We start from the raw sequence: 113,911 nt of genomic DNA, 5'->3' as shown, positions 1-113,911 counted from the left end.
GCTGCCCAGCTCCCGGGCGGCCGATGACAGACTGCCAAGCTCGACGGCGCGGACGAAGCAGTGCATCGCTTTGAGACTGTCCATGGGTATTCGATATCGGAATGGGCTGTATGAAGTTATGCCTTCTACCATGGTTATTTCGAATGGAGCAATCTGACTCGCCTCAGCCTTACTGCCTCAAGGAGCTACCCGGATGAAAGCCCTGCACGCGCTATTTTCCCTGCCGTTGATCGTCACGGCCCTGCTGGCCGCAGGTCCTGCCCTGGCCCAGGACAACTGGCTCACCACCTGGATGGCCAGCCCGCAACCGACCTGGGGCAACGAGTTGCCGCTGCCCACGCGGATTCCCGAGGCCCTGGACGACAGCACTATTCACCAGAAGCTGCGCGTCAGCGTTGGTGGTAGCCGGGTACGGATGGTGGTTTCCAATGAATACGGCAAGCAGCCTCTGCTGATTGGCGCGGCGCGGGTCGCTGCCATGGAGGAGGGCGAGTCCGTTCGCGCAGGCTCCGGACAGAGCCTGAGGTTTAGCGGCGAAGAACAGGTCAGCATTGCGCCGGGTGAAACCCGGACCAGCGACCCGGTAGCACTGGTGGTGCCGGCCCTTGGCGATCTAGTGGTCTCGCTGTATCTGCCACAGCGCACGCCGCTGACCACCTTCCATTGGGACGGCAAGCAAACCGCGTTTATCAGCCCGGGCAACCAGGTCAATGCACAGCGGCTGGAAGGCAAGGAACAGGTGGAGGCGCGGCTGTTCCTCAGCGACATCCTGGTGGACGCCCCACTCGACAGCCGTGCCTTGGTGGTACTCGGCGACTCCATTACCGATGGCAACGGCTCGACCCTGGACCGCAACCGGCGCTGGCCCGACTTCCTCGCCCAGCGCCTGGCCAGCGAGAACGTCGCCGTGCTCAACGGCGGCATCTCCGGCGCGCGCCTGCTCGAAGATGGCATGGGCGCCAGTGCGCTGGCGCGGTTCGAGCGCGATGTGCTGAGCAAACCCGGGGTGAAAAGCGTGGTGCTGATGCTGGGGATCAACGACATCAGCTGGCCCGGCACCGCCTTCGCGCCGAACACACCCTTGCCGTCACTGGACAGGCTGATCGCCGGCTATCGACAACTGATCGACCAGGCGCATCGCCACAACCTCCGCATCATCGGCACCACCCTGCTGCCCTTCGAAGGCGCCCTGCAGGGCAGCATCATCGAGCATTACCACAGCGCACCGAAGGAACAACTGCGCCAGACGCTCAACCAATGGATACGCACCAGCCAGGCATTCGACGCGGTGATTGATTTCGACCAGATGACCCGCGATCCGCGGCATCTGACCCGGTTGTTGCCGCTTATGGATTCGGGCGATCACCTACATCCGGGGGATGCGGGGAATAGGGCGATGGCGGAGGGGGTGGAGTTGAAGGTGCTTTTTTGAGTGTTTAGTAGATGCGTTGAATTCGAATGCGAAGGATCGAGAGCAGGCTCGCTTCTACAGGGACCAGCAATCCAGGTCCGTTCAGGCCGTGCCTAGCTCACTGCTCGGTGGCCATTCTGAGCCCGGGAAAATTATCGATGCCTAGGGGGTTGTGTATAGCTATTGTTTAAGCGATGCCCAGGAGCGGATAGCCGGAAATCTCCGACTCTAGTGGCAACGCCGGCATTCGATTTTCCGCATGATTTCTTACCTACCTCTACGTGAGCCCTGTGGGTTTATCGCTTTGACTCAGGACGAGGAAAGCTATTCGTCGTCATCTTCCTCGGCCAAGCTAAGCCAGTCGCTTGAGTTGTAATGTGTGAAATCCTCTGCGTCCAGCATCGTGAAGTCTTGCATAGGAGTTATTAAACATTCGTCAATGTCGAGGCCTTCAATCTCACAAGCGTCTAAATTTATGGCATCATGTAATTTGGTATTTAACTCATCTAGTTGAGCAGCATATTTAGGTTTTATGAGTAATCGAAACGCGACGTTGTAAGGGGTGGTGTCGAGTATTTCTTCTTTGGGGTAGAAGGATATCCATGCACCTTTTAGTAGGTGGGCGTTCCCGCCGAGAAAGCTATCTATCGCAACTCCTAGTCCGATATAGGTATTTTCGTGATTCTTGAATTTCAGGCGCTCGACAAGTTTGTCCGGTATCGCAATTCTGTTGTAGCTGTGGGAAAGCCAAAAGCTTAATGTTTGAATCATGTCGCTTTCAAGTTTTTGCTCCTGATTTCTCTTTAAATTCTGGAGCACTGATCTTGAGGTCCAAATTCGTCTTTCGATTCTAGTCTCAAAAAATAACTTCTCGTCGAGTTGTAACTGAAGGACTCTAGGGTTGTTGGAGTTTAAATAAGCACCCATAGGCTTCCTTTTCACCATTTTCAATGCTATCCACTCGACCATGGGAGCTTGGTCGTAGACTCGAGCGTGAATAGAACACGAATGGGAGATTAAAACCCAGTGAGAAGGCAGCTTGCCTCCCAGAACACCGTCAAGCGTTGCCTGAGGGATGTGGGCTGCGAGGTCAGCTCCGTTAACAATATCTCCTTGTAACCAGCCCATTTCCCTAATTATTGCGACAGCAGCTTCTTTTTCATCCTGAGCATTTGCCGTCATTCTTCTAACCTACCTGGGATGGATTGAATTTCTCCAAGCGAGAGATGGTTTTTCTGTCTCGTAATCTGAGTTGTGCTGCTTTTTCTGCCAGCTCTAGTGTTACTCTGCGAACATCCTGTGGACCTAGGTTTTTCCAGTTTGATTCGCTCAGGACGTCCTGCATTAATAGACCGTCATTAGTTGGGTAGAATAAAGAGCGTTTCAGGTATGGCACATCCTCAGCATTGATCTCTGATAAGACATTCGCTAAAGCTTTAATTCTTTCTGGAGCATCGGCGACAGTTTTTTTAGTGCGCCAGTTGTAGATTGTCTGACGAGAAACTCCAAAAAGCTCAGAAATTGAGTTGTCAGAGAGGCCGAAGTTTTTTCGAAATCTCTCGATCAGAGCGGGTACCACATCAACTTCGTCAGCTTCTTCCGAGACGGCAATCCACAAAGAACGGGTAGGATTTACCAAGTGCTGAGTAGTCGAACTGATGGGCAAGACGTCTGCTTGTTTTAGCTCTAACGTGCCGTTTGGGATGATGGCTACTAGAGCGGTCGCAAGTTGAGGTAGCCACGTGCTTACACTCGATGTCGCGTTCCTCGAATTGCGCTCAGGCCGTTCCCATTGCCCCATAAATGTGGCGCTCGTTTCCCTCTGCTCTGATGGATAAAGGCTTAACACTCCAATGCTCATGACTTCATGCTCCATGCCTGAAAAGCATAATCGGTAGCCACACTTCTAAAAGCAGTATTGGCCATAGCGTGCAGACCTTCAAGTCGCCTAACGACCTCATTCGGTTGCAATCGTTCTGTGGGTGCAAATGGTAAGTACGCGTCTGTGTCCAAGAGTGCGCCGGCAGCGCTTGTTGGCTGGAACACCGAGGTTATTGACTGGCCCATTCTTTGAGAGGTGTGCGTATGGCGAGTCTGTCGAGCTATTTCGAAGACCATTGCCAGTTCCATTACGTCTTCAGGTACCCACATACCTTCCTGCCGCCAGCACCTGATATGAAGAAATTCAGGGTCAAAGTGATAGGTAGTGGTGGAGACTCCCGCTGGTTTGGTGACCTTTCCAGCTTTCATGATCGGTATTTGTGCATTCTCTAAGGGTAAAAGCTCAACGGGCAGATATTGTGATAGGTGTTCACCTTCCAAGGGCTCAATTCTGTCGACGTAACGCATGCCTATGCCTAGTACATCGAGATTTCCGGCGTATTCGACTACGGCGTCTAGACACCGCTTAAAAAGCTCGCGGTGTTGGTCGAAATGCAGGTATGAAATGCTCTGCAGTACCAAATGGTCTTGGCTCAGAACACAGGCGTACTTCAGCTCTCGATCAAGAAACGCCCAAGAGTTTGGCTCCATGCTAGGGCTAGGCGAAATCGACCGGGCCATCTGGAAGTACTCCGGAAGGCAATCCCTCAGCTTGTGCTGGATTTCTGGAATCAGTTTCGAAAGCAGGAGCAAGGGCGAGAATCTAACAACGCTCAAGGTGTAGATCAGGGGCGCATTAGCTAGCACGCCAGCACGATCAGCCATTGGTCTCTCCTTAGAGGGGTAGGTGAGGACGCGCACTCTATCCTATTTGACAATTCGTTTGACAGGTTCTGTATAGCATAAATTCGGTAAACCGAAGCTTTCTCGACCGTCGGTACGTGATGACACCGAAAAATGAGGAGGTAGTCTCCTCCCAGTAGCGCATCACGACCCCATGGCTCAAATGACCACAATTAAATCGCACCTGCTCAGACCTGCTGTCAGATCAATGAAGTACCGATAATTTCTTGACGAGCATCAAGCGCCAGCATATGACCTTCCACGCTGGAAGCCGTACAACACTTGGGCTGCGGGCGCTTTTAACGGCATCTGTCGGTGCCAATCCGTCAAGGGCCTGTCTAGTATTGCTTGGCGCGCTAAGGATTTATCTGGCCCGGTATTTCACCACCTCATCCAGCCAGCATGGGCCTGAATATTGATCGAGCAGTTACTACCTTGACGGCCACCTCTTGAATTTTTGACGGGGTTGGTGCTGGCCAGCTGCTCGAATGCCCGCAATGTGTTGCCCAGCGTGGCTTTCAGCGTTCCAACTGCTGGTGGCGACGGATAAATCCGTCAAGACCTGTCCAAAATTCCGTCAAGGCTGGTCAAGGATGGGTTGCGTATCCGCAGGCCCTCAAGAATTACCGAGGCAGCCGGCGACGGTCAGCTCAGCAATGCCCTGGCGAATGAGCACCAGGTTCTCGTCAAGTGGTTCGAGAGAGCCGCGCACGTTATTCGCGACGTCGGCTGAGCCGCGCTGTTCGACCCAATTGGAAAGCTCCTCGATCGCGGTACCGAGGGCGATCTGGTACAGCCCGCTTCTATGGAACGTTAGCGCACTCCAAGTTCTGCGTGATGACTCCGTGTGAAGGGGGCGTGAAACCTTACCGGTGTTAGGGCTTCTCGCATTTGCCCAAAGCGTTCACACCATTCATCGGTATCTCAGATCACTAGAAATCAAGAGCACGTCAGTTATGGTCAAAGAGATTGGCGTACTTCGCCCACAGAGCGCTGAACACGTCCCAGTCTGTAGCTCCGCTACTTACCGTAAAGTGAAAGGTTGTTCCTTCTAGCGGCGGTCCATCCTTTGTCAGAACGGCGTCAGATAGTGAGTAGAATGATTTGAGCTTCTCGTCCGTGACATCTGTGGGCGTTGGGTAGCGAGCAGCCCAGACAAGCATGCCCTCATAGAACTTGAGTAGATTTCGTTCCTGCTCGTCTACCGACACCCTCAAAAGGCAGTTGAGCTTTTCAAAGGAGTGTGTTTTGAAATCCTTCGGATCGACCCCTCGTTGTATAAGAACCGCCTTCATGATGACCTCTAGGGCAAGGCCGCATAGCATGTGGTAAACGTGATAACAGGCAACCCCCATGTCGAAGTTCGGCCCTAGCCCGAGTTCTTTGGCGATTAGGGGGCTGTTGTCTCCCATGGAATGCCACACCGCCCCTGCGCTTGCATGAAGGTCAGATGACCGATTGAACCAGTGATTGGGATGACTTTTCATCTCGGTTAGAGATGGTCGGTTAGCTAGCCAGGCTTCTGCATCAAAGTCTTCGTCCGTTCCTGACATTTTGCATTCCTTCAATTTAGAGTGGGTCGGCAAGTCCAAGGGAGGTAGGTTAAACAAGTTCATGCGCCCATTTGTAACTGCTGTACAGAAATGGTCGACTGTCCTCTTTTGTTGTTTCCACAACCCGCAGTCGTACCTTCGTGCCGACCGGATAATCTCTGATCTCTCTCGAGCACTCGATTTTCATGCTTTGAGCAAAAGACTGGCCGGTCGCTGGGCGAACACCATTTTTGCGGCGTACGGGGTCATAGAAAACTTCCGCGATGATTGAAACGTATTCCTCCGGGTCGTGCCTGCGCTCCCAAGTCATGGTCGCTCCTTAAGCCATCGTATCTGTCGAGACGTGAGTGAAGGTCAGCCAAACTGCGCTGTCAAAACTTTGTATCTGATTCGGGCTCGAACCTGACAAAACCTGACATTAGATCGGCTAAGCGCCCATCACTACGCTCGTGGCCTGTTAGCAAAAGCTAGTCCTTGGACAGGGTGCCCAGCGACTCCGCGGTGGAAATCCCTTTGGTGGATGGTAACCATTCGGGTGTTTACTAGAGTGGTCACCGCGGCTGGTCACCACCGGACTATTTGCCCCGGCGTTATCTGCTGCAGAGGGTGCAGTGATGTGCACTGTGTCGATTCGATGCGCACCGGACGGGCTGACCTGTGAAGCCGATCAAGACGGATGGTAATCGGTCGATAAAAGTGAAGCCGGTATATCAGACAACATAATTTGGACAGAGGTTGAATGAATAACTTCACTTGGTGGGAAAAGACGGTCGAATACAAATTCGTTGTCGACGCAGTGGTAAACCGACTTTGCGACTTCGCAGCGCCGCTGTCCGGAAGGCATGAGCGCACGGCTGGTGATGCAGCATTTGGTATGGATTCCATGCTGGTGCTGGTCGAGTTCAAGCGCAAGCTGGCCGATTTGCCAACAGAAGAGACGCTTTTTCATAACTATGGTGACGCCAAGGCCCAGCTGGTTGAGTATGGTCATCACTTTATTGTATTTGCCCACCTGAACGATAACGATCCAGCCAGCTTGGAGCTGGTTGGGCGGCACTATTTTGTTCCGGGAGAATATTGTCGTGCACTGGATGTCATGAGATATGGCGTGAAAAAGGAGGTCTTCGATGAGTATCTCGAAGCTCTCTCCACGCATAAAAAAGCGGATGGTCGGGGCTCAGGACACGTATCTACAGAGGGAATGTCATCTGTCATAGGAGTTTCTGCTGATGGAAAACTGATCGGCGCTATGTCGCTGCACGACTACGCACCGTCATTGTTCCCTGCTCCAGTTCCGTTGCCTTCGCCACCGCCAGCGCCCAAATTTACGCCGTCAGGACCATCGATGTAGTCACATGTTCTCCTCGTAAAATAGGCATCGTATGACGCACCACGGCACGACTGTTTTCTGCCGATCATTTCTTCGATGTGATTGCGCAAAGTAGGATGGTTGGCCAACAGATACGGTGTTTCTTTTTGGTGGTTACCGGGTGGTTACCACGCAATTTGATCACAAGCAGCGGCAGGCTGCTCATTCATGTGAGCCGCCTGCCGGTCCACATCCGCTCAGAGTGAGCTGGGGCGAATATCCGTTCCGTTTTGCGTGCTGGACACTCTGAATTTTTGCCCCCCCCCGCGCTGAGGTCGGTTGAGGTCTCCTTCACCGGTTGGACGATCTGCAGAGAGCACACACCGTTGCCATCGTCATCACCTGCTATGCCGATGATGTGACGACCCGGCTTGAGTTTGAAGCTCACCGTTTCGCCCGTGTCGATTCGAGCCGCTTTCCTGCCATCGACCAGCACCGTCGCCCCCGCCTGATGCCCAGAATCCATTGTCTCGGCTTTCTTGTAGCGCAGTTGCCATGACTTGTTCCCGTCCGGCCGTACACGCAGGTACAGGCTGTCCCCGTCATGTTCACGGTATTCCTTTACCTCAGGCTCAAGGGCCGACAGGACCGTATCGGCCAGAGGGCGGCGCTTGATTTCGCTGCGCTTCACTCCTTGTACCCCCTAGTTTCAAATTTCACAGAAGATACGCGGGAGGAAGCACGGGTAGTGCGTATAGGGGTAGATGAGGAGAGACAGCCAGAAACAAGAAAGCCCGCAATAGGCGGGCTTCTTGAGGTGTTTCGTAGACTGTCCGAGACAGGTCTAAACAGCTATATTTGGTGGAGCCGGGGGGATTTGAACCCCCGTCCGCCAGTACTCCGCTGTCGGTACTACATGCGTAGCCGTGTCTATTGAGTTAACCCTCAGCGACCCGACGGGCAGGGTGCTTTGGGCGAGTTGTGTAAGTTTTAGCCGCTTCGTCCACAACGTACTGCACGGCGATTCTGTTCTGTATGACAATCATTTCGGGTTTACAGACATCCCCTGATGATTGCTGGACCCGAAGGTACCAGAAGGAAGGCTAGCGCCGCTTACGCAGCGAGAGCGTATTCCCCGTAGGTTTCGTCATTGGCAACTATAGGAAGTTGCAACAGTGGATTTACGAGTTCTGTTACCAACTCGGCATGCACCTAAAGTTTCGCAACCGGCGTCGAATCCTAAACGGCCCCGAACCTGCTGTGCATTACCAGCAGGTTTGTAGAGTCTACGCCAAAATGGCCCGCAAGGCCATCCCGAAGGCTGGCCCTGCATGGATCAGTGTTCGCCCTTGGCGCTGTTCTGGATGCTCTGGATCGCGCGAGTGGTCAGGGCGATGCATTCCTTGGTGCCTTCCTCGGTGTTTTTCGCCTGGGCTGCCTGGGCTTGTTGCACGGTGGCGTCGATGTTGGCTTGCAGGTCCGCGGCCTGGATGCTGGTCCGGGCGTCGCGGATGGTTTGCAGGTTCATCTGGCACAGGTCTTCCTGGTTCCCGGCGAAGCTGGGGGAGGCCAGGAGCGAAGCGGTGACGAACAGGCCTGACAGTACAGAACGTTTCATATGCGTCTCCTTGAACTGAAGGGCCAGGCGCTGCTGGCCATCAGCACGGATTGCCGAGTTCTCGGGAAACTCCCGTTTTTGGAAGCTCGATCTGTGGACTGCGGTGGTGGGGCAGGGTTCTATTTTTCTGACCGGCGTCATGACCACTGAACATGCGGGCAACACCTAATGCCTGTGTAGGAGCGAAGCTTGCTCGCGATGATCGTTAACGGTAGCGCGTATTTACTGGGTAAATGCAGCGCTCTCAAGTCCATCGCGAGCAAGCTCGCTCCTACAGTTGGTACATGCCGATCAAGCCGTTCTAGCCCGGGTCACCCGGTCCACCAGGTACACCAACCCGTGATAATCGATTCCGCCATGCTGGCTCAGGCCGATTTCACAGGTGCGGCTGGTGGAGATGCCTTCGCTGCAGTACTGCACCGCGTCCTTGAGGCTGCGCAGGGCGTGGGCATTGAGCTGCGGCGTGGTGAAGCCTTTGTCGCCGGCGAAACCACAGCAATGGATGCCCTCCGGAATCACCACGTTGTTGCTGCAACGCCGCGCCAGATCGATCAGCGCCTGGCTTTCGCCCAGGTGCTGGGTGCTGCAGGTGACGTGCACGGCGACCGGCGCTTCCTGAGGGGTGAACTCGAGCTTGTCCATCAGGTGGGTGCGGATGAAGCGCACCGGGTCGTACAGGTCCAGGCGCACGTCGCCCAGGTCCTGCACCAGGCGCAGGGTGCAGGGGCTGGTGTCGCAGTAGATCGGGTCGAGGCCACCGCGGCTGGCGTGGAGCAGGGCGCCGATCAGCTCCTGGCGCTTATGCTCGGCCTGTTCCGCGTAGCCCTTGGAGGCGAACGGCTGGCCGCAGCACAGGCTCTCGACATTGTCCGGGATCACCACCTGGTAACCGGCTTTTTCCAGCAGGCCGCGGGTCTTGTCGTAGAGCGAGCTTTGCTCGTTGTCCCCGGCAGCCGGGCCCATGACCCGCGACACACAGGCCGCCAGATAGACCACCCGTGGCCGCTGGTCGCTGAGCGCCGGGCTGAACCGAATGGCCCGCTCCGGCTGCGGCATGGCGCTGGTCCATTGCGGCACCTGGCCCTTGGACAGCCTGGTCAGCGCCGCCGAAACCCTGGCCAGGCGTGGCGCTCCCAGCAGCATCCGCGCACCGTTGGCCACATGCAGGGTGAACCGTGCGCCCAGCAAGGTGGCGGCGAAGTGCGAGCCGAGCCAGTCGGCTGCCTTGGCGTGGGTGGCATGCTGGCTGCGCAGCTTTTTCACCAGTTCGCCAGTGTTGATGCCCACCGGGCAGCGCTGGGCGCACAGGCCGGTGGCGGCGCAAGTGTCGAGGCCCTGGTATTGATAGGCCGCTTCCAGTTCCGAAGTGTCGATGCCGGCGCGTTTGCGGGCCTGGATATCGCGCCAGATCACGATGCGTTGGCGCGGGCTCAGGGTCAGCCCCTTGGACGGGCACACCGGTTCGCAGAAGCCGCACTCGATGCACTTATCCACAATCTCGTCGGCCGCCGGCAGCGGCTTGAGGTGCTTGAGGTGGATCTGCGGGTCTTCGCTGAGCACCACGTCCGGGTTGAGGATGCCGTTGGGGTCGAGCAGGCGCTTGAGTTGCCACATCAACTGGTAGGCATCGCTGCCCCATTCCAGCTCGACGAAGGGCGCCATATTGCGCCCGGTGCCGTGCTCGGCCTTGAGCGAGCCGCCGAATTCCACCGCCACCAGCTGCGCCACGTCATCCATGAAGGCCTGGTAGCGCGCCACTTCCTCGGCGCTGTTAAAGCCCTGGGTGAAGACGAAATGCAGGTTGCCCTCCAGCGCATGGCCGAACAGGATCGCTTCGTCGTAGCTGTGCTTGTCGAACAGCGCGATCAGGCGATTGACGCCGATGGCCAGCTGTTCCACCGGGAAGGTCACGTCTTCGATGATCACCGTGGTGCCGGTCTTGCGCACCGCGCCGACGGCGGGGAAGGTGTCCTTGCGGATCGCCCAGAGTTTGGCGTTTTCCTTCGGGTCTTCGGTGAAGTCGACCTGCTTCTCCACCGGGAAAGAGGTGAGGGACGCCATGATCTGCGCCAGTTGTTCCTGCAGCAGTGCGGAAGATGCGGCGCGGGATTCGATCAACAGCGCGCAGGCATTGGCGGACAGTTGCTGGACGAAGGCCGGCATTCCGGGTTTGCCCTGCACCGAGCGCAGGCTGCGGCGGTCCAGCAGTTCCACGGCGGACACCGGCTGGCTTTTCAGCACGGTCACCGCGTTGCAGCAGGTTTCCACATCCGGGAAGACGATCAGCGCCGAAGCTTTGTTCGGGTGATCGACCACCGTGTCGTAGGTCACCGCGCTGATAAAGCCCAGGGTGCCCTCGGAGCCCACCAGCAGGTGGCTGAGGATGTCCAGCGGCTCATCGAAATCCACCAGGGCATTGAGGGACAGGCCGGTGGTGTTTTTCAGGCGGTACTTGTGGCGGATCTTCGCGGCCAGTTCGCTGTTGGCGCGGGTCTCGCGGCCCAGGCTGGCCAGGCGCTCCAGCAGCTCGCCGTGGCTGCTGCGAAAGGCCGCGACGCTGGCGGCATCTTCGGTGTCCAGGCGGGTGCCGTCGGCCAGCACCAGGCGCAGGCCGGCCAGGGTGTGGTAGGTGTTTTGCGCGGTGCCGCAGCACATGCCGCTGGCATTGTTAGCGACGATGCCGCCGATCTTGCAGGCGTTGATCGAGGCTGGGTCGGGGCCGATCTTGCGCCCGAACGGCGCCAGCCAGGCGTTGGCCTGGGCGCCGATCACCCCCGGCTGCAGGCGGATCTGCTGGCCCTGGTCGCGGATCTCGCGGGCGTTCCAGTTATCGCCGAGTACCAGCAGCACCGAGTCGCTGATGGCCTGTCCCGACAGGCTGGTGCCGGCGGCGCGGAAAGTCACCGGAACCCGGTCGCGCTGGGCCAGCTTGAGCAGGGCCACCACTTCGTCTTCGGACTCGACGCGGATCACCAGTTGCGGAATCAGTCGATAAAAACTCGCATCGGTGCCGAAGGCCAGGGTGGAGAGCGGATCGTCGAAACGCCGCTCCTGGGGAATCAGTTGTTGCGCATCACGCAGAAAAGCCGCCGGTAGACTCATTGGTCCTCCAGGATCAGCACCACCAGGTCTTTCGGGCCGTGGGCGCCGTAGGCCAGGACCTGCTCGATATCGGCGGTCTTCGACGGGCCGGACACCAGCAGCGCGTTGGTCGGCATGCCCTGGGCCCAGGCGTATTCCTGCTGGACCTGATAGAAGTTGTCGCGGATCTCGCTGGCCTTGAGCAGGGCGAAATGCACCGGCGGCACCAGGCTCATCAGCCGCGGCTCTTCGCGGGTCGGCCAGAGGATCAGGCTACCGGTGGCGGCGATGGCACCGAGGGTGGTGGTGAGGCTGGCCGGGGTGTCGTTGAACAGCTCGGCTTTCCATTGCTCGACCGGCCGATCGTAGGCCTTCAACGTCGGCAGCCCGGGATGCTCGGCCCAGTATTGGCTGACGCGCTGGCCGTGGGGCGTGGTCGGGGCGATCAGCAGGCTCGGCAACTGGCGCTCGCCCAGCAGGCGGGCGAGCAGCGCCGGCCAGTCCTGGCCGGTGGTCTGGTGGATTTCGGTGTGCACCGCTTCCATCTGCTTACGCAACTGCGGGATGCGCTGTTCCGGGCTGTAGGTATAAGGCTCGGTGACCAGCGCCTCATCGAAGTTATCCACAATCGGCGTGGTACCGGTCAGGCTGTTGCGCAGCTTGCCGAGGATGTTCTGTTTGGCGCTCATCGACGTTCTCCCTGTTTGGCCAGATGCTCGCGGGCCAAGTCGTGCAAGGACCGGGCGGCGGGTTTCGGTGCGCTGTGGTTTTGCGTCCAGGGGCCGACGTTGCTCGGGGTCAGCGCGCGCAGGCGGGTGGCCGCCAGGCTGAACAGGCGATACAGGGTCGGCGAACTGTTGAGCCGGGCCCAGGCGTTCCAGATGAAACGTTCCTTGCGCGAGTATTTGCTGCCCTGGCCGCGCATCACCTGATGGGGGCTGTCCGGGGACTTGACGTTCTCTTCGCGCAGGCGACGCAGCAGGCTCGGGATCGGGATCTTCACCGGACACACTTCGCCGCAGGCGCCGCACAGCGAAGACGCGCTCGGATGGTCCGGCACCTTGGCCAGACCGACCATATGCGGGGTGATGATCTTGCCGATGGGGCCGGGGTAGACCTCGCCGTAAGCGTGGCCGCCGATGCGGGTGTAGACCGGGCAATGGTTCATGCAGGCGCCGCAGCGGATGCAGTTCAGGGTCTGGCGCAATTCGCTGTCGGCGAAGGCCTGGCTGCGGCCGTTGTCGAGCAGCACCAGGTGCACTTGCTGCGGGCCGTCGAGCTCATGCTCCTTGCGCGGGCCGGAGATCATGTTGACGTAGGTGGTGATCGGCTGGCCTAGCGCCGAGCGGGTCAGCAGCGACAGCAGCGGCACCACGTCGCGCAGGTTCTCGACGACTTTCTCGATGCCGGTGACGGCGATGTGCACGGGCGGCACGGTGGTGGACATGCGGCCGTTGCCTTCGTTTTCCACCAGCAGCAGGGTGCCGGTCTCGGCCACGGCGAAGTTGACGCCGGAGACGCCGATGTCCGCTTCGAAGAATTTCTGCCGCAGGACCCTGCGACCGATCTGAATGAGGTGGTCAACGTCCTTGGTGTACTCCACGCCAAGTTTGTCGTGGAACAAGGACGCGACCTGACCGGCGTTCTTGTGGATCGCCGGCATGATTATGTGTGAAGGCTTCTCGTGGTCGAGCTGGACGATGAACTCGCCCATGTCCGACTCAAGGCATTCAATGCCTTGTTCAGCGAGGACATGGTTCATCTCCATCTCTTCGCTGACCATCGATTTGCCCTTGATCACTTGCCGCGCCTCGTGAGCCCGGATGATCGAGAGGACGATGCCATTGGCCTCGTCCACCGTTTCCGCCCAGTGCACTGTCACACCGTTGCGGGTCAGGTTCTGTTCAAGCTGCTCGAGCAGGTCGGGCAGCTTGGATAACGCACGGGCCTTGATCGCATTGCCCAGGGCCCGCAGGTGTTCGCGTTCGTGGGCATCGCTGAACGAGGCCGCACGTTTGGCCATGAGGGAATCCATGGCACTGCGAAAGTTGTTTCGCAGTTGTCGGTCACCGAGGGCCTGGTGGGCCCGGGTGCGAAAATCGTCCGACACGCTCAGGGTCGGAATAAGCTCCGGGGCGCTCATGCGGCACCTCCGGTACGCTGCCAGAGGAAGCTGGCCAGGTGTTGGCCGCGCAGCGCTTCCCGTTGTTTCTCCAGCGAACCGTTGATGTTCATCAAGCAGCCGCAGTCGGCGCTCAGCACCTGGTGGGCACCGGACTCCTTCAGCGCACGGGTCTTGTCCGCGACCATCGCGCCGGAGATGTCCGGCATTCGGACGCTGAAAGTCCCGCCAAAGCCACAGCATTCGCTTTCGTGGTCGTGTTCTACCCGCTCCACGTTGCCCAGTTGTGCCAGCAGCTCACGACCGTGCAGGTGGGTGTTCATCTCGCGCCGTGCCGAGCAGGAGGTGTGCAGCGCCACCTTGATCGGCTCGCCACTGTCCTTGAGCTGCACCTTGCACACGTGCAACAGGAACTCCGCCAGCTCGTAGGTACGTTCGGCCAGGGCCTGCACCTGCTTCAAGGTCTGCGGCTCATCCTTGAACAAGTCCGCATAGTGCTCGCGAATCATCCCCGCGCAGGAACCCGACGGCACCACCACCGGATAGTCGCCGGCGAACAGCGCCAGTTGCGAGCGGGCCACGGTGCGCGCCTGCTCGGTGTAACCCGAGGTGTAGGCCGGCTGTCCGCAGCAGCTTTGCCCTTGCGGGTACTCCACGCGAATGCCTTCGCGCTCGAGCAGGTGAATCGCATCCATCCCTGCTTCGGGATAGAACAGGTCGACCACACAGGTGCCGAACAGGTAGACCCGCGACGGTTTCTCGCTGGGGTACTGGCGCGGTTCGGCCAAGGGCGGTGCGACACGGGTCGCGTTAGGCACGGCGTTGTAAAAAAGCTCGCTCATCAGGCGTGTCTCCGGGTGGTCCCGGTTATCCGTCCGCTGCGGCTGCTGAATATAGAGAGCCAAGCTTTCAGCAGCCTTGCAGACCGGGTTGTGAGTTGCAGACGCCGCAGTCGGACTCCGGCGTCGGTTTTTTCGGTGTTGCTTGCTTAGTGCACCAGCATGCCGGTGAACCAGTAGGCCTGGGCCAGGGTGATCAGGCCGACGATGGTGGCAAAGAATAGGCTGTGCTTGAGGGTAAAGCGGAACAGGTCCGATTCCTTGCCCACCAGGCCGGTGGCGGCGCAGGCCACGGCGATCGATTGTGGCGAGATCATCTTGCCGGTCACGCCGCCGCTGGTGTTGGCCGCCACCAGCAGGGTGTCGTTGACGCCGATCTGGTGCGCGGTGGTGGCTTGCAGCGAGCTGAACAGGGCGTTGGACGACGTATCCGAACCGGTCAGGAACACCCCCAGCCAGCCGAGGAATGGCGAGAAGAACGGGAACGCCGCACCGGTACCGGCCAGCACCAGGGCCATGGTCGAGGACATGCCGGAGTAGTTGGTGACAAAGGCGAAGGCCAGCACCATGCCGATGGAGAGGATCGGCCAGCGCAGTTCGTAGAAGGTTTCTTTCAAAGTGGTCAGACCAGTTTTGAAGTTGATCTTCAGCACCAGCATCGAGATCAGCGCGGAGAAGAAAATCGCCGTGCCGGTCGCGGAAATCGGGTCGAGCTTGAACACCGCCGGAATCGCCGTTGGGGTGGCGACGATCGGCGCGCTCTTGATCACCAGTTGATCCAGGTGCGGAATCGCGAAGTTGAATACCCAGCTGTACATCGAGCCGCCGGCGGCGAACATCGCCTTGAACGGCTTGAGGGTCCAGATAGTGACCAGCACGGTGAGGATCAGGAACGGCGACCAGGCCTTGAAGATTTCACCGAAGCTGTACGGCGAAGGCTGGGTAGTGCGCGGCTGGCCGAAACCGCCGTTGCGCACGGCAGCGGCGCCGACGCTGGCGGTGGCCGCGGCGAACGAACGCTTGGGTTGCCAGACCTTGAGGAACAGGGTCAGGGCAATCAGGCTGGCCAGGGCCGAGGTGATATCCGGCAGCTCCGGGCCGATGAAGTTCGAGGTGAAGTACTGGGTCACGGCAAAGCTCAGGCCGGCCACCAGCGCCGCGGGCCAGGTCTCTTTGACACCGCGCAGGCCATCCATCATGAACACCAGCCAGAACGGCACGAACAACGACAGCAGCGGCAGCTGGCGACCGGTCATGGCGCCGATCTTGAACGCGTCGATGCCGGTCACCTGGCCCGCCACGATGATCGGAATACCCAGGGCGCCAAAGGCCACTGGCGCGGTGTTGGCGATCAGGCACAGGCCGGCGGCGTACAGTGGGTTGAACCCCAGGCCCACCAGCAGCGCGGCGGTAATGGCCACCGGCGCGCCAAAACCGGCGGCACCTTCGAGGAAGGCCCCGAAGCAGAAACCGATCAGCAGCACCTGCAGGCGCTGGTCGTCGGTGATCGACAGCACCGAGCTGCGGATGACCTCGAACTGGCCACTTTTGACCGTCAGTTTGTAGAGGAAGACGGCGGCGACGATGATCCAGGCGATGGGCCACAGACCGTAGGCAAATCCATAGCCAGCGGCGGCGAGGGCCATGTCGGCAGGCATCTGGAAGGCGAAGATCGCCACCAGAATCGACAACGCCAGGGTGATGCTGCCGGCGACGTGTCCTTTGAGACGGAACACGGCCAGAGCCAGGAAGAAGAAGACGATCGGGATGACGGCGGCGAGGGCGGACAGGCCGAGGCTGCCGAGCGGGCTGTAGAGCTGTTGCCAGGTTTGCATATGGGGTGGCCCCTAATTGTTGTTGGTCAGGCACTGGTCAGCGTATTTGGTTAATTGGTAAGACCAATTTACAATCGCTGTTGGCTAGGGTAAAAGCCTTGTGAGCGGTGTGTCAATTTGCCGCCCTAAAACTTTTGTCGAAGGTGCGGTGCAGATGACTTCTGATCCGCTCGCCGATGTGCGTTCTGATAGGTGCTGGCGCAGCCCCGATAGGCCAGAATAGAGAGCCCGGCGCGCGGTCGGGATCGTGGAGAGTGAGTTATGGGGTTTGATCAGATTCGTCAGCGCCGTTTGTCTGACGATATTGTCGAGCGGCTCGAGGGGATGATCCTCGAGGGCACGCTGAAGTCCGGTGAGCGCCTGCCGGCAGAACGTGCGTTGGCGGAGCAGTTCGGTGTCTCGCGGCCTTCGTTGCGCGAGGCGATCCAGAAACTCACGGCCAAGGGCTTGCTGGTCAGTCGCCAGGGTGGCGGCAACTATGTGGTGGAGTCACTGGGCTCGACCTTCAGCGATCCGCTGCTGCAGTTGCTGGAAAGCAACCCTGAAGCCCAGCGTGACTTGCTGGAGTTTCGCCACACCCTGGAAGCTTCATGCGCCTATTACGCCGCGTTGCGTGCCACCGACGTGGACCGTGAGCGGCTCACGGCGGCCTTCGAGGAATTGCAGGACTGCTATTCCCGGGCAGGTGATGCGAGCCGGGCGGAGGAGGGCGCGGCGGACGCGCAATTTCATCTGGCAATTGCCGAGGCCAGCCACAACGCCGTATTGCTGCACACCATTCGGGGGCTGTTCGATCTGCTCAAGCGCAACGTGGTGACCAACATTGGCGGCATGTACAAGCAGCGCACCGAAACCCGCGACATGCTGATCAGCCAGCACCGCGATCTGTACCAGGCGATTATCGAAGGGCGTGCCGAGCAGGCGCGCGAAGTCTCCAGCCGGCACATTCTGTATGTGCAGGAAGTATTGGAGGAGGTGCGTCAGGAAGTGCAGCGCGTGGCCCGGGCCGAGCGGCGCAAGGGGATTTAGTCTGGAAGGATTCATCGCCGGCCAGCTCGCTCCTGGTAGGATCGAGCTGGCTCGCGATCATGGCATCAAGGCAGAAGGGCGTTACTCTTCCTTGCCCTTGTTGCGCACCGCGCGATGCAACTCACGATCGGAGTCGCGCTCGCGTTCGGTGTGACGCTTGTCGTATTCCTTCTTGCCCTTGCCGAGTGCGATCTCGCACTTGACCATGTGCTTGCTCCAGTAGAGCGACAGGCACACGCAGGCATAACCCTTCTGCTGCACGGCAGCGAACAGCTTCTCCAGCTCGCGCTTGTTGAGCAGCAGTTTGCGCGAGCGCACGGGGTCGGCGATCACATGGGTGCTGGCGGTGGTCAGCGGCGTGAAGTGGCTGCCCAGCAGCCAGGCTTCGCCGTCCTTGAGCAGCACATAACTGTCGACCAGTTGTGCCTTGCCTGCACGCAGACTCTTTACTTCCCAGCCGGCCAGGACCATGCCAGCCTCGAACCGATGCTCGATGAAGTAATCGTGACGCGCCTTTTTATTTTGCGCGATGGTCCCTGTTGGGTGTTTCTTCTGTTTAGCCATAGGGGCGGCATTATAGGCAGTTGCACGCGTGTCGGCTACGGTGAAGCAGCGTGCTTGAGCAGGTTGAGTGAATCCCGGACAATGCGCGCTCTTTTTTCTCGGTTGGGCGCGTTTTTGATGTCGACGGACAAGGTTTCTGTCCACGGCGGCTGGGCCAGTCGCTGGGTTTTCATACTCGCTGCGACTGGTTCTGCCGTGGGCCTGGGCAGTATCTGGAAATTCCCCTATATGGTCGGCGTCTACGGTGGTGGCGCCTTTGTCCTGGTATTCCTGGCCTGCATCGCGCTGATCGGCGTGCCGGTGATGCTGGCGGAAACCCTGATCGGCCGTCGCGCCCGGCAAAGCCCGGCCAATGCCTTGAAGTCGCTGGCCCTGGATGCCGGGCATTCGACCAAGTGGTCCTGGGGCGCGTTCGCCGGAATGATCACTGCCTTGTTGATTCTTTCCTTTTACAGCGTGGTCGGTGGTTGGTCGCTGGACTACATCATCGATATGGGGCGTGGTGATTTCCAGGGCGTGACGGCGGATCAGGTCGGTGCCTATTTCGGCAAGGTGATTGCCGACCCCTGGCGGCTGACGCTGTGGCACACGCTGTTCATGTTGTTGTCGGCGGCTGTCATCGCCAAGGGTGTGGTGGCCGGGCTTGAGCGCAGCCTGCGGATCATGATGCCGCTGCTGTTCGTGATGCTGGTGATCCTGCTGGGTTACAGCATGACCACCGGGCATTTCATGGAAGGCGTGCATTTCATGTTCGACTTCAGCACCGACAAACTGCTCGACGGCCTGTTGCCGGCCATGGGGCATGCGTTCTTTTCCCTGAGCGTCGGTGTCGGTTCCATCATGATCTACGGCGCTTACATGCCGAAGCATTCGTCCATTTCCGGCACTATTGTCGGCGTGGCGCTGCTGGATACCTTCGTTTCACTGCTGGCGGGGCTGGCGCTGTTCCCGATCGTGTTTGCCGCCGGGCTGAACCCGAGTGAAGGTCCGGGGCTGATGTTTGTCAGTTTGCCTTTTGCCTTTGGTAATGTGGCGTTCGGCCAGTTGATGGGCGTGGTGTTTTTTGTCCTGGTGGCCATTGCCGCCTGGAGCTCGGCGATTTCGCTGTTGGAGCCGATGGTGGCTTACCTGGTGGAGCGGACCCGAACCCGCCGTGGCTGGGTGACATTCTGGCTGGCGTTTATCTGCTGGTTCGTCGGATTGGGAGCGGTGTTTTCCTTCAATATCTGGCAGCAGGCCAAGTTTTTCGTGAACGAAGGCGGGGCTTTCCACCTCTACCAATGGGGGGCGGCAGGTGGTCTGGATTTCTTCGGGGTGATCGATTTCTTCACTTCGCGGATCATGTTGCCCTTGGGTGGCCTCTGCTTTGTGGTGTTTGCGGGTTGGGTGATGGGGCGCGAGGCGGTTCGTGATGAGCTGTCGATTCGCAGCCCGCTGCTTTTTGCCCTGACCCTGTTTTTGATGCGCTATGTGGCGCCCATCGGCATTCTTATAGTGTTTGCCGCCCAGTTGTGGAAATGACGCTGACATGACGACACATATTCAACGCTCGGCCCTGTTGCCTTATCCGGCGCAGTTTTTGTACGACCTGGTCAATGACGTGGCGCGCTACCCGGAGTTTCTACCCTGGTGCTCGTCGGCCGAGGTGCTGGAGAGCAGCGAGGTGCAGATGCGCGCCAGCCTGGCGGTTGCCAAGGGTGGGCTCAGCCAGCATTTCGTGACACGCAATACGCTGGTGCCGGGCCAGTCGATCGAGATGAACCTGGAAGAAGGGCCGTTCAACCAGTTGCACGGCGTGTGGGTTTTCAAGCCGTTGGGTGACAAGGCCTGCAAGATCAGCCTGGATTTGTCGTTCGACTACGCCGGTCCACTGGTTCGCGCGACCTTGGGGCCGCTGTTCAACCAGGCGGCCAATACCCTGGTCGATGCGTTTTGTCAGCGGGCCAAGCAGTTGCATGCTTGAGCCAATGATCGAGGTCGAGGTGGTGTATGCCGCGGTCGACCGGCAGGTATTGCTCAGTGTTGCCGTGCCGACGGGGACTACTGTCCGTGCGGCAGTGAAAAGCTCCGGGATAGGTGCGCAATTTCCAGAGCTGGACCTGGACAGTTGTCCGCTGGGCATCTTTGGCAAAGCGGTTGCGGCCCCTGAGAAACAGCCGGTTCGGGCGGACGATCGCATCGAAATTTACCGTCCGCTGCTGGCCGATCCTAAAGAAGTTCGACGCCTGCGCGCGGCAAAGGCGGCGCTGGCCCGGGCTCGTACTTCAGAGTCCTGAACAAATCGACAGGCAACAAAAAGCCCGGACTTGCCGGGCTTTTTTATTCCACCACAAATTATTGCGGCGAAGTGTCCAGAGGTTCTGGTGTTGGCACCGGAACGGTCTCGACGTTGTCGACGTCCTTCTGGATCTGATCGAGCAGAGAGCCAGGCTTGGCTGGTTTTTCCGGTTTTGGCTGCTCGGCGTTTTCGCCCGGGGCGGTCACGGTGGTGCCGCTGTCCTTGCCCAGGATGGCTTCGTCACGGCTTACGCCAGGCATGAAGTCACCGGAAAGGCTGACCAGTTGGTCGTTACCGTTGAAGATAACGCTGACGCGCTCCTGCTGGCGTTCACCGCCACCTGGCTGCAGGCTGTACAGATAATCCCAGCGATCGGCGTGGAACGTGTCGGTCAACAGAGGGTTGCCCATGATAAACCGTACTTGCCGGCGGGTCATTCCCGGGCGTAACTGGTCTATCATGTCCTGCGTGACGACATTGCCCTGCTGGATGTCGATTTTGTAAACCCCGGGGAATGAACAACCGGCGAGTGCGAGCAGTCCCACGAAGGTGAAACTGGTTAGCAAGAGCTTGGTGTTTTGCATCGGTGGGCGACTTCCACTATCTTGGCTGGGACAACGTAAACCCCGATCATACCCGCATTAAGAGGAGCTGCGAAGCAGCATCCGCGAGAAAGCTGACCATGGTTGAAAATAGCGAACTACGTAAAGCCGGCCTTAAAGTGACTCTGCCACGGGTCAAAATTCTACAAATGCTCGATTCCGCCGAACAGCGACACATGAGTGCCGAGGATGTTTACAAGGCGCTGATGGAAGCTGGCGAGGATGTCGGTCTGGCCACGGTTTACCGTGTTCTGACCCAGTTTGAAGCAGCAGGCCTTGTGGTACGCCACAATTTTGATGGTGGTCATGCTGTATTCGAACTGGCTGACGGCGGTCACCACGACCACATGGTCAACGTGGATTCCGGTGAAGTGATCGAATTCTTCGACGAAGAAATCGAGAAGCTTCAGAAGGCGATTGTCGAGAAGCATGGCTTCGAGTTGGTGGATCACAACTTGGTGCTGTACGTACGCACGAAGAAATAAGCATGTCGCGCGGATGCTGTCCGCGAAACGATCGAAGGCGACCCAAGGGTCGCCTTCGTGCTTTCTGCTCTTTATTAAAGTGGCCGTTATTCAAGCCTTGGCGGTAACCACCATCTTTTTTGCGTGGGCCAGCGACTCCTTGGTCAGGTCGATGCCGCCCAGCATGCGTGCTACTTCTTCGATCCGCTCGGTCTTGCCCAGTTTGGACACCGCGGTGTGAGTCGCATCGCTGCCGCGCACCTTGTGCACAAAAAGATGTTGATGGCCCTGGGCTGCCACCTGCGGCAAGTGGGTGACCGTCAAGACCTGGCCGCGCTCGCCGAGGCGGCGTAACAGCTGGCCGACGATTTCCGCGGTCGGGCCGCCGATGCCGACGTCCACTTCGTCGAATACCAGGGTCGGGACGCGGGAGGTTTGCGCGGTAATCACCTGGATCGCCAGGCTGATCCGCGACAGCTCGCCCCCGGATGCCACTTTGGCCAGGGCCTTGAGCGGCTGGCCGGGGTTGGCGCTGACCAGCAGCTCGACCTGTTCGAGGCCATTGGGCTGCAACTCGTCGCTGCTGTTGGCGTGCAGTTCGATGGTGAATCGGCCCCCGGGCATGCCCAGGCGCTGGATTTCCTGTTCGACAGCGCTGGCCAGGCTGGTTGCCGCCTGCTGGCGCAGCTCGCTCAGCTCCCTGGCTTTTTCGTGATAATGCCGGGCAAAGGATTTCAGTTCGTCGCCCAGGCGCTCGATGGACTCATCGTTGGCATCCAGGGTCTCGATTTCCTCTAGCAGTTTCTGTTGCATGGCCGCCACTTCGGTGGGCTGGATCCGGTGTTTGCGAGCCAGGGTATAGATGGCGTCCAGCCGCTCTTCCAGTTGTTGCAGGCGCGCCGGGTCCGCATCGAAATGGTCGACGAAGCGATTCAGTTCGCCGACAGCCTCTTCGACCTGGATTTGCGCGCTGGCCAGCAGGTTGGTGGCTTCCGCCAGGGCGCCGGAGGTGTTGCCGATGCTCGACAGGCGATTGAGGCTCACTGTCAGGGCGCTGAGGACGTTACCCGAATCGCTTTCGCTGCAATGCTCGACGACCTGCCGGCAGATGCCCAGCAGGCTTTCGGCATTGGTCAGGTTCTTGTGTTCGAGTTCCAGTTGCTCGAGTTCGTTTTCGCCCAGGGCGAGGTTCTCCAGTTCCTCCAGCTGATAGCTGAGAAGCTGGTGGCGAGCCCGCTGTTCATCCCCGGAATTGGACAGGCGCTCCAGCTCCTGGCGGGTCTGGCGCCAGCGCTGGGCAGCCAGCGATACCTGGCGGGCCAGGTCGGTGGCGCCGGCGTACTCGTCGAGCAGGCGGCGGTGGGTGTCGGTTTTCAGTAGCGACTGGTGTTCATGCTGGCTGTGGATATCGATCAGCAGCTCGCCGAGGGCCTTGAGGTCGCCTAGCGGGCAGGGGGAGCCATTGATGTAGCCGCGGGAACGGCCTTCGGCGGTGATGACCCGGCGCAGGATGCACGGGCTGTCGTTGTCCAGGTCGCGTTCGGCGAGCCAGGTGCGGGCCTCGGGAATGTCTTCCAGGTCGAAGGTGGCGAGAATGTCGGCCTTGTCGGCGCCAGGGCGCACCACGCCGCTGTCGGCGCGATCACCCAGGGTCAGCCCCAGGGCGTCGAGCATGATCGACTTGCCGGCGCCGGTTTCACCCGTGATGACGCTCATCCCGCGATCCAGTTCCAGATCGAGATGTTCAACGATGGCGTAGTTGTGTACGGACAGGTGCACCAGCATAAAGGCCGCTCCCAAGCTTTAGGTCTGGTTATTTATACAGTGTTTTGTTTTCGACTGACAATGCCCGGCCTTAGCTCGATTCGCTTGCTTGGCAGGTTTTTTTATCGCGTGTGGGAATGGTTGGGGAGAGGCGTTTTGCTTCGCGCGATGATTTTTGCCGAGGGCGCGGCCCTTGAACCTGAAAAATGCGACCCCATATACCGGGGCAGAAGCGTGAGTTGAGCTCACGGACGATATTGAAAGGAGAATTGTATGGCTGACGAACAGACGCTGGATACGCAAAATCTCGACGCCAATCAGGCCCCTGAGGCTTCGGGCGAAGATCTGGCGGCTCGTGTGCAAGTGCTCGAAGAGCAGTTGGCTGGCGCTCAGGATCAGGCATTGCGTGTTGCGGCCGATCTGCAGAACGTCCGCCGCCGTGCCGAGCAGGATGTAGAAAAAGCTCACAAATTCGCCCTCGAGCGTTTTGCTGGCGACCTGCTGCCGGTGATCGACAGCCTCGAGCGCGGTCTTGAGTTGTCCAGCCCGGACGACGAGAGCATTCGTCCGATGCGTGAAGGTATCGAACTGACCCTGAAGATGTTCCAGGACACCCTGAAGCGTTATCAGCTGGAAGCGATCGATCCGCATGGCGAACCGTTCAACGCTGAACAGCACCAGGCGATGGCCATGCAGGAAAGTGCCGACGTCGAACCGAACAGCGTTCTCAAGGTGTTCCAGAAGGGCTATCAGCTCAACGGTCGCCTGCTGCGCCCGGCCATGGTCGTGGTCAGCAAGGCACCCGCACCGGTTTCGCCTTCGATTGACGAGAAGGCTTGAAATCGCGCGCAGGGCCCCCATTTATAGGCCAAGCGTTTAAGTGCTACCGCAGTCGGCCACCACTGCTGCGGCAACAAAATCTAAAGTTTCGGGAGAGTTAACATGGGCAAAATTATCGGTATCGACCTGGGGACTACCAACTCCTGCGTCTCCATTCTTGAAAACGGCAACGTAAAAGTTATCGAAAACGCTGAAGGCGCGCGTACCACGCCGTCCATCATCGCTTACGCCAACGATGGCGAAATCCTGGTTGGCCAGTCGGCCAAGCGTCAGGCAGTGACCAACCCGCACAACACCCTGTACGCGGTGAAGCGTCTGATCGGTCGTCGTTTCGACGAAGAAGTCGTACAGAAAGACATCCAGATGGTCCCTTACAAGATCGTCAAGGCTGACAACAACGACGCCTGGGTTGAAGTGAACGGCCAGAAAATGGCTCCGCCACAGATCTCGGCTGAAATCCTCAAGAAAATGAAGAAGACAGCCGAAGACTACCTCGGCGAAGCTGTGACCGAAGCGGTGATCACCGTTCCGGCCTACTTCAACGACAGCCAGCGCCAGGCGACCAAAGACGCCGGCCGCATCGCGGGCCTGGACGTAAAACGCATCATCAACGAACCAACCGCGGCCGCTCTGGCTTACGGCATGGACAAGGCCAAGGGCGATCACACTGTGATCGTTTATGACCTGGGTGGCGGTACCTTCGACGTTTCCGTGATCGAAATCGCTGAAGTCGATGGCGAGCACCAGTTCGAAGTACTGGCAACCAACGGTGACACCTTCCTCGGTGGTGAAGACTTCGACATCCGTCTGATCGACTACCTCGTGGACGAGTTCAAGAAAGAAAGCGGCATGAACCTCAAGGGTGACCCGCTGGCCATGCAGCGTCTGAAAGAAGCTGCTGAAAAGGCCAAGATCGAGCTGTCCTCGAGCCAGCAGACCGACGTCAACCTGCCGTACATCACTGCAGACGCCACCGGTCCTAAGCACCTGAACGTGAAGATCTCCCGCGCCAAGCTGGAATCGCTGGTCGAAGACCTGGTTCAGCGCACCATCGAGCCTTGCCGCATCGCCATGAAAGACGCCGGTATCGACGTCAGCAAGATCAACGACGTGATCCTGGTCGGCGGCCAGACCCGTATGCCACTGGTTCAGAAGACCGTTACCGATTTCTTCGGTAAGGAAGCACGCAAGGACGTGAACCCGGACGAAGCTGTTGCCATGGGTGCTGCCATCCAGGGCGCGGTACTGGCCGGTGACGTGAAAGACGTACTGCTGCTGGACGTCAGCCCGCTGACTCTGGGTATCGAAACCATGGGTGGCGTGATGACCGCGCTGATCGAGAAAAACACCACGATTCCTACCAAGAAATCGCAAGTGTTCTCGACTGCCGACGATAACCAGGGCGCAGTGACCATTCACGTACTGCAGGGCGAACGTAAGCAAGCCGCGCAGAACAAGTCCCTGGGCAAGTTCGACCTGGCCGAGATCCCGCCAGCTCCACGTGGTGTGCCGCAAATCGAAGTGACCTTCGACATCGACGCCAACGGCATCCTGCACGTAGGTGCGAAAGACAAGGCGACCGGCAAGACCCAGTCGATCGTGATCAAGGCCAACTCCGGTCTGTCCGAGGAAGAAATTCAGCAGATGGTTCGTGATGCTGAAGTCAACGCCGAAGAAGACCGCAAGTTCGAAGAGCTGGCCAGCGCGCGTAACCAAGGCGATGCCCTGGTTCACTCGACTCGCAAGATGATCGCTGATGCGGGCGACAAAGTGACCGCCGAAGAGAAGACTGCGATCGAAGCTGCCGTGGTTGCCCTTGAAGCCGCTATCAAAGGCGACGACAAGGCTGCCATCGACGCCAAGGTCGAAGAACTGTCGAAAGTGTCGGCTCCGGTCGCTCAGAAGATGTACGCCGAGCAGGCTCAGCCGGCAGAAGGCGCAGCTTCGCAGGCCGAATCGGCCGAGAAAGCCGATGACGTCGTCGACGCCGAGTTCGAAGAAGTAAAAGACCACAAGTAAGACTGCTTGTCGGTCGGCCGGTTGACTGCCTTTGTGCGGTGACTGGTAGGATGTCGCCGCGCGGGAGCTTGCTCCCGCGTTGGCGTGTCTGGAGCAAGCGAATTTTTTACGGCGTGCGGCTCTTTTCGCGCGCTGGCGGTATGGTCGGAAATGCTCCTGCTTTCCGTTCGGGATTACCGCAATTGTCGGCCAGTCTGTTGGTCGTCTATCCAAGACCAGGATCGTTGAATTGACGTGAGTTGGGTCCGGGCCTGTATTGGGGCTCAACGAGTTTGACGAGGCTCAGGAGAGTGTTGTCGAACGTCCTTAAGAGTGCGAAGACTTATGGCAAAGCGTGACTATTACGAAGTATTGGGTGTGGAGCGAGGCTCGAGCGAAGCCGACCTGAAAAAGGCTTACCGCCGCCTGGCGATGAAGCACCACCCGGACCGTAATCCCGGCGACAAAGCGTCGGAAGATATGTTCAAGGAGGCCAACGAGGCCTACGAAGTATTGTCTGACTCGAGCAAGCGCGCGGCTTATGACCAGTACGGTCATGCCGGTGTCGATCCGAGCATGGGTGGCGGTGGCGCCGGTTTCGGTGGCCAGAATTTCTCCGACATCTTTGGCGATGTCTTCAGTGATTTCTTTGGTGGCGGTCGCGGCGGCTCCCGTGGTGGTGCTCAGCGTGGCAGTGACTTGCGCTACACCCTGGAGCTGAACCTGGAAGAGGCGGTGCGCGGTACCACCGTGAATATCCGCGTTCCGACGCTGGTCAACTGCAAGCCTTGCGATGGCTCGGGTGCCAAGAAAGGCTCTTCGCCGGTGACCTGCCCGACCTGTGGCGGTATCGGCCAGGTGCGCATGCAGCAGGGCTTCTTCTCGGTGCAGCAGACCTGCCCGCGTTGCCATGGCCAGGGCAAGATCATTTCCGACCCGTGCGACTCCTGCCACGGCGAAGGCCGCGTCGAAGAGTACAAGACGCTGTCGGTGAAGGTGCCGGCGGGTGTCGATACCGGCGACCGCATTCGTCTGTCCGGCGAAGGGGAGGCGGGTACCCAGGGCGGCCCTACGGGCGACCTGTATGTGGTGATCAATGTGCGTGAGCACGCGATCTTCCAGCGCGACGGCAAGCACCTGTTCTGTGAAGTGCCTATCAGCTTCGTTGACGCGGCGCTGGGCGGCGAGCTGGAGATCCCGACGCTGGATGGCCGAGTCAAGCTGAAGATCCCTGAGGGGACCCAGACTGGCAAGCAGTTCCGCGTGCGTGGCAAGGGCGTGGCTCCGGTTCGTGGCGGCGGCGCTGGCGACTTGATGTGTCGTGTCGCGGTAGAAACGCCGGTAAACCTGAGTCGTCGTCAGCGTGAGCTGCTCGAAGAGCTGCGTGGTTCCCTGGCGGACGACAATACCCACTCGCCGAAAACCACTGGTTGGTTCGAAGGCGTGAAGCGCTTCTTTGGCGACCTGTAAGGAGCGCGGCATGCGACGTATAGCTGTAATGGGCGCCGCAGGGCGCATGGGCAAGAACCTGGTGGAGGCTGTGCAGCAACGCTCGCCGCTCTCCGGGCTTACCGCAGCCATCGTACGGCCTGGCAGTTCGTTGGTCGGTGCCGATGCTGGTGAGCTGGCGTCGCTGGGGCGCATTGGTGTGCCGATGTCCGACAGCCTGGAAAAGGTCGCCGATGAATTCGATGTGTTGATCGATTTCACGCTTCCGGAAGTGATGCTGAAAAACCTGGCGTTCTGCCGTAAGGCGGGCAAGGCCATGGTGATCGGTACCACGGGGCTGGGCGCCAAGGAAAAGCAGATGCTGGCCGAGGCGGGCAAGGATATTCCGATCGTGTTCGCCGCCAACTTCAGTGTTGGCGTCAACCTCTCGCTGAAGTTGCTCGACATGGCGGCCCGCGTGCTGGGCGATGATGCGGACATCGAAATCATCGAGGCGCATCACCGGCACAAGATCGACGCGCCTTCAGGTACGGCCTTGCGCATGGGTGAGGTGATTGCCGATGCGCTGGGGCGTGACCTGCAGAAGGTCGCAGTGTATGGCCGTGAAGGTCATACCGGTGCGCGTGAGCGTGAAACCATTGGTTTCGCCACGGTTCGTGGTGGTGATGTGGTTGGCGATCACACCGTGTTGTTCGCCGCCGAGGGCGAGCGCCTGGAGATCACCCACAAGGCCTCCAGTCGCATGACTTTCGCCAAGGGTGCGGTACGTGCTGCGTTGTGGCTGGACGGTCGTCCGGCGGGTCTTTATGACATGCAGGATGTGCTGGATCTGCGTTGAGATGCATCCAAAACAGGGCCAGGCTTCGCGCTTGAGCCCTGTTTTTTACCCGCTAAGCGATGTTCTGTCGCATTCCTCTGCCTTTAAGGCTCTTTAGCGGTGGACCAAAAAAGCCTTTTTCTGTAAGCTACAGCTTTAGTGTGTCCACTAAAAGCGCGCAGAATAATTCGGTGAAGAAGCGGGGTGACGTGTCCATACGTCACTCCGCTTTTTTACAACCTGCGATCGCCCTTTCAGGCTTTATTTACGGGAGGTCTTCTTGACTAAGCCAGCCATACTCGCCCTTGCTGATGGCAGCATTTTTCGCGGCGAAGCCATTGGAGCCGACGGTCAAACCGTTGGTGAGGTGGTGTTTAACACCGCAATGACCGGCTATCAGGAAATCCTTACCGATCCTTCCTACGCCCAACAGATCGTTACCCTGACTTACCCGCATATCGGCAATACCGGCACCACGCCGGAAGACGCCGAGTCCGATCGTGTCTGGTCGGCCGGTCTGGTGATTCGCGACCTGCCTCTGGTTGCGAGCAACTGGCGTAACACCCTGTCCCTGTCCGACTACCTGAAAGCCAACAATGTCGTGGCAATCGCCGGTATCGACACCCGTCGCCTGACGCGCATCCTGCGCGAGAAAGGTGCGCAGAACGGCTGCATCATGGCCGGCGACAATATCTCCGACGAAGCGGCGATTGCCGCTGCACGCGGCTTCCCGGGCCTGAAAGGCATGGATCTGGCGAAGGTCGTCAGTACCAAGGAAAGCTACGAGTGGCGCTCCAGTGTCTGGAACCTGAAGACCGACAGTCATCCGACCATCGAAGCTTCCGAGCTGCCTTACCACGTGGTTGCCTACGACTACGGCGTCAAGCTGAACATCCTGCGCATGCTGGTCGAACGCGGTTGCCGCGTGACCGTGGTGCCTGCGCAAACCCCGGCCAGCGAAGCGCTGGCGCTCAAGCCTGACGGTGTGTTCCTGTCCAACGGCCCTGGCGACCCCGAGCCTTGCGATTACGCCATCCAGGCGATCAAGGACGTGCTGGAGACCGAGATTCCGGTCTTCGGTATCTGTCTGGGCCACCAACTGCTGGCACTGGCCGCCGGCGCCAAGACAGTGAAGATGGGCCACGGCCACCACGGCGCCAACCACCCGGTCCAGGACCTGGACAGCGGTGTGGTGATGATCACCAGCCAGAACCACGGTTTTGCGGTGGACGAAGCCACCCTGCCGGGCAACGTGCGGGCGATCCACAAGTCGCTGTTCGACGGCACCCTGCAAGGCATCGAGCTGACCGACAAGAGCGCATTCAGCTTCCAGGGCCACCCTGAAGCGAGCCCGGGCCCGAACGATGTGGCGCCGCTGTTCGATCGTTTCATCAACGAGATGGCCAAGCGACGCTGAGTGCTCGCCCCTGAAGGTGGCCCCGGCCTCGGCGGCCCCTTCAGCGCTTCAGAGATTTGATCAAGACGGCTTGCCGACTGACCTGCGGATTTGAGTGACAACCCATGCCAAAACGTACAGACATTAAAAGCATCCTGATTCTCGGCGCTGGCCCGATCGTGATCGGCCAGGCCTGCGAATTCGACTACTCCGGCGCCCAGGCCTGCAAGGCCCTGCGCGAAGAGGGTTACCGGGTCATCCTGGTGAACTCCAACCCGGCGACCATCATGACCGACCCGGCCATGGCCGACGCCACCTACATCGAGCCGATCAAGTGGCAGACCGTTGCCAAGATCATCGAGAAAGAGCGTCCGGACGCTCTGCTGCCGACCATGGGTGGCCAGACTGCGCTGAACTGCGCCCTGGACCTGGAGCGCGAAGGCGTTCTGGAGAAGTTCGGCGTGGAAATGATCGGCGCCAATGCCGACACCATCGACAAGGCTGAAGACCGTTCGCGCTTCGACACCGCGATGAAGGCGATCGGCCTGGAGTGCCCGCGCTCCGGTATCGCCCACAGCATGGACGAGGCCAATGCGGTTCTCGAAAAGCTGGGCTTCCCGTGCATCATCCGTCCGTCCTTCACCATGGGCGGCACCGGTGGCGGTATCGCCTACAACCGTGAAGAGTTCGAAGAGATCTGCGCCCGCGGCCTGGACCTGTCGCCGACCAAGGAACTGCTGATCGACGAATCGCTGATCGGCTGGAAAGAGTACGAGATGGAGGTGGTCCGCGATAAAAAGGACAACTGCATCATCGTTTGCTCGATCGAGAACTTCGACCCGATGGGCGTGCACACCGGTGACTCGATCACCGTGGCTCCAGCACAGACCCTGACCGACAAGGAATACCAGATCCTGCGTAACGCCTCCCTGGCGGTACTGCGCGAGATCGGCGTGGAAACCGGCGGCTCCAACGTCCAGTTCGGCATCTGCCCGAACACTGGCCGCATGGTAGTGATCGAGATGAACCCGCGGGTATCCCGTTCTTCGGCCCTGGCTTCGAAAGCCACCGGCTTCCCGATTGCCAAGGTCGCGGCCAAGTTGGCTGTGGGTTATACCCTGGACGAACTGTCGAACGACATCACCGGCGGCAAGACCCCGGCGTCCTTCGAGCCGTCCATCGACTACGTCGTGACCAAGCTGCCACGCTTCGCCTTCGAGAAGTTCGCTAAGGCTGACGCTCGCCTGACCACTCAGATGAAGTCGGTGGGTGAAGTAATGGCCATTGGCCGGACCTTCCAGGAGTCCCTGCAGAAAGCACTGCGCGGCCTGGAAGTGGGGGTCTGCGGTCTGGATCCGAAGCTCGACCTGAGCAATCCGGAAAGCATGAACGTGCTCAAGCGCGAACTGACCGTGCCGGGCGCCGAGCGCATCTGGTACGTGGCTGACGCCTTCCGTGCCGGCATGACCGTCGAGCAGATCTTCGGCATGAACATGATCGACCCTTGGTTCCTGGTGCAGATCGAAGATCTGATCAAGGAAGAGGAGAAGGTCAAGACTCTGGGCCTGTCGGCCATCGACCGCGACCTGATGTTCCGCCTCAAGCGCAAAGGCTTCTCCGACCAGCGTCTGGCCAAGCTGCTGGGCGTGACCGAGAAGAACCTGCGTACCCACCGCCACAAGCTGGAAGTGTTCCCGGTCTACAAGCGCGTCGACACCTGCGCCGCCGAGTTCGCCACCGATACCGCCTACCTGTACTCGACCTACGAGGAAGAGTGCGAGGCAGCGCCTTCGGGGCGCGACAAGATCATGATCCTGGGCGGCGGTCCGAACCGCATCGGCCAGGGCATCGAGTTCGACTACTGCTGCGTGCACGCGGCACTGGCGCTGCGTGACGATGGTTATGAAACCATCATGGTCAACTGCAACCCGGAAACCGTTTCCACCGACTACGACACTTCCGATCGCCTGTACTTCGAGCCGGTGACCCTGGAAGACGTGCTGGAAATCGTCCGCGTCGAAAAGCCAAAAGGCGTGATCGTCCAGTACGGTGGCCAGACTCCATTGAAACTGGCGCGTGCCCTGGAAGCGGCCGGCGTGCCGATCATCGGTACCAGCCCTGACGCCATCGACCGTGCCGAAGACCGTGAGCGCTTCCAGCAGATGGTCGAGCGCCTGAACCTGCGTCAGCCACCAAACGCCACTGTGCGTAGCGAAGACGAAGCGATTCGTGCCGCGGCCAAGATCGGCTACCCGCTGGTGGTGCGTCCGTCCTATGTACTGGGCGGCCGGGCGATGGAAATCGTTTACGAAGAAGAAGAGCTCAAGCGCTACCTGCGTGAAGCGGTACAAGTGTCTAACGACAGCCCGGTGCTGCTGGACCACTTCCTCAACTGCGCCATCGAGATGGATGTGGATGCGGTCTGCGACGGCAAGGATGTGGTGATCGGCGCGATCATGCAGCACATCGAGCAGGCTGGCGTGCACTCCGGTGACTCCGCTTGCTCGCTGCCGCCGTACTCGCTGCCGGCGCACATCCAGGACGAGATGCGTGAGCAGGTCAAGAAGATGGCGCTGGAGCTGGGCGTGGTCGGCCTGATGAACGTACAGCTGGCCCTGCAGGGCGAGCAGATCTACGTCATCGAGGTGAACCCGCGTGCTTCCCGTACCGTGCCGTTCGTTTCCAAGTGCATCGGTGTCTCCCTGGCAATGATCGCCGCGCGTGTCATGGCGGGTAAGACCCTGAAAGAGCTGGGCTTCACCAAGGAAATCATTCCTAACTTCTACAGCGTCAAGGAAGCGGTGTTCCCGTTCGCCAAGTTCCCGGGCGTCGACCCGATCCTCGGCCCAGAGATGAAGTCGACCGGTGAAGTGATGGGCGTCGGTGACACCTTCGGTGAAGCCTTTGCCAAGGCCCAGATGGGCGCCAGCGAAGTGCTGCCGACCGGTGGTACCGCATTCATCAGCGTGCGCGACGATGACAAGCCACTGGTTGCAGGCGTGGCTCGCGATCTGATCAACTTGGGCTTCGAAGTGGTCGCCACTGCCGGTACTGCCAAGCTGATCGAGGCGGCAGGCCTGAAGGTGCGTCGCGTGAACAAGGTGACTGAAGGTCGTCCGCACGTGGTCGACATGATCAAGAATGACGAAGTCACGCTGATCATCAACACCACCGAAGGTCGTCAGTCGATCGCCGACTCTTATTCCATTCGTCGTAACGCCTTGCAGCACAAGATCTACTGCACCACTACCATTGCTGCGGGCGAGGCCATCTGTGAAGCGCTCAAGTTCGGTCCGGAAAAGACCGTGCGCCGCTTGCAGGATCTACATGCAGGATTGAAGGCATGAATAAATACCCAATGACCGTCCAGGGCTCCAAGGCCCTGGAAGAAGAGTTGACGTTCCTCAGCAAGGTCGAGCGGCCACGCTTGAGCCAGGCCATCGGTGAGGCTCGTGAACTCGGTGACCTCAAGGAAAACGCTGAATACCATGCTGCCCGCGAGGAGCAGGGAATGGTTGAGGCGCGGATCCGTGACATTGAAGGCCGCCTGCAAAACTCGGTTGTCATCGATGTGACGAGCATTCCCCATACAGGCAAGGTGATTTTCGGCACTACCGTCGAAATCGCCAACGTCGAAACCGATGAAAGCGTCACTTACCAGATCGTTGGTGAGGATGAGGCTGATATCAAGCTCGGAAAGATCTCTGTAGGTTCGCCCATTGCCCGTGCCTTGATCGCCAAGGAAGAGGGTGATGTGGTTGCCGTTAAAACGCCTAGCGGCGTGATCGAGTACGAGATTGTCGAAGTCCGCCACATCTGAACGAGGGCGCCTGCTGAATGCAGGCGCCATGCTTTGGCAACTGACCCAGATGTTGTGGGTTGGTGGTGTGTGGTTATTGCATGTCGGCTTATTGCCGGTGCTGGGCCAGATTGGCCTGGCGCCGCTGCTGATCGAAGAGATCGGCAATGTGCTGAGTGCGCTGCTGGTTGGTTTTTCAGCGGTATGCATCGTTCTTCAGATGCTGGTATTGGTACGTGCTGAAGGGCTGGCGAGCCTGTGGCGGGATATGCGAGGGCAGTTGCTGTTGATGGCGCTATGTGCGTGCACGATGTATTTCGTGGTGCGCTTCGGGCTGTCGGATGTCGAGCGCTGGCAACTGTTCAGCTATCTTGTCTTGGGTTTTTCCGGCCTGGTGCTGGTATTGCAGCCGGTGCCTGGATGGAGTGGCAGGGCGCGCGAAGCACGCCCTTGACCCCTGTCGACGTCAGTGGAAGCGATGGACGTTGGACAGTTGCTTGTTTACCTTGGCGTTCTTGCGATAAATCAACGCCATTTTGCCGATGACCTGCACCAGATCCGCTTTGCCGGCCTTGCACAGTTCTGCAATGGCTTCCAGGCGGGACTCGCGTTCGAGGATGTTGAGCTTGATCTTGATCAGCTCATGATCGCTCAAGGCGCGTTCAAGTTCGGCCAACACACCTTCGGTCAAACCGTTGTCAGCCACAGTCAATACTGGTTTCAGATGGTGGCCAATGGATTTGTACTGTTTCTTCTGCTCTTGAGTGAGCGGCATAATCTGACCCCTGCGTCTGATCTTGTAAAAAGCGGCGGCCAGTTTACCCGAGCGCGTCCGGGACCGCCCAGTTAATCACGACCCGTTTTATTTTTTGAGGTGGCCCGTGGCCCGTTCCAAAACAAGCCATAACTGGCTGAAAGAGCACTTCAACGACCCATTCGTCAAAATGGCGCAAAAAGATGGGTACCGTTCGCGTGCCAGCTACAAATTGCTGGAAATCCAGGAAAAGGATCGTTTGATCCGGCCGGGCATGAGTGTCATCGACCTGGGCGCGGCGCCAGGAGGCTGGTCGCAGGTGACCAGTCGTCTGATTGGTGGGCAGGGGCGGCTGATCGCTTCCGACATCCTGGAAATGGACAGCATCCCTGATGTCACCTTTATTCAGGGCGACTTCACCGAAGACGCAGTGTTGGCTCAAATCCTCGAGGCAGTCGGAAATTCCCAGGTGGACCTTGTGATTTCCGATATGGCCCCCAATATGAGTGGTACGCCTGCCGTAGATATGCCGCGGGCGATGTTTCTGTGCGAGTTGGCACTTGATTTGGCGGGGCGGGTTCTTCGTCCCGGTGGTGACTTCCTGATAAAGATTTTCCAGGGAGAAGGTTTCGACGAATACCACAAGAACGTTCGCAAGATGTTCGACAAGGTAGTGATGCGCAAACCGAGTTCTTCCCGTGATCGTTCTCGCGAGCAATATCTGCTGGGACGTGGCTTTCGCGGGCGTATCGAGTAAAGGTTGGTTTTGACCGGGTTGATAGTTTTTTCGTATTTCGCCCGGGGGGCTTAAGCGAATATTGTGTAATCTGGGTTTCACAAAGGGTTACAGACAGCGCCTGCCAGAGCTGTAGGTAATGTAGTAAGTTAGGTCGGTGAATATCATGCGAAGCGCGCGCCAGCAGCGGAGCTTGCTTCAGAGGGTAGTTAATTGAACGATATGGCAAAGAATCTGATCCTGTGGTTGATCATCGCGGCTGTCCTGGTGACGGTGATGAACAACTTCTCCAGCCCTAACGAGCCGCAGACCCTCAACTATTCCGACTTTATCCAGCAAGTTAAGGATGGCAAGGTCGAGCGCGTAGCCGTTGATGGTTATGTGATTACCGGCAAGCGCAACGATGGCGATAGCTTCAAGACCATTCGTCCTGCGATTCAGGACAACGGTCTGATCGGTGACCTGGTGGATAACCATGTGGTCGTCGAAGGCAAGCAGCCTGAGCAGCAAAGCATCTGGACCCAATTGCTGGTCGCCAGCTTCCCGATTCTGGTGATCATCGCCGTCTTCATGTTCTTCATGCGGCAGATGCAGGGCGGTGCCGGTGGCAAGGGCGGGCCGATGAGCTTTGGCAAGAGCAAGGCGCGCCTGTTGTCCGAAGACCAGGTGAAAACCACCCTGGCGGATGTCGCAGGTTGCGACGAAGCCAAGGAAGAAGTGGGTGAGCTGGTTGAATTCCTCCGCGATCCAGGCAAGTTTCAGCGTCTGGGTGGCCGTATTCCTCGTGGCGTGCTGATGGTTGGCCCGCCGGGTACCGGTAAGACCTTGCTGGCCAAGGCTATCGCCGGTGAAGCCAAGGTTCCGTTCTTCACCATTTCCGGTTCCGACTTCGTCGAAATGTTCGTCGGTGTAGGTGCCAGCCGCGTTCGCGATATGTTCGAGCAGGCCAAGAAACATGCTCCGTGCATCATCTTCATCGACGAAATCGATGCTGTCGGTCGCCATCGTGGTGCCGGCATGGGTGGTGGTCATGATGAGCGCGAACAGACTCTCAACCAGTTGCTGGTCGAGATGGATGGCTTTGAAATGAACGACGGCATCATTGTCATTGCCGCCACCAACCGTCCTGATGTACTGGACCCGGCGTTGCTGCGCCCTGGTCGCTTCGACCGTCAGGTCGTGGTCGGTCTGCCGGATATTCGTGGTCGTGAGCAGATCCTGAAAGTTCACATGCGTAAAGTGCCAATGGGTGAGGATGTCGCACCGGCGGTGATCGCTCGTGGTACACCTGGCTTCTCTGGTGCTGACCTGGCCAACCTGGTGAACGAGGCGTCGCTCTTCGCTGCCCGTAGCGGCAAGCGCATCGTCGAGATGAAAGAGTTCGAGCTGGCAAAAGACAAGATCATGATGGGCGCGGAGCGCAAGTCCATGGTCATGTCCGAGAAGGAAAAGCAGAACACTGCTTATCACGAAGCTGGCCATGCCATCGTCGGTCGCGTAGTGCCTGAGCACGATCCGGTCTACAAGGTTTCGATCATCCCGCGCGGTCGGGCTCTGGGCGTGACCATGTTCCTGCCGGAAGAGGATCGCTACAGCCTGTCCAAGCGAGCGCTGATCAGTCAGATCTGCTCGCTGTACGGCGGTCGTATCGCTGAAGAAATGACATTGGGCTTTGACGGTGTAACTACCGGTGCTTCCAACGACATCATGCGCGCCAGTCAGATTGCGCGGAACATGGTGACCAAGTGGGGGTTGTCCGAAAAACTGGGCCCGTTGATGTATGCCGAAGAAGAGGGCGAGGTTTTCCTGGGGCGCAGTGCTGGCAGCCAGCATGCCAGCCTGTCTGCGGAAACCGCCAAGCTGATCGACTCCGAAGTTCGTAGCATCATCGACCAGTGCTATGGCACCGCCAAGCAGATCCTCACGGATAACCGCGACAAGCTGGATGCGATGGCCGATGCCTTGATGAAGTATGAAACCATCGATGCCGAGCAAATCGACGACATCATGGCTGGTCGTACCCCTCGCGAGCCTCGCGATTGGGAGGGCGGTTCGGGTACCACACCTCCGGTGGTGCAGAATGAACGCCCAGAGACACCGATCGGCGGCCCGGCTGCTGACCACTAAGGCTTGAAATGACTTCTTCGTCGTCCTCGACCCGGTTGCCTTGCGGCAACCGGGTTCTTGATTTGGCCCATACGCATGTCATGGGCATTCTGAATGTAACTCCCGATTCCTTTTCCGATGGTGGCCGCTTCAGTCAGTTGGATGCTGCCTTGCGCCATGCCGAGGGCATGGTGCTGGCGGGCGCGACGCTCATCGATGTGGGGGGCGAGTCCACTCGTCCTGGCGCGCGGGCGGTATCGCCGCTTGAAGAGCTTGAGCGGGTAGCGCCTATCGTCGAGCGCATCCATCGTGAGCTGGATGTCATTATTTCGGTCGATACCTCCACGCCTGCGGTCATGCGCGAAACTGCGCGCCTAGGTGCGGGGTTGATCAATGATGTCCGTTCGTTGCGACGGGATGGCGCGCTGGATGCGGCGGCGGCCACAGGCTTACCGGTTTGCCTCATGCATATGCTCGGTGAGCCAGGCGATATGCAGGACAATCCGCAGTATCGGGATGTAACCAAGGAAGTGGGTGAGTTCCTGGCTGAGCGTATGGCTCAGTGCGCTGCAGTGGGTATTGGGCCGGAACGGATCATTCTGGATCCAGGTTTTGGTTTCGCGAAGACCCTGCAGCACAACTTGAGCCTGTTCAAGCATATGGACGCCCTGCATGCCCTTGGTCGACCTCTGCTGGTCGGAGTTTCACGAAAGAGCATGATAGGTCAGGCATTGAACCGTCCTGTCGGAGAACGCCTGTATGGCGGGTTGGCTCTTGCCGCTCTGGCAATGTCTAAAGGCGCAAAGATCCTGCGGGTCCATGATGTGGCCGAGACGCTGGATGTCGTGCGGATGATTACAGCTGTGGAATCAGCCGAATAAGAATGATGGAGCACTTATGAGCAAGAAATACTTTGGCACCGACGGCATTCGCGGTCGTGTGGGTGTGTACCCTATTACTCCCGATTTCATGCTCAAGCTGGGCTGGGCCGCGGGTATGGCTTTCCGCAGCATGGGCGCCTGCCGCGTGTTGGTGGGCAAAGACACACGCATTTCCGGTTACATGTTCGAGTCTGCGCTTGAGGCGGGCCTGTCCGCTGCCGGTGCGGATGTGATGCTGCTGGGGCCGATGCCTACTCCTGCTATCGCCTACCTGACTCGCACTTTCCATGCCGAGGCGGGGATCGTGATCAGTGCGTCGCATAATCCTCACGATGACAACGGCATCAAGTTCTTCTCGGGTGAGGGTACCAAGCTCCCGGATGAAGTCGAGCTGATGATCGAGGAGTTGCTGGATGCGCCGATGACCGTGGTGGAGTCGAGCAAGCTGGGCAAGGTCTCCCGCATCAATGACGCCTCGGGCCGTTATATCGAGTTTTGTAAGAGCAGCGTTCCATCCAGTACCAGCTTTGCTGGGCTGAAGATCGTGGTCGATTGTGCTCATGGCGCAACCTACAAGGTAGCGCCAAGCGTTTTCCGTGAATTGGGTGCCGAGGTGGTGGTGCTCTCTGCGCAGCCTAACGGCCTGAACATCAACGACAATTGCGGCTCCACTCATATGGGGCAATTGCAGGCTGCGGTATTGGCCGAGCACGCCGATCTGGGTATCGCCTTTGATGGTGATGGCGACCGGGTACTGATGGTCGACCATACAGGTGCCATCGTCGACGGCGACGAACTGTTGTTTATCATCGCCCGGGACCTGCACGCGCGTAACAAGCTGCAGGGTGGCGTGGTCGGTACCTTGATGAGCAATCTGGGTCTCGAGCTGGCCTTGGCTGACCTGGGGATCCCATTCGTGCGTGCCAACGTTGGTGACCGCTATGTTATTGCCGAGCTGCTTGAGCGCCAGTGGCTGGTAGGCGGTGAAAACTCTGGCCATATCGTGTGCTTCCAGCACACCACCACCGGTGATGCGATCATTGCCGCCCTGCAGGTGTTGATGGCGCTGAAACGACGTGATGAAGGGCTGGCGCAGTCGCGTCAGGCGCTGCGCAAGTGTCCGCAGATCCTGGTCAATGTGCGCTTTGGTGGCGGAGCCAATCCCGTCGAGCATCCGGCTGTGAAAGAGGCCTGCGCGCGCGTCACTACCGCGATGGCTGGGCGTGGCCGGGTGTTGCTGCGCAAGTCGGGCACCGAGCCTTTGGTTCGCGTCATGGTTGAGGGCGACGATGAAGTCCAGGTCCGTGGCTATGCTGACGAACTGGCAAAACTGGTTGCGGAAGTTTCTGCCTGATTTCGGCTTGCCAGTGTTGATGCGGTTGGGTAACATCTGCGCCCACTTTGACCGACGAGGTACAGCATGCGTCGCCCTATGGTAGCTGGTAACTGGAAGATGCACGGTACCCGCGCCAGCGTCGCTGAGCTGATCAATGGCCTGCGTCATCTGGCCTTGCCTAGCGGTGTTGATGTCGCGGTATTCCCGCCTTGCTTGTATATCAATCAAGTGATTGATGGCTTGAAAGGCAAGTCGATTTCGGTCGGCGCGCAGAACTCTGCGGTGGAGCCCATGCAAGGTGCGCTGACAGGAGAAATTGCTCCGAGTCAGCTGGTGGATGCAGGTTGTTCTCTGGTGCTGGTTGGGCACTCCGAGCGTCGCCTGATGATGGGTGAGCGTGACGGTACGCTGAATCGCAAATTCGCAGCGGCACAAGCTTGTGGTTTGACACCGGTCTTGTGCGTAGGGGAGACCCTCGAGCAGCGCGAGGCCGGGAAGACTCTTGAGGTTGTCGGGCGTCAGCTGGGCAGCATCATCGAAGAGTTGGGTGTTGGTGCGTTTGCCAATGCCGTTATCGCTTACGAGCCGGTCTGGGCCATTGGTACCGGGCTGACTGCTTCGCCGCAACAGGCTCAGGATGTGCACGCAGCCATTCGGGCGCAGTTGGCGGCAGAGAATTCTGAAGTGGCACGAGGTGTGCGGCTTCTATACGGCGGCAGCGTGAAGGCGGCCAATGCGGTCGAACTGTTCGGCATGCCGGATATCGATGGGGGGCTCATTGGTGGAGCTTCCCTGAATGCAGATGAGTTCGGTGCGATCTGTCGCGCCGCGGGAAACTGAAAAAATGCTGGAAACAGTCGTAGTCGTTTTTCATCTGCTGGGTGCGCTGGGCGTAGTAGCTCTGGTATTGCTGCAGCAGGGTAAAGGTGCGGACGCTGGCGCGTCTTTCGGAGCAGGTGCTTCAAATACTGTGTTCGGAAGCCAAGGTTCCTCTACCTTTCTTAGTAAGTTTACTGCTATACTTGCCGCAGGTTTTTTCATAACCAGCTTGGGGTTAGGTTACTTTGCTAAAGAGAAAGCTCACGAGCTGACTCAAGTAGGTTTGCCAGATCCAGCGGTGCTTGAAGCGCCAAAGCAAAAACCGGCTTCTGATGATGTCCCGGTGCTCCAAGAGCAAAAGTCGGCAACCAATGCGACTGACGTACCTCCAGCTCAAGAGCAGAAGTAAGAAGAGTTTCACGCAGTAACGTAGTCTATGCCGAGGTGGTGGAATTGGTAGACACGCAACCTTGAGGTGGTTGTGCCCATAGGGTGTAGGGGTTCGAGTCCCCTTCTCGGTACCAATTATCAGGAGAGCCCGCTGTTGCGGGCTTTCTTGTAGGTGGAAGGTTACATTGACCCAAAAAGGGATCGGTCGTATACTTCCGCCCCAGCTTTGTCGCGGGGTGGAGCAGTCTGGTAGCTCGTCGGGCTCATAACCCGAAGGTCGTCGGTTCAAATCCGGCCCCCGCAACCAGTTTTAGCGGAGCCCCTTTTCAGGGGCTTTTTGTTAGCTGGACACTTTATAACGCCGCTATTCAACGGCGTTTCCGGGATGGGCGCTTCGCCCATTTTTTATTTGCACAAGCATGCACGAGGGGGTTCAGGTGTCGAGCAAGCTAGAACAGTTGCAGGCCTTGTTGGCCCCGGTGGTCGTGGCCCTTGGCTATGAATGCTGGGGTATCGAGTTTTCGGCTCAAGGTCGCCACTCACTGTTGCGCGTTTATATCGATAAAGAAGGCGGTGTGCTGGTGGACGACTGTGCCATCGTCAGCCGTCAGATCAGCGGCGTTCTGGATGTCGAAGATCCGATCTCCGTTGAATACACCCTTGAAGTTTCCTCTCCTGGCATGGAACGCCCGCTGTTCACCCTTGAACAGTTTGCCAAGTATGTCGGTGAACAAGTGAAGATCAAGCTGCGCTCGCCTTTTGAAGGTCGGCGTAATTTTCAGGGCCTTCTCCGCGGGGTGGAGGAGCAGGACGTCGTGGTGCAGGTGGAAGACCATGAGTTTCTGTTGCCGATCGACATGATCGACAAGGCCCACATAATTCCCAGTTTTGACTGAGACGCGGATCCCGCGGATCCAATGGCTTGCGAAAGGCGAGGCGTACGATGAGCAAAGAAGTACTGCTGGTTGTTGAGTCGGTATCCAATGAAAAGGGTGTACCGGCAAGCGTAATTTTTGAAGCGCTGGAGCTGGCTCTGGCCACTGCTACCAAAAAGCGTTTCGAGGACGAAGTCGATCTGCGTGTGGAAATCAATCGCCACACCGGTGCTTACGAGACTTTCCGTCGCTGGACGGTAGTCGAGGAAGCCGATCTGGACGATCCGGCCGTGGAAACCTGGCCGAGCAAGGTCCAGGAAACCCATCCGGGCGCCAAAGTCGGTGATGTCGTCGAAGAAAAGATCGAATCGATCGAGTTCGGCCGCATTGCTGCGCAGACCGCCAAACAGGTCATCGTGCAGAAAGTCCGCGAAGCCGAGCGCGCTCAAGTCGTTGACGCTTACCGCGAGCGCCTGGGTGAAATCATCTCCGGCACCGTGAAAAAAGTGACCCGCGACAACGTGATCGTCGACCTGGGTAACAACGCCGAAGCGCTGTTGGCCCGTGAAGACATCATCTCCCGCGAGACTTTCCGGGTTGGCGTGCGTCTTCGCGCGCTGCTCAAGGAAATCCGCACCGAGAACCGCGGCCCGCAGCTGATCCTGTCGCGTACCGCGCCGGAAATGCTGATCGAGCTGTTCCGTATCGAAGTGCCGGAAATCGCCGAAGGCCTGATCGAAGTCATGGCCGCTTCCCGTGATCCGGGTTCGCGCGCCAAGATCGCGGTCCGTTCCAAAGACAAGCGCATTGACCCTCAGGGTGCGTGCATTGGTATGCGCGGTTCGCGCGTCCAGGCCGTTTCCGGTGAGTTGGGTGGTGAGCGTGTGGATATCGTCCTGTGGGACGACAACCCGGCGCAGTTCGTGATCAACGCCATGTCGCCGGCCGAAGTCGCGGCAATTATCGTCGACGAAGATGCCCATGCCATGGACATCGCCGTTGGCGCAGACAATCTGGCTCAGGCCATCGGTCGCGGTGGTCAGAACGTGCGTCTGGCTAGCCAGTTGACTGGCTGGACCCTGAACGTGATGACCGAATCGGACATCCAGGCTAAGCAGCAAGCTGAAACCGGCGACATCCTGCGCAACTTCATCGAAGAGTTGGAAGTCGATGAAGAGCTGGCACAGGTGCTGGTTGATGAAGGCTTCACCAGCCTGGAAGAGATTGCCTACGTACCGTTGGAAGAAATGCTCAACATCGACGGCTTTGACGAAGACATCGTCAACGAGCTTCGCGCTCGTGCCAAGGATCGCTTGTTGACTAAAGCCATCGCTACTGAGGAAAAGCTGGCAGACGCCCATCCGGCCGAAGACCTGCTCTCGCTTGAGGGTATGGACAAGGATTTGGCGATGGAACTGGCGGTGCGCGGCGTAATTACCCGCGAAGACCTGGCCGAGCAGTCTATTGACGACCTGCTCGACATCGACGGCATTGACGATGATCGTGCCGGCAAGTTGATCATGGCCGCCCGAGCCCATTGGTTCGAGTAATAGGCGCGGCCTGAGGAGAGAAGTGCATGACGCAAGTCACGGTGAAACAACTGGCCGATGAGGTCAAAACACCGGTAGAGCGCCTGTTGCAGCAGATGCGTGAGGCAGGTCTGCCGCACACCGCCGCCGAGGAACATGTGACCGACAGTGAGAAGCAATCGTTGCTGACTCACTTGAAGAGCAGCCACAAGGCGAAAGTGGAAGAACCGCGCAAGATCACTTTGCAGCGTAAAACTACCAGCACCCTGCGTGTTGCCGGCAGCAAGAGCATCAGCGTTGAAGTACGCAAGAAGAAAGTCTTCGTACAGCGCAGCCCGGAAGAAATCGAAGCCGAGCGCCAACGTGAGCTGGAAGAGCGTCGCGCAGTAGAAAATGCTGCACGTCAGAAGGCTGAAGAAGAAGCCAAGCGTCGCGCCGAAGAAGAAGCGCGTCGCCAGCCTGCTGCTGCGCAACCTGCTGCCGTTGAAGCGGTCGCCGCACCTGCGGTGGTTGCCGAGCCGATTGTTGAAGACGTCCCTGTTGTCGCTCCAGCGCCGGTCGCTGAAGTGCGCAAGAAGGACGAGCAGCGTCGCCCGGACAAGAGCCGTAACGACGACAACCGTCGTGGTGGCGATGGCGAGCGTAAAAACGCTCCGCATCGTGCTTCCGTCAAGGAAAAGGCTCCGGCTCCACGCGTAGCCCCACGTACCACTGACGAAGAAAGCGATGGCTTCCGTCGTGGTGGCCGTGGCAAGGCCAAGCTGAAGAAACGTAATGCTCACGGCTTCCAGAGCCCGACCGGCCCTGTGGTGCGTGAAGTGAAAATCGGCGAAACCATCACTGTTGGCGATCTCGCCCAGCAGATGTCGGTCAAGGCTGCCGAAATCATCAAGTTCATGTTCAAGCTGGGCACCCCGGCCACCATCAACCAGGTACTGGACCAGGAAACTGCCCAGCTGGTTGCTGAAGAGCTGGGCCACAAAGTGACCCTGATCAGCGACACCGCTCTGGAAGATTCCCTGGCCGAGTCCCTGAAGTTCGAAGGTGAAGCGGTTCCTCGTGCGCCGGTAGTGACCGTAATGGGTCACGTTGACCACGGTAAGACCTCGCTGCTCGACTACATCCGTCGTGCCAAGGTCGCAGCTGGCGAAGCCGGCGGCATCACCCAGCACATCGGTGCGTACCACGTTGAAACCGAACGCGGCATGGTCACCTTCCTCGATACCCCGGGTCACGCCGCGTTTACCGCCATGCGTGCTCGTGGTGCCAAGGCGACCGACATCGTGATCCTGGTGGTTGCAGCGGACGACGGCGTGATGCCGCAGACCGTTGAAGCCGTTCAGCACGCCCAGGCGGCTGGTGTGCCTCTGGTGGTCGCAGTGAACAAGATCGACAAGCCGGGTGCCGACCTCGATCGCATCCGTAGCGAACTGTCGGTTCACGGCGTGACTTCCGAAGACTGGGGTGGTGACACTCCATTCGTTCCGGTTTCCGCGAAGATGGGTACCGGTGTCGACGAATTGCTCGAAGCCGTACTGCTGCAGGCCGAAGTGCTCGAACTGACCGCCACGCCTTCGGCTCCTGGCCGTGGTGTCGTGGTTGAATCGCGTCTCGACAAGGGCCGTGGCCCGGTGGCGACCGTACTGGTTCAGGACGGTACCCTGCGTCAAGGCGACATGGTGCTGGTCGGCTCGAACTATGGCCGCGTGCGCGCCATGCTCGACGAGAACGGCAAGCCGATCAAGGAAGCCGGTCCGGCCATTCCGGTCGAGATCCTCGGCCTGGACGGTACCCCGGACGCTGGCGACGAGATGAGCGTGGTTGCCGACGAGAAGAAAGCCCGTGAAGTGGCTCTGTTCCGTCAAGGCAAGTTCCGCGAAGTCAAACTGGCTCGCGCTCACGCCGGCAAGCTGGAAAACATCTTCGAAAGCATGGGCCAGGAAGAGAAGAAGACGCTCAACATCGTCCTCAAATCCGACGTCCGTGGTTCGCTGGAAGCTCTGCAAGGCGCTCTGAACGGCCTGGGCAACGACGAAGTGCAAGTGCGCGTAGTCGGCGGCGGCGTCGGTGGTATCACCGAAAGCGACGCCAACCTGGCCCTGGCTTCCAACGCTGTACTGTTCGGCTTCAACGTGCGTGCCGATGCCGGCGCTCGCAAGATCGTCGAGCAGGAAGGTCTGGATATGCGTTACTACAACGTGATCTACGACATCATCGAAGACGTCAAGAAAGCCCTGACCGGTATGTTGGGCAGCGACGTTCGGGAGAACATCCTGGGTGTTGCCGAGGTTCGTGACGTGTTCCGTTCGCCGAAGTTTGGCGCGATCGCCGGTTGCATGGTGATCGAGGGTGTCGTTCACCGTAACCGTCCAATCCGTGTACTGCGTGAAGACATCGTTATCTTCGAAGGCGAGCTGGAATCCCTGCGCCGCTTCAAGGACGACGCTTCCGAAGTACGTGCCGGCATGGAATGCGGTATCGGCGTGAAGAGCTACAACGACGTCAAAGTCGGCGACAAGATCGAAGTCTTCGAGAAGGTTCAGGTTGCTCGCAGCCTCTAACTCGCGCACTTCAAGAGCCATGATGGCCAGCCGCATGCAAATGCACGGCGCATCGTCCGGACTCTAAACGCAACGCCCGGTCTGGCTTCTGTCAGGCCGGGCGTTTGCCGCTTTCAGACCTTGCGGGTTTCACCGCCAGGCAGCAACAGGTAACAAGACATGGCAAAAGAATACAGCCGTACCCAACGTATCGGCGACCAGATGCAGCGTGAGCTCGCTCAGCTGATCCGTCGTGAAGTCAAAGATCCGCGCGTCGGTCTGGTCACCATCACCGCCGTTGAAGTCAGCCGTGACGTCGGTCACGCCAAGATCTTCATCACCGTGATGGGCCAGGACAACGCTGACGATATCGCCCAGAGCATCAAGGTGCTCAACTCGGCCGCCGGCTTCCTGCGCATGCAGCTGGCTCGCGAGATGAAGTTGCGCAGCGTTCCACAGCTGCACTTCCACTACGACGAAAGCGTCGTGCGTGGCGCGCATCTGTCGGCCCTGATCGAGCGCGCCGTGGCCGAAGACAGCCAGCACGCCGCTGAACCCGAAGACGCCAAGGAGTAAGCGGTGGCTCAGGTCAAGCGTATCCGTCGTAACGTCAGCGGTATCATCCTGCTCGACAAGCCGCTGGGGTTCACCTCCAACGCGGCGCTGCAGAAAGTCCGCTGGTTGCTCAATGCCGAAAAGGCCGGGCACACCGGCAGCCTCGATCCCCTGGCCACCGGCGTGTTGCCGTTGTGCTTTGGCGAGGCGACCAAGTTCTCGCAATACCTGCTCGATTCCGACAAGGGGTACGAAACCCTGATGCAGTTGGGCAAGACCACCACCACGGCCGATGCCGAGGGTGAAGTCCTGCAGACTCGCGAAGTGACCGTTGGTCGCGCCGATATTGAAGCGGTGTTGCCGGAATTTCGCGGGCAAATCAGCCAGATACCGCCGATGTACTCGGCCCTCAAGCGTGATGGCCAGCCACTTTACAAGCTGGCCCGTGCAGGCGAAGTGGTGGAGCGCGAGGCGCGTTCTGTTACTATTGCGCGCTTGGAATTGCTGGCCTTTGAAGGCGATACTGCGCGGCTAGCGGTGGACTGCAGCAAAGGCACCTATATCCGGACCCTGGTGGAAGATATCGGTGAGAAGCTGGGTTGTGGTGCTTACGTCGCGGAACTGCGTCGCACCCAGGCCGGTCCTTTCAGTCTGGCCCAGACCGTCACGCTGGAAGAGCTTGAGGCGGTACATGCCGAAGGCGGCAACGAAGCGGTGGATCGCTTCCTGATGCCATCGGACAGCGGCCTGTTGGATTGGCCACTGCTGCAGTTCTCCGAGCACAGCGCGTTCTACTGGCTCAACGGCCAGCCGGTACGCGCTCCCGATGCACCGAAGTTCGGTATGGTGCGGGTACAGGATCACAACGGTCGCTTTATCGGTATCGGTGAAGTGAGCGAAGACGGGCGCATCGCGCCGCGTCGACTGATTCGGTCGGAATGACCGGAAACCAGCCTGTGTAACAGCAGGCTGGAGAGGGTGGCTGTTAACAGGCACGGTCACAGCTCATTTATAGATACAGGGATTTGTCCCTGGCCTGTTGGTGGCGTTCCTTGGAACGTTGCCTTTTGAGAGGAAAGCCAAATGGCACTCAGCGTTGAAGAAAAAGCTCAAATCGTAACCGACTACCAGCAAGCTGTTGGTGACACTGGTTCGCCAGAAGTGCAAGTTGCACTGCTGACCGCCAACATCAACAAACTGCAAGGTCACTTCAAGGCCAACGGTAAAGACCACCACTCCCGTCGTGGTCTGATCCGCATGGTTAACCAGCGTCGTAAGCTGCTGGACTACCTGAAAGGCAAAGACCTGAGCCGTTACAGCGCTCTGATCGGTCGCCTGGGTCTGCGTCGCTAATCAGCGATTGCGCTAGAGGTTGGTTGTTTGCCGTGCGTCAGTGGGTTTCCCGCAGGCGCATGGCAGGCTCCCAGCCTCAAGTTTTATCTGGACAGTAGTTTTACCTGGACAATAAAGGCCGGGCCGATTCCCGGGATTGCCCAAGAATTTCGCAAGAAACCAGTTCCCCCAAGAGCCACAAAGAAGGTAGGACACCGTGAACCCGGTAATCAAAAAATTCCAGTTCGGTCAGTCGACCGTTACCCTCGAGACTGGCCGTATCGCCCGTCAGGCCTCCGGCGCAGTATTGGTCACCGTTGACGACGACGTCAGCGTATTGGTGACCGTGGTTGGCGCCAAGCAAGCCGATCCAGGCAAGGGTTTCTTCCCTCTGTCTGTTCACTACCAGGAAAAGACTTACGCTGCCGGTAAGATCCCTGGCGGTTTCTTCAAGCGTGAAGGCCGTCCTTCCGAGAAAGAAACCCTGACCTCGCGTCTGATCGACCGTCCGATCCGCCCTCTGTTCCCAGAAGGCTTCATGAACGAAGTGCAGGTTGTCTGCACCGTGGTTTCCACCAGCAAGAAAACCGATCCGGACATCGCTGCGATGATCGGTACCTCGGCTGCGCTGGCCATCTCCGGCATTCCTTTCGACGGTCCGATCGGTGCTGCCCGCGTTGCATTCCACGAAAGCACCGGCTACCTGCTGAACCCGACTTACGAGCAGCTTCAGGCATCTAGTCTGGACATGGTCGTAGCCGGTACCGAAGAAGCGGTACTGATGGTTGAATCGGAAGCCAAAGAGCTGACCGAAGACCAGATGCTGGGCGCCGTACTGTTCGCCCACGACGAATTCCAGGCTGTTATCCAGGCCGTCAAAGAGCTGGCTGCCGAAGCCGCCAAGCCAACCTGGGACTGGGCTCCTGCTCCAGAAGCCACCGACCTGCTGGGCGCTATCCGCGCCGAGTTCGGCGAAGCGATCTCCCAGGCCTACACCATCACCGTCAAGGCCGACCGTTATGCTCGCCTGGGCGAGTTGAAAGATCAGGTCGTCGCCAAGCTGTCCGGCGAAGAAGGCCAGCCTTCCGCTGCCGACGTCAAAGCCGCTTTCGGTGAAATCGAATACCGCACCGTTCGCGAAAACATCGTCAACGGCAAGCCACGTATCGACGGTCGCGACACCCGCACCGTACGTCCGCTGAACATCGAAGTCGGCGTTCTGCCGAAGACCCACGGTTCGGCGCTATTCACCCGTGGCGAGACTCAGGCCCTGGTAGTCGCGACCCTGGGTACCGCCCGTGACGCACAGCTGCTGGACACCCTGGAAGGCGAGAAAAAAGACCCCTTCATGCTGCACTACAACTTTCCTCCGTTCTCGGTGGGCGAGTGTGGTCGCATGGGTGGCGCTGGTCGTCGTGAAATCGGTCACGGCCGTCTGGCCCGTCGTTCGGTTCAGGCCATGCTGCCAGCCGCCGACGTGTTCCCTTACACCATCCGCGTAGTATCGGAAATCACCGAGTCCAACGGTTCCAGCTCCATGGCTTCCGTTTGCGGTGCTTCCCTGGCGCTGATGGACGCTGGCGTGCCGATGAAGGCGCCGGTTGCCGGTATCGCCATGGGCCTGGTTAAAGAGGGCGAGAAATTCGCCGTTCTGACCGACATCCTGGGTGACGAAGACCACCTGGGCGACATGGACTTCAAGGTAGCCGGTACCGCCAAAGGCGTCACCGCGCTGCAGATGGACATCAAGATCAAAGGCATCACCGAAGAAATCATGGAGATCGCCCTGGGCCAGGCCCTGGAAGCTCGCCTGAACATCCTCGGCCAGATGAACCAGATCATTGGCCAGTCGCGTACCGAGCTGTCGGCCAACGCTCCGACCATGATCGCGATGAAGATCGACACCGACAAAATCCGTGATGTCATCGGTAAAGGCGGCGCGACCATCCGTGCGATCTGCGAAGAGACCAAGGCTTCGATCGACATCGAAGACGACGGCTCGATCAAGATCTTCGGCGAAACCAAGGAAGCCGCAGAAGCCGCGCGTCAGCGCGTTCTGGGCATCACCGCGGAAGCCGAGATCGGCAAGATCTACGTTGGTAAGGTTGAGCGCATCGTCGACTTCGGCGCATTCGTCAACATCCTGCCTGGCAAGGACGGTCTGGTTCACATCTCCATGCTGAGCGATGCTCGCGTCGAGAAAGTGACCGACATCCTGAAAGAAGGTCAGGAAGTGGAAGTACTGGTACTGGACGTGGACAACCGCGGTCGTATCAAGCTGTCCATCAAAGACGTAGCAGCAGCCAAGGCTTCGGGCGTTTAAGGCTCCCGTCGTTGTAAGCTGAACAAGCAAACGCCCCGACTGGTTCGGGGCGTTTTGCTATCTGCCGTTTGTACCTTGCTCCCTGCCGGGCAGGCGATATGGCAAAACCCCGGCCTCGGTGCTAGGTTTAGCCCAGCGCCCGTGTAGCTCAGCCGGTAGAGCAGCGCACTCGTAACGCGAAGGTCGCAGGTTCGATTCCTGTCTCGGGCACCAATTGGCAAGCTCAAGTCGTACAAACAACAAAGCCCGCATCGCGCGGGCTTTGTCGTTTTTACTGGCCTTGAATCACTTCACTTTGCTTCTCAGGTCCTCGAGGCTGCGTTTGAGTTGGTCCAGGTTCTGGCCCTGATTGCTGACCTCGCTCTTGAGGCTGGACAGCTCGCTGGAGTTCGAACTGGAGCTCGAGCTATTGCCGCGCTTGAGCTCCTCGATCTGTTTGCCGAGCTTGTCCAGTTCGCTGGCCTGGTCGCTGGTAACGCGCTTGAGGTTGTTCACTTCACTGGCGCTCGAACTGGAGCTGGAGCCGCTGTTGCGCTTGAACTCTTCAAGCTGGGTTTCCAGTTTTTTCAGCTGGTTGGCTTGCTCGCCGGTGGTTTTCTTGAGGTTGCTCACCTCACTGGCATTGGCGCTGGAGCTGCTGCCGGTGTTGCGCTTGAGCTCTTCGATCAGGCGCGCCTGGCTGTTGACCAGGTCCTTGAGCTTTTCCAGCTCGGCGGTGCTGCTCTTGAGGCCGTCCTGGAGCTTTTGCAGGTCGTCCACGGTGAAGCCGCTGGGACGCACGGTGAACTTGAGGTCCACTTCCTGGTGCAGGGCCGAGATCCTGTCCGAGTACGAGGCGCTGCTGGAGTTGAACTCGACGGCCTGGGCGGGGAGTGACAGGCTGCTGAGGATCAGGGTGGAGAGACTGGTGGCGAGGAAGACGGACGAACGCTGAGTGCGGCTGAACATCACTGGGTTTCCTTGTGACGTGCCGATATGGCACATCGCTATGACTGCGTTCCTGCCTTCTTGTTCCTGAAGTGAGAAGCCGGCCCGGGGGGAGGAATGTAACAACGTATTTTTCATGAAAGTGCCTTGAGCGAACGGACAGGTTTTTTGTCGGTGCGCTGTAAGGATTCGTAGGCATCCGCAGACAAAGGCCCTATATTCGCAGCCTGTCTGAATGGTTTTCAGATGATCCCGAATGGTTCACGGCCAGATAAATCGGCTTTCACAGCGCTTTTTTGCGGCAAAGAGATCCCAACGATCCAGATCCATCTTCCATTCCCATGATCAGAGAGAACGAGATGATTCCTAAAGAAGCCAGAATTGACGTAGCCCTTGAAAAGTACCTGGCTGCCACGCCTTCCTTGCAGGAAGAAATCAGCGACCTGAGCCCGCAGGAGCAGAAGCAGCAGGCCCAGTGGGCGTTCGAGGACGAAGCGGAGTCGCGCGGCATCGAACCGTGGGAGCTTGTGCTGGAGTTGGTGGCCGAGTCGCCCGAGGAACTCAAGGCCATGCGCCTGGAGGTCCATCAGGAAGTGGCCGAGGCCTTGGGTATGGACCTTAAGGACTACCTGGAACTCAACGAAATCGACGACTGATGCAAAAACGCCAGCCTTTCAGGGGCTGGCGTTTTTCTTTGGGGTATCGCGCAAAGAGTCAGAGGCTCAAGCGCATCGACAAATCGACCGCCTTCACATCCTTGGTCATCGCCCCGATAGAAATGTAATCGACGCCGGTCTCGGCGATCGGGCGCAAGGTGCTTTCATTGATCCCGCCGCTGGCTTCCAGCTTGGCCTTGCCGGCATTCAGGCGAACCGCCTCGCGCATGTCGTCCAGGCTCAACTCGTCGAGCATGATGATGTCCGCGCCCGCCGCCAGGGCTTCCTTGAGTTCTTCCAGGCTTTCCACTTCGACTTCCACCGGCTTGCCCGGGGCGATCTTGTGGGCGGCGCTGATCGCCTGGGCGATGCCGCCGCACGCGGCAATATGGTTTTCCTTGATCAGGAAGGCGTCGTACAGGCCGATGCGGTGGTTGTGGCAGCCACCGCAGGTCACCGCGTACTTCTGCGCCAGGCGCAGGCCTGGCAGGGTCTTGCGGGTATCCAGCAACTTGACCTGGGTATTGGCGACGAAATCGGCGTAGTACTGCGCGCGGGTGGCCACGCCGGACAGCAACTGCAGGAAGTTCAAGGCGCAGCGTTCGCCGCTGAGCAGCGAACGGGCCGGACCTTCGAGGTGGAACAGGGCCTGGTTGGGGCTGACGCGCTCGCCGTCACGCACCTGCCAATGCACGGCGACCCGCGGGTCGAGCTGGCGGAACACCGCGTCGACCCAGGCCGTGCCACTGATGATCGCCGCTTCGCGGGTGATGATGGTGGCTTTGGCCAGGCGTTCGGCCGGGATCAGTTGCGCGGTGATATCGCCGCTGCCGATGTCTTCCAGCAACGCACGGCGCACGTTGGCTTCGATTTCGGCGGTCAGGTCGGCGAGGCGTAGATTCGGCATAACGGGCTCCACAAACAAAGTGGCCCGATTATAGGGCCATGGCGCAAGCGAACCCAAGGCGAGCGCCTTCCCGTGGCTGCATTTGGTCGCCTGGCATGAGCCGTTTGCCGGAAAGGGCGGTCGCTATATGAGCGCTATTTCAAAGCCCGCGCAGAGTCTGCTGGCACAAGAAGGGGCTTTTGCCAGATAATCCGACTTCTAATTGACGCCATAGCTTTGACGTCTGTTTGGCTCCCCACTATTTGAAATGCAGCGGTGCGTATCGATGCCCGCTGGGACTCGACTGTGAGCGTCGAGCGACCTTTCATTGCGCGGCAGAGAAACACCTTTCAGGAGGCTTGGATGCACAACGACGGGAATGTAGTGCCTTTGCACAAGGCGGCTACGGATCAGGCGAACGCTTCGCCGCTCGCCCGCCTGCCTGTGATTCTGCTTCAGGTCCGTGACAAGGCCGCCCAGCAACTGCGCCATGGCCTGCAGGAACTGTTCGATAACGCCGACGACACCTTGTTCGAGATGGCCGACCGGGCCCAGAACAATGTCGACCAGAACACCTTTTTCGAAGCCATGCGCGACCTGCGCCTGAAACGCAAAAGCATCGAGCGCGGCTTCCTGGAAAAACTCTTCGAGGCCTTTGTCGGCCTGGTCCAGTACGACCCCGCGCCAGCGATCGCCCAGGCCGTCGCCTGCGTCCCATCCGCCGATACCTGCCGTGACGACCTGGAGCGCACCGTGGCCCTCGAGGCGATGGTCGCCAAGGCGGGCAACCGTGACGGTTTTGCCCTTGGCCAGCTCACCGCGCGCCTGAACGTGCTGCTGGGCAAGCACCTGGATGACCGCAGCAACCCCCTGGGCCCGGCCATGCTCTGCGAGTACTTCCTCGAATCCGGGCGCAGCCTGGGGGTGGAGATCAAGGTCAAGCTGATCATTCTCAAGCTGTTCGAGCGTTATGTGCTCAGCGAGGCCGACCAGCTGTACGCCGAAGCCAATCAGCTGTTGGCCGCCACTGGGGTGTTGCCGGAGCTCAAGCCGGCGCCGGCGCGCCGGGCCCTCGACCAGGCGGCCGCGAGTATCCAGGCCACGCCCGAGCCCGGCGTGGCGCAGATGGACGAGAGCGTTCAGGAAGTGTTCGCCGCCTTGCAGGAGCTGCTGTTGCATGTCCGCGGCAGCGTGGTGCCGACCCTGGAGGCGAGCGCCGAAACCCAGCCCATTTCCACCCGCGACCTGCTGCGCCTGCTGTCTCACCTGCAGCACTACGTGCCGGCTGGCACCCAGGACGATTTCGACCTGCGCAACCACTTGGAACAGCTGCTGACCCGGGTCAGCGTGAAAAGCGGCAAGTCGCGGGTGGTCGGAGTGGCCGACGAGGATGTGATCAACCTGGTGGCCATGCTCTTCGAGTTCATCCTGGCCGATCGCAACCTGCCGGAATCCTTGAAGACCCTGATCGGCCGCTTGCAGATCCCCATGCTCAAGGTCGCGGTGCTGGACAAGAGTTTCTTCAGCCGCAGCAGCCATCCCGCCCGCCGCCTGCTCAACGAAATCGCCGCGGCGGCCATGGGCTGGGGCAGCTGCGACGATTATCAGCGCGACAGCCTGTACCTGCGCATCGAACAGGTGGTGCAGCGGTTGTTGAGCGACTTTGTCGACGACCCGGCGATCTTTTCCGAGCTGCTCGCCGAGTTTCTCGCCTTCACCAGCGACGAGCGGCGCCGCAGCGAGCTGCTGGAGCAGCGCACCCGTGATGCTGAAGAGGGGCGGGCCAAGGCCGAACTGGCGCGGCGTCGCGTCGAGCAGGCGTTGAACGAGGGACTGCTGGGCAAGGTCCTGCCCCTGACCGTCGTCGAGTTCGTGCAACAGGCCTGGAGCAAGGTCCTGTTGCTGACCTGTCTCAAGCATGGCGAGCACTCCAGCGAATGGCGCGAGGGCCTGCAGACCATGGAGCAACTGATCTGGAGCGTGCAGCGCCACACCGACCCGGAGGCCGCCATGCAACTGCTGGCACTGGTGCCCGACCTGCTCAAGGCGCTGCGCGACGGCTTGAACAGCGCGGCGTTCGATCCGTTCGCCACCAGTGAGTTCTTCAGCCAGCTGGAAGCCTTGCACCTGCAGGTATTCGAGGGCTTCGGCGAGAACGCCGGGCAGCATCGGCCGGGGGGGGCGGACGAGCAGCCGGCGATGGTCGCGGTCGAGGAACACATCGTCCTGCCCAGCGCTGAAGAGGGCCCGCTGGAGGCCGCGCCCCTGGCGCTGGCGCCCAACGATCCCGGATTGCTACGGGTCGAACAGCTGCGGCTGGGGGCCTGGGTCGAATTCCTCGAGGACGAGGACAACAGCGTGCGCTGCAAGCTGGCGGCCATCGTGCAACCCGGCGACAAGTACATCTTCGTCAACCGCACCGGCATGAAGGTGCTGGAGCGCACCCGGGTCGGCCTGGCCCTGGAGTTTCAGCGCGGGGCCGTGCGTCAGCTGGACGACACCTTGCTGTTCGACCGGGCGCTGGAGTCGGTGATCGGCAGTTTGCAGCGACTCAATCGCGGCAAGTGATCGCAACCTGGGCGTGGAACGCGGCATACTGAGCCGTCACAGGCTTCGTTGAAGGAATCGGTATGCAGTTGGACCCCGCAAGCGGCTGGTGTCACGGCGTTCGCCATTGCCCGTCACCCAATTTCAACGCACGCCCCGCGGATGAAATCTCCCTGCTGGTGATCCACAACATCAGCCTGCCGCCGGCCCAGTTCGCGACGGGCAAGGTGCAGGAATTCTTCCAGAACCGTCTTGATGTCACAGAGCATCCTTATTTTGCCGGGATCGCCGACCTGCGCGTGTCCGCGCATTTCCTGATCGAACGTGACGGAACCGTCACTCAGTTTGTCTCCTGTCTGGACCGCGCCTGGCACGCCGGCGTGTCGTGGTTCGACGGGCGCGAAAGCTGCAATGATTTCTCCCTGGGGATCGAACTGGAAGGTACCGACGAGTTGCCGTTCACCGATGCCCAGTACGACGCGCTGATTGCCTTGACCCGGCAGTTGCAGCAGGCCTTCAAGGCCATCACCCCACAGCGGATTTGTGGGCACAGCGATATCGCTCCGGGGCGCAAGACCGATCCGGGGCCCGGATTCGACTGGGTACGCTATCGCGCGGCCCTGAACGAAGGGGAAGGACAATGAGTTTTCTGGTGTTGTTGCTGGCGGTCTGGATCGAGAAGTTCTCGGCCTTGCGCCAGCGCGTTCAGCATGACGAGCCGTGGTTGCGCCAGCTGTTCCGGCAAGAGGCCAGCCCGCGTCTGGCCAAGCGTCCCTGGTGGGTGCTGGCCCTGCTGGTGCTGTTGCCGGCAATGGTGCTGGGGTTGCTGTTGCTGGTCCTGGAGCCGCTGGCCTACGGCCTGCTGGCGTTGCCGGTGCATCTGCTGGTGGTGATCTACAGCCTGGGGCGGGGCGACCTGCTGGGCGAACTCGGGCCGTTTCGCGATGCCTGGCGCCGCGAGGACCTGCAAGCCGCGGCGCACGTCGCCAAGCGCGACCTGGACATCTGCGCCGACAGTGGCGAGCAGTTGCTCGGGCAGGTTCAGGGGCACCTGCTGTGGCAGGCCTACCAGAGCTTTTTCGCGGTGATCTTCTGGTACTTCCTGCTGGGCCCGGTGGCCGCATTGAGCTATCGCCTGCTGGCGCTGGCCGCCGAGCACAGCAAGAACCCGGCGGTCGCCGAGCGCGCCGGGCAGCTGCGGCATGCCTTCGACTGGTTGCCGGTACGCCTGCTGGCGGCCAGCTTCGCCCTGGTGGGCAACTTCGTCGCGGTCAGCCGCGTGATGCTCCACGAACTGCTGAACTGGAACATCAGCGCCGCGCAGCTGGTGGAAAAGGTCGGCCTGGTCGCCGCGGAAATCCCCGCACCGATCACCGGGCCGGACGGCATTCTCAGCCTGGACCGGATCTGGGAGTTGTTGCTGCGGGCCGCGGTGCTCTGGTACGCCGCTTTCGCCCTGTGGACCGTGCTGCCCTGACGGCGAGCCGCGAGTGAGCGCTGGCGAGCCTCTCCGGTCTTGCCAGCGCAGATAAAGCCTTCCTTCTGTCCGCCGTCCCCGCGGTTAACCTTAAGTTACAAACCCTTTTGCCGATTTGAGCTATACAGAAGCAGCGCCAAATAGTGGCTATCTGCCGTCTTCGCGTACCTGCCAATAAAAATAAAAGCAAAAAGGGAGACTTCTTGTGAAGAGCTTGCTCTATCCCGCCATTGCCCTGATGAACCGCCTGAGCTTCGGCATGAAGTTCAGCCTGATCAGCGTGCTGTTTTTTCTGCCGATGCTGGTCACCAACTTCTATCTGGTGCGCGATTCCTACCGTGAGTTCCAGGGCACCCAGGTCGAGCTGCAAAGCCTGGACCTGCTGGGCAGCAGCCTGACCCTGCGCCGCGACCTGGAAACCCTGAACAACCTGGTGCAGATCAACGCGACCCTGGGGCAGTCCGGCAAGGCCGGGGATATCGAGAGCAAGATAGTCGCCCTGGAAAAGTCCGTGCTCGAACGCTTGCAGGGCTTGGTCGCAGTCACCGTGGACCCTGAGCAGATCGGCGTGTTCGACGGCAAGCGCGATGAAATGATCGCCGCCTTCAAGGCGCAGCAGGCGGAAAGCTCGCTGCAAAGCAAAAGCGCGCTGATCGGCAAGCTCTTGGGCAGTGCGCAGATTTTCAGCCAGATCATCGCCAGCCAGTCCGGCCTGAGCCGCGATACCCAGAGCGATGTACGGCAGTTGAGCGAACTGGTGACCAGCGTCACGCCGCAGGTCACGCAGATTCTTGGCGAAGGGCGGGCGATGGGCGCGTATTCCCTGGGCCAGGGCTTTCTCAACTCATCCGCCAGCACCCGCTTCGACGAGTTGCTGGTGCAGATTGAGAAACTCCAGGCCGAATACGGCCTGAAGCTGCAGGATGCGCTGGGCTCGAGCAAGGCCGCCCAAGGCGCGCTGGACGCCCTGGCCAGCGCCAGCAAAGGCAGCCTCAAGCAAGCCAGCGAGCTGTTCGAGGAACAGGTGGTGATGGCCGATACCCTGGACGCGCCCTGGCAGGGCTTTTATGACCAGGTCAGCGGGCTGATGGCGCAGACTTACCAGCTCAACGAGGCGACCCTGAAGTTTCTCGGCGAGGAGCTGCAGCAGCGGCTGGGGCAGAACCGTACGCAGATGGTGCTGCTGGTGGTGGCGCTGGCGGCGGTGTTCCTGCTGATCTTCTATCTCTATGGCGCGTTCTACGTCTCGACCCGCACCACCCTCAAGCGCCTGGGCGCGATGATGGACAAGGTGGCGGCCGGTGACATGACCGTCACCTTCAACGCCCAGAGCCGCGACGAGCTGGGAGAGTTGGGCACGGTGTTCAACGGCACCGTGGCGAAGATCCACGACCTGATCGAGCTGGTGGGCAAGACCGTCGGCGAGGTCGAACGCCAGGCCGGGCAGGTGGAAGCCGTGTCGGCCCAGAGCAACCAGGCGGTCGCCGGGCAGCGCAGCCAGATCGAACAGGTGGCGACGGCGATGAACCAGATGTCCGCCACGTCCCAGGAAGTCGCGCGTAGCGCCGCCGCGGCGGTCAGCAGCGCCCACAGCGTCAACGACGAGACCATCAGCGGGCGCGGGCTGGTGGAATCCCAGCAAGGCAGCATTGCCCAGCTGGCCAGCGAGATCGACCAGTCGGTGCTGGTGATCAATCAACTGGCCAGCGACAGCCAGGCCATCAGCCGGGTGCTGGAGGTGATCAAGAGCATCGCCGAACAGACCAACCTGCTGGCGCTCAACGCCGCCATCGAAGCGGCCCGCGCTGGCGAGCAGGGGCGGGGCTTCGCGGTGGTGGCCGACGAAGTGCGGACCCTGGCCAAGCGCACCCAGCAATCGACCGAGGAAATCGAGCAGATGATCGTCAAGCTCCACGGCGGCGTGGGGGCGGCGGTCAAGGCCATGGGCATCAGCCATGAGATGGCCAATGGCACGGTCGGGCAGTCGGAAAAGGTCCAGCAGGCGCTGGAGAACATCCTCGGCGCGGTAGGCATGATCGTCGACCAGAACCAGCAGATCGCCGCGGCGGTAGAGCAGCAGACCGCGGTGGCCCACGACATCGATCAGAACATCGTCGAGATCAACCGCGCCGGCGAGCGCACCGCCGAAGGCGCGTACCAGACCGAAAACGCCAGCCGCCAGCTGTCGGCGCAGGTGGTGCAGTTGAAGCAGTTGATCAGCGCATTCAGGGTCTGATTCAGGCGTTGTGGGGCCAGCCGAACAGCGCGCAGGCGTTGGCGGTACTGGCCGCCGCCAGCTGTTCGGGGTTGACGGCCATGATCTCGGCCAGGGCCGCACAGATCTCCGGCAGGTGTTGCGGGCTGTTGCGCTGGCCCGGGTACATGGCGGGCGCCATGTCCGGCGAGTCGGTTTCCAGCACCACCGCGTCCAGCGGCAAGTCGGCGATGACCTTGCGCAGGCGCAGGGCCTGTGGCCAGGTCGCGGCGCCCCCCAAGCCCAGCTTGAACCCCAGCTTGAGGTATTCGCGGGCTTCTTCGCGGCTGCCGGCGAAGGCGTGGATGATGCCGGCGCGCTTGAGCTTGAAGCGCTTGAGGGTGGCAATCACCGCGGCATGGCTGCGCCGTACATGGAGCAAGGCCGGTAGCTGGAAGTCCGCGGCCAGTTGCAGTTGCGCTTCGAACAACTGCTGCTGGCGCTGGCGATCCAGCTGTTCGAGAAAATAATCCAGGCCGAACTCACCCACCGCGCACAACTGCGGATGGCCCGCCAGGCGGGTCAGCCAGTCGCCCAGTTCACGCAGGTCGGCCGGGCTGTGCTCGTCGAGATAGACTGGGTGCAGGCCGAAGGCGGCATGCAGGTCGGCATCGCTCTGCACCAATTCCCACAGTCGCTGCCAATTGCGCTGATAGACTCCCAGCACCACCATCCGCCGCACGCCGCGGGCACGGCTGGCAGCCAGCAGCGCCTGACGATCTGCGTCGAAATCCGGAAAATCCAGATGGGTGTGGCTGTCGATCAGCTCCACGGTCAAGCCTCGTGAATGCGCTGCTTGAAGGTCCGGGCGATGGCGTTCACGCCGGGTTGGTAATGGGCTTCTTCAATGGCGGCCAGAGCCAGCTGCAGGGCCTTGTCGGCAATCAACTGGTGCTGCTGGGCCATGGCATTCACCGGCAGCGGCAGGAAGTCCAGCAGCTGGGTATCGCCGAAGGTGCCCAGGCGCAGCGGCCGCGACTTGAGCGGGAAGTCGTGCAGCGCGTCGAATACCCCTTGCAGCAGCACATAGGAGGTGGTCACCAGGGCATCCGGCAGGTGGCCCAGGCGCTCCAGCAACGCTTCCATCAGCTGGCGACCGCAGTCGCGGCTGAAGGCTTCGCCCTGTTCGATCAGCACCTGGCCGTCGAAACCTTCCAGCGCCTGCTTGAAGCCGGCGGCGCGTTCCTGGCTGATGCCCAGCTCGGGGCGGGCGCCGATCAGGGCGATCTGCCGTGGCTGGGGCTGCAACAGGCTGCGGGTCAGATGCAGGCTGGCTTGTTGATCGTCGCTGATCACCGAGCAGAAAAACTCCGGTTCCATCACCCGGTCGATGGCGATGATCGGCAGGCCCTGGGCCTGCAACAGGCGATAGGTGTCATCCTCGGGCGGCAGGCAGCTGGCGACGAACAGTGCGTCGCAGCGGCGCGCGCGGAACAGTTGCAGCAACTGGCGCTCGCTGTCCGGGGCATCGTCGGAGCTGGCGATCAGCAACTGGTAACCACGGGCGCGGGCGCCTTGCTCGAGCAGCTTGGCGATACGCGCGTAACTGGGGTTTTCCAGGTCTGGCAGGATGAAACCCAGGGTCCGGGTCCGCCGGCTGCGCAGCCCGGCGGCTTGAGGGTTGGGCGTGAAGCCATGTTCCTCGACCACCGCCCGGACCCGTTCGACGGTCGCGTTGCTGATACGTTGCTGTTCGGCCTTGCCGTTGATGACGTAGCTGGCGGTGGTGACGGACACACCGGCCAGTCTGGCGATATCACTGAGTTTCAACCCGGGTTTTCCTTGTTTTCTGGAGCTTGCCCCGACATTTTCGCCAATCCTAACCGATATAGGCAGGCGACCAATGTCGGAACATGCAGCCGACAGGTAGGGCTTCAAGGATGGAAGATTATCGAGTAACGTGCCCAATATTCTAGATTAAACGTTTCAGCACGCGTATTTTCTAGGGGTATGGGCAGACGGGAACAGGGCCTTGCCAAGCCGGCGGTCCCGTTTGTGGCATTAAAGCCGCCTGACTGATTCACTCAAAACAATACCTAGCGCCCCGGCGCTAAATAGGAGAAAGCATGCTCGAGCTCACTATTGAGCAGATATCCATGGGCCAGTCGGCTGTGGATAAGTCCGCTGCACTGCACCTGCTCGCCGACAAACTGGTGGCCGACGGCCTGGTCGCCGAAGGTTACCTGGCTGGCCTGCAGGCCCGCGAAGGCCAGGGCTCGACCTTTCTCGGTCAAGGTATTGCCATCCCCCACGGCACCCCGGAAACCCGCGACCAGGTGTTCGCCACCGGCGTGCGTCTGTTGCAGTTCCCCGAGGGCGTGGACTGGGGCGATGGCCAGATCGTCTACCTGGCGATCGGCATCGCCGCCAAATCCGACGAACACCTGCGCCTGCTGCAACTCCTGACCCGCGCCCTCGGCGAGACCGACCTGGGCCAGGCCCTGCGCCGCGCCAGCTCGCCGGAAGCCTTGCTGAAACTGCTGCAAGGCGCGCCGCAGGAGCTGGCGCTGGATGCGCAGATGATTGGCCTGGGCGTGGCCGCCGAAGACTTCGAAGAGCTGGTGTGGCGTGGCGCCCGCCTGCTGCGCCAGGCCGACTGCGTGAGCAACGGTTTTGCCGCGGTGCTGCAACAGGTCGAGGCGCTGCCCCTGGGCGATGGCCTGTGGTGGCTGCACAGCGAGCAGACCGTCAAGCGCCCGGGCCTGGCCTTCGTCACCCCGGACAAACCGATTCGCTACCTCGGCCAGCCATTGGCCGGGCTGTTCTGCCTGGCCAGCCTGGGCGAGGCCCATCAGGCCCTGCTGGAACGCCTGTGCGCGCTGTTGATCGAAGGCCGCGGCCATGAACTGGGCCGGGCCACCAGCAGCCGCGCGGTATTGGAAGTGCTGGGCGGCGAACTGCCGGCCGACTGGCCGAGCGCGCGCATCGTCCTGGCCAACGCCCACGGCTTGCATGCGCGCCCGGCGAAGATCCTCGCGCAACTGGCGAAAAGCTTCGAGGGCGAGGTGCGCGTGCGGATCCTCGACGCGCCGGGCTCCGCGGTTTCGGTGAAGAGCCTGAGCAAACTGCTGAGCCTCGGCGCCCGCCGTGGCCAGACCCTGGAGCTGATCGCCGAACCGAACATCGCCGCCGACGCCCTGCCAGCCTTGCTGGCGGCCATCGCCGAAGGATTGGGGGAAGAAGTCGAGCCGGTTCCAGAAGCCAGCGTGCCCCAGGAAGTGCCGGAAGAAGTCGAGGTGCCCATCAGCGCGCCGGCTTCCGGCAGCCTGGTCCAGGCCATCCCGGCGGCCCCCGGCATCGCCATCGGCCCGGCGCATATCCAGGTGATCCAGCCGTTCGACTACCCGCTGCGCGGCGAATCCACCGCCATCGAGCGCGAGCGCCTGCAAGGAGCCCTGGCCGAGGTCCGGCATGACATCGACGGCCTGATCCAGCGCAGCAAGGCCAAGGCCATTCGCGAGATTTTCGTCACCCACCAGGAAATGCTCGACGACCCGGAACTGACCGACGAAGTCGACACCCGCCTCAAGCAGGGCGAAAGCGCCGAAGCGGCCTGGATGACCGTGATCGAAGCCGCCGCCCGGCAGCAGGAAGCCTTGCACGACGCGCTGCTGGCCGAGCGCGCCGCCGACCTGCGGGACATCGGCCGGCGGGTGCTGGCGCAGTTGTGTGGCATTGAAACTCCGACTGAGCCAGATGAACCCTACATCCTGGTGATGGATGAAGTCGGCCCGTCGGACGTGGCGCGCCTCGATCCGGCGCGGGTCGCCGGCATTCTCACCGCCCGTGGTGGCGCCACCGCCCACAGCGCGATCGTCGCCCGCGCCCTGGGGATTCCGGCGCTGGTCGGTGCCGGTGCCGGCGTGTTACTGCTCAAGCCGGGCACGCCGCTGCTGCTCGATGGCCAGCGCGGTCGCCTGCATGTGGATGCCGATGCCGGCACCCTGCAACGGGCCACCGAAGAGCGCGACACCCGCGAACAACGGCTCAAGGCCGCCGCCGAACAACGCCATCAACTGGCGCACACCACCGACGGCCATCACGTCGAAGTCTTCGCCAACATCGGCGAAAGCGCCGGGGTGGCCAGCGCCGTGGAAAACGGCGCCGAAGGCATCGGCCTGCTGCGCACCGAACTGATTTTCATGGCCCATCCGCAAGCGCCGGACGAAGCCACCCAGGAAGCCGAATACCGCCGCGTGCTCGATGGCCTGGCCGGGCGGCCGCTGGTGGTGCGTACCCTGGATGTCGGCGGCGACAAGCCGCTGCCGTACTGGCCGATCGCCAAGGAAGAAAACCCCTTCCTCGGCGTGCGCGGCATTCGCCTGACCCTGCAACGCCCGCAGATCATGGAAGCCCAGCTGCGCGCCTTGCTGCGCTCGGCGGACAACCGCCCGCTGCGGATCATGTTCCCCATGGTCGGCAGTGTCGATGAATGGCGCGCCGCCCGCGACATGACCGAGCGCCTGCGCCAGGAAATCCCGGTGGCCGACCTGCAACTGGGGATCATGATCGAAGTGCCGTCCGCCGCCTTGCTGGCGCCGGTGCTGGCCAAGGAAGTGGACTTCTTCAGCGTCGGCACCAACGACCTGACCCAATACACCCTGGCCATCGATCGCGGTCACCCGACCCTGTCGGCCCAGGCCGACGGCCTGCACCCGGCGGTGCTGCAACTGATCGACATCACCGTGCGAGCGGCCCATGCCCACGGCAAGTGGGTCGGTGTGTGCGGTGAGCTGGCGGCCGATCCGCTGGCGGTGCCGGTGCTGGTCGGCCTGGGTGTGGACGAACTGAGCGTCTCCGGACGCAGCATCGCCGAGGTCAAGGCACGCATTCGCGAGCTCAGCCTGACCCAGGCACAAACCCTTGCGGAGCAGGCCCTGGCCGTCGGCAGCGCGAACGATGTGCGCGCCCTTGTGGAGGCCATGTAATGGCAAAGATTCTTACCCTGACCCTGAACCCGGCGCTGGACCTCACCGTCCAGCTGACGCGCCTGGAACCGGGGCAGGTCAACCGCAGCGAAGCCATGCACACCCACGCCGCCGGCAAGGGCGTGAACGTGGCCCAGGTGCTGGCCGACCTTGGCCATCAACTGACCGTCAGCGGCTTCCTCGGTGAAGACAATCCCCAGGCGTTCGAGGCGTTGTTCGCCCGCCGCGGTTTTGTCGACGCCTTTATCCGTGTGCCCGGGGAGACCCGCAGCAACATCAAGCTGGCCGAGCAGGACGGGCGCATCACCGATCTCAACGGCCCCGGCCCGGAGGTCGACGAAGCGGCGCAACAGGCCTTGCTCGCACGCCTGGAACAGATCGCCCCGGGGCATGACGCGGTGGTGGTGGCCGGCAGCCTGCCGCGCGGCGTCAGCCCGCAATGGCTGCACACCTTGCTGACCCGCCTCAAGGCGCTGGGGCTGAAAGTGGCGCTGGACACCAGCGGCGAAGCCCTGCGTGCTGGCCTGGCCGCCGGGCCCTGGCTGGTCAAGCCCAATACCGAGGAGCTGGCCGAGGCCCTGGACAGCCCGGTGCTGTCGCTGGCGACCCAGGCCGAAGCCGCCAGGCGCCTGCACGCCCAGGGCGTCGAGCATGTGGTGATTTCCCATGGCGCCGAAGGCGTGAACTGGTTCAGTGCCGCGCCGGCCCTGCAGGCGCTGCCGCCCAAGGTCAGCGTGGCCAGCACCGTCGGTGCCGGCGACTCGTTGCTGGCCGGCATGCTCCACGGCCTGCTCAGCGCCCACGCGTTTGAACAGACCCTGCGCACGGCCACGGCCATCGCCGCCATGGCCGTGACCCAGATCGGTTTCGGCATCACCGATGCCGCGCAGTTGGCACAGCTTGAACAGGGGGTGCGCGTTCATCCCCTCATAGAACAATAAGAGGGTTGGTCATGAAGTTAGCCATTGTTACCGCCTGCCCGAACGGCATGGTCACCAGTGTGCTGTGCGCCCGGTTGCTGGACGCCGCGGCCCAGCGCCAGGGCTGGAGCACCAGCGTCGAAGTGCATGACGAGGCGCACCCGGAACGGCAGTTGTCGTCCGCCACCCTTGAAGCGGCCGAATGGGTGCTGGTGGTCAGCACCGGGCCCTTGGACATGTCGCGGTTTGTCGGCAAGCGGGTGTTCCAGAGCTCGCCCTCAGTGGCCCTGCAGGACGTCGACGGCGTGCTGCGGCGCGGCGCCGAGGAGGCCCAGGTGTATGTCGCGGCCGCAGCCGTGGCCGAGCCGGCGCCGGCCAGCAAGAACGCGCCTCGGCTGGTGGCGGTCACCGCTTGCCCGACCGGCGTGGCCCACACCTTCATGGCGGCCGAGGCCTTGCAGCAGACCGCCAAGCGCCTGGGGTATGAGCTGCAAGTGGAAACCCAGGGCTCGGTCGGCGCGCGCAACCCGTTGAGCGCCGAGGCCATCGCCGCGGCGGACGTGGTGCTGCTGGCCGCAGACATCGAAGTACCCACCGAGCGCTTCGCCGGCAAGAAGATCTACCGCTGCGGCACCGGCATCGCCCTCAAGCAATCCGAGGCGACCCTGAACAAGGCCCTGGCCGAAGGGCAGGTGGAATCGGCAGCGGCAGGCGCCACCGCGGCCCCGGCCAAGCAGGAGAAAACCGGGGTCTACAAGCACCTGCTGACCGGTGTGTCGTTCATGCTGCCGATGGTGGTGGCGGGTGGTTTGATGATCGCCCTGTCCTTCGTCTTCGGTATCACCGCGTTCAAGGAAGAGGGCACCCTGGCCGCCGCCCTGATGCAGATTGGCGGCGACACCGCGTTCAAGCTGATGGTGCCGCTGCTGGCCGGTTACATCGCCTATTCCATCGCCGACCGTCCGGGCCTGGCGCCGGGGATGATCGGTGGCATGCTCGCCAGCACCCTGGGCGCAGGGTTTATCGGCGGGATCATTGCCGGTTTCATCGCCGGTTATGCGGCCAAAGCCATCAGCAAATACGCGCGCTTGCCGCAGAGCCTGGAGGCCTTGAAGCCGATCCTGATCATTCCGTTGCTGGCCAGCCTGTTCACCGGTCTGGTGATGATTTATGTGGTGGGCAAGCCAGTGGCGGGGATGCTCGCTGGCCTGACCCATTTCCTCGACAGCATGGGCACCACCAACGCGATCCTGCTGGGGGTGTTGCTCGGCGGCATGATGTGCGTCGACCTCGGCGGGCCGATCAACAAGGCGGCCTATGCCTTCTCCGTGGGGCTGCTGGCGTCGCAGAGTTATGCACCGATGGCAGCGACCATGGCCGCCGGCATGGTGCCGCCGATTGGCCTGGGCATCGCGACCTTTATCGTCCGGCGCAAATTTGCCCAGAGCGAGCGGGAAGCGGGCAAGGCGGCGCTGGTGCTGGGGCTGTGCTTTATCTCCGAAGGCGCGATTCCGTTCGCCGCCAAGGACCCGTTGCGGGTGATCCCGGCGAGCATCGCCGGCGGCGCGCTGACCGGGGCGCTGTCGATGTATTTCGGCTGCAAACTGATGGCGCCCCATGGTGGGTTGTTTGTGATGCTGATTCCGAATGCGATCAACCATGCGTTGTTGTATTTGCTGGCGATTGTCGCGGGGAGTTTGTTGACGGCGGTGGTGTATGCGGTGGTGAAGCGGCCGGAGGCGACCGAGCTGGCGCTGGAGCCGGTCAAGGCCTGACCTTTGTGTTTGCGGTTTACCTCGATGGCGCCCTCAGTGGCGCCATCGTTGTTTCTGTCGATCGCTGACCCTGTAGGAGCGAGGCTTGCCCGCGATAGCGTCCGTACTGGCGCTGCATTTTTTGGACGGGGTACATATCCATTCCTGCGGTCACGGCCGCTTATGGTTCCGCCCTTACGGCGGGTCACTTTTTTTCAAACGCCAAAAAAAGTAACCAAAAAACGCTTGCCCCTGCGTACGGCCTTCGCTGCGCTCAGGTTCCCTCGCTCCGGCGTCCATCAGGGGGCATCGACTCCGGTCGGCTTCGCTTCGACCTCCATTCGATGTCCTCGACTGCGTCGAGGGGCGCTGCGCGCCATCCCCCTGATGAACACCGGAACGAAGCCTCCCGATGGGGCGGGTAGATCAAGATCAAAAGCCAAAGCTGGGCGCGACCTGCCGGTCGGCGCGAAACCCTGTAGCCGCTGCCGAGCTTGCGAGGCTGCGATCGACCCCGAAGGGGGCGCAGGATCTTGAGACCGCTGGAGGACCTTCGGTCCTATCGCAACCTGCGGCAGCGGCTACAGGGATCGTGTGTATCAGGTTCTGCGGATGACAGTTTTGTCGCGTAAGACGCTGTCTGAAAGTGAGGCGTTTCGCTTTCCTTTGTAAGGCTTTTCCGAGAAGCTCCGGGCCGCTTGCGTCTGGGAAGGGCGCTGTCTAGCCTCGGGTTTGTCACTGGTTTTTCAGTGATCGGGACTAGCAGCCCGGGTCAGGGGATTTCGGTCCCGTGTTCATCGGTCGGTGTTTCACTTGTTCTGATGAGTCATGGCGACTCCATTTATTCGGAGGAGCATCATGAAAAGCCCAAATTCTGTCCCCCTGGTTTCTCACGCTCGTCGCTTGTGTGATTTCAAGCACGATGAAGCTAACCGCTCGGTGCTTAAAGCGCTTAAAGAAACAGCCAGCTCTACCATTGGCAACAACTCGCTCTTTACCGTCCGCCCCGGCATCAGCGCCGAAGAGGCGTTGCTTCACGTTTCCATGCTGCTCAAGTCCGCCGAGGAGGTTTCCGACGAGATCACCGAGCACGCCAGCGGTATCGAGCGTGGCCTGATCTGGTCGCTGGTGCATTCCGTGGAGATGGCGCGTGGTGTGGTGGATGCCTTGCTCGATGGCAATCGTCTTTGATCTGAAATGACTGCCGCAGGCTGCGATCGATTTTGAAGAGGGCGCGGGATCTTGAGATTGCAGGAGGACCTTCGGTCCTATCGCAGCCTCGCGGGCTCGGCAGCGGCTACAGGGACCGTGGGTATATCGGGGCCTTTTGTAGGAGCGAGCTTGCTCGCGAGCAGATCGTTCGGATGACGCGTTGGACCTTGTAGGACGCTGTTTGAAAGTGCGGCTCTTCACTTTCTTGTGTAAGGCCTTTCCGAGAAACGCTGGGCCACTTGCGCCTGGGAAAGGTGCTGTCTAGCCTCGGGTTTGTCTCTGGTTTTTCAGTGATTGGCTTTAGTCGGATTCTGTTCTGGCGGCTGAACGTGGGGCACCCTCGGGTGCGCCGGGCTCCTGAGCCCCGGTCTGCTAACCCGCGTCCAGCTGCCATCCTCAATCGTTTAGTTATTCCATGACTCGCAATGCTCGGCTGTAACACCGCAGTTCATCAGACAGGTGGCGTTATCGTTGACGGCCATTGCGAGCAAGCTCGCTCCTACAGTAGAGGCGGGGTGTGGGGTTTGTCATACGCAGTTCATCCACACTGGCTAAGGTTTGCTTTTGACATTAGGTCAGGGAGCAACCATGAGCGATTTCACTCTCGGTCGGCGGCGTTTGATTCAGGTGGCGGGGGCAGGGCTGTTGCTGCCGGGGTTGGCGCCGGCGGTGATTGCCTCGGGCAAGGACCGGCCGAAGATGGTCGATGGCGTGCAGTCCGGGGATCTGCTCGGCGATCGGGCGATGGTCTGGAGCCGTACCGACCGGCCGGCGCGGATGGTGGTGGAGTGGGATACCCGCAGCCTGTTCAGCAACCCGCGCAAGTTTGTCTCACCCCTGGTCGATGCCCGCACCGACTTCACGGCGCGGGTCGAGTTGGGCGGGCTGCCTACAGACCAGGCGATTTTTTATCGGGTGTATTTCGAGGACGCCCAGACCGGCGTGCGCAGCAAGCCCTGGTTCGGCCATTTGCGCAGCGTGCCGCAGACCCGTCGCGATATCCGCTTTGTGTGGAGCGGCGACACCGTCGGCCAGGGCTTCGGCATCAACCCGGACATCGGCGGCATGCGCATCTACGAGGCCATGCGCCGGCGCCTGCCGGACTTTTTTATCCACAGCGGCGACACCATTTACGCCGACGGCCCGGTACCGGCGCAGCTGACCACCGAGAGCGGCCGGGTGTGGCGCAATATCACCACCGAGGCCAAGAGCAAGGTCGCCGAGACCCTCGACGAATACCGCGGCAACTACCGCTACAACCTGCTGGACGAGAACGTGCGGCGCTTCAACGCCGAGGTGCCGCAGATCTGGCAGTGGGACGACCATGAGGTGGTCAACAACTGGTCGCCGAGCAAGGTGCTGGATGAGCGTTACACCACTAAAGATATCCACACCCTGGTGGGCCGTGCGCGGCAGGCCTGGCTGGAATACGCGCCGATGCGCTTGCAGAGCGCCGACCAGGGCGGGCGGATCTATCGCAAGCTGAGCTACGGGCCGCTGCTGGATGTGTTCGTGCTGGACATGCGCAGCTATCGCGGCGGCAACGACGACAATCTCGGCGCGGCCAAGCCGTTCCTCGGCCGCGAACAGTTGGACTGGCTCAAGCAAGGGCTCAAGCACTCCAAGGCGCAGTGGAAGGTGGTGGCGGCCGACATGCCTATCGGCCTCGGCGTGCCGGACGGCGAGGTCAGCCCCGGCGTGCCGCGCTGGGAGGCAATCGCCAACGGCGACCCGGGCCCGGCCCAGGGCCGCGAGCTGGAGATCGCCGAGCTGCTGGCGTTCCTGCGCAAGCACAAGGTGCGCAACCATGTGTGGCTGACGGCGGACGTGCATTACTGCGCGGCGCACCACTATCACCCGGACCGCGCGGCGTTCCAGGATTTCGAGCCGTTCTGGGAATTCGTCGCCGGGCCTTTGAATGCCGGCAGTTTCGGGCCCAACGCGCTGGACAAGACCTTCGGCCCGGAGGTGGTGTTCCAGAAGGCGCCACCGGCGCAGAACACCTCGCCGTTCGCCGGCTTCCAGTTCTTCGGCGAAGTGCAGATCGAAGGGCAGAGCGGGGAGTTGAAGGTGATCCTGCGGGACCTGGACGGGGTGGCGGTGTTCGAGCGCAAGTTGCAGCCGGTTTGATCACGTACCGGCTTCTGTAGGAGCGAGGCTTGCCCGCGATGGCGGTATCAAGGCCCGCTACCGGCCTTCGGCCTATCGCGAGCAAGCTTCGCTCCTACAGAAGCATGCGGTGAATCAATAGACGTCCCGGCGATAGCGGCCTTGCTCGATCAGCCGTTCGACGACCTCGGCACCCAGCACCTCGTTGAGCACCTGATCCACCCCCGAGGCCATGCCTTGCAGGCTGCCGCAGATGTAGATCGAGGCGCCGTCGGCCAGCCATTGCTTGAGGCGTTCGGCCTGTTGGCGCAGGCGGTCCTGGACATAGATCTTCTCTGCCTGATCGCGGGAGAAGGCCAGGTCCAGGCGGCGCAGGTCGCCGGCGGTCAGCCATTCCTGCAGCTCGTCCTTGCAGTAGAAATCATGCTCGGCGTTGCGCTCGCCGAAGATCAGCCAGTTGTCTTGCTGGCCCTCGGCGATGCGCGCCTTGAGCAGGCTGCGCAAGCCGGCCAGGCCTGTGCCGTTGCCCAACAGGATCAGCGGACAAGGCTCGGCCGGAGGATGGAAGCCGCTGTTGCGCCGCACCCGCAGGCTGATGCTGGAGCCGACCGGCGCGTGCTCGGTAAGCCAGCCGGAGCCGATGCCCAGGCTGCCGTCGGGGTGGCGTTCCTGGCGTACCAGCAGTTCCAGTTGGCCGTCGCTGGCCAGCGAGGCGATGGAGTATTCGCGCATCGCCAGCGGCACCAGGGCATCCACCAGTGCCTGGGCGTGCAGGCCCACCAGATGGGCACGGTTTTCCGGGAGCTGGCGGCTGGCCAAGGCCTGGGTCAGGGTTTCCGTCAGGCCGTCGAGCTGCACCGTGGCGCTGCCGTCCAGGCCCAGGCCGTCGAGGAAGAACTCGATGGCCCATGCGCAGTTGCGCGGCAGCACTTCCACCAGGTCGCCGGCCAGCCAGCTGCTCGGTTGTGGTGGCGTCAGGCCCAGCAGGTAGACGCCGGAGCCGCTGCTATCCGGGTTCAACAGCACACGTTGATTCAGGGTCCAGTTGTCATAGGCGGGGGCCTGCCACAGGTCTACTGGCGCCTGGCCGATCAACTGGCCCAGTTGCTGTTGCCAGTGGCGCAGGGCGTAGCTGTCGCCGCTGTCGACTTCCACCGGGGCGAACAGGGTGTTGCCGCCATGCTCGGCCAGCCAGCCATGCAGGCGCTTGGCAAAGCCGCAGAAGTGCGGGTATTGCCGGTCGCCCAGGCCCAGTACGGCGTACTTGAGGTCGTCCAGGGACAAGGCGCGGCTCAGCACCTTGCGCTCGAAGCCCCGGGCGCTGTCCGGCGCTTCGCCGTCGCCGAAGGTGCTGACCACGAACAATGCGTTCTGGGTATTCAGCAGGTCTTGCTCGCTGACGCTGGCCAGCGGCTGGACCCTGGCCGGTACGCCGGCGGCCTGCAATTGTCCGGCAGTCTGCCAGGCCAGTTGTTCGGCGAAACCGCTCTGGCTGGCGAAGCCGATCAGCCAGGCCGAGGCATCGCCGGTGTCGGCGCTCAGGCCCTGGCGCGCGTCCTTGATCTGGCGTTTCTTGCGCCGGCGATCCAGGTACAGCAGCCAGCCGGTGATAAAGAACAGCGGCATGGTCAACGAAGCGATAGTCACCAGGATGCGCCCGACGATGCCGAAGTAGCTGCCCACGTGCAGGGCATAGATGCTGGTCAGCAACTGGGCCTTGAGGCTCTTGTCGCTGTAGCGGTCATGGCGGCTGACCACGCCGCTGTTCGGGTCGATAGTGATCTGGTTCAGCGCGCGGTCGTGGGGCGAGTGCTTGAGCAGATAGAACACGGTCGCCGGCTGGCCGGCCACCGCGGGCATGCGGATGTTGTAGGAACTCAGGTCCTTGCCGGCGGTGCTGTAGATGCCCAGCCACATGGCGTTGTAGTCGGCGGTCGGCGCCGGGCCCTGGGGCGGCGCGCCCCGGCCGCCCTTCATGCGCTGGCCCTGTGGCGAGTCGGCCAGCAGTTTGTTCAGGCCCTTGTTGTACCACTCGTAGGACCAGGACAAGCCAGTCAGTGCCGCCAGTAGATAAAACAGCAGGCACCAGGTCCCGGCCACGGCGTGCAGGTCCCAGTTGAAGCCACGGCCTTTTTTCGCCCAGTCCAGGGTCAGCCAGGCGCGCCAGCTCGCCACCTGGCGCGGCCATCGCAGGTACAGGCCGGACAGGCAGAAGAAGATCAGGATCAGGGTGCAGGCGCCGGTGATCTGCCGGCCGCTGTCGCCCATGGCCAGGAAACGGTGCAGCTGCAGCATCAGGCCGAAGAAGTCCTGGCCCAGGGCGGCGCCCATGAATTCGCCGGTGTAGGGGTCGAAATAGCGCATTTCGCCGCGGCGCTGGCCCGGCGGCGGGGTGAACCAGACGCGGGCGGCATTGCCGCTGTCGGCTTCCACGGTGAGCATCGACACGGTCTTGCCCGAGGCAGCCTGGATTTTTTCCACCAGCTCGGCGGGTGGCAGGACGCCGGCCGGCTGTTTTTCCACCTGCAGTGTGGAGGGGTTGAGGGCACGCAGGATTTCATCCTGGAACGACACGGTCGCTCCGGTAATGCCCATCAAGGCCAGGACCAGGCCGGCGCTGATGCCGAAAAACCAGTGCAACTGGAACAGGGTTTTCTTCAACACATCGACCGCCTCGTTGGTTCTGTAAGTCTGTGCACGGCGCGCATTATGCCGTGAGTTGTCGAGAAACATTCTTTCTTACGCACAAAAGCCCCACTCACCGAAGTGGATGGGGCTTGCGTGGGTGTAGCCGCTGCCGAAGGCTGCGATAGGCCGGGGTCGCGCTCGACACGCAGGTCCTCCAGCGATTTCACGATCCTGCGCCCCCTTCGGGGTCGATCGCAGCCTGCGGCAGCGGCTACAGGTGAAACCCGTCAGAAGTGGAAGTTGGTGGTGAACAAGGCGGTACGGCCGGCTGCCTGGTTGGCGAAGTGCGCCGAGTAGGCTTTGTCGTAGTAGGTCTTGTCGGTCAGGTTCTGCACGTTCAGCTGCAGGTCGACGTTCTTGCTCAGCTTGTAGCTGGCCATGGCGTCGTAGCGGGTGTAGGACGGCACATACACGGTGTTGCCGGCATCGCCATACACCTCGTCGACATAGAACGCACCGCCGCCGATGGTCAGCTTCGGCAGCACTTCATAAGTGGTCCACAGGCTGAAGCTGTTTTTCGGCGTGTTCGGCATTTCATTGCCTTTGTTCGAACCGGCGCTGACGACCCCGTTACGACCGTTGAGACCGGCGTCCACCAGCTCGCTTTTCAGGTAGCTGTAGCCGGCGAAGACTTGCCACTTGTCGGTGATCTTGCCGCTGGCCGACAGCTCCAGGCCGTCGACGCGGGACTCGCCGGCGTTCTGGTAGGTCAGGGCGTCCACCAGGATGCGGGTGTTTTTCTTCTCGGTACGGAACACCGCGGCGGTCAGGGACAGGCGGTCGTTGAACACATCCCACTTGGTGCCCAGCTCGTAGTTGACGGTTTCTTCCGGTTGCAGGTCGCTGACGCTGGCGCCGGCAGACAGCGGATTGCCGTCCGCTCCCTCGCCGACCAGGCCGCCCGGTGGTGTCGCCGAAGTGGCGTAGGAGGCATAGACGCTGCCGTTGTCCGTCGGTTTCCACACCAGGCCGGCCTGCCAGTTCCAGAACTGGCTGTCGTCCTTGATCTTGGTGCGCCCGGTGGCGGTGTCGGTATTGGCCACGGTGTCGAAGGTGTCGTAGCGCAGGCCGACGTTCAGCAGCCATTGCGGATCGAGCTCGATGGTGTCGAACACATAGGCCGCGCGGCTGGTGGCTTTGGTGTTGGTGCCGTAGTAGTTGCGGCTGATGGCGCCGGTCCAGGCATCGTCCGGGTTCGGGTTGCTCAGCGAGGTGCAGCTCGGGATGCTGCCCGGGTTACAGACCTTGGCGGTGTTGCCGGCGATGTTGTAGCTGCTGACGCGAGTCTCTTCGCCGGTGAACTCAAGGCCGGTGGAGTAGTTGTGCTTGAAGCCCAGGGCCTGGAATTCGCCGAACAGGTCGGTCTGGTTGGTGGTGGTTTCGGTGGTGGACACCCGCGAGTTGGCGCGACGCCACACGGTGCCGTACTTGTTGACGTTGAACTTGCTGTCGTCCGGCTGGGTGAGGATGTAGTCCTGGCCGGTGTTGCCATGACGCAGGGTGTTTTTCAGCGTCATGTTGTCATTCAGGTCGTGCTCGATGGAGATGGTGCTGATGTCCGCGCGGGTCTTGCGGAAGTCACGATCCTTCAAGCCATAGAAGTTGTCGCTGTTGCCGCCGTCGGTGGGTTTGTCGTGCTTGTGGGCGGTGGCGCTGGCCGAGCTGTAGCCGTAGGGAATGCCCGAGTCCGGCAGGTCATCGCTTTCCATGTGGTAGTAGCTGAAGTTGACGCGGGTCGGGGTGCCCAGGCCGAACGTCAGGGACGGTGCCACGCCCCAGCGGTCGTAGTTGACGGCATCGCGACCGGCCACGTTCTGCTCGTGGCTCATCAGGTTCAGGCGGAAGGCGGCGCTGTCGAGGAACTGACGGTTCACGTCCAGCACATAACGGCGGGTCTGGTCGGAGCCATAGGTGAAGCCACCGTTGAGGAAGTCTTGCTGCTTGGGCGTCTTGCTCACCAGGTTGAGGCTGCCGCCGGCCGAGCCGCGACCGCCGAAGGAGGAATTGGGGCCCTTGCTGACTTCGATCGATTCGATGTCGAAGATCTCGCGGCTCTGGCCGCCGGTGTCGCGCACGCCATCGAGGTAGGTGTCGCCCTGGGCGTCGAAGCCGCGGATGAACGGACGGTCGCCTTGCGGGTTGCCGCCTTCACCGGCGCCGAAGGTAATGCCCGGCACAGTGCGCAGCGCATCCTGCAGCGAGGTGGCGGCGGTGTCCTTGAGGACTTGTTGAGGCACCACGGTGACCGAGCGCGGGGTGTTGACCAGCGGCGCGGTGTACTTCTGCGACGAGGCCTTTTCGACCTGGTAGGACGTCTGGTCCTGGGCTTCGCCGGTGATGCTGGTGGCATCCAGGGAAATGGCATTGCCGGCGGCTTTCTTCTCGGTGTTTTCCGCGGCAAAAGCCATATGGGCTGCGGAACCGGCGGTGATCGCCACGCCAATTGCAGACGCCAGCAGGCGTGGTGAACCGAGCGGTAATGGTGGTTGTTGGCGCGACATGGTGATTCCCCTCCCCAAGGATTTGAGGCGGCGGAATATAAGGCGAACAAGTATTTGTATCAATTGCGAAATATTGCTATTCGCGCAGAATTTACATTCTTTACAATTTCGCTTTACGGTTTTTACGTTTTCATTCGTCTGCGCATTTTACATTTGCAATAAGAATCAATATCATTTGCACCCCTTTGCTTTCAGGTATTGCCTCATGCTCCTGCATATTCCCGGCCTGTTCTCCCGTGAAGAAGTGCTGCGTATTCGTGAGGCCCTGGAGCAGGCGGACTGGGCCGATGGCAAGATCACCGCCGGTTACCAGTCGGCCAAGGCCAAGCACAACCTGCAGCTGCCCGAAGGCCACCCGCTGGCCCAGGAGATCGGCGCGGCGATGCTCGAGCGCCTGTGGCAGCACCCGCGCTTCATGTCGGCGGCGCTGCCGCACAAGGTGTTCCCGCCGCTGCTCAACTGCTACACCGCCGGTGGCAGTTTCGACTTCCATATCGATAACGCCGTGCGCCAGCCCAAGGGCAGCGTCGAGCGGGTGCGGACCGACCTGTCCTCGACCCTGTTTTTCAGCGACCCGGAGGACTACGACGGCGGCGAGCTGGAAATCCAGGACACCTTCGGCACCCAGCGGGTGAAGCTGCCGGCCGGCGACATGGTGCTGTACCCGGGTACCAGCCTGCACAAGGTCAATGCGGTCACCCGCGGCACCCGTTATGCGTCGTTCTTCTGGACCCAGAGCCTGGTGCGCGAAGACAGCCAGCGCGCCCTGCTGTTCGAGATGGACGAGGCGATCCAGCAACTGACCCGCGACATGCCGGATCATCCGTCGCTGATCCGCCTGACCGGCACCTACCACAACCTGTTGCGCCGCTGGGTCGAGGTGTAGACCGTGAGTTTCCAGTTACGCCGCGAGGAAGTCCTCGACGGCGAGCAACTGCGCGCCATGCTCGAACAGAGCCCGGCCCGGGCCGCCCAGGCGATCCTGCTGGCGGCCGGGGAGGGCGTGCTGGATGCCCAGGCGCTGCTCGGGCAGATCCTCCTCGACGGCCTGGGTATCGAGCGCGACCAGGCGCTGGCGCTGCGCTGGTTCACGATCGCCGCCAAGGGCGGGCACCTGATGGCGCGCAACATGCTGGGGCGCTGCTGTGAGCACGGTTGGGGCTGCGAGGCCGATGCCAAGGCGGCTGCCGGGCATTATCGCCAGGCGGCCGAAGCCGGGCTGGACTGGGCGCTGTACAACTACGCCAACCTGCTGGCCACCGGTCGCGGAGTCGCTGAAAACCACGCCCTGGCCTTGAACTGCTACCAGCGCGCGGCCGCCATGGGCCATGCCAAATCCATGAACCTGCTGGGCCGCTATCTGGAGGAGGGGCGTCACTGCCCCAGGGATGTCGCGGCGGCCTGCGACTGGTATCGCCGTTCCGCCGAGGGCGGGGATTTCCGTGGGCAGTTCAGCCACGCTGCGGTGCTGGCCGATGCCGGGCGTATCGACGAGGCGCTGGGTTGGCTGGGCAAGGCTCTGGAAGGCGGCAACCTGAACTTCCTGCGGGTCGCCCGTGGCGCTTTGTTGCAGGCGGCCCATCCGCAGATCCGCGGCCTGGCCCTGGCTTATCACCAGCGTGCGGCAGAGCTGGGTGACGAAACCGACCGCGAGGCGTTAGCCCAGCTGTAGCTTCTGTAGGAGCGAGGCTTGCCCGCGATGACGGTATCAAGGCCGCCACCGGCCTTCGGCCTATCGCGAGCAAGCTTCGCTCCTACAGAGGCAATGCGTGCGCTACATAGACGCAAGCCACCGCCATTTCGCAGGCATAAAAAAGCCCATGACACGTCATGGGCTTTTTCGTTACGGCGTGGCGCTTACACGTAGAAGGATTTCAGTGGCGGGAAGCCGTTGAATTCCACAGCGCTGTAGCTGGTGGTGTAGGCACCGGTGGACAGCCAGTACAGGCGGTCGCCGATGGCCAGGTTCAGCGGCAGTCCGTACTTGTAGTTCTCGTACATGATGTCGGCGCTGTCGCAGGTCGGACCGGCAATGACCACTTCCTCCGTCTCGCCTTTCTTCTCGGTCCAGATCGGGAACTTGATGGCTTCGTCCATGGTTTCGATCAGGCCGGAGAACTTGCCCACGTCGGTGTAGATCCAGCGCTCCACGGCGGTGCGGGATTTACGCGCTACCAGCACCACTTCGCTGACCAGGATGCCGGCGTTGGCGATCAGCGAACGGCCTGGCTCGAGGATGATTTCCGGCAGCTCGTCGCCGAAGTCTTCCTTGAGGAAGCGGATGATTTCCTCGGCGTAGGTTTCCAGGCTGTTGGTGCGGGTGATGTAGTTGGCCGGGAAGCCGCCACCCATGTTGATCAGCTTGAGGTGGATGCCGTCTTCTTCCTTCAGGCGTTCGAAGATCACCTTGACCTTGGCGATCGCCGCGTCCCAGACGCTGATGTCGCGCTGTTGCGAACCCACGTGGAACGACACGCCGTAAGGCACCAGGCCCAGGTCGCGGGCGAGGATCAGCAGGTCCATCGCCATGTCGGTCTGGCAGCCGAACTTGCGCGACAGCGGCCAGTCAGCGGTGGTCGAGCCTTCGGTGAGGATCCGCACATAGACTTTCGAGCCCGGCGCGGCCTTGGCGATGTTGCGCAGGTCGGCTTCGGAGTCGGTCGCATACAGACGCACGCCCTTCTCGTAGAAGTAGCGGATGTCCTTGGATTTCTTGATGGTGTTGCCGTAGCTGATCTGGTCCGGGCTGACGCCGCGGCCCAGCACCTTGTCCAGCTCGTAGATCGAGGCGATGTCGAAGTTCGAACCTTTTTCCCGCAGCAGGTCGATGATTTCGACGGCCGGGTTGGCTTTTACCGCGTAGTAGACCTTGGCGAATTCGAAACCGGCGCGCAGGTCATCGTAGGCCTGGGCGATCATCTGGGTGTCGATGACCACGAACGGGGTTTCTTGCTTGTCGGCGAACGCCTTCATTTTCTGAAAGGTTTCGCGCGCGAAATAGTCTTCGACCTGAATCGACATACCTGGGAGCTCCTAATGGCAAACGGGTAAAAACAATGGGTGCAAATGAACGTCCTCCGTATCCCCACTTTGGTTCGCCTACTTCCCAAGGCATGTCGCCGAAAGCAAAAAGGCCACGGGCGTATTTGCCCTTGGCCTTGCTGTCTCGTCGTCAGTACTTGAGCCGGATGGATCGTTTCCAGCATGGACGTTCGGCGCGAACTTTAGGGCGTGAGGGGCCTGAGATCAACAAAAAATGTCGCGTTTTTGCACGCGTTCGTCGCGTGGTCCGAGTCAGTCATTTATGTAACCGACCCAGATGACAGGCTGATGTTCCTCGCCATTGTCCGCTGACCTTGCCGATCCGCCGGTTCAGAGCCTGGAGTCGGTCAGGAAACAGGCATCCTCGTCGCCGCGCAAAGCATAGCCGTCGTAGAGATTTTCAAAGTCCAGGGCGCGAAAGTTCTCGGCGAGAAAATCCAGCAGCGCGCGGACCGAGGGCATGACGCCGCGACGGCTGGCGAACAGCGCATAGACCTGGGCGCTCCTGGGTTTCCAGCCGGCGAGGACCGGATGCAAGGTGCCGTTGCGCATGTCCTTGAACACCACCAGCTTGGGCAGTTGCACGATACCGCCGCCCTCGAGGGCGACGCGGCGCAAGGTGATCATGTCGTCGGTGATCAGCCGCGGGCTGTGCGCCACCGAGGCCTGTATCCCCTGGTCATCTTCCAGGTGCCAGCAATAGCTGTGGTTGGCCGGCCCCTGGTCCAGGCTGGGAAATCCCGTGAGGTCGCTCAGCGCCCGCACCGGCCCCAGGCGTTCCAGCAGCGCCGGGCTGGCCACCAGTTCCTGGGGGCTGCGGGACAGCGGCTTGAGGGTCAGGCTGCTGTCTTCCAGCGGTGGAACGTCGACCCGCAGGGCAATGTCGAACCCTTCACGCAGCAGGTCGACATTGCGGTTGGTGCTTTCCAGCTGCACCTTGATCTCGGGGTAGCGCTCCATGAAGCGCGAGATCATGCCGGCCACCAGGAAGTTCAGCAGCGCGGTGGGGCAGGCGATGCGCACCGTGCCCTTGGGGGAGGCCTGGCTGTGTTCGATCAGCGACTGCGCAGCCTCGGCCCCTTCGAGCATGGCCAGGCAATGCTGGTAGTACTCCAGCCCCAGCTCCGAAACGCTGAACTGACGCGTGGATCGGTTGATCAGGCGCACCCCGAGGCGCTCCTCGAGGGCGCTCAGGTGACGGCTGAGCCGGGACTTGGGAATCCCCAGGTTACGGCTGGCTGCGCCTATTCCCTGGTGTTCGACGATGCAGGTAAAGAAGTACAGCTCGTTCAGGTCGTACATCGTGGGGCTGTTCCAAGAATGAAATAGTCAGTTGCGGCCCGTCGGCTATGTGCGCGGGGTGGAGCTGGCTAAGGTGGCTTTCCCTTGGCCGCGCGGCCGGTCCGCGCAGCCATTCATGTCCAGTGAGGTGAAGCATGAGCAAGAAAATGCTAGTGGTCCTGACCAGTTTTCCCAAGTACCCGACGCTGAACCGGGCCACCGGCCTGTGGCTGGGCGAAGCCGTGCATTTCGTCAAGGCGGTCGAGGCGGCCGGTTACGCGGTCGATTATGTGAGCCCCAAGGGCGGTTATACACCGATCGATCCCCACAGCCTGGCCATGGCCGACGAAACCGACTGGGCCTGGTACCAGGATGCCGCGTTCATGGCCCGGCTTGGCTCGGTGCTGAAACCGGAGCAGGTCAACCCGGCGGATTACTCGGTGATCTACTACGCCGGTGGCCATGGCGTGGTCTGGGACTTCCCGGACAACAAGGCGCTGCAGAAGATCGCCAGTTTGATCTATGAAGCGGGCGGCATCGTTTCGTCGGTGTGCCACGGTGCCGTGGGCCTGCTGAACATCCAGCTGTCCGACGGCAGCCTGCTGCTCAAGGGCAAGGAAGCCACCGGCTTCTCCAACGCCGAGGAGAAACTGGCCGAACTCGATCAGTACGTGCCGTACCTGACCGAGGACGAAATGCTCAAGCGTGGCGCGATCTACAAGAAGGCCTCCGAGCCCTGGGCATCCTTCGCGGTGGCCGATCAACGCCTGATCACCGGGCAGAACCCGGCGTCGGGCGGGGCGGTCGCGGCGCTGGTGCTCAAGGCGCTGGCGGGCTGATCAGCCGCGGGTAAAGAGCTGGAGGATGATCTTGCCGATATGCCGGCCGCTGTCGATCAGTCGGTGGGCCTGCTGCACATCCTCCAGCGCGAACCGCTCGAATATATAGGGTTTGACCCGGCCGGCGCTGATCAGCGCCAAACCTGCCGTTCCAGCTCGGCGACGATTTCGGCTTTCTCGTCGTGGCTGCGCGAGCGCAGGGTCGAGCCCACCAGCGTCAGGCGTTTGCTCAGCAAGGGGAACAGGCTCAGTTCCCGGGCCGCGCCCTTGTGCACGCCGATCTGCACGATCCTGCCGTACGTCGCCGCGGCGGCGAAATTGCGTGCCACATAGTCCCCGGCAATGATATCGACGATCACGTCCACGCCCTTGCTGTCGGTGGCCTGCATCATCACCTCGACGAAATCTTCCTGCCGGTAATTGATCGCCTGGTCCGCGCCCAGGGCAAGGCTGACCTTTTGCTGTTCCTCGCTGGAAACCGTGGTGAAGATCCGCGACGCGCCGAAGGCCTTGGCCAGCATGACCGCCGGGGCGCTGGATTTCGATGGCGAACATGGAGGGGGACATGAGGGCTTCCTCGAATGATTGGGATGCCGTTCAAGGTAGGGGCGGGAGTTGATGCAGTCGCGCAGCGATTTCTCGCTGCTGCGATGCATAAATGCAGCGAATAAAAAACTCGGGCGTGGTGGTTTTTCCGGTCATGGCACAAACGAGCCAGACCTCGGTCTGGCTCGTTTGCGTGATGTCACGGGGTTGATGGACAGGCCTCAGGCCAGCGCAGTCTCGGCTGGCGAGACGATATTGGTCTTCATCCCCCGCGAGCGACCGGAGCTGAGGTAGGCGGCAATCGATTCCTGGGTCACTTCGCCGAGGAACACCCGCTCGGCGTCCAGCACCGGCAGCCACGAACGGTTGAACTCGTACATCCGCGACAGCAGGATGCGCAGGTGTTCGTCGTAGGCTGCGGTGGCGTTGAACTCGCGCAGGTACTGGGCGCAGGTGCCGGTTTGGCGGTGCAGGTCGCGGCGGCGCACGTAACCCAGGGCCTTGTTCTCGGCGCAGGTCACCACCAGGTAGCGGCGGTCGTGTTCGTCCATCAGTTCCAGGGCGTCGGCCACCGGGGTTTGCGGGCTGACCGACGGCGCGTTGTCGGCGGCGTCCTCGGCCTTCACCAGCAGCAGGCGCTTGAGGGTGCTGTCCTGGCCGACGAAGTTGCTGACGAAGTCGTCCGCCGGATGGGCCAGCAGGGTGTCCGGGTGATCGATCTGCAGCAGCTTGCCGGCGCGGAAGATGGCGATCTTGTCGCCGAGCTTGATGGCTTCGTCGATGTCGTGGCTGACCATGATCACGGTCTTGTTCAGCGCCCGTTGCATCTCGAAGAACTCGTTCTGGATCATCTCGCGGTTGATCGGGTCGACCGCGCCGAAAGGTTCGTCCATCAGCAGCAGTGGCGCATCGGCCGCCAGCGCCCGGATCACCCCGATCCGCTGTTGCTGGCCACCGGACAGCTCGCGGGGATAACGATGCAGGTACTGCTTGGGTTCGAGCTTGATCATGCTCATCAGCTCGCGGGCGCGCTCGTGGCATTTCTGTTTGTCCCAGCCCAGCAGACGCGGCACCACCACGATGTTTTCCTCGATGGTCATGTTGGGGAACAGGCCGATCTGCTGGATCACGTAGCCGATGTTGCGGCGCAGGGTCACTTCGTCCAGGCCGGTGGTGTCCTCGCCGTTGATCAGCACCTTGCCCGAGGTCGGCATGATCAGGCGGTTGATCATTTTCAGCGTGGTGCTTTTGCCGCAACCCGATGGCCCGAGGAACACGCAGATTTCGCCTTCATTGACGGTCAGGCTTACGGAGTCAACGGCGGTGATGGTCTTGCCGTTGCTTTGGAAGGTCTTGGTCAGGTTCTGAAGTTCGATCATTTGAGCAGTCCTTTTGGAGTCAAGGAGCGTTGCAGCCATTGCAGAAGCAGGTCGGCGAAGATGGCCAGGAGACTGACCAGCACCGCGCCGACGATCAGCATCGACATGTCGCTGCGGCTGATGGAAGCAAGAATGAGCACACCCAGGCCGCCGGCGCCGATGGTGGCGGCGATGGTCATGACGCCGATGTTCATCACCACGGCGGTGCGCACGCCGGCGAGGATCACCGGCACGGCGATCGGCAACTCGACCATGCGCAGGCGCTGGCCGAAGGTCATGCCGATGCCGCGGGCGGCTTCGCGGATCCCTGGCTCGACGCCGGTCAGCGCCAGGTAGGTGTTGCGCATGATCGGCAGCAGGGAATAGAGAAACACCGCGGTGATTGCCGGCAGCGGCCCCAGGCCCTGGCCGAACTTGGAATAGAACGGCAACAGCAGGCCGAACAGGGCGATCGACGGGATGGTCAGCAGCACGGTGGCGCTGGCTTGCAGTGGGCCGGCCAGGGTCGGGAAGCGGGTCATCAGGATCCCCAGGGGCACGCCGAAGAGGATCGCCAGGGTCACGGCGATGCCCACCAGGGTGATGTGCTGCCAGGTCAGCTGGATGACTTGCTGCCAGTCGAGATGGGAAAAGGCGTTGAGCAATTCCATGGCTTTTTCCTCCCTCAATTCAGTGGATGCTGGCGCAGGAAATCTGCGGCAACGGCGGATGGGCTTTCATGGTCGACGTCGACCCGGGCGTTGAGCTGGCGCATGGTCTGGTCGTCGAACAGTTCGGCCAGCGGCTTGAGATCAGCGGCCAGTTGCGGATGGGCGTCGAGGTAGGCCTGGCGCACCACGGGGGCCGCGGTGTAGTCGGGGAAGTAATGCAGGTCGTCGTTCAGCAACTTCAGATTGAAGGCATTGAGTCGGCCGTCGGTGGTGTAGACCAGGCCGGCGAACACCTGGCCGTTACGCAGGGCGGTGTAGACCAGCCCGGCGTCCATCTGCCGGATGTTCCTGCGGGTCAGGTCCATGCCGTACAGCTCGACCATGCCTTGCAGGCCGTCGGAGCGGTTGGCGAACTCGGTGTCCAGGGCGATCAGGTGGTGGTCCTGGCGTTCGGCGTCGAGGACGTGTTTCAGGTCGCTGACGCTGTTGATCTGCGGGTATGCGTCCGCGACGTTTTTCGGCAGGGCCAGGGCGTAGGTATTGCTGAACTTCGACGGCGTCAGCCAGACCAGGCCTTTTTTCCCGTCGAGTTCCTTGACCCGCTCATAGGACTCTTGGCTGTCGAGTTTTTCCGTCACGTGGTTGTAGGCCACCAGGGACACCCCGGTGTATTCCCAGAGCATGTCCAGCTGCCCGCTTTCGTGGGCGCTGCGCGCCAGGTTGCTGCCCAGGCCGCCGGTGACCCGGGTGTCGTAGCCCTTGCTGCGCAGGTACTGCGAGGTGATTTCCGCCAGCAGCGTCTGCTCGGTGAAGACCCGGGCGCCGATGCGGATCACCGGCTTTTGCGCGGCTTGGGCAATTCCCGCGCACAGCAGGACGCAGCCTATGATCAAAGCTATTTTTTTCATGTGAATTCCTTCGCGCAGGCTTAAGACGGGCGCAGGCCGCGTTCCAGCCAGAGGCGGCTGGCCAGTGTCACCAGGCCGTCGAGCAGCAGGGCCAGCAAGGCGGTGCAGGCCGCGCCGAGCAGCAGTTGCGGCTGATTGTTCAGGGCGATGCCGGGGAAGATCAGGCTGCCGAGGCTGTTGGCGCCGATCAGGAAGGCCAGCGGCGCGGTGCCGACGTTGATCGCCAGGGCCACGCGCACGCCACCGACGATGATCGGCACGGCGTTGGGCAGCTCGACTTTCCACAGCACCTGGCGCGGCGTCATACCGATGCCGACGGCGGCTTCCTTGAGGGAACCCTGGACGTTTTTCAGACCTTCGTAGGTGTTGCGCACAATGGGCAGCAAGGAGGCGAGGAACAAAGCGAAGATGGCCGGCCCGCTGCCGATGCCGAGGATCCCCAGGGCGATGGCCAGGACGGCCAGGGGAGGGACGGTGTTGCCGATGTTGAACAACTGCATGAAGCGCTCGGCACGCCCGACCATCTGCGGTCGGCTGAGGAAGATGCCGGCGGGTATCCCCACCACGAGGGCGGCGAACATTGAAGCGAGTACCAGGTACAGATGGGCTTGCAGGTAAAACAACAGATCGTCGCGGTAGTGTTCGATCGTACTGATGCCGATCCAGTGGACCAGCAGGGCCAGGAGAGCGATGACCGCCGCGCCTCCTATCAGCCCTTTGCCATAGCGAATAGCCACAGGCGGACTCCTTTTTTATGTCGGCGAGCCTTCTTTCGTGTGGCAAGGCCATACCTGGCTGCCAAAAGAACGGTCGCGAGAAGCAGCTCGTCGCTGCGCTGGAAACAGCGCGGGATCGAGCCATACGCATAGCCTCGTCAGGCTAACTTGCTGATTTTTCTACCCCTGACGAAAGCTCGTAACAGGGGAGTGGACGCCTCCACCTTTTAAAAGGTTCCATATTTGGCAACGTTTGGCCACCCTCAATCCCATTACTCCGATATCTCTGATGCCTGGCCGCCTGTAGCCGCCTGTAGCCGCTGCCGAGCGCAGCGAGGCTGCGATCGGCGGCGCAGCCGTCGCAAAACCAGGCGACGCGGTGGTTCAGTCAAACCGTGTATTCAGTGTTTGCGAGCGCTACATCGGAATGCCGCCCAGCTCGATCGCAGCCTCGCTGCGCTCGGCAGCGGCTACAGGGAACGTACAGGGCAAGGGTTGCAGAGGCTCCAGGCCGAACGGTGGTCCGTGGAGCTTGCTTTGCGCTATACTCGCCGCCCTTTTTTTGAATCACCTGCCAGGCGATTTCCCATGACCAAACAGGCCGCCGAAGTCGCGAAACGCCGCACTTTCGCCATTATTTCCCACCCGGATGCGGGTAAAACCACCATCACCGAGAAGCTCTTGCTGATGGGCAAGGCGATTGCCGTTGCCGGTACGGTGAAATCCCGCAAGTCCGACCGCCACGCCACCTCCGACTGGATGGAGATGGAGAAGCAGCGGGGTATTTCCATTACCACGTCGGTCATGCAGTTCCCTTATCGCGAACACATGATCAACCTGCTCGACACCCCGGGCCACGAAGACTTCTCGGAAGACACCTACCGCACCCTGACCGCGGTGGACTCGGCGCTGATGGTGCTCGACGGCGGTAAGGGCGTAGAGCCACGGACCATCGCCCTGATGGACGTCTGCCGTCTGCGCGACACGCCGATCGTCAGCTTCATCAACAAACTCGACCGTGACATCCGCGACCCGATCGAACTGCTCGACGAAATCGAAGCGGTCCTGAAGATCAAGGCGGCGCCCATCACCTGGCCGATCGGTTGCTACCGCGACTTCAAGGGCGTGTACCACCTGGCGGGCGACTACATCATTGTCTACACCGCCGGCCACGGCCACGAGCGCACTGAAACCAAGATCATCGAGAAGCTCGATTCCGATGAAGCCCGTGCCCACCTGGGTGACGAGTACGAGCGCTTCATCGAGCAGCTGGAACTGGTGCAGGGCGCCTGCCACGAGTTCGACCAGCAGGAGTTCATGGACGGCCAGCTGACCCCGGTGTTCTTCGGTACCGCCCTGGGCAACTTCGGTGTGGACCACGTGCTCGACGCCGTCGTCGACTGGGCGCCGCTGCCGCTGGCACGCGTGGCCAACGAGCGCACCGTCGAGCCACAGGAAGAGAAGTTCACAGGCTTCGTGTTCAAGATCCAGGCGAACATGGACCCGAAACACCGCGACCGGATCGCCTTCATGCGCATCTGCTCGGGCAAGTACGAGAAAGGCATGAAGATGCGCCACGTGCGCACCGGCAAGGACGTGCGCATCGGCGATGCGCTGACCTTCTTCTCCTCCGAGCGTGAACAGCTCGAAGAAGCCTACGCTGGCGACATCATCGGCCTGCACAACCACGGCACCATCCAGATCGGCGATACCTTCACCGAAGGCGAGGCCCTGGGCTTCACCGGCATCCCACACTTCGCCCCGGAGTTGTTCCGCCGCGTGCGCCTGAAGGATCCGCTGAAATCCAAGCAACTGCGCCAGGGCCTGCAACAGCTGGCCGAAGAAGGCGCGACCCAGGTGTTCTTCCCCGAGCGCAGCAACGACATCATTCTCGGCGCCGTTGGTGTGCTGCAGTTCGATGTGGTCGCCAGCCGCCTGAAAGAGGAATACAAGGTCGAGTGCTCCTACGAGCCGATTACCGTGTGGTCCGCGCGCTGGATCGATTGCAGCGACAAGAAGAAGCTCGAGGAATTCGCCAACAAGGCCGTGGAAAACCTGGCGCTGGACGGCGGCGGTCACCTGACCTACCTGGCCCCGACCCGGGTCAACCTGGCGCTGATGGAAGAGCGCTGGCCCGACGTGAAATTCCGCGCGACCCGCGAGCATCACTAAGGTCTGAGCGACGCCTCACAAAAAAGCCCCGCGGCCCCAAACCGCGGGGCTTTTTTGTGCCCGTGGATAGGTGATGCCCGCACACCCTTTAGGGCAGGGATCGAACCGCGCATGCTGCTGTAGGAGCGAAGCTTGCTCGCGATGGGCTGCGTAGCAGCCCCAAAACCTGCCACCACTATTCTGCCGGAATCCCATTGCCCGAATGGACGCCATCGCGGGCAATCGAGCGTCGACCGGCAGTTCCTACAGATACGTGGTGTGCTTGTAGATCGCGAATCAAATCCCGCATACCCCCGTAGGAGCGAGGCATAACCGCAGGTTTTAAGGCCTAGTCGAAAGCCGTCTATCCAGTGGGCGGATAGATAGCTTGCTATCTGGCAAAGCGCCGCCTTCGGGGCTAGGTTTCATACGAAGCCTCGCCTTGCAGGTCAGGGCCTGTGGCCATTATTGATTCACCTACGCAAAGGGACGGAATCAACATGAATGCTTTCCAACGGGTTGTGCTGCTGCTCAAGGTGCTGGTGCTGTTGTCGCTCGGCCTGTCTGCGGCCTGGGCCAGTGACCAGGCGGCGCGGGTGCCGGGTTTCTGGGGGCCTGGGCATCTGCAGAACGGGGTGCAGATGATCGCCAAGTCGGAATCCGAGCCGGGTGATCAGGGGCAGGGTGGCAGCGCGGACGATGACGATTCGACCACCGACGAGCCGGATACCGACAGCGAAGACGAGGCTAGCCAGGGCTGAGCTTGCGTCTGCGGAAAAAAGAAAACCCCCTCTGCCGGACTGATGCGCAATCCGACAGAAGGGGCTTGGTCAACACTGATCAGGCGCCGCGGGCAACCGCGGCGCCTTTTTCTTGCCGGGTCAGCCGAGGAACTGTTCGGCGTAGTGGCAGGCCACCTGGCGGGTGTCGAGCAGGCGCAGGGCCGGCTCTTCGCTGCTGCAACGCTCGGTGGCATACGGGCAGCGCTTGTGGAAAGCGCAGCCGGATGGCGGGTTCAGCGGGTTGGGCAGCTCACCGACGATCTTGATCTTCGGCTTGTCCGGGTCCGGGTGAATGGTCGGCGTGGCCGACAGCAGCGCCTGGGTGTAAGGGTGCAGGGGACGGGTGTAGATGTCCTCTTTCGGGCCCATTTCCACCGGCCGGCCGAGGTACATCACCATCACGTGGTCGGCGACGTGACGCACCACCGCCAGGTTGTGGGAGATGAACACGTAGGCGGTGTTGAACTCCTGCTGCAGGTCCATGAACAGGTTCAGTACCTGGGCCTGGATCGACACGTCGAGGGCCGAGGTCGGTTCGTCCGCCACCAGCACTTTCGGTTGCAGCATCATCGCCCGCGCCAGGGCGATACGCTGGCGCTGGCCACCGGAGAACATGTGCGGGTAGCGCTGATAATGCTCGGGGCGCAGGCCCACCTGCTTCATCATCGCCTGGACCTTTTCCCGCCGTTCGCTGGCCGACAGCTTGGTGTTGATCAGCAGCGGTTCGGCCAGTTGATCGCCGATCTTCTGCCGTGGGTTGAGCGAGGCGTAGGGGCTCTGGAACACCATCTGCACGTCTTTGCGCAGTTGCTTGCGCTGGGCCTTGTCGGCGCCGGCGACTTCCTGGCCGGCGATTTTCAAGGACCCGGAGGACGGCTCTTCGATCAGGGTCAGGGCGCGGGCCAGGGTGGATTTGCCGCAGCCGGACTCGCCGACCACCGCGAGGGTCTTGCCGGCTTCCAGCTCGAACGACACGCCGTTGAGGGCGCGCACGGTCGCATGGCCCTTGAACAGGCCGCGGGACACTTCGTAGTGGCGGGTCAGGTTGCGGGCGGTAAGAACGACGGCCATTACGCCACCTCCTGATTCAGCGGGTAGAAGCAGCGTGCGAGGCTGGCGGCTTTCGGGTCGAGGCTTGGACGCTGCTGACGGCAGTTTTCCTGCACGTACGGGCAGCGTGGCGAGAGCAGGCAACCTTGCGGACGGTCGTAGCGACCGGGAACGATGCCCGGCAGGGTCGACAGGCGCGCCGCGCCCATGCTGTGCTCGGGAATCGCAGCCAGCAACGCTTCGGTGTAGGGGTGGGCGGGGATGTCGAACAACTCCGGCACCTTGCCCACTTCCACCGCTTGCCCGGCGTACATCACGCACACGCGCTGGGCGGTTTCGGCGACCACGGCCAGGTCGTGGGTGATCAGCACCAGGCCCATGTTCTGCTCGCGTTGCAGGTTGAGCAGCAGGTCCATGATCTGCGCCTGGATGGTCACGTCCAGGGCGGTGGTCGGTTCGTCGGCGATCAGCAGTTTCGGCTCGCCGGCAATCGCCATGGCAATCGCCACGCGCTGGCTCATGCCACCGGACAGTTGGTGCGGGTAGGCGTCCATGCGGCTGGCGGCGCCCGGGATCTCGACTTTTTCCAGCAGTTCGATGGCGCGCTTGCGGGCCGCCTTGCCGGACATCTTCAGGTGCAGGCGCAGCACTTCCTCGATCTGGAAGCCCACGGTGTAGCTCGGGTTCAGCGCGGTCATCGGGTCCTGGAAGACCATGGCCAGGTCCTTGCCGACGATCTGCCGGCGTTGCCGGGCGCTGAGCTTGAGCATGTCCTTGCCGTCGAAGCTGAGGGCGTCGGCGGTGACGATGCCAGGATGCTCGATCAGCCCCATCAGCGCCATCATGGTCACGGACTTGCCGGAGCCGGATTCGCCGACGATGGCCAGGACTTCGCCCTTGTCCACGTTCAGGTCCAGGCCATCCACCACGGGAACGGCCTGGGCGTCGCCGAAGCGCACGTTGAGATTCTTGATTTCTAGCAGTGACATGGGAATCTCCTCAGGCGGCGTTCTTGAGTTTCGGGTCCAGCGCATCGCGCAGGCCGTCGCCCATCAGGTTGATTGCCAGCACGCTGAGCAAAATGGTCAGACCGGGCAGGCTCACCACCCACCAGGCGCGTTCGATGTAGTCGCGGGCCGAGGCCAGCATGGTGCCCCACTCGGGGGTGGGCGGCTGGACGCCAAGGCCGAGGAAGCCCAGGGCCGCGGCATCGAGGATCGCCGAGGAGAAGCTCAGGGTCGCCTGGACGATCAGCGGCGCCATGCAGTTGGGCAGCACGGTGATGAACATCAGGCGCGGCAGGCCGGCACCGGCCAGGCGCGCAGCGGTCACGTAGTCGCGGTTGAGCTCGCCCATCACCGCGGCGCGGGTCAGGCGCACGTAGGACGGCAGCGATACCACGGCGATGGCGATCACGGTGTTGATCAGGCCTGGGCCGAGGATGGCGACGATCGCCACGGCCAGCAGCAGGGACGGCAGGGCCAGCATGATGTCCATCAGGCGCATGATGGTCGGCCCGAGCAGGCGCGGGAAGAACCCGGCGAACAGGCCCAGGAGGATGCCCGGGATCAGCGACATGACCACTGACGACAGGCCGATCAGCAGCGACAGGCGCGAACCGGTGATCAGGCGCGACAGCAGGTCACGGCCCAGTTCGTCGGTGCCGAGGATGAATTGCCATTGGCCGCCTTCGAGCCAGACCGGCGGGGTCAGCAGGAAGTCGCGGTATTGCTCGCTCGGGTTATGCGGGGCGACCCAGGGCGCGAAGATCGCGCAGAAGATCACCAGCAGCATGAACAGCAGGCCGGCCACCGCGCCCTTGTTGCGCGAGAACGCCTGCCAGAATTCCTTGTACGGCGAGGGGTACAGCAGGCTTTGATCCACGGCCACGGCGGATACGGCTACTGAGGAGGTTGGAGTGCTCATGAGTATTGTCCTCAGCGCTGGTGGCGAATGCGTGGGTTGGCAAAGCCGTAGAGGATGTCCACCACGAAGTTGACCAGGATCACCAGGCAGGCGATCAACAGGATGCCGTTCTGCACCACGGGGTAGTCCCGGGCGCCGATGGCTTCGATCAGCCATTTGCCGATGCCGGGCCAGGAGAAGATGGTTTCGGTCAGGACCGCGCCGGCCAGCAGGGTGCCGACTTGCAGGCCGACCACGGTCAGCACCGGGATCAGCGCGTTGCGCAGGCCGTGCACGAACACCACGCGGGCGGGCGACAGGCCCTTGGCCTTGGCGGTGCGGATGTAGTCTTCGCGCAGCACTTCGAGCATCGAGGAACGGGTCATCCGCGCGATCACCGCCAGCGGAATGGTGCCGAGCACGATGGCCGGCAGGATCAGGTGGTGCAGGGCGTCGAAGAAGGCGCTGGTGTCATCGGCCAGCAGGGTGTCGATGAGCATGAAGCCGGTTTTCGGCTCGATGTCGTAGAGCAGGTCGAGCCGTCCGGAAACCGGGGTCCAGCCCAGGCTCACGGAGAAGAACATGATCAGGATCAGGCCCCACCAGAAGATCGGCATCGAGTAGCCCGCGAGGGAGATGCCCATCACCCCGTGGTCGAACAGCGATCCTCGTTTCAGCGCGGCGATAACCCCGGCCAGCAGGCCGATCACGGCGGCGAACAGCATCGCGGCCGAGGCCAGTTCCAGGGTCGCCGGGAACAGGGAAGTGAATTCGGTCCACACACTCTCGCGAGTCCGCAGGGATTCACCCAGGTCGCCCTGGGCGAGTTTGCCGATGTAGTCCAGGTACTGGGCATACAGCGGTTTGTTCAGACCAAGGCGTTCCATTGCCTGGGCATGCATCTCAGGGTCTACCCGGCGCTCGCCCATCATGACTTCCACGGGATCGCCGGGAATCATGCGAATCAATGCGAACGTCAGCAAGGTGATGCCGAAGAATGTGGGAATCAACAACCCCACACGGCGGGCAATAAAACTAAACATCTTCTGGTGTACCTCATCAGCCGGTTAGGCGTGTCCGGCATCCCTGGGGTCAGGGATGCCGGGCGTTTCTTATCTACTTCACCTGGGTGGTAGCGAAGTTGTTGGTGGTCAGGGGGCTCTGGTGGTAGCCCTCGACGTTCTTGCGCATTGCGGTGAACATTTTCGGATAGGCCATGGGGATCCAGGGTTGTTCCTTGTCGAAAATGTCCTGGGCCTGTTCATAGAGTGCGGTCCGTTTGGCCGGCTCGGACTCGGCGCGGGCCTGATCGATCAGGCTCTGGAACGCTTTATTGCACCAGCGAGCGTAGTTTTCGCCGTTTTTGGCGGCCTCGCAACTGAGGTTGGGGGTCAGGAAGTTGTCCGGGTCCCCGTTATCCCCCGCCCAGCCGGCGGAAACCATGTCGTGCTCGCCGTTCTTGGCGCGCTTGAGCATCTCGCCCCATTCCATGACGCGGATGTCGATCTTGAGGCCGATCTTCGCCAGGTCGGACTGCATCATCTGCGCGCCGAGCAGCGGGTTGGGGTTGGTCGGGCCGCCGCCGTTGCGGGTGAACAGGGTGAAGACCGTGCCTTCCGGCACGCCGGCTTCCTTGATCAGGGCGCGGGCCTTGTCCAGGTCGCGGGCCGGGTTGCCCAGGCTGGCGTTGAAGCCCAGCAGGGTCGGCGGGTAGGGGCCGGTGCCGACCACCGCGTTGCCCTTGCCGTACAGGCTGTTGACGTAGGCTTCCTTGTCGAAGGCAATGTTGATGGCCTGACGGACACGCGGGTCGCTCATGTATTTCTTGGTGGTGTTCAGGGCGACGTAGCCCACGGTCATGGCGGCCAGGTCGTCGACCTTCAGGTTGGTGTCGGCCTTGATGCTCGGGATGTCGTCGGGTTTCGGATACAGGGCGACCTGGCACTCGTTGGCCTTGAGTTTCTGCAGGCGCACGTTGTTATCGGTGGTGATCGCCAGGATCAGCGCGTCGGCTGGCGGCTTGCCACGGAAGTAGTCCGGGTTGGCCTTGAACCGCACCTGGGCGTCCTTGGCGTAGCGCTGGAAGATGAACGGGCCGGTGCCGATCGGCTTGCTGTTGAGGTCGCCGGGCTTGCCGGCCTTGAGCAGCTGGTCGGCGTATTCGGCCGGGAAGATCGAGGCGAAGGCCATGGCCACGTCGGCCAGGAAGGGGGCTTCGCGACGGGTCAGGGTGAAGACCACGGTGTGGTCGTCGGTTTTCTCGACGCTTTTGAGCAGCTCCTTGAAGCCCATGCTCTCGAAATAGGGGAAGCCCACGCTGGACTTGTCATGCCACGGGTGTTTCGGGTCCAACTGGCGCTGGAAGCTCCAGAGCACGTCGTCGGCGTTCATCTCGCGGGTCGGCGTGAAGTAATCGGTGCTGTGGAACTTGACGCCTTTGCGCAGGTGGAAGGTGTAGGTCAGGCCGTCCGGGCTGATCTCCCAGGACTCGGCCAGGGCTGGCTCGATGTCCGTGGTGCCGGGCTTGAAGTCCACCAGGCGGTTGAAGATGGTTTCCGCCACCGCGTCGGCAGTGACTGCAGTCGTGTACTGGACCATATCGAAGCCTTCCGGGCTGGCTTCGGTACAGACCACCAAGGGCTTGGCCGAGACGCCTGCGGCGACGCTCAGCAGTGCGGCAGCGATGGCCGCTCTCAGGGATAGCATTTTCATCTAGAACCCTCTGCAATCGGTTGAACCAGAGTAGCTGGAATGGCGAATTCATCATGAATTCGCCAACCAGCCGGTGTGTTTTTAGAGAATGTTGAACGGGATGGTGGTGACCAGGCGGAACTCGTTGATGTTGCCATCGGCCTGGTGTTCGCTGGCCCGGTGCGTAGTGTAGGTCGCACGAATGGCGGTGGCCTTGAGCGGACCACTCTGGACTGCATAAGACGCGCCAATGCCGTATTCGTAGTGGGTTTCGCCATCCATCAGGCTCAGGTCGCCGCGCTGGGCGCCCGGGTCGGTGTAAGCGGTGCCGCGGTAATGGGTACCGTCAATGCCCCAGCCACGCGCCTGGTAGATGTTGAACTTCAGGCCTGGCACACCGTATTCGGCCATGTTGAGGCCGTAGGCGATCTGGAAGGATTTCTCGTTCGGGCCGTTGAAGTCCGAGAGCAGGGAGTTGGCCAGGTAGATGCCGTTGGTTTCGTGCAGGTAGTCGAAGTAGGTATCGCCGTTCACTTCCTGGTACGAGAAGGTCAGGCTGTGCGCCTGGTGAGCCAGGCCGAGCGACAGCGAGTAGGTGTCGTTGTCGATCTCGCCCATCAACTTTTTGCCTTCGTCGACGGTCTTGTAGTAGTTCAGGCCGGTGGTCAGGCTCAGCACCTGGCTGTCGCCCAGTTCGTGGGTGGCGCCGAAGTAGTACTGGTTCCAGAAGTCTTCGACCTTGGCGCCATACAGGCTGGTCTTCAGGCTCTTGAACGGCTGGTAGTTCACACCTGCGGTGTAGACCTTGTCGGTTTCCACGCCGGTGGCGGAGTACTCGGTACGGAATTTCGACAGGCTCTGTTCGCTTCGTGGCGAAACGCGGTCGAAGCCGGCCAGGTCGAACGACAGGTTGTTCAGTTCTTCGCTGTGCAGGCTGATGCCTTCAAAGCTGGAAGGCAGCGCACGGTTGCCGATGACGTCGATGATCGGGGTGCTGAAGTTCTGGCGACCGGCGGTCAGCGTGGTATTCGATACCCGGAACTTGACGTTGGCCAGGCCCAGTTTGCTCCACTGATCTACCGCGTCGCCGTTGGAGTCCGCCAGGGTACGGTTGGAGCCACCGGCAATGTCCTTGCGATCACGGTCCAGCGCGATGGCGTTGTAGGCAGCCACTTCGGTGCTGACGCCAACGGTGCCCTGGGTGAAACCCGAGGTGTAGTTGAGGATGGTGCCCTGGACCCAGTTGATACGCCGGGCGGTCGGGGTCTTGGGTGCAGTGGGATCGTTTTTGACGCTGTTTTTCTTGTAGCTGAAGGTGTCGTCACGACGCTTCAGTTCATTGGCGTACCAGTTGCGGGTGGTGCCCCCAAGGCTCTGTCCGTCAATGAAACCCTTGGCTTCGCTTTGGGCGTTGGTACCGGCCAGGGTCGTCGGAACGAATTCCTGGCTCACGCTTTCCGCATGGGCCATGGCCGTGATGCTGCTGATGGCCAGGGCCAGTAACGCGGTGTTGCTCGGTTTCATGGGTGAAGCTCCTTTGCTTTCTTTATTTTTATGCCGGTCTTTTTGGTTGACCGGCTTTTGCTTTACAACTCATTCAAGGCATCGCAAACGTTTGCATGAGGCGTGAGCGCCGAATTCAGGCAACAAATTTGCGTGGGGGCGAATATCGCCCCCAGCGGCCTGGCTAATCATTTATTGGTCGATGCTGACGCCCGAGAACACGTTGCGGCCGAAAGGGCTGACCTTGAATCCTTCGACTTTGGCGCTCAACGGCTGGTTGACCGTCGAGTGGGCGACAGGGGTGATCGGCACCTGCTGCTTGAGCAACTGCTGGGCCTGTTGGTAGAGCACCGTGCGCTGTTCGCGATCGGTGACGATCTTGGCCTGCTTGATCAGCTTGTCGTACTGCGGGTCGCACCACATGGAGTAGTTGTTGCCGCCAATGGCGTCGCAGCTGTACAGGGTGCCGAGCCAGTTGTCCGGGTCACCGTTGTCGCCGGTCCAGCCGATCAGGCTGATGTCGTGCTCGCCATTCTTGGTGCGCTTGATGTACTCGCCCCATTCGTAGCTGACGATCTTCACTTTCAGGCCGATCTTGCCCCAGTCGGACTGGAGCATTTCGGCCATCAGCTTGGCGTTGGGGTTGTAGGGACGTTGCACGGGCATGGCCCAGAGGGTGATTTCCGTGCCTTCCTTGACCCCGGCGGCCTTGAGCAGCTCACGGGCCTTTTGCGGGTTGTAGGCGGCGTCCTTGATGCTGGTGTCGTAGGACCACTGGGTCGGCGGCATGGCGTTGACTGCCAGCTGGCCGGCGCCCTGGTACACGGCGTTGAGGATGCCTTGCTTGTTCACCGCCATGTCCAGCGCCTGGCGCACTTCGAGCTGGTCGAAGGGCTTGTGGCGGACGTTGTAGGCGATGTAGCCGAGGTTGAAGCCGGGCTTTTCGATCAGTTGCAGTTTCGGGTCTTTTTTCAGCGCTTCGACATCGGCTGGCCGCGGGTGCAGGGTGACCTGGCATTCGCCGGCCTTGAGCTTCTGTACGCGCACCGAGGCATCGGTGTTGATGGCGAAAATCAGTTGGTCGAGCTTGACCCGGCTCGGGTCCCAGTACTGCTTGTTGGCGGTGTAGCGGATGTTCGAGTCTTTCTGGTAGCTCTTGAACACGAACGGCCCGGTGCCGACCGGCTTCTGGTTGATCTCGCTGGGCTTGCCGGACGTGAGCAACTGGTTGGCGTATTCGGCCGAGAGGATCGCGGCGAAGCTCATGGCGATGTTCTGGATGAACGCGGCGTCCACCGAGTTCAGGGTCATCACCACGGTCAGCGGCCCGGTCTTCTCGACCTTGGCGATGTTCTTGTTCAGGCTCATCCCGTTGAAGTAGGGAAACTCGGTCGGGTAGGCCTTACGGAAAGGGTGCTCGGCGTCGAGCATACGGGTGAAGGTGAAGAGCACGTCGTCGGCGTTGAAATCACGCGTCGGCTTGAAGTACGGCGTGGTGTGGAACTTCACCCCTTCGCGCAGGTGGAAGGTGTACTGCAGGCCGTCCGCGGAAATATCCCAGCGGGTGGCCAGGCCAGGCACCACATTGGTCGCGCCTTTTTCGAACTCCGCCAGGCGGTTGTACAGCGGCTCCGCCGCGTCGTTGTCGGTGGCGGTGGTGTATTGCGCGGTGTCGAAACCGGCCGGGCTGCCTTCGGAGCAGAACACCAGGCTGTTGCTGGCCGCCAGGCTGGCGGAGGTTGCGGTCAACAGACCGGTGCCCAACAGGGCGGATAAAACCAGAGAATGACGCATGACGCTCCCTCTCCCTTTTATTGTTTTGATCGATGAGCAGTCGCCTCATCCGGAGGCGGTCATGTCATCGATCCCAAGTCCTCGCTTGCAGCAAATGCCGGGCAATGGATGCACCACTCCATGCTTTGACGGTAGGGGTCGCCGCATGGGTAGTAAATGCCAATGAGCCTGAAAGACATGTAGGGAACTTCCGAAATGCCCGTACTCACCACGATGGGGCGCAGCAAGAGGAAGAGCGTTCGAGTTCCGGCAGTCCTGGCAGGTAAGGCAACGGCGACGTCAGGTGACGTCGCCGTTGCAGACCCTTATTTGCTGATGCTGACGCCGTAGAACGAGTTCAGACCAAAGGGGCTGATCTTGAAGTCCTGCACGTTGGCGCGCATGGGTTGGAACACCGTCGAGTGGGCGATAGGTGTCATCGGGACTTGGTCTTTGAGGAGGTGTTGCGCCTGCTTGTACAGCTCGGTGCGTTTGGCCACGTCCGGGGTGGCTTTGGCTTGTTTGATCAGTGCGTCGTACGGCTTGTCGCACCATTTGGAGAAGTTGTTGCCGTTCATGGCGTCGCAGCCGAACAGGGTGCCGAGCCAGTTGTCCGGGTCACCATTGTCGCCGCTCCAGCCGATGATCATCGCCTGGTTCTCGCCGCCCTTGGAACGCTTGATGTACTCGCCCCATTCGTAGCTGACGATGTTGACCTTCAGGCCGATCTTCGCCCAGTCGGACTGCAGCATTTCAGCCATCAGCTTGGCGTTCGGGTTGTACGGACGCTGCACCGGCATGGCCCACAGGGTGATCTGGGTGCCTTCCTTGATGCCGGCTTCCTTGAGCAGCGCCTTGGCTTTCTCAGGGCCGTACTTGGCATCCTTGATGGTGTCGTCATAGGACCACTGGGTCGGTGGCATGGCGTTGACCGCCAGCTGGCCCGCGCCCTGGTAGACCGAGTCGATGATCTGCTGCTTGTTCACCGCCATGTCCAGCGCCTGGCGGACCTTGAGGTCGGCCAGCGGGTTGGCGTCGGTGCGGCCCTTGAGCACAGGCATCACGTTGTAGGCGATGTAGCCGAGGTTGAAGCCGGCCTGCTGCGGCAGCTTGAGGGTCTTGTCCTCGCCCAGGGCCTTGAGGTCGGCCGGACGTGGGAACAGGGTGACCTGGCATTCGTTCTTTTTCAGCTTCTGGATGCGTACCGACGGGTCGGTGGTGATGGCGAAGATCAGGTTGTCGATCTTCACGTCCTCAGGCTTCCAGTACTCCTTGTTGCCGGTGTAACGGATGTTGGAGTCTTTCTGGTAGCTCTTGAACACGAACGGGCCAGTGCCGATCGGCTTCTGGTTGATGTCGCCCGGCTTGCCTTCCTTGAGCAGCTGGTCGGCGTACTCGGCGGACTGGATGGAGGCGAAGCTCATCGCCAGGTTCTGGATGAACGCGGCGTCTACGGTTTTCAGGGTGAACTTGACGGTCTTGTCGTCGACTTTCTCGACCTTGGTGATGTTGGTGTCCATCCCCATGTCGGTGAAGTAAGGGAATTCGGTCGGGTACGCCTTGCGGAACGGCATGTCCTTGTCGAGCATGCGGTTGAACGTGAAGAGCACGTCGTCGGCGTTGAAATCACGGGTCGGCTTGAAGTACGGCGTGGTGTGGAATTTCACCCCGTCGCGCAGATGGAAGGTGTAGGTCAGGCCATCGTCGGAAATGTCCCAACTGGTCGCCAGGCCAGGAACGACGGCGGTGCCGCCACGCTCGAACTGGCTGAGACGGTTGAAGATGGTTTCTGCTGAGGCGTCGAAGTCGGTTCCGGTGGTGTACTGGCCTGGGTCGAAACCGGCCGGGCTCCCTTCGGAGCAGAACACCAGGTTAGTCGCTGCCTGGGCGAAGGGTGCGCTGGCGAGCAAGCCGGCGCTGACTAAAAGCGGAATGACTGCTTGTTTGAACATGGTGGCCTCATGATTTGTTGTCATTTTTGGTGTAGAGGGCGACCTTATGAGTCGACCCGCCGATACTTATGCAGGCCCCATACCCAATGCAAGATGCGGGGCTGTCACAAGTATCAAGGAGTGGAACGAACGTACAGGAATGACGCATTTGTATAAATATTGACGAATTTGACCGTATGCGCTGGCTTTTTCTGGTGCATGGGTTGCCTTCTTGCGGGGCATCCAGGGCGAGCCGTGCCTCCGATTGGTGCGTCGCTGGAGCGGGTGTCGACTGGCTTCTGGTTGAGCCGCCTGGCCTGTCTGGCGCAAATGTTTGGCGCATTGGGTTGACCGGATGAAGTAGAGCGGCTTGCTGAGGGAGGCCGTGGAGAACGGATGCCCGGGATCTTGCAGGCGATGGCGGGTGAACAGCACATCGTCGGCGGTGTTGACGTTGTGGCTCGCAGTGAAGTTGTCACTGTGGAGGTTGCGGGTGGCGTGTGACGGTGGGACGCCGAGGATCAGCCCCGCTGTCTGCCAAACCTGGAGCGGAAAGGTCTTACGCATGCAAACCTCAATTTTTTCTTTTTCTGGGGCGCATCTGAGGATTGGCCTTGTGGGCCGGGACAACTCGCCTTCTATGGGGAATGGATGCACCCCCATGGACCCTGTGTGGCGACGGCGATCGCTTGTTATGTGGTTGATTGACGATTCGCCGATGCCGAAATTAAGTCATGCTGAAATCGTGGTCAACGAAAATTAAGCGTGACTAACATTTCTCTTGCGCACAGGGTGTCTGTGAGGTTGCGCAGGCGACCATGGGCCGGGTTTCAGGCCGCTGAATGGTCGTCGAACAGGCCCATGGTCGTGACGGTCAATACTTCTGCCGGGTCGTTGCCGGCGTTAGCCAGGTAGTGCGGTTTGGTCGAGTCGAAGTGCACCGAGTCGCCGACGCCGAGGGGATACTGCTGCCCCTCGATGGTGTAGACAATCTGCCCCGCAAGAACGTAGGAGAACTCGGCGCCATCATGGGAAATCAGTTCCGACTGGTAGCCCACCGGTATGTTCATCTTCACCGCGTTGATCAGGTTGCCGGGAAAGGAACTGGACAGCCGCTCGTAGGACAGGGGCTGGCCTTCGATGGTGTAGCGCACCCGCTTGCCGTCGTGGGAGTCGGGTTGGGCCTGGGTCGGCTGGTCGAAGAGGGCGTTCAGCGGAACGTTCAGAGACTTGGCAATGTTGACCAGGGAGGAGATCGAGACTCCGGTGAGATTGCGTTCCGCCTGGGAGAGAAAACTGGCGGTCAGACCGGATTCGCTGGCGATCTGGCGCAGGGTTTTCTTGGCGGCGCGGCGATAGCGACGCAGGCGTTCGCCGATGCGATCTGCGGTCATTTGGAGAGACTCTTATAGGAAAGGCGCAGTATACCCGGTGGACATCAATGACGTCTGATGGGCGACCGAGGTCGGTAACTTTAGCATCACCGACCTGGCCGAGTTCAGCCCCCCAAGGCGAGGCCCTCAGGCTCGGGTTGAAATAGAGGGTAGAAAAAAGGCGGTAACCTGATTTTGCTGGAGGTTACCGCCGTTTCGGAAGGCAGGGAAAACGTTACTGCATCAGCACTTCGATCGAGCCATCGGCGGTCATGCTGACCTGGCTGGTACCGGCTTCGACTTCCGGAGTGACCGGCGCCGCATCCATGCCCGCGGCTTTCATCATCACCGGCCCACGCAGGTACGGCTGTGGATAACCGTTGCTGTTGAGGTTCAGGTTGACGATCTTGTAGCCCTTGCCGCCCAGCGCTTCGGTGGTCAGTTGCGCGCGTGCCTTGAAGGCGTCGACCGCTTCCTTGAGCAGCTTGTCTTCGCTGGCCTTGCGGGTCGGATCGGCGATGGCGAAGTCCATGCCACCCATTTTCAGATCAGTCAGCAGTTCGCCGGTGAGCTTGGACAGCGCGGCGAAGTCCGAGCTTTCCAGGCGCAGCTCGGCGCGTTCACGCCAGCCGGTGATCTTCTGGCCCTTGGTGTCGTAGATCGGGTAGCTGTTGCGGCTGCCCTGGCGCAAGGTGATGTCCTTGACCTGGCGTGCCTGGCCCAGGGCCTTGTTCATGGTGGTGGTGATTTCCGCGGCGAGCTTGGCCGGGTCGGCGTTCTGCGATTCGCTGTAGAGGGTGACGATCATCAGGTCGCGGGCCACTTCCTGACTGACTTCGGCGCGCAGGGAGATCTGATTGTAATGAAGCTCATCGGCGGCCACGGCCGGCAGGCTGGCGAGGGTGCCGGCGCTGAGGGCGAGAAGGGCGGCGCTGCGACTGAATGTATGCATGAAAACTCCTTGAGTGCGGTCCGCAGGTATTGGGTCCCAGCCTGCGTGAAACCATCAGACTCTAGCTTTTATTGTCTGGTTCGGCCCGTTAACAACTTCTATACATCTATTACCCAATACCAACTGCGGGGGCTTTGGTAGCCGCTGGCGAAGCCTGCGCTCGACTGCGCAGCAGTCGCAATCTGTTCGCGAGTCGGACTCCGGGATGGGGATGGCGAGCGCCTTGCGCTCTATCGCGGGCAAGCCTCGCTCCTACAGGCAAATGGTGCTTTTGCAGGCAAGGCTTGCCTGCGATTGGCCGTTGCCCAAGACTGTGGCGGTTTGCCGCAGTTTTGCCTGTCTGGGCCGCTGCTTGGTTATACTCGTCGCGATCCGCCTGGAGCGCTCATCAGGAGAGCTCATGCTCGCCCCCGTACAACTGCTTTCCGCCACTCGCCAGAACCTCTGGCGTCTGACTTTCATCCGCATCCTGGTTCTGGCCGCTCAGGCCGGTTCGGTGGGGCTCGCCTACTGGTTCGACCTGCTGCCGCTGCCCTGGCTGCAACTGGCTGTCACCCTGGGCCTGTCGCTGATTCTCTGCGCCTTCACCGCCATTCGCCTGCGCACCTCGTGGCCGGTCACCGAGCTGGAATATGCCGTGCAACTGGCCTGTGACCTGTTTATCCACAGTGCCCTGCTGTATTTCTCCGGCGGTTCGACCAACCCCTTCGTCTCCTATTACCTGGTGCCGCTGACCATCGCCGCCGTGACCTTGCCATGGCGCTACTCGGTGGTCCTTTCCGGCATCGCGCTGACCATGTACACCTTGCTGCTGGCGCAGTTCTACCCGCTGCAGACTTTCCCCATCGCCCGGGAAAACCTGCAGATCTACGGGATGTGGCTGAGCTTCGCCCTGGCTGCTGCGGTGATCACCTTCTTCGCCGCGAGGATGGCCGAGGAGCTGCGACGGCAGGAGGAGCTGCGGGCGATCCGCCGCGAAGAGGGCCTGCGCGACCAGCAGTTGCTGGCTGTCGCGACCCAGGCCGCTGGCGCCGCCCACGAACTGGGAACGCCCCTGGCGACCATGAGCGTGCTGCTCAAGGAAATGCGCCAGGACAACCTCGACCCGCTGCTGCAGGATGACCTGGGCGTGCTCCAGGATCAGGTCAAGCTGTGCAAGGAAACCTTGCAGCAACTGGTGCGCGCCGCCGAGGCCAACCGCCGGATGGCCGTGGAAATGCAGGATGTCACCGTCTGGCTCGATGAAGCGCTGAACCGCTGGCACCTGATGCGCCCCGAAGCCACCTATCGTTTCCAGTTGCTGGGCCAGGGCCCGATGCCGCGGGTAGCGCCGCCGCCGGACCTGACCCAGGCGCTGCTCAACCTGCTGAACAATGCCGCCGACGCTTGTCCGGAAGGGCTGGAAGTGCAACTGGATTGGGACGCCGAGACCCTGACCATCAGCATTCGCGACCACGGCGCCGGTGTGCCGCTGGCCATCGCCGAGCAGATCGGCAAACCGTTTTTTACCACCAAGGGCAAAGGTTTCGGCCTGGGCCTGTTTTTGAGCAAAGCCAGCGTGACACGCGCCGGCGGCTCAGTGAAACTCTACAGTCATGAGGAAGGCGGCACGCTCACCGAGCTGCGTCTGCCCCACGGCGCCCGAGGAGACCAACATGAGTGACGAAATCCAAGTCGAAGGCGAAGAACTGCCGCATCTGTTGCTGGTGGATGACGACGCCACCTTCACCCGGGTGATGGCGCGGGCCATGAGCCGTCGCGGCTTTCGCGTCAGCACCGCAGGTTCCGCCGAGGAAGGCCTGACCCTCGCCCAGCAGGACCTGCCGGACTTCGCCGCGCTGGACCTGAAGATGGACGGCGACTCCGGCCTGGTGCTGCTGCCCAAGCTGCTCGAGCTCGACCCGGAAATGCGCGTGGTGATCCTCACCGGCTATTCGAGCATCGCCACCGCGGTCGAAGCGATCAAGCGCGGCGCCTGCAACTACCTGTGCAAGCCGGCCGACGCCGATGACGTGCTGGCCGCGCTGCTCTCCGAGCACGCCGACCTCGACACCCTGGTGCCGGAAAACCCGATGTCAGTGGACCGCCTGCAATGGGAGCATATCCAGCGGGTGCTGACCGAACACGAAGGCAATATCTCCGCCACTGCCCGCGCCCTGGGCATGCACCGCCGAACGCTGCAGCGCAAGTTGCAGAAGCGCCCGGTTCGTCGCTGAACCGCGACTGAACGAATGTCCTCGGGACGAGTGAAAAAGCGAGCCGATCCTCTATGATCGGCTCGATGCTTGTCCTTATCACAATCGAGCCTTGATGATGAATCAGAACGCTGAGTATTCCGCGGTCAACGATACTGTGCGCGGGCAGTTTTTCCGTCGTGTCTGGGAAATGACTACGCCTTACTGGCGCAGCGAGGAGAAGGGCAAGGCCTGGCTGCTGCTGTTCGCGGTGGTCGCCCTGACCCTGTTCAGCGTGGCGATCTCGGTGTGGGTCAACAGCTGGTACAAGGACTTCTACAACGCCCTGCAAAGGAAGGATGAAGCAGCCTTCTGGCAACTGATCCTGTATTTCTGCGGGATTGCCGCGGTGGCCATCCTGGCCGCGGTCTACCGGCTCTACCTGACCCAGATGCTGACCATCCGCTGGCGCGCCTGGCTCACGGAAAAACACTTCGCCCGCTGGTTGGGCCACAAGAATTACTACCAGCTGGAGCAGGGCGGCTACACCGATAACCCGGACCAGCGGATTTCCGAAGACCTCAACAGTTTCACCAGCAATACCCTGGGGCTCGCCCTGGGCCTGCTGCGTACCGTGGTCAGCCTGGTGTCGTTCTCGATCATCCTGTGGGGCGTGTCGGGCAGTATCGAAGTCTTCGGCTACACCATTCCCGGCTACATGTTCTGGTGCGCCCTGGTGTACGCCGCCGTCGGCAGCTGGCTGACCCACCTGATCGGTCGACGCCTGATCGGCTTGAACAACAACCAGCAACGTTTCGAGGCGGACCTGCGTTTCTCCATGGTGCGCGTGCGCGAGAATGCCGAGAGCATCGCCCTGTATGACGGCGAGCCGAACGAGAACAAACGCTTGAGCGCTCGCTTCGGCATGGTCTGGCACAACTTCTGGGACATCATGAAAGTGTCCAAGCGCCTGACCTTCTTCACCTCGGGCTACGGCCAGATCGCGATCATTTTCCCCTTCATCGTCGCGGCTCCCCGTTACCTGACGGGCAAGATCGAGCTGGGTGAGCTGATGCAGATCAACTCGGCATTCGGCAACGTCCAGGAGAACTTCAGCTGGTTCATCACCGCCTATTCCGAGCTCGCGGCATGGCGCGCCACTTGCGACCGTCTGCTGAGCTTCCGCCAGGCCATGAGCGAAAACGAAGAGCGCGCGCCCGCCATCGACGTGCAGAACCAGGGCGAAACCCTGCAAGTGCATAACCTCGGCCTGGATCTGGCGGATGGCCGGCACCTGCTGGCCGGTGCCGAGATGACCGTGAGCCCCGGCGAGCGGCTGATGCTCAGCGGTCGCTCCGGCAGCGGCAAGAGTACCCTGCTGCGGGCGATGGGGCGGCTCTGGCCGGCCGGTCACGGCAGCATCCGCATGCCTGCCGAGCGTTATCTGTTCCTGCCGCAGAAGCCTTACCTGCCGATCGGCAGCCTGCGTGAAGCCTTGAGTTATCCACAGTCGGGCGATACCTACCCGCAGGAGCGTTATGCACAGGTGCTGGAAACCTGCCGCCTGCCGCACCTGGTGTCCCGCCTGGACGAGAGCAATCACTGGCAGCGCATGTTGTCCCCGGGCGAGCAGCAACGCCTGGCCTTTGCCCGTGCGTTGCTCTATGCGCCGCAATGGCTGTACATGGATGAGGCCACCTCGGCCATGGACGAAGAAGACGAGGCGACCCTGTACCAGGCGCTGATCGACCAGCTTCCGGGGCTGAGCATTGTCAGCGTCGGGCATCGCAGCAGCCTCAAGCGTTTCCACCCGCGGCACATCCGCATCGAGCGCGGGCATCTGGTCGACCAGGCGGTGACGGTGTAGTCAACAGTGATCGTACAACTTGGCTGAGCTATGATGCGTCATCAGTTTTCGGAGAAAGATCTTCACCATGGACAACCAGAACACGGCGCCCCGCCTTCCACGCAAGCGCCGTAGCCTCGCCCAGGAACTGGTGACCGTGCTGTCGGAGCAGATTCGCGACGGTCAGCTCAAGCGCGGTGACAAGTTGCCCACCGAGTCGGCGATCATGGAGGCCCATGGCGTCAGCCGGACCGTGGTGCGCGAAGCCATTTCCCGGTTGCAGGCCGCCGGCCAGGTGGAAACCCGCCATGGCATCGGCACCTTTGTGCTCGACACGCCGAGCCCGAGCGGCTTCAGGATCGATCCGGCGACCGTGGTGACCTTGCGCGATGTGCTGGCGATCCTGGAACTGCGCATCAGCCTGGAAGTGGAGTCGGCCGGGCTGGCCGCGCAGCGGCGCAGCACCGAGCAACTGGCGGCGATGCGCGCGGCGCTGGATGCCCTCAATGAAAGCGCGGCCCACGACAGCGATGCGGTGGCCTCGGATTTCCAGTTCCACCTGCAGATTGCCCTGGCCACGGGCAACCGCTATTTCACCGACATCATGACCCACCTGGGGACCAGCATCATTCCGCGCACCCGCCTGAATTCGGCGCGCCTGGCTCACGACGATCAGCAGCACTACATGAGCCGCCTGAGCCGTGAACACGAAGAAATCTATGAAGCCATTGCCCGCCAGGATTCGGATGCGGCCCGAGCGGCCATGCGCCTGCACCTGACCAACAGCCGCGAACGGCTGCGCCATGCCCATGAAGAGGCAGAAGCGCAGCGCGGGTAAATGCAACAGGCGCCAGACCGGGGAGGTTTGGCGCCTGTTGTCGGCTGTCGCGAGCAGGCTTTCCATCGAATGCGTAGCAGCGTCCTAAAGGGCTAGCGCTGTTCTGCCGGCAGAAAATCATCGCCTGGGCAGCCTTTATCGCTGGCAAGTCGGATCGCCGCCCGCTCGCTCCTACAGAAACACTGTTCGTCTTCGGTAGGCGCGAAGCGTGCTCGCGCTGCTTTTAGCGGCCTTTGAGAATCGAGCGGTCCACCCTCACGGCCAGTTGCCCGGCAGCGGGCTTGGCATCGAAAGCCACGCGCCCTTGCTGGTCGACGGTTGCCCGCGCGACGGGAGCGCCGTTGACCAGCAGTTCCAGGGGCGCGCCCTGCAGGGATTGGCCAGAGGCCAGTTCTAGAGTCAGATTGATAGCCATGTCGATGTCCTTATCAGGCATTGCGGTCGATGTAGGTGGTGGCGGTCTTGTCGATCGAGGCGATCAACTCCGGCGAGCCGCCGCGGAACTGGCGAAAGAGGTTACGCCCGCTGGAACCGCTGCCGGTATCCACCGGCACATTCAGGGTTGGCTGGAAGCGGTCGCTCAGTTCGGCGTAGGCGGACCAGGGGCCGATGTACGACTCGTTCAAACCGTTGGTGTAGCTGAAGGCATAACGCACGGCATTGCCCGGCAACCAGTTGGGTTCGCTGGGTGCCTGGCTCTGCCAGCCATTGGCCTGGATGCTCGGGGCAAGCGTCGGTGCTTCCAGGTAGCCCGCCGGCTTGTTGGGCTTGTAGTCCTTGAGCAGCAGGTAAGTGCTCCAGCCCCACCAGTTGTCGATGGTCTTGGTATCGTTCAGGTTGTTCACGTCGCTGCGTCGCAGCACCTTGTCGCCCTGCATCACGAACAGCGGTGAAAAGTTGCCGCTCTTGGCAGCGTTCAGGTCCGGCAGCAGCTTCAGCGCCGTGAAGTTGCCGGGCGTCGGGGCCGTTCCGCTGAGGTAGCTTTCGAAAATCTCGTCCGCCGAGCGCTGCACCGCCAGCTTGACCTGCTTGCGGTTGTTGCTGTCGATGGTGTCGAAATAACGCTTGTCGCCATAGGCATGCCAGCGGTCGCCCTGGGCGTTGCTGACGTTGAGGCCGAACTTGCTGTCTTCGTCGTGCATGAAGCGGGTGATCAGCGAACCCAGGTCGCTCGGCGTGACCACCGCCGCCAGCTGCTTGCGCGGTACCCGCACATGGCCGGCGGAGAACAGGTCGGTGAGGAAGTGATCGGCGAAGGCGTTCATGGCGTAGGCCAGTTCCAGCTGCTTCTCGTCGGCGTTCTTGTGCGCCAGCACCGCCTGCTGCAGGGCCGCGGTGTGCCCGGCGATATAGGCCAGCAATGCCCATTCGCCGAAATGGTCGGCATTGTTGGCCGCCAGCTTCAGGTAGCGACCGAGGGGGAACAGCGCCGAGGCGAAACTGCCGCCGCCGGTGATCTTGTTCCACTCTTCGGACAACGTATCTCCCAGGGCGTCATACGCCTCGTGAGGTTGTCGGCCGTCCTTGAGCGCCTGGTTGGCGGCGGCGATTTCCTTCTGCATCACCGCGAGAATCTGTTTCGCCTCGTCCTTGGCCGCCGGCAACACGGCAAGCGAGTTGAACGCGGCGGTAAAACGCTGCAAACGATCCACCGGCGTCGCGCCTTCGCAGATCGGCTGGTCGGGGATGCCATAAAAATCGCCACCCAGCGCCACCACCTGGCCGTAGGTCAGGGCCAGGCCGTTGGGCAGGTGCAATTCGACCTGCCAGGCCGGAACACCGGGGGCGTCCTTGACGAAACGCAACAGGGTGGCGTCGCCGATGGCGGTGTGCTCGCCACCCTCGAAACGCAGCTGGGGCAGGGCCTTGAGGTTTTTGCCCGGTGCCGCGGGGAGGATCCCGGGCTTGTGATACTTGATGGTGTGATGACCGTCGGCGATCAGTACCAGATGGTCGCCGTCACCGGAAATGGCAATGCCGCGTTCGCTGAAAAGGCTGTCCAGATCGGCAACGATCTGGCTTTTGTGCTGCAGCTGTTCCCGCTGCTGAGTGTGTAGACCTGACATTTCTAGCTCCTTGATATGTCGTAGGTATTTCAAAAATACAGCTGTATGTATATACAGTTGTTTTGCGAGCATAAAGCAAAATCCTGACCCGTCAAGCAGGTATTTTTTGCCGCGTATTTTGGCGGTGGCTGACGAATTGCTGTTGACGATTGCTTTTTAAGTTGTACGATGACTTACAACTTCGGCCAAGGCTGATGTGTTTCTCATCACAATGTGCGTCCCAGGGTGTTCGAATAATGAATCCACAAGAACTGAAGTCCATCCTCTCCTCCGGCTTGCTGTCTTTCCCGGTGACCGATTTCAATGCCCAGGGCGATTTCCATCGCGCGGGCTACATCAAGCGCCTGGAATGGCTGGCCCCTTACGGCGCCTCGGCGCTGTTCGCCGCAGGCGGCACCGGTGAGTTTTTCTCCCTGGCGGCCAGCGAATATTCGGAAATCATCAAGACCGCGGTCGACACCTGCGCCACCAGCGTGCCGATCCTGGCCGGGGTCGGCGGTTCGACCCGCCAGGCCATCGAATACGCCCAGGAGGCCGAGCGCCTGGGGGCCAAGGGGCTGTTGCTGTTGCCGCACTACCTGACCGAAGCCAGCCAGGATGGGGTCGCCGCTCATGTGGAGGCGGTGTGCAAATCGGTGAAGATCGGCGTGGTGGTCTACAACCGCAACGTCTGCCGCCTGACCGCGCCGCTGCTGGAGCGCCTGGCCGAGCGCTGCCCGAACCTGATCGGCTACAAGGACGGCCTGGGCGATATCGAGCTGATGGTGTCGATCCGCCGTCGCCTCGGCGATCGCTTCAGCTACCTGGGCGGGCTGCCGACCGCCGAAGTCTACGCTGCGGCCTACAAGGCCCTGGGCGTGCCGGTGTACTCCTCGGCGGTGTTCAACTTCATCCCGAAAACCGCGATGGATTTCTACCACGCCATTGCCCGTGAAGATCACGCCACGGTCGGCAAGATCATCGATGACTTCTTCCTGCCTTACCTGGATATCCGCAACCGCAAGGCCGGTTACGCGGTGAGCATCGTCAAGGCCGGAGCCCGCATCGTCGGCCGTGACGCCGGCCCGGTGCGGGCGCCGCTGACCGATCTGTTGCCGGAAGAATATGAAGCGCTGGCGGCGTTGATCGACGCCCAGGGCGCGCAGTAATCCATCCCCGGGGCCGCTGAGCGATCAGCGGCCTTTTGCGTAAGGCTTTTGTGTAAGGAGAGGGCGCGTGGCAGAGGTAAAACGCTTCGATAACTACATCGGTGGCCAGTGGCTTGCCGGTGCCGACTACTCGACCAATATCAACCCGTCCGAGTTGTCCGATGTCATTGGCGAATACGCCAAGGCCGACCTGGCTCAGGTGCATGCCGCGATCGATGCGGCGCGCGATGCATTCCCGGCCTGGTCGACCTCCGGTATCCAGGCGCGCAGCGATGCCCTGGACAAGGTCGGCAGCGAGATCCTCGCCCGCCGCGAAGAGCTCGGCACGTTGCTGGCCCGGGAGGAGGGCAAGACCCTGCCCGAAGCCATCGGCGAGGTGACCCGTGCCGGCAATATCTTCAAGTTCTTTGCCGGCGAATGCCTGCGCCTCTCGGGGGATTACCTGCCGTCGGTGCGTCCGGGCGTCAACGTCGAAGTGACCCGCGAAGCCCTGGGCGTGGTCGGCCTGATCACCCCGTGGAACTTCCCGATCGCCATCCCGGCGTGGAAGATCGCCCCGGCCCTGGCCTACGGCAACTGCGTGGTGCTCAAGCCCGCCGAGCTGGTGCCGGGCTGTGCCTGGACCCTGGCGGAAATCATTTCCCGCGCCGGTTTCCCGGCCGGGGTGTTCAATCTGGTGATGGGCAGCGGCCGGCTGGTCGGCGATGCCCTGGTCAACAGCCCGAAAGTCGACGGCATCAGCTTCACCGGTTCCGTGGGCGTGGGCCGGCAGATCGCCGTCAACTGCGTCTCGCGCCAGGCCAAGGTGCAGCTGGAAATGGGCGGCAAGAACCCGCAGATCATCCTCGACGATGCCGACCTCAAGCAGGCGGTGGAGCTGGCGGTACAGAGTGCCTTCTATTCCACCGGGCAGCGTTGCACCGCTTCCAGCCGGCTGATCGTCACCGCGGGTATCCATGACCGGTTCGTCGAGGCGATGGCCGAGCGCATGCGCTCGATCAAGGTCGGCCATGCGCTGAAGGCCGGTACCGATATCGGCCCGGTGGTGTCCCAGGCACAGCTCGAACAGGACCTGAAGTACATCGATATCGGCCAGTCCGAAGGGGCGCGGCTGGTCAGCGGTGGCGGCCTGGTGACCTGCGATACCGAGGGGTATTTCCTCGCGCCGACCCTGTTCGCCGACAGCCAGGCCTCGATGCGCATCAGCCGCGAAGAGATCTTCGGCCCGGTGGCCAACGTGGTGCGCGTTGCCGACTACGAGGCGGCGCTGGCCATGGCCAACGACACCGAATTCGGCCTGTCGGCGGGCATCGCCACCACGTCGCTGAAATACGCCAACCACTTCAAGCGCCACTCCCAGGCGGGGATGGTCATGGTCAACCTGCCGACTGCCGGCGTCGATTACCACGTGCCTTTTGGTGGTCGCAAAGGTTCATCCTATGGTTCCCGCGAGCAAGGTCGCTACGCGCAGGAGTTCTACACCGTGGTGAAGACCTCCTACATCGGATCGTAAGCCCCGCTGTACCCCCGCCAGCCTTTGCCTGAGGCTCGGCGGGGTCGATGAAGCGAATGTTTTACCCGCATAAAAATAATTAGTGGGAGTACATCCATATGCAAGCGACCAAGCCGACTCGCGTCCGCTACCTGATCCTGTTCATGCTGTTCCTGGTGACCACGATCAACTATGCCGACCGCGCCACCATCGCCATCGCGGGCTCCAGCCTGCAAAAAGACCTCGGCATCGACGCCGTCACCCTCGGTTATATCTTCTCTGCCTTCGGCTGGGCCTATGTGGCGGGGCAGATCCCCGGCGGCTGGCTGCTCGACCGCTTCGGCTCGAAAAAAATCTATGCCTTGAGCATCTTCACCTGGTCGCTGTTCACCGTGTTGCAAGGTTATGTCGGTGAGTTCGGCGTCTCCACCGCGGTGGTGGCGCTGTTCATACTGCGGTTCCTGGTGGGGCTGGCCGAGGCGCCATCCTTCCCTGGCAATGCGCGGATTGTCGCGGCCTGGTTCCCGACCGCCGAGCGCGGTACGGCTTCGGCGATCTTCAACTCGGCGCAATACTTCGCCACGGTGCTGTTCGCGCCGCTGATGGGCTGGATCGTCTATCACTTCGGCTGGCAGCACGTGTTCATCGTGATGGGCGCGATCGGCATCGTCTTCTCGCTGGTCTGGCTCAAGGTGATCTACAGCCCGCGCCAGCACCCGCTGATCAATGAGGCCGAGTTCAAGCACATCGCCGACAACGGCGGCATGGTCGACATGGACCAGGACAAGGTCCGGGGCAAACGCAGCGACGGCCCGAAATGGGACTACCTGCGCCAGTTACTGACCAACCGCATGATGCTCGGCGTGTACCTGGGCCAGTACTGCATCAACGGCATCACTTATTTCTTCCTGACCTGGTTCCCGGTGTACCTGGTGCAGGAGCGTGGCATGACCATTCTCAAGGCCGGTTTCATCGCCTCCTTGCCGGCCATCTGCGGTTTTATCGGTGGGGTGCTCGGCGGGGTGATTTCCGACTACCTGCTGCGCAAGGGGCATTCCCTGACCTTCGCCCGCAAGGCGCCGATCATCGCCGGCCTGCTGGTCTCCAGCAGCATCGTGGCCTGCAACTATGTGGACATCGAATGGATGGTGGTGGGCTTCATGGCCCTGGCGTTCTTCGGCAAAGGCGTGGGCGCGCTCGGCTGGGCGGTGGTGTCCGATACCTCGCCGAAGCAGATCGCCGGCTTGAGCGGCGGCCTGTTCAACACCTTTGGCAACCTGGCCTCGATCACCACGCCGATCGTCATCGGCTACATCATCAGTTCCACCGGCTCGTTCAAATGGGCGCTGGTGTTCGTCGGCTGCAACGCACTGCTGGCGGTGTTCAGCTACCTGGTGATCGTCGGTCCGATCAAGCGCGTGGTGCTCAAGGAGCCACCGAGCAACGGCCCCGAGCTGACCCAACTTTCCCAAGCGCATTCCTGAAGGGGCGGCGTCATGCAGTTGATTGAACATTCCGATTCGCCGCGCTACATCCGCCTGCACGAGCGGGACAACGTGGTGGTTGTGGTCAATGACCAGGGCGTGCCGGCGGGCACCGCGTTCGCCGACGGCCTGGTGACCCTGGACTTCATCCCCCAGAGCCACAAGGTGGCGCTGGAGGATATCGCCGAAGGCGGCCTGGTGATTCGCTACGGCCAGACCATCGGCTATGCCTTGCAGCCGATCGCCCGCGGCAGCTGGGTCAGGGAAGAACAGTTGCGCATGCCCAGCGCGCCGCCGCTGGACAGCCTGCCGCTGTCCACCGAGGTGCCGGCGGCCCAGGCGCCCCTGGAAGGTTTCACCTTCGAGGGCTATCGCAATGCCGACGGCACGGTCGGCACGCGCAACATCCTGGGTATCACCACCACTGTGCAATGCGTGACCGGGGTGCTCGACCATGCGGTCAAGCGGATCAAGGACGAACTGCTGCCCAAGTATCCCCACGTCGACGATGTGGTGGCGCTGACCCACAGCTATGGCTGCGGCGTGGCGATCACCGCCACCGATGCCTATATCCCGATCCGTACCGTGCGCAACCTGGCGCGCAACCCGAACCTGGGGGGCGAGGCCCTGGTGGTCAGCCTGGGGTGCGAGAAGCTGCAGGCCGGGCAGGTGATGCACGAAGGCGACAGTTCGGTGGACCTCAGCGAGCCCTGGCTATACCGCCTGCAGGACTCCAGCCAGGGTTTTACCGAGATGATCGAGCAGATCATGGAGCTGGCCGAGGTGCGTTTGCGCAAGCTCGATCAGCGGCGCCGGGAAACCGTGTCGGCCTCGGAGCTGGTCCTCGGCATGCAGTGCGGCGGCAGCGATGCCTTCTCCGGGATCACCGCCAATCCGGCCCTGGGCTATGCCTCGGACCTGCTGTTGCGGGCCGGCGCGACGGTGATGTTTTCCGAAGTCACCGAGGTGCGCGATGCCATCTATCTGCTGACTTCCCGCGCCGAGTCCGAAGAGGTGGCCCGGGAGCTGGTGCGCGAGATGGACTGGTACGACCGTTACCTGGCCAAGGGCGAGGCCGACCGCAGTGCCAATACCACGCCGGGCAACAAGAAGGGCGGGTTGTCGAACATCGTCGAGAAGTCCCTGGGCTCCATCGTCAAGTCCGGCAGCAGCGCGATCAATGGCGTGCTGGGGCCGGGCGAGCGCTTCACCCGCAAAGGCCTGATCTTCTGCGCGACGCCGGCCAGCGACTTTGTCTGCGGGACCTTGCAACTGGCGGCGGGGATGAACCTGCATGTGTTCACCACCGGGCGTGGCACGCCTTACGGGCTGGCGATGGCGCCGGTGGTCAAGGTCTCGACCCGTTCCGAACTGGCCCAGCGCTGGCCGGACCTGATCGACATCGACGCCGGGCGCATCGCCACCGGGCGGGCGAGTATCGAAGAGCTGGGCTGGGAGCTGTTCCATTTCTACCTGGACGTGGCCAGTGGCAAGCAGCAGACCTGGGCCGAGCGGCACAAGCTGCACAACGACATCACCTTGTTCAATCCGGCGCCGATTACCTGACCGGTAGCCGCTGCCGCAGGATCTGCAGCGTGGATGGGGGCGCCAACGCCCCTTCGGGGCGATCGCAGCCTTCGGCAGCGGCTACAGAGTCCGTGTCAGGATCCGTTGAATGGCATGTCGCGATCCGTGTGGCTGCTGCCGAAGGCTGCGATCGGGGGCAACTCGGGCGTGGCGTTTGATAGCCGCGAACGCCTGCGGTCCGATGGATCTGCTTGCGGTTAGGGCAAATCCATCGGGCTTAAGGGCGCGGGCTGGCTTATCATTAGCCGCCTAACGACAGGTTCAAGGTTGACCCGGCATGCTGGCCATTTTTCTCGAAACGCTGAACATCACCGCGCCGGTATTTGCCATGTTGTTTCTTGGTGTGCTGCTCAAGCGCATCGGCTGGATCGACGACGGTTTTATCCACACGGCGTCGGCCCTGGTGTTCAACGTCACCATGCCGGCGCTGCTGTTTCTCGGCATCCTCCATGCCGACCTGCATTCGGCGCTCAAGCCCGGGTTGCTGATCTATTTCGCCGTGGCCACCCTGGCCAGCTTTGCCTTCGCCTGGGTCTGGGCGATCTGGCGCTGCCCGCGGGAAGATCGGGGCATCTACACCCAGGGCGCGTTTCGCGGCAATAACGGGGTCATTGGCCTGGCACTCGCGGCCAGCATGTATGGCGACTACGGAATTTCCCTCGGGGCGATTCTCGCGGCGCTGGTGATCCTGTTCTACAACACCCTGTCGACCATTGTCCTGGCGGTGTACAGCCCGGTGATCAAGTCCGATCCGTGGAGCATCTGCAAAAGCGTGGTCAGCAATCCCTTGATCATCAGCGTCCTGGCGGCCACGCCTTTCGCGGTTTTCCAGATCGGCCTGCCGACCTGGCTGGAAACGTCCGGCCAGTACCTGGCACAGATGACCCTGCCGCTGGCATTGATCTGCATCGGCGGCACCCTGTCCCTGGCGGCGCTGCGCGCGAGCGGCGACCTGGCCCTGAGTTCGAGCCTGGTGAAAATGGTTGGTCTGCCGGTCCTCGCCACCCTGGGGGCCTGGCTTTGCGGATTCCGCGGGGCGGAGCTGGGGATTCTGTTCCTGTATTTCGGCAGCCCGACCGCGGCGGCGAGCTTTGTCATGGCCCGGGCGGCCAATGGCAATCATGAACTGGCGGCAGCGATCATCGTCATCACCACGTTGATGGCTGCGGTGACCACCAATATCGGGATCTTCCTGCTGCAGTGGGGCGGGTGGATCTAGCCCTCTTCTGTAGGAGCGAGGCTTGCCCGCGATAGCGGTGTATCAGGCAGACCGCTAT

The 113,911-nt window shown here is 61.3% G+C and carries 96 protein-coding genes, 3 tRNA genes, 1 other RNA gene and 2 pseudogenes (1 of these 102 cut by a window edge); 56 read left to right on the top strand and 46 right to left on the bottom strand.

The features are described from left to right. On the bottom strand, nucleotides 1–84 hold the 5' end (the start) of the coding sequence (locus PVZ78_RS25415; RefSeq protein ID WP_198919736.1) for a LysR family transcriptional regulator. Its footprint begins 822 nt before the window's first position; 84 of the gene's 906 nt are visible here — the first part of the coding sequence; it begins with the start codon at nucleotides 82–84; the stop codon falls past the left edge of the window. 109 nt (nucleotides 85–193) lie between these two features. Here PVZ78_RS25415 and PVZ78_RS25410 point away from each other — a divergent pair, with 109 nt between their 5' ends. Then, nucleotides 194–1,432: an SGNH/GDSL hydrolase family protein gene (locus PVZ78_RS25410; RefSeq protein ID WP_273829458.1), complete on the top strand. Its 1,239-nt coding sequence runs from the start codon at nucleotides 194–196 to the stop codon at nucleotides 1,430–1,432. 303 nt (nucleotides 1,433–1,735) lie between these two features. On the opposite strand, the gene PVZ78_RS25405 is transcribed toward PVZ78_RS25410, so the two are convergent. The 6 genes from PVZ78_RS25405 to PVZ78_RS25380 all read right to left on the bottom strand — a co-directional run bounded on the left by PVZ78_RS25405 (nucleotide 1,736) and on the right by PVZ78_RS25380 (nucleotide 5,998). Continuing rightward, entirely contained in the window at nucleotides 1,736–2,593 is an 858-nt protein-coding gene (locus PVZ78_RS25405) for a hypothetical protein (protein WP_273829457.1), read from the bottom strand. Between the two features lie 4 nt (nucleotides 2,594–2,597). Further along, nucleotides 2,598–3,272: a helix-turn-helix domain-containing protein gene (locus PVZ78_RS25400; protein ID WP_273829456.1), complete on the bottom strand. Its 675-nt coding sequence runs from the start codon at nucleotides 3,270–3,272 to the stop codon at nucleotides 2,598–2,600. Further along, complete coding sequence (locus tag PVZ78_RS25395) at nucleotides 3,269–4,117, bottom strand: TIGR04255 family protein (RefSeq protein WP_273829455.1); 849 nt, start codon at nucleotides 4,115–4,117, stop codon at nucleotides 3,269–3,271. Before PVZ78_RS25395 ends, PVZ78_RS25400 begins: the two co-directional genes overlap by 4 nt. A 634-nt stretch (nucleotides 4,118–4,751) precedes the next feature. Next, complete coding sequence (locus tag PVZ78_RS25390; protein WP_273829466.1) at nucleotides 4,752–4,931, bottom strand: hypothetical protein; 180 nt, start codon at nucleotides 4,929–4,931, stop codon at nucleotides 4,752–4,754. 154 nt (nucleotides 4,932–5,085) lie between these two features. Beyond that, nucleotides 5,086–5,688, bottom strand: coding sequence for a hypothetical protein (locus tag PVZ78_RS25385; RefSeq protein WP_273829454.1), 603 nt, complete (start codon nucleotides 5,686–5,688; stop codon nucleotides 5,086–5,088). A 49-nt stretch (nucleotides 5,689–5,737) separates the two neighbouring features. Beyond that, complete coding sequence (locus tag PVZ78_RS25380; protein WP_273829453.1) at nucleotides 5,738–5,998, bottom strand: hypothetical protein; 261 nt, start codon at nucleotides 5,996–5,998, stop codon at nucleotides 5,738–5,740. A 429-nt stretch (nucleotides 5,999–6,427) separates the two neighbouring features. On the opposite strand from PVZ78_RS25380, the gene PVZ78_RS25375 reads away from it, so the two are divergent. Then, entirely contained in the window at nucleotides 6,428–7,039 is a 612-nt protein-coding gene (locus PVZ78_RS25375) for a hypothetical protein (protein ID WP_273829452.1), read from the top strand. 489 nt (nucleotides 7,040–7,528) lie between these two features. Here the strand turns inward: PVZ78_RS25375 and PVZ78_RS25370 are convergent. The 8 genes and pseudogenes from PVZ78_RS25370 to PVZ78_RS25335 all read right to left on the bottom strand — a co-directional run. Further along, nucleotides 7,529–7,688 (bottom strand): annotated as a pseudogene (locus PVZ78_RS25370) (Arm DNA-binding domain-containing protein); the annotation flags it as partial. 168 nt (nucleotides 7,689–7,856) lie between these two features. Next, nucleotides 7,857–8,248, bottom strand: a transfer-messenger RNA (tmRNA) gene (gene ssrA / locus PVZ78_RS25365). Between the two features lie 85 nt (nucleotides 8,249–8,333). Continuing rightward, on the bottom strand, nucleotides 8,334–8,615 hold the full coding sequence (locus PVZ78_RS25360; RefSeq protein WP_053277393.1) for a hypothetical protein: 282 nt from the start codon (nucleotides 8,613–8,615) through the stop codon (nucleotides 8,334–8,336). Nucleotides 8,616–8,906: 291 nt separating this feature from the next. Further along, a complete protein-coding gene (locus tag PVZ78_RS25355; RefSeq protein WP_273829451.1) occupies nucleotides 8,907–11,717 on the bottom strand; it encodes an FAD-binding and (Fe-S)-binding domain-containing protein in 2,811 nt (936 codons plus the stop codon). Further along, the gene (locus tag PVZ78_RS25350) at nucleotides 11,714–12,385 is read right to left on the bottom strand and encodes a LutC/YkgG family protein (protein WP_009046913.1); all 672 of its coding nucleotides are present in this window, start codon (nucleotides 12,383–12,385) and stop codon (nucleotides 11,714–11,716) included. The genes PVZ78_RS25355 and PVZ78_RS25350 overlap by 4 nt, the downstream gene beginning before the upstream one ends. Further along, the gene (locus PVZ78_RS25345; protein WP_273829450.1) at nucleotides 12,382–13,839 is read right to left on the bottom strand and encodes a LutB/LldF family L-lactate oxidation iron-sulfur protein; all 1,458 of its coding nucleotides are present in this window, start codon (nucleotides 13,837–13,839) and stop codon (nucleotides 12,382–12,384) included. Before PVZ78_RS25345 ends, PVZ78_RS25350 begins: the two co-directional genes overlap by 4 nt. Further along, nucleotides 13,836–14,660, bottom strand: a complete 825-nt coding sequence (locus PVZ78_RS25340) for a (Fe-S)-binding protein (protein ID WP_009046915.1) — start codon at nucleotides 14,658–14,660, stop codon at nucleotides 13,836–13,838. The genes PVZ78_RS25345 and PVZ78_RS25340 overlap by 4 nt, the downstream gene beginning before the upstream one ends. A 146-nt stretch (nucleotides 14,661–14,806) precedes the next feature. Next, a complete protein-coding gene (locus tag PVZ78_RS25335; RefSeq protein WP_028681632.1) occupies nucleotides 14,807–16,492 on the bottom strand; it encodes a lactate permease LctP family transporter in 1,686 nt (561 codons plus the stop codon). Between the two features lie 261 nt (nucleotides 16,493–16,753). On the opposite strand from PVZ78_RS25335, the gene PVZ78_RS25330 reads away from it, so the two are divergent. After that, nucleotides 16,754–17,521, top strand: coding sequence for an FCD domain-containing protein (locus tag PVZ78_RS25330; RefSeq protein ID WP_009046918.1), 768 nt, complete (start codon nucleotides 16,754–16,756; stop codon nucleotides 17,519–17,521). Between the two features lie 81 nt (nucleotides 17,522–17,602). On the opposite strand, the gene smpB is transcribed toward PVZ78_RS25330, so the two are convergent. After that, nucleotides 17,603–18,085 carry an SsrA-binding protein SmpB gene (gene smpB, locus PVZ78_RS25325; protein ID WP_009042112.1) on the bottom strand — a complete coding sequence of 161 codons (483 nt, stop codon included), beginning with the start codon at nucleotides 18,083–18,085 and terminating at the stop codon, nucleotides 17,603–17,605. Nucleotides 18,086–18,202: 117 nt separating this feature from the next. On the opposite strand from smpB, the gene PVZ78_RS25320 reads away from it, so the two are divergent. From PVZ78_RS25320 to PVZ78_RS25310, 3 genes are read left to right on the top strand one after another with little or no spacing between them, the layout of a single operon-like run. After that, nucleotides 18,203–19,606 carry a sodium-dependent transporter gene (locus tag PVZ78_RS25320; RefSeq protein WP_273829449.1) on the top strand — a complete coding sequence of 468 codons (1,404 nt, stop codon included), beginning with the start codon at nucleotides 18,203–18,205 and terminating at the stop codon, nucleotides 19,604–19,606. 7 nt (nucleotides 19,607–19,613) lie between these two features. Continuing rightward, nucleotides 19,614–20,048, top strand: coding sequence for a type II toxin-antitoxin system RatA family toxin (locus tag PVZ78_RS25315; RefSeq protein ID WP_009046921.1), 435 nt, complete (start codon nucleotides 19,614–19,616; stop codon nucleotides 20,046–20,048). Further along, nucleotides 20,041–20,361, top strand: coding sequence for an RnfH family protein (locus PVZ78_RS25310; RefSeq protein WP_273829448.1), 321 nt, complete (start codon nucleotides 20,041–20,043; stop codon nucleotides 20,359–20,361). Before PVZ78_RS25315 ends, PVZ78_RS25310 begins: the two co-directional genes overlap by 8 nt. A 58-nt stretch (nucleotides 20,362–20,419) precedes the next feature. Here the strand turns inward: PVZ78_RS25310 and PVZ78_RS25305 are convergent, their stop codons facing one another. Then, entirely contained in the window at nucleotides 20,420–20,947 is a 528-nt protein-coding gene (locus tag PVZ78_RS25305) for an outer membrane protein assembly factor BamE (protein WP_009046923.1), read from the bottom strand. Between the two features lie 98 nt (nucleotides 20,948–21,045). Here PVZ78_RS25305 and fur point away from each other — a divergent pair, with 98 nt between their 5' ends. Next, nucleotides 21,046–21,450 carry a ferric iron uptake transcriptional regulator gene (gene fur / locus PVZ78_RS25300; RefSeq protein WP_007920840.1) on the top strand — a complete coding sequence of 135 codons (405 nt, stop codon included), beginning with the start codon at nucleotides 21,046–21,048 and terminating at the stop codon, nucleotides 21,448–21,450. A 90-nt stretch (nucleotides 21,451–21,540) separates the two neighbouring features. Here the strand turns inward: fur and recN are convergent, their stop codons facing one another. After that, the gene (recN, locus tag PVZ78_RS25295; RefSeq protein ID WP_009046924.1) at nucleotides 21,541–23,214 is read right to left on the bottom strand and encodes a DNA repair protein RecN; all 1,674 of its coding nucleotides are present in this window, start codon (nucleotides 23,212–23,214) and stop codon (nucleotides 21,541–21,543) included. Between the two features lie 252 nt (nucleotides 23,215–23,466). Between recN and grpE the strand changes: the two genes are divergently transcribed. The 8 genes from grpE (at nucleotide 23,467) to PVZ78_RS25255 (ending at nucleotide 33,946) form a co-directional block, all read left to right on the top strand. After that, entirely contained in the window at nucleotides 23,467–24,033 is a 567-nt protein-coding gene (grpE, locus tag PVZ78_RS25290) for a nucleotide exchange factor GrpE (RefSeq protein WP_007920848.1), read from the top strand. Nucleotides 24,034–24,135: 102 nt separating this feature from the next. After that, the gene (gene dnaK, locus PVZ78_RS25285) at nucleotides 24,136–26,052 is read left to right on the top strand and encodes a molecular chaperone DnaK (RefSeq protein ID WP_009046925.1); all 1,917 of its coding nucleotides are present in this window, start codon (nucleotides 24,136–24,138) and stop codon (nucleotides 26,050–26,052) included. Between the two features lie 324 nt (nucleotides 26,053–26,376). Continuing rightward, nucleotides 26,377–27,501 carry a molecular chaperone DnaJ gene (gene dnaJ / locus PVZ78_RS25280; RefSeq protein ID WP_009042118.1) on the top strand — a complete coding sequence of 375 codons (1,125 nt, stop codon included), beginning with the start codon at nucleotides 26,377–26,379 and terminating at the stop codon, nucleotides 27,499–27,501. A gap of 10 nt (nucleotides 27,502–27,511) precedes the next feature. Further along, nucleotides 27,512–28,318 carry a 4-hydroxy-tetrahydrodipicolinate reductase gene (dapB, locus tag PVZ78_RS25275; RefSeq protein ID WP_009046926.1) on the top strand — a complete coding sequence of 269 codons (807 nt, stop codon included), beginning with the start codon at nucleotides 27,512–27,514 and terminating at the stop codon, nucleotides 28,316–28,318. Nucleotides 28,319–28,577: 259 nt separating this feature from the next. Further along, the gene (gene carA, locus PVZ78_RS25270; protein ID WP_009046927.1) at nucleotides 28,578–29,714 is read left to right on the top strand and encodes a glutamine-hydrolyzing carbamoyl-phosphate synthase small subunit; all 1,137 of its coding nucleotides are present in this window, start codon (nucleotides 28,578–28,580) and stop codon (nucleotides 29,712–29,714) included. A 104-nt stretch (nucleotides 29,715–29,818) separates the two neighbouring features. Next, nucleotides 29,819–33,040, top strand: a complete 3,222-nt coding sequence (gene carB, locus PVZ78_RS25265) for a carbamoyl-phosphate synthase large subunit (protein WP_007920860.1) — start codon at nucleotides 29,819–29,821, stop codon at nucleotides 33,038–33,040. Continuing rightward, nucleotides 33,037–33,513, top strand: coding sequence for a transcription elongation factor GreA (greA, locus tag PVZ78_RS25260; protein ID WP_009042122.1), 477 nt, complete (start codon nucleotides 33,037–33,039; stop codon nucleotides 33,511–33,513). The genes carB and greA overlap by 4 nt, the downstream gene beginning before the upstream one ends. 28 nt (nucleotides 33,514–33,541) lie before the next feature. Beyond that, on the top strand, nucleotides 33,542–33,946 hold the full coding sequence (locus PVZ78_RS25255; protein ID WP_016701662.1) for a hypothetical protein: 405 nt from the start codon (nucleotides 33,542–33,544) through the stop codon (nucleotides 33,944–33,946). Between the two features lie 12 nt (nucleotides 33,947–33,958). Here the strand turns inward: PVZ78_RS25255 and PVZ78_RS25250 are convergent, their stop codons facing one another. Further along, on the bottom strand, nucleotides 33,959–34,267 hold the full coding sequence (locus PVZ78_RS25250) for a YhbY family RNA-binding protein (RefSeq protein ID WP_007920867.1): 309 nt from the start codon (nucleotides 34,265–34,267) through the stop codon (nucleotides 33,959–33,961). Between the two features lie 106 nt (nucleotides 34,268–34,373). On the opposite strand from PVZ78_RS25250, the gene rlmE reads away from it, so the two are divergent. The 16 genes from rlmE to PVZ78_RS25170 all read left to right on the top strand — a co-directional run bounded on the left by rlmE (nucleotide 34,374) and on the right by PVZ78_RS25170 (nucleotide 49,881). Then, complete coding sequence (gene rlmE / locus PVZ78_RS25245) at nucleotides 34,374–35,003, top strand: 23S rRNA (uridine(2552)-2'-O)-methyltransferase RlmE (protein WP_007920869.1); 630 nt, start codon at nucleotides 34,374–34,376, stop codon at nucleotides 35,001–35,003. A 201-nt stretch (nucleotides 35,004–35,204) separates the two neighbouring features. After that, the gene (ftsH, locus tag PVZ78_RS25240) at nucleotides 35,205–37,109 is read left to right on the top strand and encodes an ATP-dependent zinc metalloprotease FtsH (RefSeq protein ID WP_009046930.1); all 1,905 of its coding nucleotides are present in this window, start codon (nucleotides 35,205–35,207) and stop codon (nucleotides 37,107–37,109) included. An 8-nt stretch (nucleotides 37,110–37,117) separates the two neighbouring features. Continuing rightward, complete coding sequence (folP, locus tag PVZ78_RS25235; RefSeq protein ID WP_101281796.1) at nucleotides 37,118–37,969, top strand: dihydropteroate synthase; 852 nt, start codon at nucleotides 37,118–37,120, stop codon at nucleotides 37,967–37,969. Nucleotides 37,970–37,985: 16 nt separating this feature from the next. Continuing rightward, the gene (gene glmM / locus PVZ78_RS25230) at nucleotides 37,986–39,323 is read left to right on the top strand and encodes a phosphoglucosamine mutase (protein WP_041988866.1); all 1,338 of its coding nucleotides are present in this window, start codon (nucleotides 37,986–37,988) and stop codon (nucleotides 39,321–39,323) included. Between the two features lie 66 nt (nucleotides 39,324–39,389). Continuing rightward, a complete protein-coding gene (tpiA, locus tag PVZ78_RS25225; RefSeq protein WP_016701663.1) occupies nucleotides 39,390–40,145 on the top strand; it encodes a triose-phosphate isomerase in 756 nt (251 codons plus the stop codon). Nucleotides 40,146–40,149: 4 nt separating this feature from the next. Further along, the gene (secG, locus tag PVZ78_RS25220) at nucleotides 40,150–40,533 is read left to right on the top strand and encodes a preprotein translocase subunit SecG (RefSeq protein WP_009042126.1); all 384 of its coding nucleotides are present in this window, start codon (nucleotides 40,150–40,152) and stop codon (nucleotides 40,531–40,533) included. A 29-nt stretch (nucleotides 40,534–40,562) separates the two neighbouring features. Further along, nucleotides 40,563–40,648: transfer RNA gene (locus PVZ78_RS25215), tRNA-Leu, on the top strand. A gap of 96 nt (nucleotides 40,649–40,744) precedes the next feature. Beyond that, nucleotides 40,745–40,821: transfer RNA gene (locus PVZ78_RS25210), tRNA-Met, on the top strand. 130 nt (nucleotides 40,822–40,951) lie between these two features. Further along, nucleotides 40,952–41,410, top strand: coding sequence for a ribosome maturation factor RimP (rimP, locus tag PVZ78_RS25205; RefSeq protein WP_007920877.1), 459 nt, complete (start codon nucleotides 40,952–40,954; stop codon nucleotides 41,408–41,410). 47 nt (nucleotides 41,411–41,457) lie between these two features. Continuing rightward, nucleotides 41,458–42,939 carry a transcription termination factor NusA gene (nusA, locus tag PVZ78_RS25200; protein ID WP_009046934.1) on the top strand — a complete coding sequence of 494 codons (1,482 nt, stop codon included), beginning with the start codon at nucleotides 41,458–41,460 and terminating at the stop codon, nucleotides 42,937–42,939. A gap of 26 nt (nucleotides 42,940–42,965) precedes the next feature. Next, entirely contained in the window at nucleotides 42,966–45,479 is a 2,514-nt protein-coding gene (gene infB, locus PVZ78_RS25195) for a translation initiation factor IF-2 (RefSeq protein ID WP_007920879.1), read from the top strand. 159 nt (nucleotides 45,480–45,638) lie between these two features. Continuing rightward, a complete protein-coding gene (gene rbfA / locus PVZ78_RS25190; protein ID WP_009046936.1) occupies nucleotides 45,639–46,034 on the top strand; it encodes a 30S ribosome-binding factor RbfA in 396 nt (131 codons plus the stop codon). Nucleotides 46,035–46,037: 3 nt separating this feature from the next. Further along, the gene (gene truB / locus PVZ78_RS25185) at nucleotides 46,038–46,955 is read left to right on the top strand and encodes a tRNA pseudouridine(55) synthase TruB (protein WP_007920884.1); all 918 of its coding nucleotides are present in this window, start codon (nucleotides 46,038–46,040) and stop codon (nucleotides 46,953–46,955) included. Between the two features lie 141 nt (nucleotides 46,956–47,096). After that, nucleotides 47,097–47,366 carry a 30S ribosomal protein S15 gene (gene rpsO, locus PVZ78_RS25180; RefSeq protein ID WP_009042128.1) on the top strand — a complete coding sequence of 90 codons (270 nt, stop codon included), beginning with the start codon at nucleotides 47,097–47,099 and terminating at the stop codon, nucleotides 47,364–47,366. A 196-nt stretch (nucleotides 47,367–47,562) separates the two neighbouring features. Then, nucleotides 47,563–49,668: a polyribonucleotide nucleotidyltransferase gene (pnp, locus tag PVZ78_RS25175; RefSeq protein WP_009046937.1), complete on the top strand. Its 2,106-nt coding sequence runs from the start codon at nucleotides 47,563–47,565 to the stop codon at nucleotides 49,666–49,668. Between the two features lie 137 nt (nucleotides 49,669–49,805). After that, nucleotides 49,806–49,881 (top strand) — tRNA-Thr (locus PVZ78_RS25170). A 72-nt stretch (nucleotides 49,882–49,953) separates the two neighbouring features. On the opposite strand, the gene PVZ78_RS25165 is transcribed toward PVZ78_RS25170, so the two are convergent. Continuing rightward, the gene (locus tag PVZ78_RS25165; RefSeq protein ID WP_273829447.1) at nucleotides 49,954–50,616 is read right to left on the bottom strand and encodes a hypothetical protein; all 663 of its coding nucleotides are present in this window, start codon (nucleotides 50,614–50,616) and stop codon (nucleotides 49,954–49,956) included. A 338-nt stretch (nucleotides 50,617–50,954) separates the two neighbouring features. On the opposite strand from PVZ78_RS25165, the gene PVZ78_RS25160 reads away from it, so the two are divergent. After that, nucleotides 50,955–51,251, top strand: coding sequence for a DUF6388 family protein (locus tag PVZ78_RS25160; RefSeq protein ID WP_028681642.1), 297 nt, complete (start codon nucleotides 50,955–50,957; stop codon nucleotides 51,249–51,251). A gap of 58 nt (nucleotides 51,252–51,309) precedes the next feature. On the opposite strand, the gene nadC is transcribed toward PVZ78_RS25160, so the two are convergent. Beyond that, entirely contained in the window at nucleotides 51,310–52,158 is an 849-nt protein-coding gene (nadC, locus tag PVZ78_RS25155) for a carboxylating nicotinate-nucleotide diphosphorylase (protein WP_273829446.1), read from the bottom strand. Nucleotides 52,159–52,500: 342 nt separating this feature from the next. Here nadC and PVZ78_RS25150 point away from each other — a divergent pair, with 342 nt between their 5' ends. The 5 genes and pseudogenes from PVZ78_RS25150 (at nucleotide 52,501) to PVZ78_RS31875 (ending at nucleotide 58,397) form a co-directional block, all read left to right on the top strand. Further along, nucleotides 52,501–54,705, top strand: a complete 2,205-nt coding sequence (locus PVZ78_RS25150) for a DUF1631 domain-containing protein (RefSeq protein ID WP_038630589.1) — start codon at nucleotides 52,501–52,503, stop codon at nucleotides 54,703–54,705. Between the two features lie 62 nt (nucleotides 54,706–54,767). After that, the gene (ampD, locus tag PVZ78_RS25145; RefSeq protein WP_007922273.1) at nucleotides 54,768–55,328 is read left to right on the top strand and encodes a 1,6-anhydro-N-acetylmuramyl-L-alanine amidase AmpD; all 561 of its coding nucleotides are present in this window, start codon (nucleotides 54,768–54,770) and stop codon (nucleotides 55,326–55,328) included. Continuing rightward, nucleotides 55,325–56,161 (top strand): regulatory signaling modulator protein AmpE, encoded by an 837-nt coding sequence (ampE, locus tag PVZ78_RS25140; RefSeq protein WP_009046942.1) that lies wholly within the window; start codon nucleotides 55,325–55,327, stop codon nucleotides 56,159–56,161. The genes ampD and ampE overlap by 4 nt, the downstream gene beginning before the upstream one ends. Nucleotides 56,162–56,399: 238 nt before the next feature. Then, nucleotides 56,400–57,491, top strand: a pseudogene (locus tag PVZ78_RS31880) (methyl-accepting chemotaxis protein); the annotation flags it as partial. Continuing rightward, a complete protein-coding gene (locus PVZ78_RS31875; protein WP_371356857.1) occupies nucleotides 57,468–58,397 on the top strand; it encodes a methyl-accepting chemotaxis protein in 930 nt (309 codons plus the stop codon). The pseudogene PVZ78_RS31880 and the gene PVZ78_RS31875, both read left to right, overlap by 24 nt. Nucleotide 58,398: 1 nt before the next feature. Here the strand turns inward: PVZ78_RS31875 and PVZ78_RS25130 are convergent, their stop codons facing one another. Next, complete coding sequence (locus tag PVZ78_RS25130; protein ID WP_124339593.1) at nucleotides 58,399–59,187, bottom strand: TatD family hydrolase; 789 nt, start codon at nucleotides 59,185–59,187, stop codon at nucleotides 58,399–58,401. A gap of 2 nt (nucleotides 59,188–59,189) precedes the next feature. Next, entirely contained in the window at nucleotides 59,190–60,185 is a 996-nt protein-coding gene (gene cra / locus PVZ78_RS25125) for a catabolite repressor/activator (protein ID WP_009046945.1), read from the bottom strand. 296 nt (nucleotides 60,186–60,481) lie between these two features. Between cra and ptsP the strand changes: the two genes are divergently transcribed. From ptsP to PVZ78_RS25100, 5 genes are all read left to right on the top strand, one after another. Further along, entirely contained in the window at nucleotides 60,482–63,343 is a 2,862-nt protein-coding gene (gene ptsP / locus PVZ78_RS25120) for a phosphoenolpyruvate--protein phosphotransferase (protein WP_053268202.1), read from the top strand. Further along, the gene (gene pfkB, locus PVZ78_RS25115) at nucleotides 63,343–64,284 is read left to right on the top strand and encodes a 1-phosphofructokinase (RefSeq protein WP_135006252.1); all 942 of its coding nucleotides are present in this window, start codon (nucleotides 63,343–63,345) and stop codon (nucleotides 64,282–64,284) included. Before ptsP ends, pfkB begins: the two co-directional genes overlap by 1 nt. 11 nt (nucleotides 64,285–64,295) lie before the next feature. Next, nucleotides 64,296–66,038, top strand: coding sequence for a PTS fructose-like transporter subunit IIB (locus tag PVZ78_RS25110; RefSeq protein ID WP_273829445.1), 1,743 nt, complete (start codon nucleotides 64,296–64,298; stop codon nucleotides 66,036–66,038). Nucleotides 66,039–66,875: 837 nt separating this feature from the next. Continuing rightward, nucleotides 66,876–67,208 carry a DUF6124 family protein gene (locus PVZ78_RS25105; RefSeq protein WP_038630595.1) on the top strand — a complete coding sequence of 111 codons (333 nt, stop codon included), beginning with the start codon at nucleotides 66,876–66,878 and terminating at the stop codon, nucleotides 67,206–67,208. 609 nt (nucleotides 67,209–67,817) lie between these two features. Continuing rightward, nucleotides 67,818–69,359: an alkaline phosphatase D family protein gene (locus PVZ78_RS25100; protein WP_009046950.1), complete on the top strand. Its 1,542-nt coding sequence runs from the start codon at nucleotides 67,818–67,820 to the stop codon at nucleotides 69,357–69,359. A 114-nt stretch (nucleotides 69,360–69,473) separates the two neighbouring features. On the opposite strand, the gene PVZ78_RS25095 is transcribed toward PVZ78_RS25100, so the two are convergent. Both PVZ78_RS25095 and PVZ78_RS25090 read right to left on the bottom strand, forming a co-directional pair. Further along, a complete protein-coding gene (locus tag PVZ78_RS25095; RefSeq protein ID WP_273829444.1) occupies nucleotides 69,474–72,002 on the bottom strand; it encodes a sulfite reductase flavoprotein subunit alpha in 2,529 nt (842 codons plus the stop codon). Between the two features lie 251 nt (nucleotides 72,003–72,253). Then, a complete protein-coding gene (locus tag PVZ78_RS25090) occupies nucleotides 72,254–74,527 on the bottom strand; it encodes a TonB-dependent receptor (RefSeq protein ID WP_273829443.1) in 2,274 nt (757 codons plus the stop codon). 205 nt (nucleotides 74,528–74,732) lie between these two features. Between PVZ78_RS25090 and PVZ78_RS25085 the strand changes: the two genes are divergently transcribed. After that, nucleotides 74,733–75,413 carry a Fe2+-dependent dioxygenase gene (locus PVZ78_RS25085; RefSeq protein WP_016701680.1) on the top strand — a complete coding sequence of 227 codons (681 nt, stop codon included), beginning with the start codon at nucleotides 74,733–74,735 and terminating at the stop codon, nucleotides 75,411–75,413. Nucleotides 75,414–75,416: 3 nt separating this feature from the next. Then, on the top strand, nucleotides 75,417–76,199 hold the full coding sequence (locus PVZ78_RS25080; RefSeq protein WP_053268205.1) for a tetratricopeptide repeat protein: 783 nt from the start codon (nucleotides 75,417–75,419) through the stop codon (nucleotides 76,197–76,199). A 185-nt stretch (nucleotides 76,200–76,384) separates the two neighbouring features. Here the strand turns inward: PVZ78_RS25080 and PVZ78_RS25075 are convergent, their stop codons facing one another. Both PVZ78_RS25075 and PVZ78_RS25070 read right to left on the bottom strand, forming a co-directional pair. Beyond that, entirely contained in the window at nucleotides 76,385–77,548 is a 1,164-nt protein-coding gene (locus PVZ78_RS25075; RefSeq protein ID WP_007923836.1) for a type III PLP-dependent enzyme, read from the bottom strand. 351 nt (nucleotides 77,549–77,899) lie between these two features. After that, the gene (locus PVZ78_RS25070) at nucleotides 77,900–78,871 is read right to left on the bottom strand and encodes a LysR substrate-binding domain-containing protein (RefSeq protein WP_038630597.1); all 972 of its coding nucleotides are present in this window, start codon (nucleotides 78,869–78,871) and stop codon (nucleotides 77,900–77,902) included. Nucleotides 78,872–79,005: 134 nt separating this feature from the next. Between PVZ78_RS25070 and PVZ78_RS25065 the strand changes: the two genes are divergently transcribed. Then, nucleotides 79,006–79,689: a type 1 glutamine amidotransferase domain-containing protein gene (locus PVZ78_RS25065; RefSeq protein ID WP_273829442.1), complete on the top strand. Its 684-nt coding sequence runs from the start codon at nucleotides 79,006–79,008 to the stop codon at nucleotides 79,687–79,689. Here PVZ78_RS25065 and PVZ78_RS25060 read toward each other — a convergent pair whose 3' ends face one another. From PVZ78_RS25060 to PVZ78_RS25035, 6 genes are all read right to left on the bottom strand, one after another. After that, entirely contained in the window at nucleotides 79,690–79,830 is a 141-nt protein-coding gene (locus PVZ78_RS25060) for a zinc-binding dehydrogenase (protein ID WP_009046957.1), read from the bottom strand. It abuts the gene before it with no gap. Then, nucleotides 79,821–80,210: a zinc-binding dehydrogenase gene (locus PVZ78_RS25055; RefSeq protein ID WP_233146681.1), complete on the bottom strand. Its 390-nt coding sequence runs from the start codon at nucleotides 80,208–80,210 to the stop codon at nucleotides 79,821–79,823. The genes PVZ78_RS25060 and PVZ78_RS25055 overlap by 10 nt, the downstream gene beginning before the upstream one ends. Before the next feature lie 246 nt (nucleotides 80,211–80,456). Continuing rightward, complete coding sequence (locus PVZ78_RS25050; protein ID WP_009046959.1) at nucleotides 80,457–81,614, bottom strand: osmoprotectant ABC transporter ATP-binding protein OsmV; 1,158 nt, start codon at nucleotides 81,612–81,614, stop codon at nucleotides 80,457–80,459. Beyond that, nucleotides 81,611–82,264, bottom strand: coding sequence for an ABC transporter permease (locus PVZ78_RS25045; RefSeq protein WP_025806388.1), 654 nt, complete (start codon nucleotides 82,262–82,264; stop codon nucleotides 81,611–81,613). The genes PVZ78_RS25050 and PVZ78_RS25045 overlap by 4 nt, the downstream gene beginning before the upstream one ends. Nucleotides 82,265–82,278: 14 nt before the next feature. Beyond that, entirely contained in the window at nucleotides 82,279–83,172 is an 894-nt protein-coding gene (locus tag PVZ78_RS25040; protein ID WP_025806389.1) for a glycine betaine ABC transporter substrate-binding protein, read from the bottom strand. A 20-nt stretch (nucleotides 83,173–83,192) separates the two neighbouring features. Next, nucleotides 83,193–83,909, bottom strand: coding sequence for an ABC transporter permease (locus PVZ78_RS25035; protein WP_025806390.1), 717 nt, complete (start codon nucleotides 83,907–83,909; stop codon nucleotides 83,193–83,195). 567 nt (nucleotides 83,910–84,476) lie between these two features. Here PVZ78_RS25035 and PVZ78_RS25030 point away from each other — a divergent pair. Together PVZ78_RS25030 and PVZ78_RS25025 are read left to right on the top strand one after the other, a co-directional pair. Continuing rightward, nucleotides 84,477–86,060, top strand: a complete 1,584-nt coding sequence (locus tag PVZ78_RS25030) for a peptide chain release factor 3 (protein ID WP_009046963.1) — start codon at nucleotides 84,477–84,479, stop codon at nucleotides 86,058–86,060. A 479-nt stretch (nucleotides 86,061–86,539) separates the two neighbouring features. Next, nucleotides 86,540–86,800, top strand: coding sequence for a hypothetical protein (locus tag PVZ78_RS25025; protein WP_038582122.1), 261 nt, complete (start codon nucleotides 86,540–86,542; stop codon nucleotides 86,798–86,800). Between the two features lie 120 nt (nucleotides 86,801–86,920). Here PVZ78_RS25025 and PVZ78_RS25020 read toward each other — a convergent pair whose 3' ends face one another. The 11 genes from PVZ78_RS25020 to PVZ78_RS24970 form a co-directional block, all read right to left on the bottom strand. Beyond that, nucleotides 86,921–87,892, bottom strand: a complete 972-nt coding sequence (locus PVZ78_RS25020; protein ID WP_273829441.1) for a peptide ABC transporter ATP-binding protein — start codon at nucleotides 87,890–87,892, stop codon at nucleotides 86,921–86,923. Then, the gene (locus tag PVZ78_RS25015; protein ID WP_009046966.1) at nucleotides 87,892–88,860 is read right to left on the bottom strand and encodes an ABC transporter ATP-binding protein; all 969 of its coding nucleotides are present in this window, start codon (nucleotides 88,858–88,860) and stop codon (nucleotides 87,892–87,894) included. The genes PVZ78_RS25020 and PVZ78_RS25015 overlap by 1 nt, the downstream gene beginning before the upstream one ends. Nucleotides 88,861–88,870: 10 nt before the next feature. Next, entirely contained in the window at nucleotides 88,871–89,797 is a 927-nt protein-coding gene (locus tag PVZ78_RS25010) for an ABC transporter permease subunit (protein WP_007927027.1), read from the bottom strand. Between the two features lie 11 nt (nucleotides 89,798–89,808). Further along, nucleotides 89,809–90,819, bottom strand: coding sequence for an ABC transporter permease subunit (locus PVZ78_RS25005; RefSeq protein WP_009046967.1), 1,011 nt, complete (start codon nucleotides 90,817–90,819; stop codon nucleotides 89,809–89,811). A gap of 73 nt (nucleotides 90,820–90,892) precedes the next feature. After that, nucleotides 90,893–92,488: an ABC transporter substrate-binding protein gene (locus PVZ78_RS25000; RefSeq protein WP_009046968.1), complete on the bottom strand. Its 1,596-nt coding sequence runs from the start codon at nucleotides 92,486–92,488 to the stop codon at nucleotides 90,893–90,895. Nucleotides 92,489–92,569: 81 nt separating this feature from the next. Then, nucleotides 92,570–93,991, bottom strand: a complete 1,422-nt coding sequence (locus PVZ78_RS24995; protein ID WP_028681652.1) for an OprD family porin — start codon at nucleotides 93,989–93,991, stop codon at nucleotides 92,570–92,572. 171 nt (nucleotides 93,992–94,162) lie between these two features. Next, nucleotides 94,163–95,764, bottom strand: a complete 1,602-nt coding sequence (locus PVZ78_RS24990; protein WP_273829440.1) for an ABC transporter substrate-binding protein — start codon at nucleotides 95,762–95,764, stop codon at nucleotides 94,163–94,165. 305 nt (nucleotides 95,765–96,069) lie between these two features. After that, on the bottom strand, nucleotides 96,070–97,695 hold the full coding sequence (locus tag PVZ78_RS24985) for an ABC transporter substrate-binding protein (protein WP_273829439.1): 1,626 nt from the start codon (nucleotides 97,693–97,695) through the stop codon (nucleotides 96,070–96,072). Between the two features lie 66 nt (nucleotides 97,696–97,761). Beyond that, nucleotides 97,762–98,241, bottom strand: coding sequence for a hypothetical protein (locus PVZ78_RS24980; protein WP_177411728.1), 480 nt, complete (start codon nucleotides 98,239–98,241; stop codon nucleotides 97,762–97,764). A gap of 263 nt (nucleotides 98,242–98,504) precedes the next feature. Then, nucleotides 98,505–99,068 carry a helix-turn-helix domain-containing protein gene (locus PVZ78_RS24975; RefSeq protein ID WP_009046972.1) on the bottom strand — a complete coding sequence of 188 codons (564 nt, stop codon included), beginning with the start codon at nucleotides 99,066–99,068 and terminating at the stop codon, nucleotides 98,505–98,507. Nucleotides 99,069–99,282: 214 nt separating this feature from the next. Further along, nucleotides 99,283–99,999: an SIMPL domain-containing protein gene (locus PVZ78_RS24970; protein WP_016701693.1), complete on the bottom strand. Its 717-nt coding sequence runs from the start codon at nucleotides 99,997–99,999 to the stop codon at nucleotides 99,283–99,285. A 400-nt stretch (nucleotides 100,000–100,399) separates the two neighbouring features. Between PVZ78_RS24970 and PVZ78_RS24965 the strand changes: the two genes are divergently transcribed. The 4 genes from PVZ78_RS24965 to PVZ78_RS24950 all read left to right on the top strand — a co-directional run bounded on the left by PVZ78_RS24965 (nucleotide 100,400) and on the right by PVZ78_RS24950 (nucleotide 104,857). Beyond that, entirely contained in the window at nucleotides 100,400–101,662 is a 1,263-nt protein-coding gene (locus PVZ78_RS24965; RefSeq protein WP_009046974.1) for an ATP-binding protein, read from the top strand. After that, nucleotides 101,655–102,215, top strand: coding sequence for a response regulator transcription factor (locus tag PVZ78_RS24960; protein WP_028681664.1), 561 nt, complete (start codon nucleotides 101,655–101,657; stop codon nucleotides 102,213–102,215). The genes PVZ78_RS24965 and PVZ78_RS24960 overlap by 8 nt, the downstream gene beginning before the upstream one ends. A gap of 97 nt (nucleotides 102,216–102,312) precedes the next feature. Further along, nucleotides 102,313–104,040 (top strand): ABC transporter ATP-binding protein/permease, encoded by a 1,728-nt coding sequence (locus PVZ78_RS24955; RefSeq protein WP_009046976.1) that lies wholly within the window; start codon nucleotides 102,313–102,315, stop codon nucleotides 104,038–104,040. Between the two features lie 67 nt (nucleotides 104,041–104,107). Beyond that, nucleotides 104,108–104,857, top strand: a complete 750-nt coding sequence (locus PVZ78_RS24950; protein WP_009042168.1) for a FadR/GntR family transcriptional regulator — start codon at nucleotides 104,108–104,110, stop codon at nucleotides 104,855–104,857. 223 nt (nucleotides 104,858–105,080) lie between these two features. On the opposite strand, the gene PVZ78_RS24945 is transcribed toward PVZ78_RS24950, so the two are convergent. Both PVZ78_RS24945 and PVZ78_RS24940 read right to left on the bottom strand, forming a co-directional pair. Continuing rightward, on the bottom strand, nucleotides 105,081–105,272 hold the full coding sequence (locus PVZ78_RS24945) for a hypothetical protein (protein ID WP_009046977.1): 192 nt from the start codon (nucleotides 105,270–105,272) through the stop codon (nucleotides 105,081–105,083). Nucleotides 105,273–105,285: 13 nt separating this feature from the next. Then, nucleotides 105,286–106,923, bottom strand: a complete 1,638-nt coding sequence (locus PVZ78_RS24940) for a hypothetical protein (RefSeq protein ID WP_009046978.1) — start codon at nucleotides 106,921–106,923, stop codon at nucleotides 105,286–105,288. Nucleotides 106,924–107,159: 236 nt separating this feature from the next. On the opposite strand from PVZ78_RS24940, the gene kdgD reads away from it, so the two are divergent. The 5 genes from kdgD to PVZ78_RS24915 all read left to right on the top strand — a co-directional run bounded on the left by kdgD (nucleotide 107,160) and on the right by PVZ78_RS24915 (nucleotide 113,853). Beyond that, complete coding sequence (gene kdgD, locus PVZ78_RS24935) at nucleotides 107,160–108,071, top strand: 5-dehydro-4-deoxyglucarate dehydratase (RefSeq protein WP_273829438.1); 912 nt, start codon at nucleotides 107,160–107,162, stop codon at nucleotides 108,069–108,071. Between the two features lie 67 nt (nucleotides 108,072–108,138). Further along, nucleotides 108,139–109,584, top strand: a complete 1,446-nt coding sequence (locus tag PVZ78_RS24930; RefSeq protein WP_273829437.1) for an aldehyde dehydrogenase family protein — start codon at nucleotides 108,139–108,141, stop codon at nucleotides 109,582–109,584. A gap of 98 nt (nucleotides 109,585–109,682) precedes the next feature. Beyond that, nucleotides 109,683–111,047: an MFS transporter gene (locus tag PVZ78_RS24925; protein WP_273829436.1), complete on the top strand. Its 1,365-nt coding sequence runs from the start codon at nucleotides 109,683–109,685 to the stop codon at nucleotides 111,045–111,047. Between the two features lie 12 nt (nucleotides 111,048–111,059). Then, a complete protein-coding gene (gene garD, locus PVZ78_RS24920; protein WP_053268212.1) occupies nucleotides 111,060–112,613 on the top strand; it encodes a galactarate dehydratase in 1,554 nt (517 codons plus the stop codon). 298 nt (nucleotides 112,614–112,911) lie between these two features. Next, nucleotides 112,912–113,853, top strand: a complete 942-nt coding sequence (locus PVZ78_RS24915; RefSeq protein ID WP_102676275.1) for an AEC family transporter — start codon at nucleotides 112,912–112,914, stop codon at nucleotides 113,851–113,853. The last annotated feature ends 58 nt before the right edge of the window (nucleotides 113,854–113,911 follow it).

This window comes from Pseudomonas sp. SBT1-2, assembly GCF_028640875.1.
Lineage (GTDB): Bacteria > Pseudomonadota > Gammaproteobacteria > Pseudomonadales > Pseudomonadaceae > Aquipseudomonas > Aquipseudomonas chlororaphis_I.
Note: the sequence above shows the minus strand (reverse complement) of the source record. Positions and strands in the feature narration are given on the sequence as shown.

Excerpts from the sequence above, each read along its gene's own strand:
- PVZ78_RS25410 (WP_273829458.1), top strand. The coding sequence starts at position 194 with ATGAAAGCCCTGCACGCGCTATTTTCCCTGCCGTTGATCGTCACGGCC.
- PVZ78_RS25405 (WP_273829457.1), bottom strand. The coding sequence starts at position 2,593 with ATGACGGCAAATGCTCAGGATGAAAAAGAAGCTGCTGTCGCAATAATT.
- PVZ78_RS25400 (WP_273829456.1), bottom strand. The coding sequence starts at position 3,272 with ATGAGCATTGGAGTGTTAAGCCTTTATCCATCAGAGCAGAGGGAAACG.
- PVZ78_RS25395 (WP_273829455.1), bottom strand. The coding sequence starts at position 4,117 with ATGGCTGATCGTGCTGGCGTGCTAGCTAATGCGCCCCTGATCTACACC.
- PVZ78_RS25385 (WP_273829454.1), bottom strand. The coding sequence starts at position 5,688 with ATGTCAGGAACGGACGAAGACTTTGATGCAGAAGCCTGGCTAGCTAAC.
- PVZ78_RS25380 (WP_273829453.1), bottom strand. The coding sequence starts at position 5,998 with ATGACTTGGGAGCGCAGGCACGACCCGGAGGAATACGTTTCAATCATC.
- PVZ78_RS25375 (WP_273829452.1), top strand. The coding sequence starts at position 6,428 with ATGAATAACTTCACTTGGTGGGAAAAGACGGTCGAATACAAATTCGTT.
- PVZ78_RS25360 (WP_053277393.1), bottom strand. The coding sequence starts at position 8,615 with ATGAAACGTTCTGTACTGTCAGGCCTGTTCGTCACCGCTTCGCTCCTG.
- PVZ78_RS25355 (WP_273829451.1), bottom strand. The coding sequence starts at position 11,717 with ATGAGTCTACCGGCGGCTTTTCTGCGTGATGCGCAACAACTGATTCCC.
- PVZ78_RS25350 (WP_009046913.1), bottom strand. The coding sequence starts at position 12,385 with ATGAGCGCCAAACAGAACATCCTCGGCAAGCTGCGCAACAGCCTGACC.
- PVZ78_RS25345 (WP_273829450.1), bottom strand. The coding sequence starts at position 13,839 with ATGAGCGCCCCGGAGCTTATTCCGACCCTGAGCGTGTCGGACGATTTT.
- PVZ78_RS25340 (WP_009046915.1), bottom strand. The coding sequence starts at position 14,660 with ATGAGCGAGCTTTTTTACAACGCCGTGCCTAACGCGACCCGTGTCGCA.
- PVZ78_RS25335 (WP_028681632.1), bottom strand. The coding sequence starts at position 16,492 with ATGCAAACCTGGCAACAGCTCTACAGCCCGCTCGGCAGCCTCGGCCTG.
- PVZ78_RS25330 (WP_009046918.1), top strand. The coding sequence starts at position 16,754 with ATGGGGTTTGATCAGATTCGTCAGCGCCGTTTGTCTGACGATATTGTC.
- smpB (WP_009042112.1), bottom strand. The coding sequence starts at position 18,085 with ATGGCTAAACAGAAGAAACACCCAACAGGGACCATCGCGCAAAATAAA.
- PVZ78_RS25320 (WP_273829449.1), top strand. The coding sequence starts at position 18,203 with ATGTCGACGGACAAGGTTTCTGTCCACGGCGGCTGGGCCAGTCGCTGG.
- PVZ78_RS25315 (WP_009046921.1), top strand. The coding sequence starts at position 19,614 with ATGACGACACATATTCAACGCTCGGCCCTGTTGCCTTATCCGGCGCAG.
- PVZ78_RS25310 (WP_273829448.1), top strand. The coding sequence starts at position 20,041 with ATGCTTGAGCCAATGATCGAGGTCGAGGTGGTGTATGCCGCGGTCGAC.
- PVZ78_RS25305 (WP_009046923.1), bottom strand. The coding sequence starts at position 20,947 with ATGCAAAACACCAAGCTCTTGCTAACCAGTTTCACCTTCGTGGGACTG.
- fur (WP_007920840.1), top strand. The coding sequence starts at position 21,046 with ATGGTTGAAAATAGCGAACTACGTAAAGCCGGCCTTAAAGTGACTCTG.
- recN (WP_009046924.1), bottom strand. The coding sequence starts at position 23,214 with ATGCTGGTGCACCTGTCCGTACACAACTACGCCATCGTTGAACATCTC.
- grpE (WP_007920848.1), top strand. The coding sequence starts at position 23,467 with ATGGCTGACGAACAGACGCTGGATACGCAAAATCTCGACGCCAATCAG.
- dnaK (WP_009046925.1), top strand. The coding sequence starts at position 24,136 with ATGGGCAAAATTATCGGTATCGACCTGGGGACTACCAACTCCTGCGTC.
- dnaJ (WP_009042118.1), top strand. The coding sequence starts at position 26,377 with ATGGCAAAGCGTGACTATTACGAAGTATTGGGTGTGGAGCGAGGCTCG.
- dapB (WP_009046926.1), top strand. The coding sequence starts at position 27,512 with ATGCGACGTATAGCTGTAATGGGCGCCGCAGGGCGCATGGGCAAGAAC.
- carB (WP_007920860.1), top strand. The coding sequence starts at position 29,819 with ATGCCAAAACGTACAGACATTAAAAGCATCCTGATTCTCGGCGCTGGC.
- greA (WP_009042122.1), top strand. The coding sequence starts at position 33,037 with ATGAATAAATACCCAATGACCGTCCAGGGCTCCAAGGCCCTGGAAGAA.
- PVZ78_RS25255 (WP_016701662.1), top strand. The coding sequence starts at position 33,542 with ATGCTTTGGCAACTGACCCAGATGTTGTGGGTTGGTGGTGTGTGGTTA.
- PVZ78_RS25250 (WP_007920867.1), bottom strand. The coding sequence starts at position 34,267 with ATGCCGCTCACTCAAGAGCAGAAGAAACAGTACAAATCCATTGGCCAC.
- ftsH (WP_009046930.1), top strand. The coding sequence starts at position 35,205 with ATGGCAAAGAATCTGATCCTGTGGTTGATCATCGCGGCTGTCCTGGTG.
- folP (WP_101281796.1), top strand. The coding sequence starts at position 37,118 with ATGACTTCTTCGTCGTCCTCGACCCGGTTGCCTTGCGGCAACCGGGTT.
- glmM (WP_041988866.1), top strand. The coding sequence starts at position 37,986 with ATGAGCAAGAAATACTTTGGCACCGACGGCATTCGCGGTCGTGTGGGT.
- tpiA (WP_016701663.1), top strand. The coding sequence starts at position 39,390 with ATGCGTCGCCCTATGGTAGCTGGTAACTGGAAGATGCACGGTACCCGC.
- secG (WP_009042126.1), top strand. The coding sequence starts at position 40,150 with ATGCTGGAAACAGTCGTAGTCGTTTTTCATCTGCTGGGTGCGCTGGGC.
- nusA (WP_009046934.1), top strand. The coding sequence starts at position 41,458 with ATGAGCAAAGAAGTACTGCTGGTTGTTGAGTCGGTATCCAATGAAAAG.
- infB (WP_007920879.1), top strand. The coding sequence starts at position 42,966 with ATGACGCAAGTCACGGTGAAACAACTGGCCGATGAGGTCAAAACACCG.
- rbfA (WP_009046936.1), top strand. The coding sequence starts at position 45,639 with ATGGCAAAAGAATACAGCCGTACCCAACGTATCGGCGACCAGATGCAG.
- rpsO (WP_009042128.1), top strand. The coding sequence starts at position 47,097 with ATGGCACTCAGCGTTGAAGAAAAAGCTCAAATCGTAACCGACTACCAG.
- PVZ78_RS25165 (WP_273829447.1), bottom strand. The coding sequence starts at position 50,616 with ATGTTCAGCCGCACTCAGCGTTCGTCCGTCTTCCTCGCCACCAGTCTC.
- PVZ78_RS25160 (WP_028681642.1), top strand. The coding sequence starts at position 50,955 with ATGATTCCTAAAGAAGCCAGAATTGACGTAGCCCTTGAAAAGTACCTG.
- nadC (WP_273829446.1), bottom strand. The coding sequence starts at position 52,158 with ATGCCGAATCTACGCCTCGCCGACCTGACCGCCGAAATCGAAGCCAAC.
- PVZ78_RS25150 (WP_038630589.1), top strand. The coding sequence starts at position 52,501 with ATGCACAACGACGGGAATGTAGTGCCTTTGCACAAGGCGGCTACGGAT.
- ampD (WP_007922273.1), top strand. The coding sequence starts at position 54,768 with ATGCAGTTGGACCCCGCAAGCGGCTGGTGTCACGGCGTTCGCCATTGC.
- ampE (WP_009046942.1), top strand. The coding sequence starts at position 55,325 with ATGAGTTTTCTGGTGTTGTTGCTGGCGGTCTGGATCGAGAAGTTCTCG.
- PVZ78_RS31875 (WP_371356857.1), top strand. The coding sequence starts at position 57,468 with ATGACCGTCACCTTCAACGCCCAGAGCCGCGACGAGCTGGGAGAGTTG.
- ptsP (WP_053268202.1), top strand. The coding sequence starts at position 60,482 with ATGCTCGAGCTCACTATTGAGCAGATATCCATGGGCCAGTCGGCTGTG.
- pfkB (WP_135006252.1), top strand. The coding sequence starts at position 63,343 with ATGGCAAAGATTCTTACCCTGACCCTGAACCCGGCGCTGGACCTCACC.
- PVZ78_RS25110 (WP_273829445.1), top strand. The coding sequence starts at position 64,296 with ATGAAGTTAGCCATTGTTACCGCCTGCCCGAACGGCATGGTCACCAGT.
- PVZ78_RS25105 (WP_038630595.1), top strand. The coding sequence starts at position 66,876 with ATGAAAAGCCCAAATTCTGTCCCCCTGGTTTCTCACGCTCGTCGCTTG.
- PVZ78_RS25100 (WP_009046950.1), top strand. The coding sequence starts at position 67,818 with ATGAGCGATTTCACTCTCGGTCGGCGGCGTTTGATTCAGGTGGCGGGG.
- PVZ78_RS25090 (WP_273829443.1), bottom strand. The coding sequence starts at position 74,527 with ATGTCGCGCCAACAACCACCATTACCGCTCGGTTCACCACGCCTGCTG.
- PVZ78_RS25085 (WP_016701680.1), top strand. The coding sequence starts at position 74,733 with ATGCTCCTGCATATTCCCGGCCTGTTCTCCCGTGAAGAAGTGCTGCGT.
- PVZ78_RS25075 (WP_007923836.1), bottom strand. The coding sequence starts at position 77,548 with ATGTCGATTCAGGTCGAAGACTATTTCGCGCGCGAAACCTTTCAGAAA.
- PVZ78_RS25070 (WP_038630597.1), bottom strand. The coding sequence starts at position 78,871 with ATGTACGACCTGAACGAGCTGTACTTCTTTACCTGCATCGTCGAACAC.
- PVZ78_RS25065 (WP_273829442.1), top strand. The coding sequence starts at position 79,006 with ATGAGCAAGAAAATGCTAGTGGTCCTGACCAGTTTTCCCAAGTACCCG.
- PVZ78_RS25055 (WP_233146681.1), bottom strand. The coding sequence starts at position 80,210 with ATGCTGGCCAAGGCCTTCGGCGCGTCGCGGATCTTCACCACGGTTTCC.
- PVZ78_RS25050 (WP_009046959.1), bottom strand. The coding sequence starts at position 81,614 with ATGATCGAACTTCAGAACCTGACCAAGACCTTCCAAAGCAACGGCAAG.
- PVZ78_RS25045 (WP_025806388.1), bottom strand. The coding sequence starts at position 82,264 with ATGGAATTGCTCAACGCCTTTTCCCATCTCGACTGGCAGCAAGTCATC.
- PVZ78_RS25040 (WP_025806389.1), bottom strand. The coding sequence starts at position 83,172 with ATGAAAAAAATAGCTTTGATCATAGGCTGCGTCCTGCTGTGCGCGGGA.
- PVZ78_RS25030 (WP_009046963.1), top strand. The coding sequence starts at position 84,477 with ATGACCAAACAGGCCGCCGAAGTCGCGAAACGCCGCACTTTCGCCATT.
- PVZ78_RS25025 (WP_038582122.1), top strand. The coding sequence starts at position 86,540 with ATGAATGCTTTCCAACGGGTTGTGCTGCTGCTCAAGGTGCTGGTGCTG.
- PVZ78_RS25020 (WP_273829441.1), bottom strand. The coding sequence starts at position 87,892 with ATGGCCGTCGTTCTTACCGCCCGCAACCTGACCCGCCACTACGAAGTG.
- PVZ78_RS25015 (WP_009046966.1), bottom strand. The coding sequence starts at position 88,860 with ATGTCACTGCTAGAAATCAAGAATCTCAACGTGCGCTTCGGCGACGCC.
- PVZ78_RS25010 (WP_007927027.1), bottom strand. The coding sequence starts at position 89,797 with ATGAGCACTCCAACCTCCTCAGTAGCCGTATCCGCCGTGGCCGTGGAT.
- PVZ78_RS25005 (WP_009046967.1), bottom strand. The coding sequence starts at position 90,819 with ATGTTTAGTTTTATTGCCCGCCGTGTGGGGTTGTTGATTCCCACATTC.
- PVZ78_RS25000 (WP_009046968.1), bottom strand. The coding sequence starts at position 92,488 with ATGAAAATGCTATCCCTGAGAGCGGCCATCGCTGCCGCACTGCTGAGC.
- PVZ78_RS24995 (WP_028681652.1), bottom strand. The coding sequence starts at position 93,991 with ATGAAACCGAGCAACACCGCGTTACTGGCCCTGGCCATCAGCAGCATC.
- PVZ78_RS24990 (WP_273829440.1), bottom strand. The coding sequence starts at position 95,764 with ATGCGTCATTCTCTGGTTTTATCCGCCCTGTTGGGCACCGGTCTGTTG.
- PVZ78_RS24985 (WP_273829439.1), bottom strand. The coding sequence starts at position 97,695 with ATGTTCAAACAAGCAGTCATTCCGCTTTTAGTCAGCGCCGGCTTGCTC.
- PVZ78_RS24980 (WP_177411728.1), bottom strand. The coding sequence starts at position 98,241 with ATGCGTAAGACCTTTCCGCTCCAGGTTTGGCAGACAGCGGGGCTGATC.
- PVZ78_RS24975 (WP_009046972.1), bottom strand. The coding sequence starts at position 99,068 with ATGACCGCAGATCGCATCGGCGAACGCCTGCGTCGCTATCGCCGCGCC.
- PVZ78_RS24970 (WP_016701693.1), bottom strand. The coding sequence starts at position 99,999 with ATGCATACATTCAGTCGCAGCGCCGCCCTTCTCGCCCTCAGCGCCGGC.
- PVZ78_RS24965 (WP_009046974.1), top strand. The coding sequence starts at position 100,400 with ATGCTCGCCCCCGTACAACTGCTTTCCGCCACTCGCCAGAACCTCTGG.
- PVZ78_RS24960 (WP_028681664.1), top strand. The coding sequence starts at position 101,655 with ATGAGTGACGAAATCCAAGTCGAAGGCGAAGAACTGCCGCATCTGTTG.
- PVZ78_RS24955 (WP_009046976.1), top strand. The coding sequence starts at position 102,313 with ATGAATCAGAACGCTGAGTATTCCGCGGTCAACGATACTGTGCGCGGG.
- PVZ78_RS24950 (WP_009042168.1), top strand. The coding sequence starts at position 104,108 with ATGGACAACCAGAACACGGCGCCCCGCCTTCCACGCAAGCGCCGTAGC.
- PVZ78_RS24945 (WP_009046977.1), bottom strand. The coding sequence starts at position 105,272 with ATGGCTATCAATCTGACTCTAGAACTGGCCTCTGGCCAATCCCTGCAG.
- PVZ78_RS24940 (WP_009046978.1), bottom strand. The coding sequence starts at position 106,923 with ATGTCAGGTCTACACACTCAGCAGCGGGAACAGCTGCAGCACAAAAGC.
- kdgD (WP_273829438.1), top strand. The coding sequence starts at position 107,160 with ATGAATCCACAAGAACTGAAGTCCATCCTCTCCTCCGGCTTGCTGTCT.
- PVZ78_RS24925 (WP_273829436.1), top strand. The coding sequence starts at position 109,683 with ATGCAAGCGACCAAGCCGACTCGCGTCCGCTACCTGATCCTGTTCATG.
- garD (WP_053268212.1), top strand. The coding sequence starts at position 111,060 with ATGCAGTTGATTGAACATTCCGATTCGCCGCGCTACATCCGCCTGCAC.
- PVZ78_RS24915 (WP_102676275.1), top strand. The coding sequence starts at position 112,912 with ATGCTGGCCATTTTTCTCGAAACGCTGAACATCACCGCGCCGGTATTT.